The organism is Paenibacillus oryzisoli (assembly GCF_050467285.1).
In the GTDB taxonomy this organism is placed as follows: domain Bacteria; phylum Bacillota; class Bacilli; order Paenibacillales; family NBRC-103111; genus Paenibacillus_E; species Paenibacillus_E oryzisoli_A.
The window spans coordinates 57,672-163,195 of record NZ_JBCMUN010000021.1 but is presented as its reverse complement, the minus strand read 5'-3'; the positions used below and the strand labels follow the sequence as shown (position 1 = coordinate 163,195).

General features: G+C 53.4%; 82 protein-coding genes and 1 riboswitch (1 of these 83 only partly in view). Of the genes, 66 read left to right on the top strand and 16 right to left on the bottom strand.

Annotation, left to right across the window (positions count from 1 at the left end):
- On the top strand, window positions 1-282 hold a 282-nt coding region (locus tag ABE504_RS29335; RefSeq protein WP_430095735.1), incomplete at its 5' end, for a hypothetical protein.
- 384 nt (window positions 283-666) lie between these two features.
- Here the strand turns inward: ABE504_RS29335 and ABE504_RS29330 are convergent.
- Both ABE504_RS29330 and ABE504_RS29325 read right to left on the bottom strand, forming a co-directional pair.
- Window positions 667-2,298 (bottom strand): response regulator transcription factor, encoded by a 1,632-nt coding sequence (locus tag ABE504_RS29330; protein ID WP_430095733.1) that lies wholly within the window; start codon window positions 2,296-2,298, stop codon window positions 667-669.
- Entirely contained in the window at window positions 2,291-4,096 is a 1,806-nt protein-coding gene (locus ABE504_RS29325; protein WP_430095731.1) for a sensor histidine kinase, read from the bottom strand. The genes ABE504_RS29330 and ABE504_RS29325 overlap by 8 nt, the downstream gene beginning before the upstream one ends.
- Window positions 4,097-4,322: 226 nt before the next feature.
- Between ABE504_RS29325 and ABE504_RS29320 the strand changes: the two genes are divergently transcribed.
- The 18 genes from ABE504_RS29320 (at window position 4,323) to ABE504_RS29235 (ending at window position 31,892) form a co-directional block, all read left to right on the top strand.
- On the top strand, window positions 4,323-5,885 hold the full coding sequence (locus ABE504_RS29320) for an extracellular solute-binding protein (protein WP_430095727.1): 1,563 nt from the start codon (window positions 4,323-4,325) through the stop codon (window positions 5,883-5,885).
- A 55-nt stretch (window positions 5,886-5,940) separates the two neighbouring features.
- Window positions 5,941-6,858, top strand: a complete 918-nt coding sequence (locus ABE504_RS29315; protein WP_430095723.1) for an ABC transporter permease — start codon at window positions 5,941-5,943, stop codon at window positions 6,856-6,858.
- A gap of 15 nt (window positions 6,859-6,873) precedes the next feature.
- Window positions 6,874-7,743: a carbohydrate ABC transporter permease gene (locus ABE504_RS29310; RefSeq protein ID WP_430095720.1), complete on the top strand. Its 870-nt coding sequence runs from the start codon at window positions 6,874-6,876 to the stop codon at window positions 7,741-7,743.
- 12 nt (window positions 7,744-7,755) lie between these two features.
- Window positions 7,756-9,972, top strand: coding sequence for an alginate lyase family protein (locus ABE504_RS29305; RefSeq protein ID WP_430095717.1), 2,217 nt, complete (start codon window positions 7,756-7,758; stop codon window positions 9,970-9,972).
- Between the two features lie 382 nt (window positions 9,973-10,354).
- Window positions 10,355-11,053, top strand: a complete 699-nt coding sequence (locus ABE504_RS29300) for a DUF1961 family protein (protein WP_430095714.1) — start codon at window positions 10,355-10,357, stop codon at window positions 11,051-11,053.
- A gap of 69 nt (window positions 11,054-11,122) precedes the next feature.
- Window positions 11,123-11,482 (top strand): nucleotidyltransferase family protein, encoded by a 360-nt coding sequence (locus tag ABE504_RS29295; protein WP_430095711.1) that lies wholly within the window; start codon window positions 11,123-11,125, stop codon window positions 11,480-11,482.
- A 399-nt stretch (window positions 11,483-11,881) separates the two neighbouring features.
- A complete protein-coding gene (locus tag ABE504_RS29290; RefSeq protein ID WP_430095708.1) occupies window positions 11,882-12,382 on the top strand; it encodes a hypothetical protein in 501 nt (166 codons plus the stop codon).
- A gap of 228 nt (window positions 12,383-12,610) precedes the next feature.
- Window positions 12,611-13,558, top strand: coding sequence for an ABC transporter permease (locus tag ABE504_RS29285; RefSeq protein ID WP_430095706.1), 948 nt, complete (start codon window positions 12,611-12,613; stop codon window positions 13,556-13,558).
- A 12-nt stretch (window positions 13,559-13,570) separates the two neighbouring features.
- Window positions 13,571-14,440, top strand: coding sequence for a carbohydrate ABC transporter permease (locus ABE504_RS29280; RefSeq protein WP_430095703.1), 870 nt, complete (start codon window positions 13,571-13,573; stop codon window positions 14,438-14,440).
- Between the two features lie 70 nt (window positions 14,441-14,510).
- The gene (locus ABE504_RS29275; protein WP_430095702.1) at window positions 14,511-16,097 is read left to right on the top strand and encodes an extracellular solute-binding protein; all 1,587 of its coding nucleotides are present in this window, start codon (window positions 14,511-14,513) and stop codon (window positions 16,095-16,097) included.
- Window positions 16,098-16,186: 89 nt separating this feature from the next.
- On the top strand, window positions 16,187-17,926 hold the full coding sequence (locus ABE504_RS29270) for a sensor histidine kinase (RefSeq protein ID WP_430095699.1): 1,740 nt from the start codon (window positions 16,187-16,189) through the stop codon (window positions 17,924-17,926).
- On the top strand, window positions 17,923-19,548 hold the full coding sequence (locus ABE504_RS29265) for a response regulator transcription factor (protein WP_430095696.1): 1,626 nt from the start codon (window positions 17,923-17,925) through the stop codon (window positions 19,546-19,548). The genes ABE504_RS29270 and ABE504_RS29265 overlap by 4 nt, the downstream gene beginning before the upstream one ends.
- Before the next feature lie 99 nt (window positions 19,549-19,647).
- A complete protein-coding gene (locus ABE504_RS29260; protein WP_430095694.1) occupies window positions 19,648-21,864 on the top strand; it encodes an FAD-dependent oxidoreductase in 2,217 nt (738 codons plus the stop codon).
- A gap of 17 nt (window positions 21,865-21,881) precedes the next feature.
- Complete coding sequence (locus ABE504_RS29255; RefSeq protein WP_430095692.1) at window positions 21,882-23,099, top strand: GDSL-type esterase/lipase family protein; 1,218 nt, start codon at window positions 21,882-21,884, stop codon at window positions 23,097-23,099.
- A gap of 217 nt (window positions 23,100-23,316) precedes the next feature.
- A complete protein-coding gene (locus tag ABE504_RS29250; protein WP_430095689.1) occupies window positions 23,317-28,497 on the top strand; it encodes a hypothetical protein in 5,181 nt (1,726 codons plus the stop codon).
- Between the two features lie 154 nt (window positions 28,498-28,651).
- Window positions 28,652-29,356 carry a response regulator transcription factor gene (locus ABE504_RS29245; RefSeq protein ID WP_430095686.1) on the top strand — a complete coding sequence of 235 codons (705 nt, stop codon included), beginning with the start codon at window positions 28,652-28,654 and terminating at the stop codon, window positions 29,354-29,356.
- Window positions 29,350-30,747, top strand: coding sequence for a sensor histidine kinase (locus ABE504_RS29240; protein ID WP_430095684.1), 1,398 nt, complete (start codon window positions 29,350-29,352; stop codon window positions 30,745-30,747). Before ABE504_RS29245 ends, ABE504_RS29240 begins: the two co-directional genes overlap by 7 nt.
- Window positions 30,744-31,892 (top strand): glycerate kinase, encoded by a 1,149-nt coding sequence (locus ABE504_RS29235; RefSeq protein WP_430095681.1) that lies wholly within the window; start codon window positions 30,744-30,746, stop codon window positions 31,890-31,892. The genes ABE504_RS29240 and ABE504_RS29235 overlap by 4 nt, the downstream gene beginning before the upstream one ends.
- Here the strand turns inward: ABE504_RS29235 and ABE504_RS29230 are convergent.
- Together ABE504_RS29230 and ABE504_RS29225 are read right to left on the bottom strand one after the other, a co-directional pair.
- A complete protein-coding gene (locus tag ABE504_RS29230; RefSeq protein WP_430095678.1) occupies window positions 31,887-32,639 on the bottom strand; it encodes a CPBP family intramembrane glutamic endopeptidase in 753 nt (250 codons plus the stop codon). The two genes, ABE504_RS29235 and ABE504_RS29230, sit on opposite strands and share 6 nt — an antisense overlap.
- Window position 32,640: 1 nt before the next feature.
- Complete coding sequence (locus tag ABE504_RS29225; protein ID WP_430095675.1) at window positions 32,641-33,750, bottom strand: helix-turn-helix domain-containing protein; 1,110 nt, start codon at window positions 33,748-33,750, stop codon at window positions 32,641-32,643.
- Between the two features lie 199 nt (window positions 33,751-33,949).
- Between ABE504_RS29225 and ABE504_RS29220 the strand changes: the two genes are divergently transcribed.
- The 3 genes from ABE504_RS29220 (at window position 33,950) to ABE504_RS29210 (ending at window position 37,334) form a co-directional block, all read left to right on the top strand.
- Window positions 33,950-34,528 (top strand): hypothetical protein, encoded by a 579-nt coding sequence (locus tag ABE504_RS29220; RefSeq protein ID WP_430095672.1) that lies wholly within the window; start codon window positions 33,950-33,952, stop codon window positions 34,526-34,528.
- A 150-nt stretch (window positions 34,529-34,678) separates the two neighbouring features.
- Window positions 34,679-35,713, top strand: a complete 1,035-nt coding sequence (locus ABE504_RS29215) for an ion channel (RefSeq protein ID WP_430095670.1) — start codon at window positions 34,679-34,681, stop codon at window positions 35,711-35,713.
- A gap of 184 nt (window positions 35,714-35,897) precedes the next feature.
- On the top strand, window positions 35,898-37,334 hold the full coding sequence (locus tag ABE504_RS29210; RefSeq protein WP_430095667.1) for a SulP family inorganic anion transporter: 1,437 nt from the start codon (window positions 35,898-35,900) through the stop codon (window positions 37,332-37,334).
- A gap of 75 nt (window positions 37,335-37,409) precedes the next feature.
- On the opposite strand, the gene ABE504_RS29205 is transcribed toward ABE504_RS29210, so the two are convergent.
- Window positions 37,410-37,928 carry a DUF2812 domain-containing protein gene (locus ABE504_RS29205; protein ID WP_430095665.1) on the bottom strand — a complete coding sequence of 173 codons (519 nt, stop codon included), beginning with the start codon at window positions 37,926-37,928 and terminating at the stop codon, window positions 37,410-37,412.
- Complete coding sequence (locus ABE504_RS29200; protein ID WP_430095662.1) at window positions 37,921-38,253, bottom strand: PadR family transcriptional regulator; 333 nt, start codon at window positions 38,251-38,253, stop codon at window positions 37,921-37,923. The genes ABE504_RS29205 and ABE504_RS29200 overlap by 8 nt, the downstream gene beginning before the upstream one ends.
- 203 nt (window positions 38,254-38,456) lie before the next feature.
- On the opposite strand from ABE504_RS29200, the gene ABE504_RS29195 reads away from it, so the two are divergent.
- The 3 genes from ABE504_RS29195 (at window position 38,457) to ABE504_RS29185 (ending at window position 42,246) form a co-directional block, all read left to right on the top strand.
- Entirely contained in the window at window positions 38,457-40,298 is a 1,842-nt protein-coding gene (locus ABE504_RS29195) for a cation:proton antiporter (RefSeq protein WP_430095659.1), read from the top strand.
- A 78-nt stretch (window positions 40,299-40,376) separates the two neighbouring features.
- Window positions 40,377-41,363: a cation diffusion facilitator family transporter gene (locus ABE504_RS29190; RefSeq protein WP_430095656.1), complete on the top strand. Its 987-nt coding sequence runs from the start codon at window positions 40,377-40,379 to the stop codon at window positions 41,361-41,363.
- A gap of 25 nt (window positions 41,364-41,388) precedes the next feature.
- Complete coding sequence (locus tag ABE504_RS29185; RefSeq protein WP_430095653.1) at window positions 41,389-42,246, top strand: DUF72 domain-containing protein; 858 nt, start codon at window positions 41,389-41,391, stop codon at window positions 42,244-42,246.
- Window positions 42,247-42,878: 632 nt separating this feature from the next.
- Here ABE504_RS29185 and ABE504_RS29180 read toward each other — a convergent pair.
- The gene (locus tag ABE504_RS29180; RefSeq protein ID WP_430095650.1) at window positions 42,879-43,829 is read right to left on the bottom strand and encodes a tyrosine-type recombinase/integrase; all 951 of its coding nucleotides are present in this window, start codon (window positions 43,827-43,829) and stop codon (window positions 42,879-42,881) included.
- A 206-nt stretch (window positions 43,830-44,035) separates the two neighbouring features.
- On the opposite strand from ABE504_RS29180, the gene ABE504_RS29175 reads away from it, so the two are divergent.
- On the top strand, window positions 44,036-44,641 hold the full coding sequence (locus ABE504_RS29175; protein ID WP_430095647.1) for an HD-GYP domain-containing protein: 606 nt from the start codon (window positions 44,036-44,038) through the stop codon (window positions 44,639-44,641).
- Window positions 44,642-44,864: 223 nt separating this feature from the next.
- Here ABE504_RS29175 and ABE504_RS29170 read toward each other — a convergent pair whose 3' ends face one another.
- Both ABE504_RS29170 and ABE504_RS29165 read right to left on the bottom strand, forming a co-directional pair.
- The gene (locus ABE504_RS29170) at window positions 44,865-46,274 is read right to left on the bottom strand and encodes an MFS transporter (RefSeq protein WP_430095644.1); all 1,410 of its coding nucleotides are present in this window, start codon (window positions 46,272-46,274) and stop codon (window positions 44,865-44,867) included.
- A 107-nt stretch (window positions 46,275-46,381) separates the two neighbouring features.
- Complete coding sequence (locus ABE504_RS29165) at window positions 46,382-48,700, bottom strand: glycoside hydrolase family 2 TIM barrel-domain containing protein (RefSeq protein WP_430095642.1); 2,319 nt, start codon at window positions 48,698-48,700, stop codon at window positions 46,382-46,384.
- Window positions 48,701-48,898: 198 nt separating this feature from the next.
- On the opposite strand from ABE504_RS29165, the gene ABE504_RS29160 reads away from it, so the two are divergent.
- Window positions 48,899-50,128 (top strand): helix-turn-helix transcriptional regulator, encoded by a 1,230-nt coding sequence (locus ABE504_RS29160; RefSeq protein WP_430095639.1) that lies wholly within the window; start codon window positions 48,899-48,901, stop codon window positions 50,126-50,128.
- A gap of 144 nt (window positions 50,129-50,272) precedes the next feature.
- Here the strand turns inward: ABE504_RS29160 and ABE504_RS29155 are convergent, their stop codons facing one another.
- Window positions 50,273-51,037: a pirin family protein gene (locus ABE504_RS29155; RefSeq protein ID WP_430095636.1), complete on the bottom strand. Its 765-nt coding sequence runs from the start codon at window positions 51,035-51,037 to the stop codon at window positions 50,273-50,275.
- A 184-nt stretch (window positions 51,038-51,221) separates the two neighbouring features.
- On the opposite strand from ABE504_RS29155, the gene ABE504_RS29150 reads away from it, so the two are divergent.
- The 11 genes from ABE504_RS29150 to ABE504_RS29100 all read left to right on the top strand — a co-directional run bounded on the left by ABE504_RS29150 (window position 51,222) and on the right by ABE504_RS29100 (window position 61,966).
- Window positions 51,222-51,638 (top strand): BlaI/MecI/CopY family transcriptional regulator, encoded by a 417-nt coding sequence (locus ABE504_RS29150; RefSeq protein ID WP_430095633.1) that lies wholly within the window; start codon window positions 51,222-51,224, stop codon window positions 51,636-51,638.
- Between the two features lie 2 nt (window positions 51,639-51,640).
- Entirely contained in the window at window positions 51,641-52,480 is an 840-nt protein-coding gene (locus tag ABE504_RS29145) for a M56 family metallopeptidase (RefSeq protein ID WP_430095630.1), read from the top strand.
- A gap of 952 nt (window positions 52,481-53,432) precedes the next feature.
- Window positions 53,433-54,056 (top strand): DUF2231 domain-containing protein, encoded by a 624-nt coding sequence (locus ABE504_RS29140; protein WP_430095627.1) that lies wholly within the window; start codon window positions 53,433-53,435, stop codon window positions 54,054-54,056.
- A gap of 149 nt (window positions 54,057-54,205) precedes the next feature.
- Window positions 54,206-54,460 carry a hypothetical protein gene (locus ABE504_RS29135; RefSeq protein WP_430095624.1) on the top strand — a complete coding sequence of 85 codons (255 nt, stop codon included), beginning with the start codon at window positions 54,206-54,208 and terminating at the stop codon, window positions 54,458-54,460.
- 280 nt (window positions 54,461-54,740) lie between these two features.
- Window positions 54,741-55,442, top strand: coding sequence for a response regulator transcription factor (locus ABE504_RS29130; protein WP_430095742.1), 702 nt, complete (start codon window positions 54,741-54,743; stop codon window positions 55,440-55,442).
- Window positions 55,420-57,612: a histidine kinase dimerization/phospho-acceptor domain-containing protein gene (locus tag ABE504_RS29125; RefSeq protein WP_430095621.1), complete on the top strand. Its 2,193-nt coding sequence runs from the start codon at window positions 55,420-55,422 to the stop codon at window positions 57,610-57,612. The genes ABE504_RS29130 and ABE504_RS29125 overlap by 23 nt, the downstream gene beginning before the upstream one ends.
- A 100-nt stretch (window positions 57,613-57,712) precedes the next feature.
- Complete coding sequence (locus tag ABE504_RS29120; protein ID WP_430095618.1) at window positions 57,713-57,970, top strand: hypothetical protein; 258 nt, start codon at window positions 57,713-57,715, stop codon at window positions 57,968-57,970.
- Between the two features lie 436 nt (window positions 57,971-58,406).
- Window positions 58,407-59,105: a PspA/IM30 family protein gene (locus ABE504_RS29115; protein WP_430095615.1), complete on the top strand. Its 699-nt coding sequence runs from the start codon at window positions 58,407-58,409 to the stop codon at window positions 59,103-59,105.
- 4 nt (window positions 59,106-59,109) lie between these two features.
- Complete coding sequence (locus tag ABE504_RS29110) at window positions 59,110-60,144, top strand: TFIIB-type zinc ribbon-containing protein (RefSeq protein ID WP_430095613.1); 1,035 nt, start codon at window positions 59,110-59,112, stop codon at window positions 60,142-60,144.
- Entirely contained in the window at window positions 60,141-60,941 is an 801-nt protein-coding gene (locus tag ABE504_RS29105; protein WP_430095611.1) for a TPM domain-containing protein, read from the top strand. Before ABE504_RS29110 ends, ABE504_RS29105 begins: the two co-directional genes overlap by 4 nt.
- A gap of 35 nt (window positions 60,942-60,976) precedes the next feature.
- Window positions 60,977-61,966 (top strand): SPFH domain-containing protein, encoded by a 990-nt coding sequence (locus ABE504_RS29100; RefSeq protein ID WP_430095610.1) that lies wholly within the window; start codon window positions 60,977-60,979, stop codon window positions 61,964-61,966.
- Between the two features lie 64 nt (window positions 61,967-62,030).
- On the opposite strand, the gene ABE504_RS29095 is transcribed toward ABE504_RS29100, so the two are convergent.
- Together ABE504_RS29095 and ABE504_RS29090 are read right to left on the bottom strand one after the other, a co-directional pair.
- Window positions 62,031-63,125 carry a Fic family protein gene (locus tag ABE504_RS29095; RefSeq protein ID WP_430095607.1) on the bottom strand — a complete coding sequence of 365 codons (1,095 nt, stop codon included), beginning with the start codon at window positions 63,123-63,125 and terminating at the stop codon, window positions 62,031-62,033.
- A 187-nt stretch (window positions 63,126-63,312) separates the two neighbouring features.
- On the bottom strand, window positions 63,313-63,498 hold the full coding sequence (locus tag ABE504_RS29090; RefSeq protein ID WP_430095604.1) for a hypothetical protein: 186 nt from the start codon (window positions 63,496-63,498) through the stop codon (window positions 63,313-63,315).
- A 453-nt stretch (window positions 63,499-63,951) separates the two neighbouring features.
- On the opposite strand from ABE504_RS29090, the gene ABE504_RS29085 reads away from it, so the two are divergent.
- The 10 genes from ABE504_RS29085 (at window position 63,952) to ABE504_RS29040 (ending at window position 76,724) form a co-directional block, all read left to right on the top strand.
- On the top strand, window positions 63,952-65,700 hold the full coding sequence (locus tag ABE504_RS29085) for an ABC transporter ATP-binding protein (protein WP_430095603.1): 1,749 nt from the start codon (window positions 63,952-63,954) through the stop codon (window positions 65,698-65,700).
- A 20-nt stretch (window positions 65,701-65,720) separates the two neighbouring features.
- Window positions 65,721-67,781, top strand: a complete 2,061-nt coding sequence (locus tag ABE504_RS29080; RefSeq protein ID WP_430095601.1) for an ABC transporter ATP-binding protein — start codon at window positions 65,721-65,723, stop codon at window positions 67,779-67,781.
- 431 nt (window positions 67,782-68,212) lie between these two features.
- Window positions 68,213-68,524: a hypothetical protein gene (locus ABE504_RS29075; protein WP_430095599.1), complete on the top strand. Its 312-nt coding sequence runs from the start codon at window positions 68,213-68,215 to the stop codon at window positions 68,522-68,524.
- A 152-nt stretch (window positions 68,525-68,676) separates the two neighbouring features.
- Window positions 68,677-69,357, top strand: coding sequence for a response regulator transcription factor (locus ABE504_RS29070; RefSeq protein WP_430095597.1), 681 nt, complete (start codon window positions 68,677-68,679; stop codon window positions 69,355-69,357).
- Window positions 69,358-69,360: 3 nt separating this feature from the next.
- Window positions 69,361-70,806: an ATP-binding protein gene (locus ABE504_RS29065; protein WP_430095595.1), complete on the top strand. Its 1,446-nt coding sequence runs from the start codon at window positions 69,361-69,363 to the stop codon at window positions 70,804-70,806.
- A gap of 44 nt (window positions 70,807-70,850) precedes the next feature.
- Window positions 70,851-71,636 (top strand): DUF3919 family protein, encoded by a 786-nt coding sequence (locus ABE504_RS29060; RefSeq protein WP_430095593.1) that lies wholly within the window; start codon window positions 70,851-70,853, stop codon window positions 71,634-71,636.
- Between the two features lie 73 nt (window positions 71,637-71,709).
- A complete protein-coding gene (locus tag ABE504_RS29055) occupies window positions 71,710-72,744 on the top strand; it encodes an ABC transporter substrate-binding protein (RefSeq protein ID WP_430095591.1) in 1,035 nt (344 codons plus the stop codon).
- A 107-nt stretch (window positions 72,745-72,851) separates the two neighbouring features.
- On the top strand, window positions 72,852-74,510 hold the full coding sequence (locus ABE504_RS29050) for an ABC transporter permease (protein ID WP_430095589.1): 1,659 nt from the start codon (window positions 72,852-72,854) through the stop codon (window positions 74,508-74,510).
- An 18-nt stretch (window positions 74,511-74,528) separates the two neighbouring features.
- Window positions 74,529-75,620, top strand: coding sequence for an ABC transporter ATP-binding protein (locus ABE504_RS29045; protein ID WP_430095587.1), 1,092 nt, complete (start codon window positions 74,529-74,531; stop codon window positions 75,618-75,620).
- Between the two features lie 87 nt (window positions 75,621-75,707).
- Window positions 75,708-76,724: an extracellular solute-binding protein gene (locus ABE504_RS29040; RefSeq protein ID WP_430095585.1), complete on the top strand. Its 1,017-nt coding sequence runs from the start codon at window positions 75,708-75,710 to the stop codon at window positions 76,722-76,724.
- Between the two features lie 480 nt (window positions 76,725-77,204).
- Here the strand turns inward: ABE504_RS29040 and ABE504_RS29035 are convergent, their stop codons facing one another.
- Window positions 77,205-77,825, bottom strand: coding sequence for an NAD(P)-dependent oxidoreductase (locus ABE504_RS29035; RefSeq protein ID WP_430095583.1), 621 nt, complete (start codon window positions 77,823-77,825; stop codon window positions 77,205-77,207).
- A gap of 220 nt (window positions 77,826-78,045) precedes the next feature.
- Between ABE504_RS29035 and rluF the strand changes: the two genes are divergently transcribed.
- From rluF to ABE504_RS28990, 9 genes are all read left to right on the top strand, one after another.
- A complete protein-coding gene (gene rluF, locus ABE504_RS29030; RefSeq protein WP_430095581.1) occupies window positions 78,046-78,759 on the top strand; it encodes a 23S rRNA pseudouridine(2604) synthase RluF in 714 nt (237 codons plus the stop codon).
- 177 nt (window positions 78,760-78,936) lie between these two features.
- The gene (locus ABE504_RS29025; RefSeq protein ID WP_430095579.1) at window positions 78,937-79,341 is read left to right on the top strand and encodes a VOC family protein; all 405 of its coding nucleotides are present in this window, start codon (window positions 78,937-78,939) and stop codon (window positions 79,339-79,341) included.
- Between the two features lie 169 nt (window positions 79,342-79,510).
- A complete protein-coding gene (locus ABE504_RS29020; RefSeq protein WP_430095577.1) occupies window positions 79,511-81,877 on the top strand; it encodes a YcdB/YcdC domain-containing protein in 2,367 nt (788 codons plus the stop codon).
- Between the two features lie 186 nt (window positions 81,878-82,063).
- Window positions 82,064-83,320, top strand: a complete 1,257-nt coding sequence (gene ilvA, locus ABE504_RS29015) for a threonine ammonia-lyase IlvA (RefSeq protein WP_430095575.1) — start codon at window positions 82,064-82,066, stop codon at window positions 83,318-83,320.
- A 662-nt stretch (window positions 83,321-83,982) separates the two neighbouring features.
- Window positions 83,983-85,053: a BMP family lipoprotein gene (locus ABE504_RS29010; protein WP_430095573.1), complete on the top strand. Its 1,071-nt coding sequence runs from the start codon at window positions 83,983-83,985 to the stop codon at window positions 85,051-85,053.
- Window positions 85,054-85,186: 133 nt separating this feature from the next.
- Window positions 85,187-86,728, top strand: a complete 1,542-nt coding sequence (locus tag ABE504_RS29005; protein WP_430095571.1) for an ABC transporter ATP-binding protein — start codon at window positions 85,187-85,189, stop codon at window positions 86,726-86,728.
- Window positions 86,721-87,800: an ABC transporter permease gene (locus tag ABE504_RS29000; RefSeq protein ID WP_430095569.1), complete on the top strand. Its 1,080-nt coding sequence runs from the start codon at window positions 86,721-86,723 to the stop codon at window positions 87,798-87,800. The genes ABE504_RS29005 and ABE504_RS29000 overlap by 8 nt, the downstream gene beginning before the upstream one ends.
- On the top strand, window positions 87,801-88,775 hold the full coding sequence (locus ABE504_RS28995; protein WP_430095567.1) for an ABC transporter permease: 975 nt from the start codon (window positions 87,801-87,803) through the stop codon (window positions 88,773-88,775).
- Window positions 88,776-88,949: 174 nt separating this feature from the next.
- Window positions 88,950-92,033 (top strand): response regulator, encoded by a 3,084-nt coding sequence (locus ABE504_RS28990; protein ID WP_430095565.1) that lies wholly within the window; start codon window positions 88,950-88,952, stop codon window positions 92,031-92,033.
- A 1,353-nt stretch (window positions 92,034-93,386) separates the two neighbouring features.
- Here ABE504_RS28990 and ABE504_RS28985 read toward each other — a convergent pair.
- Entirely contained in the window at window positions 93,387-94,253 is an 867-nt protein-coding gene (locus ABE504_RS28985) for a helix-turn-helix domain-containing protein (RefSeq protein WP_430095563.1), read from the bottom strand.
- A gap of 187 nt (window positions 94,254-94,440) precedes the next feature.
- Here ABE504_RS28985 and ABE504_RS28980 point away from each other — a divergent pair, with 187 nt between their 5' ends.
- From ABE504_RS28980 to ABE504_RS28965, 4 genes are all read left to right on the top strand, one after another.
- Window positions 94,441-95,622, top strand: a complete 1,182-nt coding sequence (locus ABE504_RS28980; protein WP_430095562.1) for a galactokinase — start codon at window positions 94,441-94,443, stop codon at window positions 95,620-95,622.
- 1 nt (window position 95,623) lies between these two features.
- Window positions 95,624-96,610, top strand: coding sequence for a UDP-glucose 4-epimerase GalE (gene galE, locus ABE504_RS28975; RefSeq protein WP_430095560.1), 987 nt, complete (start codon window positions 95,624-95,626; stop codon window positions 96,608-96,610).
- A gap of 98 nt (window positions 96,611-96,708) precedes the next feature.
- Window positions 96,709-98,286 carry a UDP-glucose--hexose-1-phosphate uridylyltransferase gene (locus tag ABE504_RS28970; RefSeq protein WP_430095558.1) on the top strand — a complete coding sequence of 526 codons (1,578 nt, stop codon included), beginning with the start codon at window positions 96,709-96,711 and terminating at the stop codon, window positions 98,284-98,286.
- Window positions 98,287-98,895: 609 nt separating this feature from the next.
- Window positions 98,896-99,534 carry a zinc dependent phospholipase C family protein gene (locus ABE504_RS28965; protein WP_430095556.1) on the top strand — a complete coding sequence of 213 codons (639 nt, stop codon included), beginning with the start codon at window positions 98,896-98,898 and terminating at the stop codon, window positions 99,532-99,534.
- 69 nt (window positions 99,535-99,603) lie between these two features.
- On the opposite strand, the gene tenA is transcribed toward ABE504_RS28965, so the two are convergent.
- Complete coding sequence (tenA, locus tag ABE504_RS28960) at window positions 99,604-100,290, bottom strand: thiaminase II (RefSeq protein WP_430095554.1); 687 nt, start codon at window positions 100,288-100,290, stop codon at window positions 99,604-99,606.
- Window positions 100,291-100,381: 91 nt separating this feature from the next.
- A riboswitch (TPP riboswitch) is annotated at window positions 100,382-100,488 on the bottom strand.
- A gap of 145 nt (window positions 100,489-100,633) precedes the next feature.
- Here tenA and ABE504_RS28955 point away from each other — a divergent pair.
- The 4 genes from ABE504_RS28955 to ABE504_RS28940 all read left to right on the top strand — a co-directional run bounded on the left by ABE504_RS28955 (window position 100,634) and on the right by ABE504_RS28940 (window position 104,046).
- Complete coding sequence (locus ABE504_RS28955; RefSeq protein ID WP_430095552.1) at window positions 100,634-101,629, top strand: acryloyl-CoA reductase; 996 nt, start codon at window positions 100,634-100,636, stop codon at window positions 101,627-101,629.
- Window positions 101,630-101,771: 142 nt separating this feature from the next.
- Window positions 101,772-102,629, top strand: a complete 858-nt coding sequence (locus tag ABE504_RS28950; protein ID WP_430095551.1) for a carbon-nitrogen hydrolase family protein — start codon at window positions 101,772-101,774, stop codon at window positions 102,627-102,629.
- A gap of 39 nt (window positions 102,630-102,668) precedes the next feature.
- Entirely contained in the window at window positions 102,669-103,361 is a 693-nt protein-coding gene (locus ABE504_RS28945) for a GNAT family N-acetyltransferase (RefSeq protein ID WP_430095549.1), read from the top strand.
- Between the two features lie 13 nt (window positions 103,362-103,374).
- Window positions 103,375-104,046: a GNAT family N-acetyltransferase gene (locus ABE504_RS28940; protein WP_430095547.1), complete on the top strand. Its 672-nt coding sequence runs from the start codon at window positions 103,375-103,377 to the stop codon at window positions 104,044-104,046.
- A 571-nt stretch (window positions 104,047-104,617) separates the two neighbouring features.
- Here the strand turns inward: ABE504_RS28940 and ABE504_RS28935 are convergent.
- Window positions 104,618-105,070, bottom strand: a complete 453-nt coding sequence (locus ABE504_RS28935; protein ID WP_430095545.1) for an SRPBCC domain-containing protein — start codon at window positions 105,068-105,070, stop codon at window positions 104,618-104,620.
- Between the two features lie 94 nt (window positions 105,071-105,164).
- Here ABE504_RS28935 and ABE504_RS28930 point away from each other — a divergent pair, with 94 nt between their 5' ends.
- Window positions 105,165-105,524: the 5' portion of an AraC family transcriptional regulator gene (locus ABE504_RS28930; RefSeq protein ID WP_430095543.1), read on the top strand. It continues 441 nt past the right edge of the window; only the first 360 of its 801 coding nucleotides appear in the window; its start codon is at window positions 105,165-105,167; the stop codon falls past the right edge of the window.

The window sequence follows — 105,524 nt, the reverse complement described above, 5'->3', positions numbered from 1 at the left end:
AAGCGGATATTCCATCCGCTTTGTTTGCTGTACGCTTTTTTCTTGCTTGCGCATAAAAACAAACGGCACAGGGCTTTTTCCCATGCCGTTTCAGATTCCATTTTTAATCCCAGTCTTGTCTTCAAGCGTAACTTAATGACATTGCGGTTGGGGGCGGCTTTTTTTGCATTGTGGGGCGGGGGAAAGAGTTTCAGAAACGTAACGGATGCGAGAGTGGGCGTGGTACGGAGGCTGATTCCTGTGCCGGCATGGACAGAACCTGCATTTTCTACAGGCAATTAAGCACTTTTGGGTAAATTTCCACGAAATCCTGCATTTTGTACATCTAATTTTGGCTGATCTCATCATGAAAGGGCTCACACTGCTGTCTTGCAGGAATTTTACTGTAGGAAATACAGGCACTTTGTGCATGTCGCCCCCTTTCGGGCAAATTTGATGTAGGTTTTGCAGCTAAACCTTTGCAACCCCGCCAATTGCTGCTCGTAACCGTAACCAAGTCCCACAATTCCAATATTACTAGCTAACTTTCCGCTTAATCCGCGTACCAAGCCCTAATACCAGCTACTCCAACCACATCTATGAACTTTAGCTGCACAACTCATTCATCCTCCACGCACCGTCTACCCGAACAAGCAACAAAAAAAGCAGCCGCAGCCGCTCACCCAGCTACAACTGCTCCTGATGCATCCTCCGGAAATCCGACGGCGTCACGCCCGTTTCCTTCTTGAAAATCCGATTAAACGACCGGTAATTCTCGAAGCCGATGGATTCGGCGATTTCGAACGTTTTCTTGTCGGTCGTGAGCAGCAGCAGCTTCGCCTTTTCCACCCGCAAGCGGGTCACGTACTGGACGAAGCTCTCGCCTGTTGTCTTTTTGAACATGGAGCTGAAATACGGCACGCTGTAGTTGATGGACTCCGCCAGCTCCTCGAGCTTGTACGGGTAGCTGAGATCCTCGTGCATCCGCTGAATCATGCGGGAAATCGACGCGTCGATCGTCTTCCCGTCACCCTGCAGCCCTTGCAGCCTGCGGAAAAAGAGAAACGTCGTATCGTGCACGTCGTGGAACGTCTGGCACTGCTCCAGCTTCTTGCGGAACGCGGCTTCCAGATCCGCCACATCCTCCGAATCCGCCGTAAAATGGCTGATATCCAGAAACACGCGCAGATACAGCGATTTGATCTGCTCCGGGTCCCAGCGCTGCTCCATCGCCTGCCGGAAGAAAGAGCTGCGCTCCTGCTCCAAGGCCGCCGCGCTGCGGAGCGGCTCCAGCAGCGCCTGCTTCAAGATCTTGACCCATAGCCGGCTGAAGTGCTCTGGCATGTGCTGGAAGCCGGCGATCTCCGCCCAATCCGTGCGGGCAACCACCGTCTGGCTGCGGTAAAAGAACGGATACGCCGCCGTTACCAGCTTTTTCAGCTCGGGCAGTTGTGCCCCGAGCCCTTGCCCAAAGCTGAGCTCGAGCCCTAAGGCGCTCATTTTCAAATACAGCGTGAACGCCTGCACGATGTGCTCCAGCAGCGCAGGCGCAGGCGGCGCAGGCGTGTGCGCCACCCCGCCAACCGGCGCGTAGATCGCGAAGAATCGCCCTTTATCCAGCGCGATGACTTTATTCGGCCCGCGGTCGCCGAGCAGCTCCTTGAGCACGTTGACGCCGGCGAACTGCCACAGCTTCAGCTCCTCCTGCTGATCGATCGAGAAGCGCAGGGAGCTGCGGTCGAGCTCCAGCAGCAGCGCATGCACGCGCCCGCTGCGCACCGGAATCTGCGCCGCCTCCAGGCTTTGCAGCCAGGCCGCCTCGTCGTCCGGCGAACGGAGCATATTCAGAAACGTGCTGCGCTCGATTTCCATTTCGCTCGCCCGTACCTTCTGCTCCAGTTGCAGCTGCTTTTCCCGGCTCTCATCCTGCGAAACGGCCTGCCGGGCCAACCCTTCCATCGTGCGGGGGAGCAGCTCGGGATCCGAGAGGCAGTCGTCCTTGATCAGATAAGCGGCGGCTTTCAGCTGAATCGCCTGCTGCGCATAATGAAAGTCTTTGTGCGACGTCAAAATGACCGCCTGCGGCATCCCCTCTCCGCTGTGCTCGATCTCGTGCAGCATATCCAGACCGCTCATGCCGGGCATCGTAATGTCGGTGACAATGAGCTGGGGCTTATGCTGCCGGAACAGATCCAGCCCCTCGCCGCCGTCCTCGGCCTCGCCGACCAGCGTAAACATGCCGTCGCCGTAGGCTTCAATCATCTGACGGAAGACCGTTCTTGCCGGAATTTCATCTTCAACTAGCAGGACTTTAACCATGCTGCACCTCCTTCAAACGCACGGTGTCGGCGGGGAGCACGAAGCGGATCAGCAAACCGCCGCCAGCTGCCGCCGCTAGCTGCACCTGCGCCTCCTTGCCGAACATGAGCTTCATGCGAAGCCAGACATTTTTGAGGCCGATGTTATCTCCGATCTGTTCCTGCTGCAGATGAATCTGCAGCTTCTCTAGCTGCTCCTCATCCAACCCCAAGCCGTTATCTTCAACCTCGATGACAACAGCCGCAGACGGTGCATCGTCAAGCGCATACACCCGCAAATGAATATGCCCTTCCGCTATTTTCTTCGGGAGAATGCCGTGGAATACCGCATTTTCAATCAGCGGCTGCAAGCCCAGCTTCGGAATCGACATCCGCTCCAGCGGCGCTTCAATCTCGGCGTGAAGCCGAGTCTGGTACTTGTACCGCATGTTGAGCAGGGCGATATAGTCCTGCACGTACTCCAACTCCTGCTGGAGCTGCACATTTTGATCGAAATTCTCCATACTGTAGCGCAGCAGCGAGACGAATTTGCCCATGAGCGTGTTGATATTGTCGTAGTCCTTCAGCATGGCGAACATGCGGATCGTATTGAGCGTGTTATACATAAAATGCGGATTAATCTGCGATTGCAGCGCCCGAATCTCCAGCTTGCGCTTCATATCCTCGGATTCTTGCTGCTCAGAGAGCAGCTCTTGGATCCGGACGGCCATCGTGTTGAGCATGCGCCCCAAATCGCCAATTTCATTCGGGGCAAAATGGGTGACGCGCGCTTCGAAATTCCCTTTTTTAATCGCGTCGACTTGCCGTTTGACGGCTTGCAAAGGCCGATACAGCTGGTAGCCGAAGCCGATGACGGAGAGACCGCCGACCGTTACGAGGGCAATCAGAAAATACGTGACTGTGCGCCGGATAATATCCGCGCTCTTCGTCAGTTCCTGAGATGGAATTTCCGAGATGACGATCCAGTTGTCGAATGTTTTCGTCTGCTTGACGGAGACGATGGACGTGCCCATTTCGAGCTGATCCGGCTTGCCGAGCTCCGCCCAGCGGGATAGAATGCTGCGCGTCCGTGCATCGTCCCGGCTGCGCTCCAGCTTGCTCGTCGTCGCGATGGTCACGCCGCTTGGCGTCAGCAGTGATACGGAACCGAGCGAACCGAGCTGAATGTTCTCGATCTGCCGATGGAACTCCGTATTGTTCATGGAAATCAGCAGCACCCCGCGCAGATCCTCGAACGTATCGAACGGGATGCGGCCGATATAGTACGTAGAATTTTGCAGAATCGGCACATTCGGATGGGTGCTTTTGTCCAGAAATAGGCTAGAGCTGCCCTTTGAAAGGAACTCCTCGATCAGCGGTCTGAACTTGGAGCTTTCCAGCGTTGAAGGGGCCTCGTCGGAAGACAAGACTTCATCCGTTGCCACGGAATACACTTGCAGCCCTTCGACGTTCCCGATCACGGCGGAGGCCGTACTGAGCACGGCAATCAGATCTTTCTTCCGAACAACCTCCTCATAGTATTGGCTGGATGGCGATACCAACGCGCTTTGGATGGAGGAAATGCGGGAATACTGCTCACTAAGCTCCCTGAACCGGGACATCGTCAGCTCGATCCGGTCTACGACCTGATTGACGAGCTGGGCGTTCAGCCGATTGACCTGACTTTCTACCGTCGAACTGGAGACGGACACGGAAATGTAGGACAATACAATGAGCGGGATAATGGAGACGGCCAGCATGACCAGAATCATTTTGATATAGAAGCTGCGGGTTAGAAAGCCGAAAAATGGCGACATCATGGTGCCGATCACATCCGTTGCGCGAGTAATTGACGCCCTCCGCCTATGCGGGGGCTTTTTTCGATTATAGTACAAGGAACCGTCCGGAGATACCGATTTGCAGGCAAATCTTAAAAACGGTGACACTTTCCCTCATTTTCGACATGTTCTTGCCTTCCGGCAATCTCTATAATTCGAACTGTACCACAGCTGACGCGTTAGAAAAAACGAAAAGGGGAATGAATCGATGACTAGCAAAAAAACGCTTGTACCTGCGCTCGCCGCTACCCTGCTGCTGACAACGGTGCTGGCCGGATGTTCTAGCGGTTCCAACAACGCAGGAAGCACACCTGGAGCAGGGCAAGCCTCACAGGCACCTGCCGCGGCTGCGCCGACAACCATTAAAGCCATGACGATTCTGTTCGGCAATCCGCCGGCGACGGATAACAACAAAGCCAAAGACGATATTGAAAAAAGAGGCAACGTGAAGCTCGACGTGACATTCGTTCCTTCCGAGGCCTACAAAGATAAGCTCTCTGTCGCGGTTTCCGCGGGCGATTCTTATGATTTGCTCTTGCTGGACGGCGGCAAGGACGATAAATACACGAACCTGGTCAAAATGGGTGCCTTCCATGATCTTACACCCTATCTGGAAAACACCAAGAACCTGAAGCAAATTGATCAAGCGGTGTGGAACAATACCAAGGTTCAAGGGAAAGTGTACGGCATTCCAAGACCGCGTGGCTTGTACGGCGGCGGCGACGGCAATCTCATCATTCGAAAAGACTGGCTGGATAAGTACAACCTGCCGATGCCGAAAACATTGGATGAGCTGACGAATGCGCTCCAAGTGTTTAAGGAAAAAGATCCGGCCGGCGGGGGCAAAACGATTCCGCTTTCGGTTAACGGTGTAGACGCGATTGGGTCGCCAGGTCCATTTGCCGGTACGAACCCGATGCAATTTGCTTTCGGTGTGCCTAACGTATGGAAGCTGGATAATGGCAAAGCGGTTCGGGATTTCCAGACGCCGGAGTATAAAGCTTACCTCGAGTGGCTGCAGGGCGCGTGGAGCAAAGGCTTGATTGACAAAGACGCGCCGGTGCTGAAAAACCAACAGCAGGTGCGAAGCAAATTCATGGCGGGCGTAGCCGGTGTATTTGCGGGGAATGCCAGCGACTTTACGGAAACCAATGTAGCCAAGCTGAAACAGGTCGATCCCAACGCAGAGATTGCGATTATTGACTTGCTGGAAGGCCCTGGCGGTAAGAAAGGCGTTGCCGTCATCGGCGGCTACTACGGGCTCTGGGCCATTCCGAGCTCGGTGCCGAAAGATAAAGTGCAGCAAATCATCAACTTCTTGGATTTCAGCGCTTCCGAAGAAAATGCAGCCTTCGCCAAAACAGGTGTAATCGGCGTGCATGCCTCCGAGTTGAAAGATGGCATCGCGGTTCAAACGGACGATCAGAAGAAGCAATTTGACCTAGATAAACCGTCACAATTTGTTTTGGAAAATAAAGCGGACCCTTACACATACGCAACCGCGAAGGACCCGGCGATTTTGAAGGTGCAGAAGGCATCGCTGGATGTTATTAGCAAAGCTGGTATCGAGAATCCGTTCCTGAGCTACAACTCGCAAGTGGCAAGCAAGAATCCGGATAGCTATAAGAAAATGAGCGCGGTGATGACCAAATTTGTGCTGGGCGAATCCAAGTGGGACGACGTTCAGAAGGAAATCGATGCTTGGACAACCGGCCTGGGCGCGCAGATTACGAAAGAGCTTCAAGATCAATACAACGAAGACCATAAATAGCAAGACCCGGGGGGCTTGAGCGGCCCCCTTTATTTTCGCTAAGGAGGGGAAAGGCTTGGAGAGAACGATACGGCTTCATCGACCCAAACGATTCAAACAACTGTGGCCTTTTTATGTGCTGGCTGCGCCGGGCCTGCTGTACTTTATTATTTTCCATTATGCGCCTATGTGGGGGCTCGTGCTCGCTTTCAAGGATTTCAGCCCGTTCCGGGGCGTATGGGACAGCCCGTGGGTTGGACTTGAAAATTTCAGAGCATTTTTCAGTACATCGGACTTTTACATTCTTTTAAAAAATACGCTGCTGATTTCCTTCCTCAATCTATTTGTTTACTTCCCGTTTACGATTCTGCTTTCCATTATGCTGCACGAATTGCGGCTTCAAGTGTTCAAACGGATTTCCCAAACTATCGTCTATCTCCCGCATTTCCTATCATGGGTTGTCATATACGGCATTACGATTTCGTTCTTCGGCCCGTCCGGGGTCATCAATCACTACCTGGAGCAATGGATGAATACCAATGCGCTGTTCCTCGTGAGCAACGATTGGTTCCGTCCTTTAATTGTGCTGCAATCCATCTGGAAGGATGCGGGCTGGGGAACAATTATTTTCCTGGCTGCGCTTGCTGGCATTAATCCGGAGCTGTATGAGGCGGCCAAGGTTGACGGCGCGAACCGTTTTCATAATATTCGGCACATCACCCTGCCCGGGATCAAAAGCACAATCGTCATCCTACTGCTTCTCAAGCTGGGCTCGTCACTGGATTCGAACTTCATGCAGATTTTCCTCATGACGAACAGCCTGAACCTTGAGGTTTCCAATGTATTCGACCTCTTCGTATACCATATCGGCTTGGAGCAGTTTAATTACAGCTTCGCAATTACCGTCGGCTTGTTCAAATCGGTAGCCAGCCTGATTCTCGTACTTGGCGCCAATTACGCAGCCAAGCTGCTGGGCGAAGACGGCATTTTCTAGAGAGGAGACAACAACATGAAAGCCCGTGTAACCTGGTTCGACAGTATCTTGATCGTGATCATCGTTCTGATCTCCTTGACGGTACTGCTGCCTTTTCTATACATTATCGCGGTTTCGTTCAGCCCGCCCGGCGATTCCATGGCTGGGAACTTCTACATCTGGCCTTCGCATTGGACGCTGGATGCTTACAGCTACTTATTTCATGCGCAAACCTTCCTGAAGTCGATTCAAAACTCCGTCATCATCACGGTGCTGGGCACCTGCATCAACTTGATCGTGTCGATTACGCTGAGCTACGCCTTGTCCAAAAAAATCATGCCCGGTCGCCGCGCCATGCTGCTGTTCATTTTCTTCACGATGATCTTCCATGGCGGTATGATTCCGAGCTATCTTGTGGTCAAAAACTTAGGGCTGCTTGACACCTACTGGGCGATCATCCTGCCTGCGGCGTCGAGTGCGTTTAACGTGCTGGTCATTCGCTCCTTTTTCCAGAGCTTGCCCGAGAGCCTAGATGAGGCGGCGCGGATTGACGGTGCGGGCGAATTCCGCATTCTGTTCTCTGTCGTGATTCCGCTGTCAAAACCGATTATTGCGACATTTACACTCTTTTTCATGGTGCAGTATTGGAATGAGTTCTTCTCGGCTGTCATCTATCTGAACGATACGAACCGCTGGCCGATTCAGCCGCTGCTGCGGCAAATGGTGGCGATCAGCGCCTCTAACATTTCGGCGGATGCCGCGCTGGACGCGCAATTGGCGGTCAATCTGGGACCGAACGTGCAGAACGCTGCAATCCTGCTGGCGATGCTGCCGATCGTAGCCGTGTATCCGTTTCTTCAGAAGTATTTTGCTAAAGGGGCCATGCTCGGCTCTATCAAAGAATAAGAAGGTGTTCGTATGATTGAGATGAGCTATAAGGAGCTGCGAAAGGATACGCGCTATACGAGACCGCAGCTGAGCGATGAAGCGTTCATTCGGCAGGAGCTTGATCTGGAGCGGCCGGATATGGCGGAGGTGCGGGAGCGCCTTGCTGCGGGAGATGTCGAGGGAGCGCGCGACGCTTATCTGGCGCTGATCGGCTCAGGTGTAACGCGCCGGTACTACTTCGATGCGCAGGATGTGCCTGAGTTGATGAAGTATGCACGGGAGTGCTATGGCGAGGATGAGGAAGCGGTGCTGTCCCTTGCGGAGGCCGACCAAATTGTGGAGGGAAGCTTTCCGCTTGTTAAAGGAAGACGAGTGCAGTTTTCGGGTGGCAACTACGACTGGAACAGCTGGTTGTTCGACAGCTCGCAGTATCAGCTGCATCTAACGCGGTTTGCGTATGTGAAGCACTTATCCCGGGCGTATTGTCTGACGGGAGGTGAAAAGTATGCCGCCTGCTTTAATCGGATTATGGGCGACTTTATCGACGACAATCCGGTGCCGGTAGACGGTTCGTTCCGGGCGCAGCACTGCACGTGGGACCCGTTGTCTGTTGGGGTTCGGCTGTTCATGCTGCCGGAGGCGTTCATTACATTTTGGGGCTCACCATCCTTCACACCCGATGTCAAAATGAAAATGATCAAATCGTTCCACGAGCATGGGAGCTATGTGCGGAACTATCATGCGTCGCATGGCAATCATGCGACGATGCAGATTCGCGGCCTGATTCAGGTAGCACTGCTGCTGCCGGAAATGAAGGTGTCCCAGGCGTGGCTGAGCTATGGACTGCAGGAGATGCCGGGCTACATTCACCAAAATGTGTACGAAGACGGCGTGCAATTCGAAGCCAGCCCGAACTATCATGTCGTCGTGATGCGTGACTTGTTCGAGCTCGTGTCACTGTTCCAGGCGCTGCAGCTGCCGGTGGACGACTCCTACAGGGACGTCCTGGAAAAAATGTACACCGCGCTCATGTATATGCTAACGCCGGATGGGCTTTTGGCGCGGTTCGGGGATACGGACGCGCACGCTCCGCTCGAGCTTCGAGATGCGATGAGCTTGGGGGCGTATTTGTACGGTCGCCCGGATTTCAAGTTTTTCGGGCACGCCAAGCTGCCGTTCTCGCTGCTGTGGCGGCTGGGGTCTGCGGCAGTTGAGGCGTACGATCGGATCACAGCTGAGTCGCCTGCTGCGACGTTGGCCAGCTTTCCGGTGGGCGGCTACATCGTCTCCCGGCAGGATTGGACGAACGAGACGCTGTACATGGGTATGCGGGCCGGTGTCGGCATAAACGGGCACGCGCATTCCGACGCGCTCAGCTTTATTTTGTTCAGCGGGGGCAAGGAGCTGCTGGTTGACTCCGGCATGGGGCTCTTCGAGTGGAACAAAGAGCGGAAGTACGCGGTGTCGACGCGCGCGCACAACACCGTCGTGGTCGACGGACAGGACCAGCATGTCCGCGGCCTGCACTGGAATGCGCCGCCAACGGCCGCATGTCGGATTTGGGACGTGCGCGGCGATGCGCGCTACGATTATTGGTTTGCCAGCCACTACGGCTATACCCGGTATGACGATTCGGTCATTCATTCGCGCAAGGTGCTGTTCGTGAAAAACCGTTACTACCTCGTCGTCGACCTGTTTGAGGCCGAGGCGCAGCATGTGTACGAGCAGTATTACCACCTGCCGTGCGGGGAAGCAGTGTACGACCTGGCGGGCCGCCGGGTTCGCACCGCGGCTGAGGGCCCGAGCGTGCAGCTGGTGTTCCCGCAGCTGGCGGCGGGCAAGGATGAGCTGGCCGTGGAGTCCGGCCAGGTGTTTATGCAGGGGGCGTATTACCCGAACCCTGTGGTGCGCAGATCGCTGACCGCCACTGGGCGTGCGGCGATCGAGACGATCATCGTGCCGTCGGCGGCCGGCGGTCCGGCGCCTCGCGTGACCGTGCAGCGGCTGGAGGCCGCGCAGCACGGGCGGGCGCTCGCGCCGTGGGAAGCGACGGCGCTGCGGGTCGAGGGCGACGGCTGGCGGGACGACATTTGCCTGTACCACGGCAATGTCTCTGTTGCCTCGTACCTCGACCATACGGGCAACATCGTCACGGCTGCTCTGCTGCCGCAGCCGCAGCCGGTCGAGGGCTTGACGTTCGCCGGTGCGACGCACGGCGAGGATGTGGTATTGATCACGCAGGCGTAAGGCGTGCGTGATCGGGGTTTGTTCTTGCCGCCGCTTGGTGCGGGCGGCAGGGAACTTTCGCCATCGATAGGCGACAGGGAGGTTGGAGCCGCCGGCGGGATGCCGGCGACTTTTCATGGTTGCCACGGCTAACGGTTGCGGTGAGGCTGTCGATTAATTGTTTATACTTTGAGATTCTGCGGGAGAACACAAAGTGTATACGAATAGTCATATATAATGTGCTGCATTCACATAAAATCAATTAATTCTATTCGAAATATCATACACATTTTAAGCCTAGCTCGTTTCTCGTCCGTCCAACCTGTTCCCTGTTACTCAGCTCTCGGTGCCCCATTTTATGCTAAAATAGGGGGAAAGGATGCATGGGGAGGAGTACACTGCAATGAAAACAACGGCAACGTTTGCGCTGGGCGAGCTGCTTTATCAAAATGCTTTGGCTAGAGAAGAAGATGTAAGGGGATTCAAAATGGAAGGCGAAGCTGTCCTGAGCTTTCCGCTCGGGCGGATGCGGATGGAGAACCTGCTCGATCCGAAGCTGGGGCAGCAATCGAACTTTGTGTTCTGGTGCCCCGAGGAGTTCCCGGATAACATCGCGATTACATGGGAGTTTTGGCCGATTCGGGAGCCGGGGTTGTGCGTGTTCTTTTTTGCGGCGAAAGGGAGCGGAGGCGAGGATCTTTTCGATGACAGGCTCAAGCCGCGGCAAGGCCCTTACGACCACTATCACCATGGCGATATCAACGCCTACCACGTGTCGTATTTTCGGCGTAAGTATGAGAGTGAGCGAAGCTTCCAGCTATGCAACTTGCGCAAAAGCTACGGCTTTCATCTCGTCGCGCAAGGCGCCGATCCGATTCCAACCGTGGCGGATGCGCAGGGGCCTTACCAGATGAAAGTGATCAAATGGGGCCGGGAGATCCATTTTTTCATCAACGACTTGCCGATTTTCCAGTGGGAGGATGACGGCGAAACGTTCGGGCAGGTGCTGCAGGGCGGCAAGCTTGGTTTCCGGCAGATGGCGCCGCTTATCGCGGAGTATGCGAATTTGCGGGTGCATCGAGTGGATAAGGTGGAGGGGTGAGGGAAACCCCTTTATTTGTTAAATCAGCTTTGTTAACATGATCGTAGAGATAACCTTGGAGGTGTGCGTATGCTGCGTTTTGCACAAGATCAAATCCCTTCTCTGACGGAAACCGAAGTTAGCGCCATAGATGAGCTCAAATCGATCATATGTACGAAGTTCTCCATCAGGGAGTTCATTCTTTTTGGATCAAAGGCTAGAGGGGACTATACGAAGGATTCGGATGTGGATATTCTGGTGCTAGTGGACGAGGAGAGCTCGATGGCGAATCGGAATATTGTTTGGAGCGACCAGTATGACATTAACTTGAAGCATGATACAGATCTAAGCTGTACCCTTAGAAATTATGAGAAGTTCTATAAGGGCGAAGGCGAGTTTCCAACTTTCGTTCGATCAGTGATGGAAGAGGGGATCTCGATTGAGCTATAAGAACGAAGCGGTCAAGGTACTGTTAAAAAAATCGTCAAGCAAGTTTAGAGCCGCTCAACTCGCCTATAAAGAAGAGTTGTTTGACTCTGCCGTGAGTGACTTATACTATTCGGCCTATCAGAGTGTTTCTGCTTTGATGGTGTATTGTGAATAAAGAGCTTGGTTTAAAGGGATGCTCCCTCTGGATTTATGTAAAATGTAGGGTATTCTCATGGATCAGCGCTCGGATGCGGATTACTCAGGCGAGGTATCTTTTACAGCCGATACCGTTGAGGGAATAATGCAGAATGTTATGCGCTTTAATGAACATCTGCTAGAAATATTAACAAAAGAAGGCTTCTCCACCACGTAACCATCCCCCACCCGGGGCGTATGAATGGGTAAAAGGAGGCGAGCGCAATGCAGCTGTATTTTCGGGATAACATGTTTAATAGAGGCGTAACGGAGATTCTGGATGAGCATCAATCTGTAGCGGGCCGCTTAGATTTGAAGAGCGCGTTGGGTTCGTCCATTGACGTGTATGGACCGCAGGATGAGCTGGTGTGCAGCGGGAAGTTCAAGGTTTTTTCGAACAAATGGTTTATAACGGACGGCCGGGGTAATGAGCTGGGCGTGCTTCGGTGCCGATTCTCTTTCTTTTCGAAAAAGTATACGTATGAGGCAGCCGGCCGTGGGAGCTTCGACATTGTGGCACCGGCGTTTTCCAAGGAGTATGAGATTCTGGAGGAGTCCGGCGCGCAGACCGCCCGTTTTGAAAAGGTGAGCGGCTGGTTCTCGGCAGGCGCATACCTGCTCGACAATCATGGTGAACGGCTCGATACCTATGAGCTCATCACCGTCATCATGGGCGTGCACGAAATTCAAAAGCAAAATAATTCGGCGGCCGGCGGGGCCACGTGATGAGAGGCTGTGACAGGGAGAGGAGTTAAAAGGGATGTATGCGGAGACTGGCCGAAGAGGCTGGTCTTTTTTATTTGCTGGCCCCCTAGCTTACATAATCGCAAATCCGCCATGGATGCAGTGAACGCGTGGTATACGAAATATCTTATAAGAAATTCTTGAAATCACAGAAATTTATCCAAAAGGGGGGTGTTATGATACACATATAAACAAAGACGAGGTGATGATATGCAAGCGAAATCGGCAGCGGACGCCATTCCCCTCCCCAAAAAGCGGAATTCATGGATAAGAACGATACAGAAGTATAAAGTGATGTATGCGCTCCTATTCCCGGCATTGGTTTACTTCGCCGTATTCAAATATATTCCTATGGCCGGAATCATCATTGCTTTTAAAAACTACAACTTAGCATTGGGACTATGGGACAGCCCCTGGGTGGGATTAAAAAACTTTAAAGATTTCATGAACGGTGTTTATTTCTGGGACATTATGAGGAATACGATCATCATATCGCTGTATAAGCTATTGTTCGGTTTCTCCGCTCCCATCATACTTGCGTTGCTGCTCAATGAAGTGTATACCCAATGGTTTAAGAAAATCGTACAAACGATTACGTATTTGCCCCATTTTCTGTCATGGGTCATTGTGTATGGACTGATGGTGGCATTATTAGCCCCGGGAGATGGACTTTTTAATATGATGTTGAAGGACAGTGGTATTCAGCCTATCTCTTTTCTAACGGAACCTGCTTGGGGCAGAATGCTGATCATCTTATCTGAAATATGGAAGGATATTGGCTGGGGGGCGATACTGTACCTCGCCGCATTAGCGGGGATCGATCCGAGCTTATATGAAGCGGCTCGAATGGATGGTGCTTCCAAGTGGAGACAGCTATGGCATGTCACCTTACCCGGTATTCGAGGCGTGATTATTCTGATGCTGATCCTTAAATTAAGCCATATTCTGGACGCCGGCTTTGACCAAATATTCATGTTTGCGAACAGCTTTAACCAGGAGAAAATCGACATTATCGATACGTGGGTATACCGCGAAGGGTTGGAACGCTTGAAGATTGGGTTGGCTACGGCTGTGGGATTGTTTAAAGCTATCATCGGATTTGCTTTAGTTTTGGCTGCAAATAAGCTTGCCAAAAAATTCGATGGGCAAATTTGGTGAGGTGGTTTGGAAATGATCAACATGACAGTCGGGGAAAAAATATGGCAAGCAGCCGTTTATATGATTCTTATTGTGCTGGCCCTGCTTTGCTTACTTCCCTTTTTATATGTGATGGCTGTTTCAGTAACGCCCGAATCGGAAGTGTTGCGAAGAGGAATTGTGATTATACCGGAATCTTTTACCTTTGCAGCCTATAAAGAGGTATTCATCTCTCATGGGATTGGGCAGGCGTATAAAATCACGTTGTTTCGAACGATTGTAGGCACGGCGCTCAATGTCTTTTTTACGATTATAGCGGCGTATCCGTTATCCAAAAAATATTTGCCGGGGCGCAGCACATTTCTACTGTTTATTGTGTTTACCATGATGTTCGGCGGCGGATTAATTCCGACGTACTTGTTAATCCGCTCTCTGGGACTGCTAAACAGTCCGTGGGTATTAATTATTCCACAACTCATTAGTGCATTTAATCTAGTCATCATTAAAGGCTTTTTTGAACAATTGCCTGCTGAAATCGAGGAATCGGCGAGGGTCGACGGTGCAAGTGAACTTCAGTCACTATGGCGAATCATCTTGCCACTGTCCTTGCCCGTTCTTGCTACCATTTCGTTGTTTTACGCCGTGGGGCATTGGAACAGTTATTTCGATGCGATTGTGTACTTGAATGATGCGAAATTAATGCCGCTTCAAGTTGTCTTGCGCAACATTCTGCTTAACATCGCAGCACAGAACGCGGATTCGATGGCCAATTCCGCGACGGTTAGCAAGTTCGCTGTGCAGATGGCTGCTGTCGTCGTGACGACGATCCCGATTCTGATTGTGTATCCGTTTATGCAAAAGCATTTTACCAAGGGTGTGCTCATGGGATCGATTAAAGGTTAGAAGCAATACCTGCCTAGGTTGTTACGGGGATACCGTGATAATATAGATTTAAGCAAAAGGAGAGGTCAATATGCAACGTAAAAAGGTTTCATTTACTGTTCTGGCGGCCATCGTAGGGCTGGGAACGCTATTGTCAGCATGTGCGGACAAAGAAGAAGTTAAGCCGGCGGCTTCGAGCAGCCCTCAAACAGAAGCTAACAAGTTTGCAACCAAGATGAAAATTTCGATGTTTAACCAAGGTACGTTTAACGCTGCCGCTCCGATACCTCCGCGTGAAGAAGATGTCCAACGCCAAATGTTGGAGAAGGCGATGAACATCGACTTGGATATGATGATTCCTCAAGCCGGGCAGGCAACAACCAAGCTGAACACACTCATTGCAGGCGGAGATATTCCGGATTTAATCTTCTTGAAAAGTCGGTCCGATCTCGCGCAATATTACGACCAAGGCGTTATTGCGGATTTGACACCGTACCTGGATCAATTTCCCGAATTGAAGAAACGGTTTGCTCAAGATTCCTGGGATGCGACGTCCTACCAAGGGAAAACCATTGGCGTGCCAGGTTATGACAATGTCAACGGTATCAGCAGAAGCTTCTTTATCCGCAACGATTGGCTGAAAAAGCTGAATATGAAAGTGCCGACAACCCCTGATGAGCTGTTCGAAGTGATGAAAGCCTTTACAGAGAAAGACCCGGACGGAAACGGCAAAAACGATACGTACGGATTCATTGGCGGTATGAATAAAGAAGGCAATCTGCAAACGTACGGCTTCGATAGCTTGATGTGGATGTTTGGTGTCAATCCTCCCTCTGCCATTGAAGTGAAAGACAATAAACCGGTGTTCCTCTTTATTGATCCCAAAATGAAAGAGGCGCTCGCTTACATCAATAAAATGATGGAGGCCAAAGTTGTGGACCCGGACTGGGTGACGATGAATACGCCAGATTTACTGGATCAAAAGTTATTTAAAGGTAAAGTTGGCTTCATGATCAGAGATGCCCGCAGACTGGAACCGGATTACCAGCAGAAAATGAAAGAAATCGGCGGGGAGATACCGGAATGGATCGTCATTCCTCCAATGAAAGGGCCTTATGGCGATCAAATCGTGGAGAGAAAATCGTTCCAAGGCAATTCATGGGCCATTTCCAAGAAGGCCGACAAGGATAAAATCATTCGAATCTTGTCTATGCTGGAATATCTCTTTACAGATAAAGAAGCTTATCCGAACTTTGCATACGGAATTAAAGGGATTCATTGGGATATCGTGGACGGCAAAATCAAAAATAAAACGTCTGAATTATCCAAGGAAATGAAAGAAAAGTACCTATGGGTGGATCATTATAGAATGCCGCGCCGTGGCGATGATGCCGAGTACTTCAGCTTCCAGAATCCGAAAACGGCCGAAGCTTTCACGAACAATCAACAATATGTGGGGCCGACGTTGCCAGGAAATATATTGACGGCAGACCCGGGCGATACCTTGGCAGCGGATCGCACACGTTTCATTAATGAAAGCTTAGTCAAATTTATGACAGGCAAAGATCCTCTTACGAACTGGGATAATTTTCTCAAAACCTTGGATACCAAGTTCGATATGCAGAAATATAAAGATACAGCCCTTAAACAATTTAAAGAAGCAGGTTTAATCAAGTAAATAAACGAAGGGAGTGGCGATATAACGCCCCTCTCTTTGTTGTCCTATGCTAATCTTAGTTAAATACGGCTACAAAAGGACGATGACCGATGCGAAGAAGAATCAGCTTGCCTTTAAAACTATTTTTAATCGTGTTTGCCTTTGTATTAAGCTGCATCATTTTGATAAGTCAATTGTCCTATCGCTATGTCCAAAAGGAAATAAGAACGAACGACATTTATTACACAAACCAAATCGTAGACAAAGTTGACCAGTACTTAACGGTTAATTTTTCCTCCTTCCAGACCATCTTGTTCTCAGTCGAAACATCGGTGAAAGCAAACATTGCCAATACAGAAGTGATTAAAAAGCAATTAAGAGAACTCTATGAACTCAACAGTAATTATGTCAGTAACATTTACTTGATCAAAAGTGATTTATCCATTTTAGGTGGAAGTACGCCTACACGAATTTTCGATGAGCCTTTATCGGACAGAAAACCTTTGTTTGACGCGGTCGATACGAATAGATGGACTACCTTTGTCAGTGATCCTTATAAATCCAAATATTCCGGCTGGACCGTTACGATGGTCCGATATCTGAATGCAGCTCCGTCCCCTATGGCTATTGCGGTCGATTTGGATCTTAATGCCATTGAAGAAGCGTTGTTCAAGATTAATAAAAAGGAACAAATGAATCTGGCCCTGATCACCGCATCGGGTAAAATTATTGCCGGATTTTCGGAAAATAAAGGTCCACTAAGCATTCAAGAGCATACGTTTTCAATCGGGGAAACGTCGGCAGAACAAATTCTGGATGCTACGGGCACAAGCCTTCAATTGCATACAAAAGGCGGTTTACCGGTCTCCATTCTTAAGAAACCGACGGAAAAATTCAATTGGTTTATTATCTCCATAAACGATGAATCGCGCATGGCAGCTGCACTATCCAGATTGGAAACTTTTTATATCGGGCTGCTCATTGCAGGTCTTCTTTTAAGTCTGTTTATTTCCTTCTTTATTGCCAAATATATTAGGAATCCGCTCTATGCACTCAAAACAAAAATGAAGCGGGTAGAGCAAGGCGATCTGACAACGGCAGTTACCATGAAGCGAAACGATGAATTCGGTGACCTTTCCCGCGCGTTCGACCGGATGCTGCAGCAGATTGTGGAACTGATTCGGCGGGGAGAGCTGCATAATGAACTGGAGCGGAAGCTGGAAATCCAGGTGCTGCAATCTCAAATAAACCCTCATTTTTTGTATAATACGCTTGGTTCTATCAGCAATGTCATCCGCCTGGGACAAATAGAGAAAGTCGATGTGGTGATTGGGTCTCTCATTTCATTATTGGAATACGGGATCGCCGACGCTTCGGTGAAGGTTTCGCTACGTCAGGAGTTACAAAACGTATCGGATTATATCGCGATCCAGAACATCCGCTATAACAGGCATTTCGACTTGATTGCACATATCGAGGAGGGGTTAATGGACTTTCCCGTTTTTCGAATGCTGCTGCAGCCCATTGTGGAGAATAGCATCTTCCATGGCTATAACGGAGGGGGAATCGAAGGCTCGATTACGATTCATGCGTACAGGAAGGGCAGCATTGTCATGATCGAGGTCATTGATCAAGGCGAGGGAATTCCAGCGGATCAAATCCAGCATATTTTAACGGCAGAACCGCGTGATCTGGAAGTCAAAAGAAAAAGGATCGGGTTAAATAATATTCATGGTCGAATAAGACTTCACTACGGGGAGCAGTTCGGGCTCCAAATCATAAGCATACCGAAGGAAATAACTTGTGTCCGTGCTGTATTCCCAGTAGGTACGTTTAAAGGAGATGCATGATGGTGAGAGACTATACCTGCTTCATCGTTGACGATGAAGATCTAATCATTCAACGATTGGAACTATTTTTTAGCGAGCTCTCCCATAGGGAAAGGCGATTCCGTCTGGTGGGAAAAGCAAATAATGGGCTGAAGGGGATCGAGGAGATCTTACAGCTAAAGCCAGATATCGTGATCTCCGATATTGTGATGCCGCGAATGGATGGGATCGCCATGATTGAGCAGTTAAAACCGGAGCTGCCTCATACCCAGTACATTCTGCTGACCGCCTATTCATCCTTTGAATACGCTCAGCGGGCTATTCAGGCGAACGTATTGGAGTACATTGTTAAGGTTCCGTTAAATGAAGCAGATTTGGATCGAGCTTTGGATAAGGCAGCCGGCATTTTGGACGAGGTTAAGAAAAAAGAAGAAGAATTTCAATCTCTGAACGTATCGGTTCTTGAAAATAAATATAGAGTCCGCAAGCAATTTTTTAACGAGTTGATTAGAGGCGAAATACCTTCGCATCGGGTATCGCATTTTGCAGGTAGCATGCAGTTCCAGTTCTTTCAAGCCAACTATTGCTGCTTTATTGTTGAAATGAATCTGTATGAAAGCTTCCGAAATGAATACTCAGCGGCGGACCAAAACATCTTGAAATATGCGATGACGAATGTCATCGAAGAAACGGTGATGCATTATGGCAGGGGGACAGCCACCGAGCTGGCGGATAATCGGTTTATTGGCTTTCTTTCCTGGGAGAACAATCGCAGTGAGATGGATACGGAATATGCTTGTCAGGCCTTGGGAAATCAGCTCGTTTCCCATTTGCATCAGTATTTGAATCAAAGTGTATCTGTAGCTTTTGGAGGATCGCATCGGGGCTGGGCATCCATTCAACAAGCTTACCTGGAGGCCCATAATGTAAGTGACGATTTCTATTACCATGCAGAGAAAGTCGTCAAAACACCCGCGCATCGGTTCCATTACCGTAACGAGAGAAAAGCGGACTTTCAGCAGAAGCTGGCCGATTTTCTTACATGGGTGCAAAGGAAGGCCTCTAAGGAAGAACTGGAGAAAGAACTTGCGGATTTAAACCAATTTGTTACGGATCATAAAATCCATAAGTCCATCATGGCCCCTATGCTGCGGGACTTGTATAGAGATATTGCCGCGAAGTTTAAAGCGGGGAACACATTAACCCTGGATGTAGCAGAGTTTCCTATGGAGTTTATGGCATTTCAGGAGCAACTCGCCTATATTGGCGATTTTACCTTTGCATATGTACACGCTGGCCAACTTTTGCACCGTGCAGAAATTATGGGAGCCTTACGGTTTATAGAGAAAAATCTGACACAGCGTTTAACCTTGGAGGCGATTGCCGAGGATGTGAACTTAGCGCCATCGTATTTTAGCAGCCTGTTTAAAAAAACAATGAACGAAGGCGTGATCAGCTATATCAACCGTAAAAAAATTCAACTGGCGCTCGAACTGCTAAATGTCCGGGATTATTCGTTATTGGAATTGTGCGAGGAAGTAGGCATCGTCAATGAAGGGTATTTTTGCAAACTATTTAAAGAATATACGGGCGATACACCTAAGCAATATCGGATTAAAATGACCCGGTATGAATCCAAATAAGGTTGCAAAAAATGTATGAGTTTTTCGCGAAATCCTGTAAAAAAACGGGGATTAAAAGAACTACCATGATAGATGTATCTTATCATGGAGGTTAACCAAATGGAGCTTATTAAAGCGGATGTAACCGTCGTAGGCGGAGGTATTGCTGGGCTATGTGCTGCCATTGCGGCTGCTCGTCAAGGGCTGCAAGTGTCACTTATTAATGATCGGCCGGTTCTAGGGGGGAATGCCAGCAGCGAGGTGAGAGTGCATATCAACGGGTCGGCCTATCTCGGAAAAAGTCCATCCTATTATGCACGTGAGGGCGGATTGGTGGAAGAGCTCAAGTTGAAGATTTTCCACTATAATCCGTTATATAACAAAAAACTTATGCTTTCGCTTTCGGATACGGTCTTGTTGGATATGGTCTATGCTGAGCCTAACATTTCCCTATTTCTAAATACATGCGTGCATGAAACAGGTATGGAGAACGGCAGAATCCAATGGGTGGAGGGGCTTCAATTGGCTTCCGAAAGGAAATTCCGCTTTGAAAGCCGAACCTACATCGATTGTTCCGGAGACGGGGTCGTCGGATATCAGGCAGGTGCACTCTACCGATGGGGAAGAGAGGCGAAACATGAATATGGGGAAGATTTGGCCCCAGAAGTGGCGGACCACTACACCATGGGTGACACGATTCTTTTCCAAGCCCGTGATGTCGAGTATCACGTTCCGTACAAGAGGCCTGGCTTTGCGTATGATATTACGAAGCTGCCCTTTTTTGACAGTATCAGAAAAGGCTTGAACCATCGGTCTTTTCCTAGAAAAATCAACGGGCTCGGCGGATTGTGGTGGTTGGAATACGGCGGGCATCTGGATGTAATCACAAAGAATGAAGACATCGCCTTGGAGCTGCGGAAATTGGTGTACGGGATTTGGGATTATATTAAAAATAGCGGCGAATTTGATGATGTGGACAATCTTATACTGGATTATGTATGCCCGATTCCGGGGAAACGCGAGTCGAGGCGGTTTGTGGGGAATCACATGTTGTCCCAGAACGACCTCACCACAAAGCCGCACTTCGAAGATGCCGTAGCTGTCGGGGGATGGTACATGGATTTACATGCTGCTAAAGGCATCTATGATGAGGGTCCGGCTACAGCATGGAATTTCGTACCTGGCTTGTATAATATTCCGTTCCGCAGTTTATTTTCCCGGAATATTCCGAATCTCATGTTCGCTGGCCGCAATATAAGCGCTACTCATGTCGCTTTCGGATCCACCAGGGTGATGGCAACCTGCGGTTGTATGGGGCAGGCGGTTGGAACGGCTGCTTCGTTATGCTCGAAATATGAGGTAGACCCGGCAGCCATTGTCGAGGCTCATATGGGGGAGCTGCAGGCGCTGCTGCTTCGAGACGGACAAACGATTGTAGGCCTTCAAGAAAAGTTAGATCCTTACTTCGCCGACGGATTACAGATTCGTGCCTCGTCCCAGCGCAGCTATGACAATCTTCATCCCACTGAAGCGATTCCCGTGGAGCAAGGGTTATGTTTGGTCCTTCCGATCGAGACGTCCGTGGCGGAAAGTGTGCGGATTAAAATAAAGAATAGTTCCGGGCATTCCGAAACGCTGCATGTGAAGCTGTTTGGCGGGGAACGGAAGGAAAACTATATGCCCACCAGCCAGATGAAAGACTACAGCTTGGCCATTGCCGCCGATCATGACGACTGGATTACGCTGGATTTGGGCTTAGAGAAACCGGTAGACGATAAAATTTACATCGTGCTGGAAGGAACGGCGAGTCTTGCCGTATACGGCAATGAAGAGAAGCTTACAGGAGTGGTCAGCTTCCATTATAGGCCAGAGGAGCCGTCCAGGCTGAAGAAATTCAACAAAAGCATTTGCTTTAGGGACCTACAGCCAGCCCAGCATATGTATAGTCCCGAGAATGTCGTCAATGGCTACTCCCGACCGTATGGGCTGCCGAACGGCTGGATTTCGGAGCGTACGGAGGGTCAGGAATGGTTGGAATTCTGTTTTGCAAGCCCTAAAAATGTAGACGAAATCCATCTTGTTTTCAATTCACAGCTGGATCTGGAGCATTTCGACGATCCGATTGACTCCCTCATCCAAGATTATGATGTGACCTTAACCCTTGAAGACGGAACCGAGAGGGAAATCAATATCCGTGGAAACTATCTCACGTTGAATAAACACAAGGTGGATGCGAGATGTGTAACCCGAATCCGGTTTCATTTCTGCGCAACATACGGTGCGCCGCATCATGAAGTGTTTGCTGTGAAATTGTATGCGCCTATAAATAATCAGTGAGGTCAGGTGAAGTCGCGATGCAGGAACTATTCCCACGAAGAGGATTACCTAATATCATTCAGAAGTTGGAAAATGGGGAAACCGTGACCATCGTCTATTTTGGCGGCAGTAATACGCGTTCTGCAGGCTATAGGGTCATGACGGCGGAATGGCTGCGTGAGCAATATCCCGAGGCGGATATCCGCTCAGTGAATGCAGGTATTGACGGAACTGGATCGGATTTGGGCTGTGCCCGCTTGGAGACGGATGTGCTTCGTCATCAGCCTGATCTCGTGTTTGTTGAGTTCGTTGGCAATGATGGCGGCGCGCCCGAGTCGAAGGCGCGGATCGAAGGCATTGTCCGTCAAATTCGTAAGCGGAGCCGATTTATAGATATTCTGTTCGTGTATACGCTGAAGGAGCGAGATGTCGCAGGTTTTCAGTCTGGGGAGTACCAGAAGGGGGCTCTTATGCAGGAGGAAGTGGCCGACTATTACGGTATTCCTTCGATTCATCTTGGGGTGGCGGTCAGTCAATTGGTGTCGGAAGGGAAGCTTATATTTACCTCAGGGGGGTCAGGGGCAGACCAGTCCATTCCGGGAGCCGTTGTTTTTACGCATGATTCCATCCATCCCATAATTCCCGAGGGGCACCAGATTTACACGGATACGATCACCCGGTCGTTGGAGCGCATTCGTGAACAGCAAGTTGGTTCGGGAAGTGTGGAACATAACTTGCCGCAGAACCCTTTGGTCCCGTCCAATCCTTGGGAGTACGCCGCTATGCTGCCACTGGATGGGCATGCCGATTTATCGGCAGGATGGTCCTACATGACCGCCGATGATTTCACTTTGGCCCGCGAGTATAGTTGGTTGTTCCCTGGCTTGTGGCGGGCAATTGATCCCGGAGAGACGATTACGGTGCAGTTCGAAGGCACGCATATCGGGCTGTTCGATATCGGAGGGCCGGATTCCGGCAGATTGAAGGTGACGGTGGATGGCGGGGAACCTTTCCTTGTCGACCGATTCACCACATATAACGACCATAATCGGAATCAGTATGTTTACTTGCCGGAGCTACCGAATGGGAAACATACGGTTCGTTTCGAAATCGATCACGAGCAGACAGACAAAGCGGCCGTGTTTGAGGCATGCGGCAATGAACGAAGTAGGGAGCATGTTCGGCAGCATCCCGATTGGTACGATCAAACGGTGATCCAGCTTGGGAAGTTGTTGCTGGTGCAACCGTCACAGTAAGTGTCCTCTTGGAAGACCTGTCTCGTAACTGGCTGCGATTGAGCAATCAGTGACGAGACAGGCTTTTTTTACTTAAAATCTTATAAAAAATTCTAGAAATCAAAGAAATTTCGCGGTTAGGTGAGGTGCTATGATAAACAAGGCGGAGGGGGATTAGCCAGATGAATAGGGCTAGTTGCTTTTTTGCGATCATGCCAGCAAAGGAGGATATGATGTTTTGAAAGCGCAAACAATCTATGAAGAGGATGTGAGTGATAGGATGAAAAGGAAGCTGATCTTACTTATTTTGATGATGACGATGATCGTTCCTTTAAGCTTTCTTGGAATAAGAACCGTTGAGGCGGATTCCTTACTGTATAAGACAATTATCATCGATGATGGCAGCCTCACAATCGATGGTGTTGTGACCCCTGATGCAGATAATGCAAATAACGGATACGCGGCTCCGAACTGGACTACAAGTACAGGGGTAAAGGGGTACGATAATTCCAACTCTATGTATACAAGTACAGTTGGCAGAACCATGTCATGGAATCCGCGATTGGAAGCAGGAACGGCGAGAATATCGTTCTACAAGCTTGATTGGGCGGATAAAGCAGATAGCAATGTGAAAATTGAAATCGTTCATAATGGTATCACGGATGTTCAATTCATCGATCTAAGACCATCGTTCGGGGCGCCTGTGGGATGGGTTGATTTGGGCGAGTACTATTTTTCCGGGATAGGTGAAGAATACGTTAAATTGACCCGGTCTACCGCCAGCACCAGTTCGATTCTTACGCGTGCGGATGCAGTCAAGTTCGAAGGAAACATTCAGCAGAAAGAGCCTCATAAGACGATCATTATTGATAATGGAAGCATCACGACGGATGGTGTCGTCACCATTGATGTGGATAACAAGAATAACGGATATGCGGCTCCTTATTGGAGTACAAGTACGGGGGTGAAGGGGTACAATAATTCCAGTTCCAGCTATACGGATGCTGTGGGAAGAACCATCACCTGGAATCCGCGATTGGAAGCGGGAACGGCGAAAATATCGTTCTACAAGCTTGATTGGGCGGATAAAGCAGATAGTAATGTGAAGATCGAAATTGTTCACAATGGGATTACGGATGTCATGTTTATGGATCTAAGGCCCTCATCAGGCCCATCCGTCGGTTGGGTTGATTTAGGTTCTTATTATTTTAGTGGAAATGATACCGAATTCGTCAGGCTGACTCGCATGCAGCCTACGACGGGAACGATCATTACGCGGGCAGATAGCGTCAAGTTCGAAGGGAATATTCGGCAGCAAGCGCCACCTTTGCCTCCGCTGCGCAGCCGCACATTAGCGAATCTCAGTTATACCGAGAAAGGCAGCATTGCAAACGCAAGCTATAAGGCAACTTTCTATGAAGCAGCTTGGGATGGAGGCAAAACCATCGTCCGTGATCTGTTCTACAAGGACACAGGTACAGGAAACTGGGTGCCCGTCAATAATGTGGCGGAACGACTTGAAGAGCAATGGGTTTTATTGGATGGAAACGCAGGGAGTCGGACCAATTACTACGATACGATGAACAAACGGTGGATTACATTTGACGGGATTCATTTCCCAGACAGCCATACGGCCGTATTAACCGATTCTTTGCATGGAAGCGATTACGATTTACAGGTGAAATGGTCCATGGCAGGAGACAAACCTGATGTTTCCTTCGACTTTACGCCTCGCAGGGGCGGCAACTATGTGATGGGCTATCAATCTTTCACAACAGAGTTAACCTCTGGCATCAATGAAGTATTAAACGGCTTCAGGTCGCATGCGAAAATGGTAGGTTCGGTGGAATCAACTAGCTTGAGGGAGCTAAGCGCTCCGATGAGTCTAGTTGAAAAGAATGACGGTGCGGGGAATGCTTTGTCGTACGGCGTATTCGTACCATCGGATGAACTCCCGGTCGAATTTGAACCGACGGGAGGCGTCTCCCAGCAGCGGCTGGGTATGAGCCTTGTTAACAACGAAGGCAGCGTGCAGCCGATCCTTTATGCGCCGCAGCTAGGGACGTATTCGCAGATGACCGCGGAAAGCACGTATCAGTTCCATATGGGGCTAATCGCTCAAAGCAGCAGTCTGTATGAGGCCTACGAGGATATTCTCCGCAGTGAATACGGATATTCGGCTTACCGGGAAAATGTCGGCGAGCAGTCCCTGACAGATGCGATGTTCAATATGATCGATCTGCTCAAGATCGAACCGCAGGGGGATGATTCTGTGAATTATGTTCCGTCGCCCAGCGGGTGGTGGAACCGGGCCAAAGGCTTCATTGATATCGAAAACGAGGATAGCGTTCGGACAACATCCAGTGCGGCGCTTCTGGGGGCTTACTATTTGACTGGGGACGACCAGCTTTACGATACGAGGGCGCTGCCGTCCATTCAATACGGGGTATCACGAAATGGTATCGGTTGGTCGCCAACACAGAAGCCGGTATACGGCGTGCCATCGTTATGGAAAATGGCAACCTTGCCATTCGATGTTTCCAGTGTAGCCGCTGTCAATCAAATGCTGGGCACTTCGGCTGGCATTGGGGCGCTGGGACAGGAAGAGTACCTGATGCGCGATCCTGATCAGAAAGACCGGGGACCTGTCATCCAGCCCCTGATGATGTATCGGATGACGGGGGAAGCGCAGTATTTACAGGCTGCCAAGGATGCAGCCGACAGCTATATCGCTCAAAATATCGATACGCCTGCATCCGTGGATGTGAGTAAAAATGAGTTTATTTATTATTACGGCAAGCTGTGGATGGAGATCTTGGAGCTTTACGAAGAAACGAAGGATCCCAAATATTTGAATGCCGCGTACAAAGAAGCCAAACGATACGCCACCATGTTCGTTGCTCGTCCGGTTCCTGAAGGCACCGTTACGATTCCGCAGCCGGAGACGTATAATTACGCGGAATCGTTCCATTGGCCGGAAAGTGGTAAATACGCATATCCAAGGAGCAAGCTTCCTGAAGATGTAGCCGGGGGTGTACAAGCGGACAGTTGGCTTGTGTCACCCAACGGATTGACGTTTGAAGCGGGAAGTACGACCGGCTATTATCGGATGAATGCGCAGGAGGCGCCATTCATGCTGAGATTATCGCTCTATACAGGCGATAAACTGCTGCAGGATATCGCCCATAATGCAGTCATCGGACGCTATTCGAGCTATCCGGGTTATTATTATAAGGGCTTCGCCGTTAGTCAACTCGAGCCGGATTTCCCTCTGGAGGGTCCAAGCGGAGCGACATCCATCTATTATCACCATATGCCGGCGCAGCTCGGGCAAACGATGGATTATTTGATAACCGAACAATCGCTCAAATCGAATGGAAGTATTACCTTTCCTTCCGTGTTCGAAACGAATTTCCTGTGGTTCAAATATCACCTCTATGGGAATAAGCCAGGTCAATTCTACGGCAATTCGAACGTGTGGCTCTGGATGCCCAAAGGAATCATTCAGACGAACGATCCGCAATTGAATTGGATAACGGGAGAAAGCGGAAATAAGTTCTACATCAGTTTAAGTAACGAATCGACAGCTGAAGTCCAGACGCCGATCGCATTGAATGCACAAATGATCGGGTTCAACCCAGCACACAATTATAACGTAACGATCATCCGCGATAATGGGACACCACAGCAAGCGATAATGAGCGGCGGAATCATTCAAGCCACCGTGTCAGGCAAGGGAATAACAGCAATCATTGTGGAGGGACTGGACATTGATGTGCCGTTACATCAGGTTCGAACAGCCGATACCTCGGATGCAAGCTATTTCTTTGATGTGCACAGCCCAATCGATGCGGTGAAAGGCATGCTCCTCGTTAAGCCCGACGAAACATCCTACGATGCTTACGTAGAGGCCAAAACGACGAAACCAGCGACGATCCATTACTCTTTGGATGGCGGGGCCACGTACACGACTGTTCCGGATACGATCTATCCGATGGAATGGTCGATACGGGTAAACGATTTATCCCAAACCTTCACTTATTACGTGGAAACGGACGGCAAACAGACCCGCGCGCGGACGCTATACCTGCCTGATCAGGTAGCGGTAACGCCGGTCCAACCGGAATGGCAGGAGGGACCATCCATTGTTGTAGATAATACAGAGGCGGAGACGGAAGGCATTTGGATACGAGATACAACGGCTGATGATTATTACTACGATAACTACGTATATGCCAAATCGACTACCGGTACAGCCACAAGTACACTAAAATGGCGACCAGAGCTGCCGGAAAGTGTCACGTATAGCGTGTATTACAAGCTGCCGCAAATTACAGCCTCAAGCGAAAACTGGGCAACCAATGCCTCCTTTACCGTTTATTATAGCGGGGGCTCCGAGACGGTGACCGTTGATGAGTCGGCGGCCAATGGGACGTGGGTGTTCCTGGGAGCCTATCCTTTTGCGGCAGGGGATAGCGGATATGTGGAATTAACCAATAAGGCCAACAAGTCACGGGTAGTTGCCGATGCCATGATGTGGGTGGATCCTAATAAGGCGCACCACTTGGAGTCGGTGGCGATCCTGTCGGATCGGGATGAACTGCAGATGACCCAAGCTGCCCAACTGAACGTAGCTGGCCATTTGGATAACGGTCTGATCGCCGACCTGACACAGGCAAACGTGCAGTATGTTGTGGATAGAACGGATCTAGCTCATGTAGATAGCAACGGTGTACTAACCCTTCAAAGTCTTGATGGGGTTACGGATCATATCGCGGTGTGGGCCACAGTAACGATGGACGGTGCGACGTTAACAACACCGCCTTTGACCATCGCGATCAAGGATCTGACGGTTATCGTCGACAGTACGAATACGACCGGGTTATATACGACGGAAGGGTCTTGGAGCCAAAGTAATTTAGCCGGCTATAAAATTGGCGTGAAGTCTCGCTACTCTACCGTGCAAGGATCGTCGGCGACATGGAAGGCTCAGTTTCCAGAGGGGAGATATACGGTCTCTGTCTACAAGATCGTCCATACGACGGCAAATGATAATCATGTCAAAGTGGAAGTGAAGCATCAGTCGGTTACCGAGGTCACGTATATCGATGCGACTGTCGGCTCGTCGGGTTGGGTGAACCTGGGCACGTTCGATTTTACAGGAGACGGCACCGAGTATGTTCGTTTAACCAGAGAGACTCCGACTACGGTAGATCCACCAACCCTTCCGGCGGATATGATTTATACGAGGGCGGATGCCGTCAAGTTCGAACGGCAATCCGCCAGCTCAAATTTACTCACGAACAAGGGGCCAGTGAAACCTTTCGTATCAAACTGGAATGGAGCGGCATTCTATCCCATATCCATTACCGGCAAGACAGTCACCGACGCGTTAAACACATGGTTTACACAGAAATAGAGGTTTAGAGCGTAAGTCCGATACAGTCATTGTTCCAAGCCATCAACCGCTTGCTTATTAGCAGGTGGAGGATGGCTCTTTTTTCGGAGTAAGTAATTATTCCTTCACACTTTTCCGGTATAATAAAGAAAACCTGTAAAGGGAGCGTGCACGGGTGGCAACGATTCTGGTCGCAGATGACGATATCAATATTTGCAAAATCACGAAGCTGTACCTCGAAAAAAACGGCTACGAGGTCGTGACGGCGTACGACGGCGAGCAGGCGCTTCGCCAGTTCGAGGAGATCCAGCCGGATTTCATCGTGCTGGACCTTATGATGCCGAAGCGCGACGGCTGGGCCGTGTGCCAAAGCATTCGGGCACGCAGCGACGTGCCGATCCTCATGCTGACGGCGCGCGGGCAGGTGGACGAACGGGTCGAGGGGCTGCGGATGGGCGCCGACGATTACGTCGTCAAGCCGTTCGACCCGAACGAGCTGGTGGCGCGCGTGGCGACGATTATGCGCCGATCGTCGAAGCGAGCGGCTCCGGAAGCGGCGCCGCATATCTACGAAAGTGGGAGCTTACGCTTGGACAGCCTCTCCCACGAGGTCAGCGTGGAGGGCCAGCCGGTGCAGCTTCCGAAGAAGGAGTATGAGCTGCTGCTCTTTTTTATGCGCAACCCGAACCAAGTATTTACGCGTGAAGATCTCATCACGAAAATCTGGGGGTGGGACTTCGAGGGTGAGGATCGCGTCGTCGACCTGTACATCAAGCGGCTGCGCCAGAAGCTCACCGCCCTTACCGCACGCGGCAACGACTGGAGCATCCGCACCGTCTGGGGCGTCGGCTACAAGTTTGAGGGGCCAGGATCATGCTGAATTCCTTTTACCGCAAGATGCTGTTTATCTACATTGCGATTACGCTGGTGTCGATTATGGCGATTTCGGGCACGATTTCGTATACGATGAAGCAGAAAACGTACGATCGCAGTGAAAAGCTGCTGCTGGAAAAGGTGGAGCAGGTGGAAGAGCTGACGGCGGACTACTTCAATAATGAGACGCCGATCAAGGATTTCCGCAAGCAGATTCAGGCGTTGGAAAAGTCGTCGAACGTACGCGTGGCAGTGATGAAAAATCCTCGGGCCAACCAGGAACGCGGTGTGACGATTGGCGAGCAGCCCGTGCGGCAGGCGTGGTTGGAAAAAGTGCTGTCCGGCAATCCGGTGACGACGCGAGGCATTTTTGCACAGAACAGTTCGGTCAAAATGCTGATCGTCGGCCGTCCTGTCCAGCAGGACAACCGGGTGGTGGGGGCGATCTTTCTGTACACGCCCCTCGTGAACATTCAGGGCACGATTAAGGAGATCAATCGCGCAATATTCGTCTCGGCGCTGGTCGTGGCGCTGCTCGCCGTGGCGGGACTCTACTTCGCTTCGCGGCATTTTGTGAAGCCGATCCTGCATATGAGCCGAACGGCGGAGGCGCTCGCCACGGGCGATTTCGGCGATCGTGTACCCGTGCGCGGCAAGGACGAGATTGCTTCCTTAGCCGGTTCGCTCAACCGCATGGCAGGCAAACTGCAAAAAGTCGAGGAGGGCCGCAAGCAGTTCCTCTCGGAAATTTCCCACGAGCTGCGGACGCCGCTCACCACAATAAGGGCCTCCCTGCAGGGGATCACCGACGGCGTCGTCGATCCGCAGGATGCGAAGGAGTATATCGAAGTCTCCCTCCAGGAGACATTACGCCTCAGTCGGCTCGTCGAGGATCTGTTGGAGCTGTCATCGTTTGAAGAGAAGAAGGTGAAGCTGAACCTCGCCGATGTCGACATTCCGGAGCTGGCCGGGCTCGTGGTCACGCAGCTCACAATGAAGGCAAAAGCGAAGGGTATCGAGCTGCATGCCGCCAGCGACGGCACGTACATGGCGAGGGCCGATCGCGATCGGCTAAGGCAGGTGTTGATCAATCTGCTGGATAACGCGATTAATCATATCCCGGAAGGATCTCAGGCGGGCATCCGCATTCGTGTCCTGCGGCAGGAGCGCTGGATCGAAGTATGGGACAACGGGCCCGGCATTCCGCAAGAGAAGCTGCCGCATCTATTTGACCGCTTTTATAAAGCGGATGAGAGCCGGAACCGCACGGGGGCGGGGCTTGGGCTGACAATCTGCAAGCATATTGTCGACGCGCACGGCGGCGCGATTCAGGTGGAGTCGGGGCTGCAGGCGGGGACGATTTTCAAAATCTTTTTGCCAAAGGGGATGGGAGCATGAAGTTTGTTGTAGCGCCAGATTCATACAAAGGGAGTTTGACGGCGGCTCAGGTAGGTGAGGTAATCGAGCGGGCGATCCGGGAGGAGCTGCCCGAGGCGGAAGTCGTCGTCGTGCCGATGGCCGACGGTGGGGAAGGCACGGTCGAGGCGGTGGTCGCCGTCTGCCGGGGCGAGCTGGTGCCGGTCACCGTGACCGGCCCGCTGGGCGAGCCCGTCGATGCGTGCTACGGCGTCATCGATCAGCAAGGCGAGCGGACGGCCGTGCTGGAGGCCGCGAATCTGTTCGGCCTGCCGATGGTGCCGGCCGATCGGCGCAACCCCCTGCACACGACGTCGGCAGGGCTTGGCGAAGCCATGCTTCATGCGCTGGATGGCGGCATCCGGCGCATGGTGATCGGCCTCGGCGGGAGCGCGACGAACGACGGCGGCCTCGGCCTGCTGCGCGCGCTCGGCGCGCAGTTCACGGGCCCGCAGGGCGAGCCCGTCGGCGGCTTCGGCCGCGACCTGGCGCAGGTGGCGGCCGCCAATTTCAGCGGCCTCGACCCGCGCCTCGCCGCGTGCGCCATCACCGTGGCCAGCGACGTGACGAACCCCCTCTGCGGGGCAGAGGGGGCGTCCAGCGTCTATGGCCCGCAGAAGGGCGCCACGCCGGAGCAGGTGGCGCTGCTCGACGGCGCGCTGGCGCGCTACGCCGCCTTCGTCGAGGTGGCGCTCGGCACAGCAGCGGCGCACCGCGATGCGCCCGGCGCCGGGGCAGCCGGCGGGCTCGGCTTCGCGCTGCTCGCGCTCGGGGCGAGCGTGCGCTCCGGCGCGGAGGTCGTCGCCGAGCTGACCGGGCTTCAAGCGCACATCCGTCAAGCCGATTGGGTGTTGACGGGGGAAGGCCGCACCGATGGGCAGACGCTGTTCGGGAAGCTGCCTTTCCGCGTCGCCAGCTGGGCGAAGGAAGCGGGCGCGAAAGCGGTTCTGCTCTCAGGCAGCCTTGGCGACGACAGCGGGCGGCTGTACGAGGTGTTCGACGCCATTTTCGCCATCGTACAGCGTCCGGCCACGTTGGAGGCTTGCATCGCGGAGGCGGAGCCGAATTTATACAGCTGCGCGCGCAGCGTCGCCAGACTTATTCGAGCAGCGTCCCCGTCCTTATAATACAAGGCTTACTAGCACAACAGCTGTGATCGCATGCGTCAGCGCATGGGCGAGCATGGCGGCTGGTAGGCCTTTTTTGATATACAGCCAGCCAAAAAGCAGACCGAGCACACCGTTCATCAGGAAGCAGCGAATGACGATTGTTGCCGAAAGCTCGCCGAAAAGCGCATAAGAAGCCGGCAGATGCCCTGCAGCGAACAGGAGCGCAGCACCGATGTTAGCACAGATGTAAATCCAGGGAGCGACGGGGGTGCGGCGCCGTCCGCCGCCGGTCAGCTTCCACAGGATGAAGGCGAGCAGCGAGAGCATGAACAGCCGCAACATGACCTCCTCGATGATGCCGCCGTATACGACACCGGCTAACACTTGCAGTAAGCTGTAGTGCGCTTTCGTATAGCTGTCAGCAACTTGAGGAATTTTGGGCGCGAAGAAAGCATAGTCGAACAGGAAAAAGAGCATCCCCACCACGCCAGTGAACACCGCGGGCAGGATGGTGGATGTGTTCCAGTTGATACGCCGCAGCAGAGTGAGTTTGCTGGCCAGAACGTAGCCGAAATAACCGAGCAGTCCCGTGTACAGCACGGCCGTTTGCAGGGCGGTCACCAGCACATAGGCTGATTTTGACAGATGGGCTTGGGCGGCGATCTCGTCGGTGAACGTTGTGAGTCCGACAAGTATTCCCCCGAGCAGGCCGACTGGCAGCATCGCCAGAGCGAATCGTAACGCATGGGAATTGATCCATCGCATGTTACTGCACCTCCAATTTGGATTTCAAGCGCTCGATCAAACGGTGAAAAGCGGGCAGCTCCGTCAAGCTGGCAAATGCGGGATTCGCCGTCAGTCCCTGCACCATGCTGGCTTTAATAACCTGTTCATCCCGAGGCGCTGCGGTTGCCGTTTCAGCCAGCCACGGGTTGATGCGGTCGAAGAAGTCGTCGCCGCGCAGAACTGCAGGGAATCGGAGCGCACCGCATGCCTCTACGTATTTGCCCAGCAGGTCGAACGCCTTCTCGTGCCGTTCGTGCTGAACATAGAGCTGTGCCCCCGCCAAATACAACTGGATCATGAGGTTCGGATTCAGCGCCTCCACGCGATAAATAGCCGCCAATGCTTCCGCGCGCCGCAAAATCTCCTCGGCTTTGTCGAGTGCATCCCCGTGCAAAAGCAAAGCATGAGGCATCGCCCCGAGCAAGCTCATCACATGCTGGTAGGCGGCTGCTTGGAGTACCTCCTTGGCTTTGTCCGCCTGTCCGAGCTGGTGGTACGCCTGGGCGATAAGATCGGTCGCCGGCAGTTCAAGGCGCACGTCTTCGCCGAGCAGCTCCAGCGCCGCTTGCGGCTCTCCCAGTATCAAGCCGCATGTAGCTTGCAGAAAGACGGCGTCCTTCGCGACCCACACGTCCTCGCTTTCGCGGGCGGTTCGTTCGCAGAGTTCGCTAATTTGCCGAAGGATAGCTGATTTCTGCTCTGGATGGGGAGCCAACATGTGATGATTCAGGAGCAGCCCCGCCATTTGCAGCAGCAAGGGGAAGCAGGCGTAATATTTTCGAATCAATGCCTGACATTCGGCTAGTGCTTCCTCGAACGGTTGCGAGGCGAATTTGGCAGCGAGCTGTCGGTACAGTTTGGCGATTTCCTCCTTGGGTAGCTGTGGCGAATAGCCCATCAGCTCATCAATGCTAATATTGAAATAGGCAGCGAGTTGGGGAAGAAACGTGATGTCAGGGTAGCTGTTGCCTGTCTCCCATTTGGAAACCGACGCTTTGGATACACCGATGTAGGCGGCCAACTCGTCTTGTGTGATGCTTTTCTCTCTTCGTTTGGCTGCCAGAATAGCAGCCAGTTGAATTTCTTTCATGGCGATCATCTCCTTGCCCCAATTATCGCCGATGGCTGCCGCATGGAGCAATGGATTCGTCGTTAATTTTGGTTGAAAAAGTCAACCATAAGGAAACTTTTCTGCGACAAACTTATGACATAACTCTGCAGTAAGATAGGAACTGTCAGCAAGTCAGACAAATCTTATCCAAACCTATCTAAACCAAGGAGTGATTCTCATGTTGAAAAAGTTGGCAAGTCTCGCGCTCGCAGGCGCCATCATAGCATCCGTGCCGGCCATGGTGTTTGCGGAGGATACACAAGGAAGCGGCGCACCGACGCAGAAGGCGGAGGCGTTACACCCGCTGAAGCAGCTGCTTCAGGAGAAAGCGGCGGCCTTCGGCATTACGACCGATGGCAAAACGAAGGAGCAAATTAAAGCGGAGATCAAATCCGTCAGCGAGGCGGATCGGCTAGCGCATCTGCAAGCAGTGGCTGCGAAGCTCGGCATTCAGACGGACGGCAAAACGGCCGAGCAGTTGAAGACGGACGTGCAGGCGGCAGCGCACACGAAGCTGGCGGCTAAGGCCGATAAGCTTGGCGTCAGCAGCGACGGCAAGACGAATAAGGAGCTGCGCGCGGCGCTGAAAGCGGCGAAAGCTGCGAAGAAGGCTGAGCACGATGCGAAAAGAGCGGATGCTGTGAACAAAAAAGCCGCGAAGCTTGGCATTTCCACGGATGGCAAGACAACGGCACAGGTGTTTGCCGAGATCGAAAGCGCGCTGCAAGCCAAGTGGGCGAAGAAAGTGCAACAATAAGCGGCATCCCGGTTTTTGGATCGGGGCATACAGAGAGAAGTCCCGGCGACCTGTTGGTTGGCCGGGACTTCTTTTTGCCGCTTGTATCTGTGCACCACATTCATGCTACAATGAAAAGACTGGAAAAAGGCCGCCAACCGGGAGGGCACCATGCTGTTTTTCGCTAGATTTTTTCGTCGATTGATTCAATTGAATAATTGGGCTGTTGTCGTATCCGCCGTGTTGTTTATCGCCATCAGCGCCTTGCTTGCGCATGCACTTGAGCCTGATACGTTCGGGACGCGCTTCAATGGCTTTTGGTGGGTGATGACGACGGTCACCACAGTCGGCTATGGGGACTTTTATCCGCATACGGTGGCAGGCAAATGTCTTGGCATTGTCGTGTATATGTTTGGAATCGGGATTATTTCCATTACGATCAGTAAAGTGGTGGACGCCATGTTCGTGTACCAGCGGAGGAGGGAGGAAGGGAAGTTGCGCTATACAGGAGAAGGTCATTTTGTCCTGATTGATTGGGGTCAGCATGCGGATAATGCGATGAAAGAGATTTTGCTTACCGACCCGCTGGCGGAAATTGTGTTGATTGACATGATGGAGCGGCGTCCTGTCCGCGATGACCGGGTCCATTATGTGCAGGGCAATCCGCAGCTCGTGGAGACGCTGGAGATGGCCAATGTGGGCAAGGCCAAAGCGGTCTTCATTTTTGCCGACGATGTCACGTTGTATCAGCATACCGTGCGGGATCCGTCCTTTGTCGACGGCCGAACGCTGTTGATTGCGACAACGGTGGAACGGAACTACAACCATGTGTACACGATTGTGGAGGTGCGGGATAAGCGGAATTTGCCGAATTTCCAGCATATCCGCATCGATGAGTTTATTTATGGCAGCGAGACAATTTCTCAGCTTGCCGTGCGTGCGGCGTTCAACCCCGGCAGTTCCAAAATTTTGACCCAACTGCTATCCCGCTCTTCCGACGGCGAAGATTTATACGAAATTCCGAAACAAGCGCGTTGGGTCACTTTTGCCGATGCGTTTCACGATTTGCTGAGCCAGGGTGCGACGCTCATTGCCGACGGCGAGCAGTTGAACATTAACAAGCGGCTGTCTGAAACGATTCCCCAGCACGCTCAATTGTTCGTCATCTGCGATAGGGAGACGTATGAGCGGCTGCAGCAGTCTTAAAAGAAAAAGCCGAGAGGGTGCATCCTCTCGGCTTTTTGTGCTGTACGCCGTTCCCGCCAAATTTTAAGAAAATAGATTCCCCTGCGAGGCTCTGTTGTGTATAATAGAACGCGTTCATATCGGCCCCGACTTTTCTGAGAGTGGAAAGTCACCCAATTTGACAGCTAGAGGAGTTGACTATGTTTTGTTATACGACAAATTGAAAATCGCCTGGTTCTCCAACGTGCGCAAAGACGTGCTGGCGGGGATGACGGTGGCGTTCGCCCTGATTCCGGAAGCGATTGCGTTCTCGCTGCTTGCCGGAGTTGACCCTATGGTCGGGCTGTATGCCTCCTTCGTCATCGCGGTGACGATCTCATTCATCGGAGGCCGCTCCGGCATGATTTCCGCCGCAACGGGTGCAATGGCCTCACTGATGGGGCCGATCATGGCCAAATACGGGCTGGAAACGCTGTTTGCTGCGACGATTTTGACCGGCATCATTCAATATGTGATGGGTTTGTTGAAGTTCGGCCGTTTTATTACGTTTATTCCCCATTCCGTCGTGACCGGGTTCGTCAATGCGCTCGCAATCATCATCTTTATGGCGCAGCTTCCGAACTTCGTCGGGGCCAACTGGGTCATGTATCTGATGGTCGCGGGTACGCTGGCGATTGTGTATCTGCTGCCGCTTGTTACCAAGGCAGTGCCATCGGCCCTGGTCGCCATCATTGTGATGACGATTCTCTCGGTCGCGTTCCATCTGGATTTGCGTACCGTCGGCGATATGGGTGATATTACGCAGGCGCCGCCGTTTTTTCACATTCCGGACCTTACCTTGTCCTGGGCACTGCTTGGCCACATCCTGCCATTCTCGTTGGCTTTGGCGGTCGTGGGCATTACAGAGTCGCTGATGACGGCTACCATCGTGGATGAGATGACCGAGACGAAAAGCGATAAAAACAAAGAGGTGCGCGGCCAAGGCGTTGCCAATATCATCACCGGCTTCTTCGGCGGTATGGCCGGCTGCGCGATGATCGGACAAACCGTCATTAACGTCAAGTCCGGCGGCCGCGCGCGGCTGTCGACGTTCGTGGCGGGCGTGTTCCTGCTGTTCTTGATTTTGGTGGCGGGCAGTGTCGTGAAGCAAATTCCGATGGCGGCGCTTGTCGGGGTGATGGTCATGGTGTCGGTAGGTACGTTCGACTGGCATTCCCTGCGGACACTGGGCAAAATCCCGCGCAGCGACGCCCTCGTTATGGTCGTGACGGTGGCGATCGTTGTCGCGACGTCGAATCTCGCGATCGGCGTGATCTCTGGCGTCGTGCTCAGCGCACTGACATTTGGGTGGAAATCGGCGAAGATCAAAGCCCTTACGCACATCGACCCGCAAGGGGCGAAGGTGTATCGCATAACGGGGCAGTTGTTCTTCGGCACGATGAGCCATTTTGTGGATTTGTTTGCGTTCAAAGATGATCCTGATCGGGTTATCATTGATTTCAGCGGTTCCCACGTGTGGGACCATTCAGCGGTGACGGCGATCACCAAGGTCGTGCAGAAATATCAGGCGCTGGGCATCGGCGTCAAGCTTGTCGGGCTGAACGAGGAGAGTACGAAGTTGGTGCAGCAGGCAGGACTGTAAGCGAAGTGTGCTATAAGGTTGAAAAGAGCCAGGAGCGTGTATGCTCAAGGCTCTTTTTTATATGACGGAAAGTGCCTACAACCCGTTTTTCTTGCTTTTCAGCCGTTTGTTGGCGGCAGCCAGTTGAATGAGCGTTCCGGCAATCAGCGCCAGCACAGGAATGTAGATGATGAGGAAATATAAGAAAGCAGGGCGGTCCCAATTCATGATAAACATGGGCACTTGTGCGGCAAGCACACAGGCTAACAGACCGATCAGCCGATTGTTGCGTTCGATAAGCGAGTCGTTGTCGGTAAACAGCGCAGGCTTGGCCCCCTCATAGGGGGTACCCCAAATATACCAGCCGCTGCCGAAATAATACTGCCGCCAGCCGGCATCCTCGCAGATCCGAATGTAGTTCGGGTCTTTCCGGCTTTGAAAATCGGCGCAGTAGCTCATCTTGCGCGGCTCCCCGCGCTTGAAGCGGAAGCGGGTTCCCATACGGTCGATGTCATCCAGATGCCAGCCCTGCAACTCCATTTCTTCGAGCCACCGCTCGATGCGTTCGCACCTGCCTGCGTTCCACCATTTGAACACGTGCTTGATGTCACTCATCTCCATACCCCTCCAGAATTTTCGAGTTTTCGTAGAGCTCTTTGAGCCGCGCGATTTCCAGCTTAAGCAGTTCAATTCCGCTTGGAGTAATCTGATACAGCTTGCGCCGGTCTTCCTCGGCGACTGCTTTGATCAACTTATCCTTCTCCATGCGGGAGAGACTGCCGTAGATCGTTCCGGGGCCTAGACGAATCCGGCCTCCAGTCAGTTCCTCGACAAATTGGATAATGCCGTACCCGTGGCGAATTTCGGTCAATGAAAGCAATATATAGTAGGCAGTTTCCGACATGGGCAAGTATTGTTGATACAGTTTACTTTGGCTCATAGGAGGCTCCTCGTCTTGCATCGCAATTCGTTATATCGTGTGGCGATATATCGTAGCGTGAGTATATCAAGGCGCGATATAAAAAACAAGAGGCATTCTGAATCTATTTGAAAATTCGCGCTTATTTGGGTAAAATCACAGGACAAACCGAGGTGACATGGGAAAATCTGTCGCCTGGAATCCGTCGGAAAGAAGGTGGAACCATGGAGCATGGCAACGGTTCTCTGGGCAGTCTCATTCTAGTGGTCGCCATTTCATTTCTGGTACCGATTCTGCTGTACCAGCTTAGACTACGGATTATCCCTGTTGTCGTCGCGGAAATTGTCGCGGGGCTTATCATCGGCAAAAGCGGTTTTCAGCTTGTCGGCAACGATGCATGGCTAGAGCTGCTGTCACTGCTTGGATTTATTTATTTGATGTTCTTGAGCGGACTTGAAATCGACTTCACGTCCTTTCTGAAGAAAAGCTCAGGCTCAGGCGGAAAGCCAGGGTTCAGCCCGCTGGTCGTTGCCATTACGATTTTCATGGGCATTTTCCTGTTCTCCGGTCTGTTCGCATGGGGGCTCCTCTGGTTCGGTCTGGTCAATCGCGTGTTCTTGACGACATTGATCATCTCGACGATTTCGTTAGGTGTTGTCGTACCTGTCTTAAAGGAGCGAAAGCTGCTGCAAACCGATCTGGGGCAGACGCTGCTGCTCATCACGGTGCTGGCGGATTTCTTTACGATGATTCTGCTTGCGTTCTATGTCAGCCTGCTGTCACGCAATATGTCGAAAATGCTGCTGCTGATCCTTTTCTTCCTGATCGTAGTCGCGATCTTCTTCATCGTGCGCAAGCTTGTCTCGGGCAAGGTATTTCAAATTCTGGGACGCAGCTCGATCCAGTTCGGTACAAGGGCCATTTTTGCGCTCATTCTCATGATTGTGTTTCTTTCGGAGAGCCTGGGCGTGGAAAATATTTTGGGCGCTTTCCTGGCCGGTACAATCGTGTCGCTGTTGCGCCCGAAGAAGGAATTCGTGCATCAGCTGGAATCGTTCGGCTACGGCTTTCTGATTCCGATTTTCTTCGTGATGATCGGCGCGAAGCTTGAACTTAGACCGCTGCTGACCGATGCGCGGGTGCTTCTCACGATCCCCATTCTGCTCGTGCTGATGTTTGCCGCCAAATGGCTGCCAATGCTGCTGTTGAAGCGTTGGTATTCATGGCGCGAAGTGATGAGCTCAAGCATCCTGCTCTCCTCCAAGCTGAGCCTTGTGATCGCGGCGGCGACGCTTGCGCTCGATCTGAAGATGATCGATGCCACCTTTCACGGTGCGCTCATTCTGGTGGCGATTCTTAGCTGCATCGTGTTTCCTGTGGTCTATAACAAGATCTCGCCTAAACCGGAAGAGGCTAAAAAAACGATTACCATCATCGGGCTGAATCATATCTCTAAGCCGGTGGCGCAGGACTTGGCAGGGGAGGATTTATACCGCGTCAAGGTGTACACCGCTTCCGGTGGTGACGCAGCAGGCGGCGAAGGAGAGGAGATGCCCGGGGCGATCCATCATGTGAGCGATCTGCAGACGGAGACACTGCTGGCGAGCGGGGCCTTTGAGGCAGATACGATCGTTTTCGCAACGGCGGATGACGAATTGAACTGCAGGCTCGCCAAGCTGCTTCAGGCAGGCAGCGGCAAGCGGGTGCTGGTTCGCGTCGAGGCGCCGGACAAGCAGGCCGAGATGACGGGCGAGGGCTTCGAAGTGTTCTCCACGTTGTACGCAGCGCGGACGGTTCTGCGGGCTTTGATCGACAGCCCGGGGGCGCTGAAGCTGCTGACGGAGGAGGAAGGCACGATTTTCGAGGTGAAAATCGACCATCTGCCGTATCGCACCACGCTGCTGCACCAGCTCCCGAACTTGGAGAATGTGCTGATTCTGCGCATCTATCGGGGGGAATCGTATTTGATTCCGCACGGCACGACCGAGATTCGCTTGGGCGACCGGTTGCTGCTTAGCGGCAGCAGCGAGGCCGTAGCAAGGTTCCGCCAGTCGGTTCAGACGTAGCCGGCGCCGGATGAAACTTTTCAGGTGCGCACTCGTATTTAGTTGTCATAACAAATAACAGGAGGTAGTATCATTCAGATGGAATCCGAGCAGGAAAGGTTTTGGCAATTAGTTAAAAAAGGTAACACCTCGTCGATGGCCGCGGCCATTGGCAACACGTTTATTGCGATCGTCAAAGGGGTCGCGGCCGTGCTCACAGGCAATGGCGCGATGTTCGCCTCTACGATGCATTCGATCGCCGATGCGATTAATCAGGCTTTTGTTTTTGTCGGGAGCGTTCTTGCGGAGAAGAAACCGACACGCCGTTTCCCGACAGGATTTGGGCGGGTTATTAATATATTTTGTATGGTCGCCGTGATTGTCGTCACCGTCATGGCCTATGAGACCATTAAGGAAGGCATTCATTTAATCGGGCATCCTGTGAAGCATACGTCGGGCTTTATTTTGAATTTTGTCGTGCTGGTCCTTTCCATTCTTGTTGACGGCTATGTGCTCGTGAAAGCGATGAAAGAGATCGTGCACGAGTCTCGCAATGAGGCGAAAGGGTTGGCGGTGGTCGCCGGCGCTTTTCGTAATGTCAAACGTGCTGCGCCCCCAACGCGCCTTGTGTTCTATGAAGACTTGGTCGCGACGACCGGCTCGTTGTTGGCTTTGATTGCAGTCGTTGTGACCACGTTCACGGATCTTGCCGTGTTCGACGGACTTGCAACGATGCTCATCGGTTTCCTCATGGTCGGCGTGGCCTTCCGTGTCGGGTATGATAATATGGTCGGTCTGATCGGCGTGGCCGCCCCTCCGGATGTTGAAGCGAAGGTTGCACAGTTGATCCTTGGAGATGAACTGGTCACAGACATTTACCAGCTGCGTGTGCTGCAGGAAGGCCGTTACTATCATGTGGAGGGCTTGATCGAATTGAAGCGCGGATTATCGCTGGCGGATGCCGACGATATTAAGTTCCGCATCCGCGACAAGCTGCTGCTTGACCCGGATATTACCGACGTGACCATCGGTATTATTGAAGATAACGGCGTCACGAACTGGGTACCGGTGGAGAGCCGGGTCTAAGCTGGTGCTGTGGATCGGAGCGTAAATGATAAAGATAGGCCTTAGCGGCTGGGGCGATCACGACCTGATCTATGGCCCGGGGATTCGCCAGCCGGATAAGCTGAGAACGTATAATCGCTATTTTAAAACGGTGGAAGTCGACAGTTCGTACTATGCGATTCATAAGCCCGAGTTGTTTGAGAAATGGGCAGCTGAGACGAGCTCTGATTTTACCTTTCTGGTGAAAGCCTTCCAAGGCATGACGGGGCAGTCGCAGATGAAGTATTCGGACGAAGACATGGCGGATCTGTTTAGGAACTTCCGGGCGTCGATTCAGCCGATGATCGACGCGGGGAAATTGATGGCGGTACTGTTCCAGTACCCGCCCTGGTTTGACTGCAAGCGGGAGCACGTGCAGATCGTGCGCGCCGCGAAGCGGCGGATGGGCGATGTGCCGCTCGCGCTGGAGTTCCGGCACCAGAGCTGGTTCGAGCCTGACATGCAGGAGCGAACCTTGCAGTTTATGCAGGACGAGGGCTGGGCGCACAGCGTCTGCGACGAGCCGCAGGTGCTGCCGGGCTCGGTGCCGATTGTGCCGGAGGCGACGCACCCGGCACTGACGGTGGTCCGTTTCCACGGGCGGAATGCGCCGGGGTGGACGAACAACGGGCAGGACAACTGGCGCGCGGTGCGGTATTTGTACAAGTACAGCCAAGAGGAGCTGCTGGCGTGGAAAGAACGTCTGGAGAAGCTGCAGCGGGAGAGCAAAGAGTTGTGCGTTATTTTCAACAACAACTCCGGCGGCGACGCCGCCGCGAATGCACGTCAGCTCATGGCGATGCTGGGGCAGGCCTGCAAGGAACTGCCGCCTGAGCCTCCGGAGCAGATGGCGCTGTTTGAGTGAAGCAGGTTGGACGATGCCGGGGTGCCATAGTCGCTCAACTTTGCTACAATAGGTGGTAGAAGATTCGGACAGACAGTAGGGGAGCGTTTATCGTATGGTATTGACGATTATTCTAAGCATTATTACAATTCTCATCGTAATCGGGTTGACGATCTGGGTCACGAAGAAGGCCTATTCCCGAAAATGGGATGAGGATGACAACGATTTCTAGACTCTAGTTCGGACAGCAAAATACCCTCGTGGCGGAGCGCAGGATATAGCGCCCCACCGCGGGGGTATTTGACATGTGTGGGGCATATAGACTAGGACGGCGAGTCGCCAGAGCAAGTGCGATTTTGAGTATATTGCCCGAGTTATAAGAGGCAATAGACCAGTTATACTAAAGCTATGTTATGGGGAATGCTCATAAATGGAAGTATAGTAAAGTAAGATTCGCACAATTATCGTTGTTCGACATATTCTATGAAAATCCTTCATACTGTGATTTAATTCTACAATAATCCGACATTGTGGATTATACTAAATTTTACCAGACAATTCAAGTGACCTATGACTCTGGAAGTTTGCTCGGATCATCTGCTAGACTTTATAAAATTTCTGGGTATAGTCTAAAGGCACGCCCCAGGAAACGACTATAAACTATCTTTCAAGCTGTTTTCCACAAAATCGGGAGCAGCTTTTTCAATTTGTTGCACGGTATGCAGGTAACGTTGGGTAGTGTTGATATGCGAATGCCCCAATGACTCTTGAACTTGCTGCAAAGTTGCTCCGCTTAGCAGCGCCAGGGTTGCGTTGGTATGTCTCAGCCAGTGAGGAGTAACCTTTTTTTCTAATCCGCACTGCTCGCGTGCTGTTTGAATCATCTTTTCAATGCGCCTGACGGATAAGGGAAATATCTTTTTGTTTGTCGCTGCAGACTTTTGTGTGAGTTGGGGGAAGTGCTTCGTGAATAAACTCCAAAGCAATTGAGGTATTTTCACTTCACGTTGTTTTTCGCCTTTTCCGTAAACCGTCAGCCAAATCGAACTTTCTTCAGGGTCGGTATGAAAGTGCCCCCATTCCATAGCAACCAGTTCGGATACCCGGAGACCGAGCAAGACTAAGGTTAATCCGATCAAGTATTCACGTTGACCTTGTTTTTTCAATTGCTCACAAAGGCGAATAACCTCACGTTTGGTCAAGTAATTGTTCTTGCTTGTGACCGATATTTTGGGTGTCCGGACACTGGTCAGTGGATTGTGTCGGAATAGGCCGATATTGGAGTCGCTTCCCCACTTATACAATGTACGTAAAGGCGCTATATGAATAGCAACAGTTGCTGGAGCTTTCGGTTTGTTTTGTTTGCCTAAAAGTCCCTCCATGAGTCCGATTTTGTAGATCTCCACCTCTTTCCAGGTCACCTCGTTAAAAGACTTGTCCCCGATAAAATTGCGAAATTTGTTAAAGGCACTTCGATAATTGCGTACCGTGTACTTAGAACGTGGATAAGCTGCGAAAAACATATTGACGATCTGATCGTTAGAGTAGTTTCCATTGTTGTGAGTTTCGACCAATTGCCGAGAAATCATACCGGTAATTAACATGACTCGCCTTTTCCTCCCTGAATGATTCGAACAACGATAATTGTGCGAATCTTCACTGTACCATGATTTGGATGTAATGAAAATTCAATCATCGTTTCGAGCAGAGATAAAGCAAGCAGAAATGCTCACTCATTGAAAATTCAGTGAGGAGGAATTGAATGTATCACTTCTTGCGCCAGGCTGTAGGATGAAAGGAGAAGATGCTCGTGGAGGATCGGCTGTACAAAGACGTGATGGAGCAACTGCTGAAAAAAGATCTGAATACGTATGAGCATAGTGTGAGAGTTGGGAAGTTGTGTGCGGCAATGGCAGCTCCATTGCAACTGGATGAGAAGCAAGCCGAGTGGCTACTTCTTGGGGGATGTTTGCATGATGTAGGGAAAATGTTAGTTCCTAAGTATATTTTAACCAAAAAGTCGGCACTGAGTCCTCATGAATGGAAGATCATGCAGCAGCACACATATTTGGGCGCGCAAACACTTCACGATTACGAAGTAGAGCCAGAGATTGTTGACATCATCCATTTCCATCACGAACGCTTGAACGGCAAAGGCTATCCTCTCGGCCTGAGCGGCAGGGATATTCCCGCACTGGCTCAGATTTGTGGCATTGTCGATTCCTTTGATAGTATGGTTTCTGACCGTCCCTACCGTAAAGGAATGCCTTTTCAGGATGCGGAGGAGGAACTGCTGCTCCATAGTGGCACTCAGTTTGACAGCGAATATGTCCAGATGTTTTTGACATTGTCTCCTACTTACGGAGGCGTATACGACGGTCAAACCGTACTATGCCAGGAAGCCAAGCACGACTAAAGGAGATCTTGTCCATCCCGCTCTTTCGGCTGAAATAGCAATAGAAATTCGACTGACAGTAGGGAAGCGTTTTCGTATGGTATTGACGATCTGGGTCACGAAGAAAGACTATTCCCGAAAATGGGATGAGGATGACAACGATTTCTAGGTGCAGGCCCGGATCGCAGAAATACCCCCGTGGCGGAGCACAGAGCTCCATTGCCGCGGGGGTATTACGTACTGCTTAGGCTTGATGCCGTTTGGAAGCCAGTTCAGCGGTCATCGCTAGTGTCCGCTGCTTGTTCAGCGGGTAGGTGAACACGAGCAGCAAGAACAGGATCAAGTATACGATCCCGGGTACCAGCGTGCACAGCCGGTAAATACCGTCCAGCGCGGCCTGCGTTTGCGTCTGAGCCGCAGCGTTATAGCCCACGGCGCCGAGGGCGAAACCGCCGATGCCACCGGCAATGGCCTGCCCGAGCTTGCGGGCAAAGGAGTAGACGGAGTACACCGTTCCGTCCTCGCGTAAGCCGGTCACAACCTCATGGTAATCGATGACGTCCGTTACGAACGCCCAGACCACGAGGTTGAAGAAGGCCATGCCGAGCGTCCCGACGGAGGAGAGAGCGACGAAGCCTGTGACGGAGATGCCGGGGAACGCGGCCAGCAGCAGATAGACGGCGCCGGCGAGCAGCATGCCGCTTGCGGCGATTTCTTTTTTGCCGAAGCGGGCGACCAGCGGCTTGGCGAGCGGAATTGCAATCAGGATGATGACCGCCTGAAGCAGACCTACGAGGCTGAGCATGGATGCGCTGCCAAAATAATTTTTGTACAGATACACATTCACCGCCCCGGTCAGCATCGTCAGCATGAGGAAGAGCAGGGAGATCAGAAGAATTGAGAGCAGCGGTTTATTTCGCCCCATCCCTTTCAGCGTCGTCTTCAAGTTCATCTGCGCCAGCTGTGCTTCCGTCGATTGAATGCGTTCGGTGGATAGCTTGTAACAGGCGATGTAGCAGGAGATCGAGAGCAGGCCGAACAGCAGGGCGCCCAGCATAAAATGGTTCGCATCCGCCTTGTTGTTCACGAATAGAATCAGGGGGCCCGCGACGTTGACGATCAAGCTGGCGAAGATCGCGCCCATGGTGCGGAACGTGGACAGCGAAGTGCGCTCCACTGGATCGCCCGTGATGAAGGACGCCATGGAGCCGTACGGGATGTTCACGGTGCTGTACAGTGTGCCCCACAGAATGTAGGTCACGAACGCGTAAGGGAGATAGAACCCGCCGGACATGCCGGGAATATGGATGAACATCAGGACGCCGGAAATGACCAAGGGGAACGACATCCGCAGGATCCAGGGCTTGAATTTGCCGTGCCTGCTCGGCTTGCGTGTATCGATGAACCGGCCCCAAGTGATGTCGGCCACCGCGTCCCAGACCCGGGCAATGAGGAAAAGCAAACCGACCGTGCCTGCGCTAATGTGGAAAATATCCGTGTAATACACCATGAGAAATGAACTGACCAGAATGAAAAAGAAATCGTTTCCAAAATCGCCGAACAAATAGCCGATTTGATCCCGCAATCCAAAATTGCGAATGTCGGTTGCAGTTGTTGCGGCCTGTCCGAACTTAATTTCCGGCGCTGTGTTCATAAAGAACCCCTCCAAATTGTTCTTGATGTATCGGTAGCCCCCGTCCTGCGGGAGACAAGCGAGGCTTGAGGCTTCACCTGTCTAGCCGCGAAAAGCAGAAAGGGAAATCAGGATGCAGGGGAAGCGGCAGGCTTCCGAATCGCAGTTAATTCCTTATTCATGGCATACATGAGCGTCTCCGTGAACAGATCGGCGGCCATCGAAGCGAGCATGTCAATCTTCATGCCCTTGGTCATGCCGAACATTGGGTGCTCGGCGAAGTTGCCTAAGTATTTTTCTAGAATGGCGCGCGCTTCTGCGTGCTCCATCATTTCGCCCATCGAGCAGCGCGTGGAGAAAACGTCATCGGTAATAACCAGCTCCTCGACGGTGATATGCGTCAGCTCGGGCACCTGGAACCAGTTCTGCACGAAGCCGCCTTTTTCTTCCGGCGCTTCATAGCTCGGATTGGCCTCCGCGACCAGCTGGAACCAAGCGGTATCTTTATAGGCGAGTCCGTTAGCTACCGCTTCGACTTTGATTTCGTTCAACCCGCTCGTCAAAGCGACATCCGGGAAAACGAATACCCGCTGGCCGCCGGTCATCACCGCTGCCTTGGCGCCATTGACGTAGAGTGTTACGTACTCGCAGTTTGAGTACACTTTGACCGCAATCCGTTCATCCGGGCGGTCGATGTATCGTTTGCTGGCGATGTGCGCGAATTTCTCCGCAGACCAGTGCGCCTTGTAAAGGTAGAAGGCGTCTTTTTTGATTTTGCGGTCGTAGGTGACAAGCCCTTTGTTGTTGCGGCCCTTCACGCCGCCCTCATCGCGGATGTTGGCCCCGAAGTCGAACATGTTCCACACATAAGTGCCCCACAGAAACGGTCTGGCGGCAAAAATGTTCCACACGGTCTCGTGGTACAGCGCGTGATATTCTTCGGAGTAATCTTTGACCTTCGGATCGGTATTGTGATATTCGATAATGCCCTCGGCCCCATACTCCGAAATGCTCAGCTTCACGCCGGGATTGACCCGGTGAAAACCATCGATCCACGCGGCAAAATCCTCTGCCTTCCCGTTGTACCAGCCGTAATATTTGTTATACCCGATCACATCGGTAACGTAGTTGTATGGATCGGTATCCTCGACGAACATTACGTTCGCCATGGTCGAGAGGCGGGTCGGGTCCTCCTGCTTTGTCAGTTCGTTCAGCTCGCTGACGAGCTTGCGGAGTGCGGGTGAATCGCCGCCGATCTGAATTTCATTTTGAATGCCCCAGAAGACGATGGACGGATGGTTGTAATTTTGCCGGATCAGTTCGATCATTTGCTGCTTAGCGTTTAGTCCTTCCAGCTCGTGCTTCGACATGACGGAGATGAAAGGAATTTCTGCCCACACAACCATGCCTTCCCGGTCGCAAAGGTCGTAGAAATAGGCGTCATGCTGGTAATGCGCGAGTCGGATAGACGTTGCGCCGACCTCACGGATCAGCGCCATGTCCTCGTCATGCTCTTTGCACGTAATCGCCCAGCCCATATCTTTGCGGTCCTGGTGACGGGATACGCCGTGCAGAGGCAGATGCTTCCCATTCAGGAAGAAGCCTTGCTCCGGATCGACGCTGAAATAGCGGACACCGAATGGAATGGACAGCTCGTCAATCGTATCGTTATAGCTGATGATCGCCACGTTCGCGGTATAGAGGTGCGGCTGCTTGAGGCCGTTCCACAGCAGGGGCTGTGCAAGGGTAACGGGCTGCGCTATGGTTTGCGTCGTACCGGCAGGCAGTACCGCTTCGCTTGCGGCATAGGCGACGGCCTGGCCGTCGGCGGCTGTAATCGTAGTCCAGAGGCGCACTTTTTTGGGCGTATCGTCGGTGTTGACCAATTGGGTCTTGACGGTCAGCGCCGCGCGCTCGTTCGTGACTTGCTCCTGCACGATATACACGCCGCTGGAGCCGTAATCCATCAGATCGATATGAACGGGGCTCACGACGATCATGTTCACATTGCGGTAGATGCCGCCGAAAAAGGTGAAATCGGCCATCTGCGGATACACATCGTCCACGACGGTGTTGTCGACCTTGACGCTGAGTACGTTATCTCCGCCGATCTGCAGCGCCTCCGTCATGTCGAAGCGGAACGTCGAATAGCCGCCGCGGTGCTGGCCAAGGTGCTGTCCGTTCACATAAACGTCCGCAATGCTGTTGACGCCTTCAAATTCGATGTAAACGCGTTGGCCTTGCGCAGCCGTGTCGACTGCGAACGTTTTGCGGTACCAGCAAGCACCTTTGTAAAAATCAAAGCCGTTCGCACCGTCGATCGCGTTCCAGGTGTGGGGGAGGTTGACGGACTCCCAGCCGCGGGGATCAAACGGAATCTCGTGCGCAGCGGGTTGGCCCTGCTTGGTGAATGTCCAGTTGGCGTTCATATTTATCTGTTTTCGCATAGGGAACATCATCCTTTTCTAACAGAGTAAGTGGTGCATATCATGGCGTTGGAAACGATTACAGATCTAATCGTAAATGATTTTCGATGTTTTTAATCGCACGATTTTGCTTGAAATAGCATAATTATTGCATGTTGGTAGTGGAAAGTTTTATGATGGTGGCAGAATGAAAGCGGAACAAACGAGGAGGGTGTGCCGATGTCAGAAGCCGCGATGGAAGCCTTGCTTATGCAGAAAACGGTGCATTTGGTGCACCATTTTACAAAAATGGATACCCGGTTTGTGGATCGGGAAGGTCGAGCAGCCGTGCAGCTTGTCGATCATCTCCTCCCGGCGGCGCTGGAGCCTGCGGGCAGCATGTACCCGACGCTTCGAGGGATGTTGGAGGAAACTAGTCCGGCCACCTGCTTGTACTATATCAACGTGTACGGGTTGGAATATATCGCATCGGCGGTATGGCGGGAGGGGCAGTATGGAGGTTTTCTGCTCGTCGGACCGTATTTATCGGGCATGCCGGATTCTGATTGGATCAGCGACATCATCGTGCGCAATCAACTTCCGGTCAGTGAGCGCAAACAGCTTCAGGCGTTCTACCAATCCCTGATGGTCGTGGGCTCCAATGAGACGAATCGGATGGGCGATCTTCTGGTCAATCTGTGCGGTCATCCGTATCGGAGCGCGGAGCTGCTGACGCCTGTGGTGATTCAGCCGGTGCTCAGCAAAGAGCAGCAGGAGAACCATATTGCGGCCAATCTGTCGATTATCGAGGCGCGGTATGCCCATGAGAAAAAGCTGATGGACGCCATTGCCCGCGGCGATAAGGCCGGGTTACGCAAGCTTCAGGCTGAGATGGGAAGCTTGTTTCAACTGCCGGACCGCATTCCCGAAAGCCCGATCCGTTCCACCAAAAATTTGCTCATCACGCTGAACACGCTGTGCCGAATCGCCGCGGAGCGGGGCGGATTGCACCCGGTGTATCTGCACCATATCTCCGAGAAATTCTCGATCACGATCGAACGGTCCGCCAACCTGCCCCAGCTAAAAAAAATGAGTACAGTCATGCTGGAGGAATACTGTGATGCCGTTAGTGAGAAGTCCACTCAGGGCTTCAGCCTCGTGGTCAAGCAGGCGATAAACCATATTGACTTCCATGTGGCCAAGCCTTTGTCGCTGCAGGAGATTGCGGACGAGATTCACGTAAATGCTTCCCATCTGTCACGCAAATTCAAACAGGAAACGGGCATGGCGCTCACCGATTATATTCAGCGGCAGCGGGTGCAGGCCTCCAAGCTGTATTTGCGTCGGGGCGGCATCCCGATTACGGAAATTGCTTTTATGGTCGGTTTCAATGATGTGAATTATTTTACCCGGGTGTTTAAGCGGTGTGAGGGCATGACCCCGACGCAATACGCGAAGGAGAGCCGGTAGAACGGGACTGCCTGGAGTAGGGCAGGATTTTTTTCGTCAAAACGCCTCCCTTCCCGCTTGAAAGCGGAGAGGGAGGCGTTTTTTTGCATCTCAGGATGCATGCACATGGCGGACGAGAGTGGTTGTCAATTTTGCCGTGCACAATTATTTTCGGTATAGCGGATAGCCGGGATCGGTTGGCACATCAATGGCAATCAGCCGCAATGCTTGGTCTGCCGCCGCTTGGAACAGAAGCGGTTTGCCCTCCACTGGCGCTTCTGTCACAACAAAGTCCTTGTGCGAGAGCGCCGTTTCCTCATCGCCGGTAATGGTGCCGCTGCCGCGGATGACGAGGAAGGCCAGCGAGCGGCCTGCTTCCAGAGAGTAGCTGTAGTCGGCTCCTGCCGCCAGTTCCCAGTCGTAGAGGCGGACGTCAGCGTCGATGGCAATTGGGGATTGACTGCCGATCACGGTTTTGGCGGTTACCCCGTCTACTTGCGCCGTTGGCAGCTCTTCGTGGTTATATTGGCGGTAGGTGGCCGGCTTTTTACCGGATTGGCTCAAGTGCGGCTCGAACCAGATCTGCATGGCTTCGCTGCCGGCCCGACGGAACGCTTCGGCATGGTAGACGCCCGAGCCTGCTTGAATCACCTGCGCGCCGCCGTTCGTTACGGTTTCCAGGGACCCGAGTGAGTCACGGTGCTCGACCAGACCGTCGATGACGTACGTGACGATTTCAAAAGCTTTATGCGGATGCATGCCGATCTCCGACACGTCAGACGCTTTGCCCCATGCCCAGTAAAATAAAGGGCCAACCCGGTCTACGGCCGTTTTTTCACCGGGAAAAGAGATTGCACGCTGTTCTACAAACTTGCCGCCGTCGAAAGCACCAGTGCCTTGTTCCTCTACAGAAAATACGCGAATCGCCATATCTATGCACCTCTTTGCTATATATTATTTAACGACTTACTTTATGTAAGTATTATATGACTTCTTTCTCTCCCTGTCAAAGGGGGATGGTTGGCATGCTTCATAATCACTTCGAGACCGCGACCAGCGCTTGACTTCCTCCCAGCGGCACCTCTACAATCTAATTAGTTAGGAGCGTGTACGTATGAAAATGCAGAGTTTTAAGCTGAAAGAAACGGGCTTGAACCGCTTTTTCGGTCCGCTGGAGGCCCGGATTATGGAGGTTCTGTGGTCGGCTGAGGCGGAGCTGACGATTAAGGATGTCCAGCTCAAATTGGATGAGGATAAAGTTATGAACTTCAACACGGTGATGACGGTGATGAATCGATTAGTGGACAAGGGCATTTTAAGCAAAAACGCGGAGAGCCGCTCTTCGAAATACAAGCCGGTCGTCACGAGAGACGCCTTTATGGAGACACAGTCGAAAGAGCTGACGTACGACCTGATCGAACAATTCGGTCCGCTGGCCGTCACCCATATGGTGGATGCGCTGGACAAGGTCGACCCGGAGCTGCTGGATCAACTGGAAGCGCATATCAAACTTTTGAAAAGGGATCGATAACGATGACGGAATCGCGATTCAAATGGCTGTACGCGGCAGTTCTTGTCGTTAGTGGTCTAGTGCTTTGGCAAATGCTGCAGTATGTGATCGGGCATCTCCTCCATCTGAGGCCGACGCGCAATTTGTTTGATTTGTGCTTTATTGTCTTTAAATATTTGCATCTGCCGGCGCCTTTCGCGATGGTGTTTGTGAATGTGCTCATTACCGGGACGTGGGGCACGATTGTGTGGCTATCCGCGCAGCATGCATGGGCCGCCTTCAAAGCAGGCAGATTCATCCGGAAGCTACATGCGCCGGAGCAGAGCCGCTCGATTGCCGCCGTTTATGGGCTTCGGCCGGAGCAAATGCGCATTATTCGGCATGCGTCGCCTTTGGCGATGACCGTGGGGCTATGGCGGCCGCGCATCGTGCTGTCGACAGGTCTGATCGCCATGCTGGAGGAGAGCGAGCTGCACGCCGTGATCGAACATGAGAAGTGTCACTTACGGTATCGAGATCCGCTGGGGATTTTTCTGCTGACCGTCCTCTCGAAGGCGATGATCTACATTCCCATGTTTACGTGGATGGCGCGCAAGTATCCGATTCTCATCGAGCTGCGCGCCGATAAATACGCGATTGGGCAGATGGCCCAATCAGCGGATTTGGGCAGTGCGCTGCTGAAAATGCTGCGCGTGAAGACGACATGGCCGATCACGATGTCGCATGCGTCTTTTGCCGAATCGTCGATGAATCTGCGCATTCGTCACATTCTTGATCCGCAGCTCCCGCTGGACGTGCGGTGGCCGGTCACCCGCCTCGCGCTTTCCGTCGCGGCGCTGGTGGTACTGCAGGGGCTGATCTAGCCCCTGCGCTTAACCGTTGGGGGGCTGTGCCGCCCAACGCCAAAGAGGCCTAGACCTGACTGACGCTCGGCCAACATGTATCATGTTGCCGGGAACCGGGGTCTAGGCTTGTTTGTGCTGGCGCCGCGCCTCGGGCGGCGGCGCTGCATGGCGAGCGCGGGCCCGGCCCGCTCGCCATGCGCCCAGGCAGGCAGGCCGGAGGGCTGTGCCTGCCTGAGCGCCAGCGGCGACATTCGCCGCTGAGCAGCGGGATGCGAGCCCGATGTATTTGGATCGGGGGTGATCCAATCCTGCGAATCTGCAGGCATTCTGGGCTGGAGCCCTCTTTTTGAGCAGATTCAGCTCCAAAACCTGCTTTACCGCAGGCATTTTGCGGAAAATGCCATTGTTGCGGAGCAATTCCTGCATAATCGCAGAACTACGCAGCTCGCTATCCCTATGATCGACAGTCTAACGGTTGTAGGGAGACTGTCGATTAATTGTTTATACTTTGAGATTCTGCGAGAGAACACAAAGTGTATACGAATAGTCATATATAATGTGCTGCATTCACATAAAATCAATCAATTCTATTCGAAATATCATACACATTTCGTGATTTGAGGCCTGATTTTGAATATGTATTCGAAAAATCATATACATTCTGCGTGTGTCCGTTCATGGATAAAGCTGGCCACAATTAATCGACAGTCTCGTTGCAACCGTTAAGTTTGTTTTCAGGGCGTTTGAGCCCAAATAAGCTCGCCGGCATCCGTTAGCCCAGACCCAGCCTGCGGTTTCTTGTCCCACCTAAGTAGTAGTCATAATCGCAGGAACTAACTTGTCAACCGCGCCAGATACCCGATCAGTCATGCGACGTTTGCTCGCAATCAGATAAAACATTTGACAAGCCCTTCCCTTTAACACTACACTATGTAGTGTGCAATATTTTCCAAGTGGTGGAGGGATCTCAGTGGACTATATCATTAAAAATGCACATTTTATTTTTACACACGTTCCGATTGCACTTTTGATTTTTAGCTTTGTATTTGACGTTTTGGCGCTGATCTTCAAAAAAAAGGAATGGCATGCGGCCGGTATGCTTTGCTTGGTCGTGGGCGCGCTTGGCGCGATCGCCAGTGTGCTGACAGGGCCGAACTCTCCAAATCCGGGGGTCAGCGCGCATGAAAAATTCGCACAGATCACGATGCTGCTGTCGATTGCACTGGCAGTCGTTCGTGTCGGCTTTCTCGTGTGGAAGAAGCTGGAGCTCGGCCGGAACCTGATTTATCTGGTCGTGTCGCTTGCCGTGGTGGTGTTGGTGAGCTATACCGGGCATCTTGGCGGTAAAATGGTGCACCGCGACATGCAGGGCGGGCCGGGCATGGGGCAATTCGGCGGGCCGAATGGCGGTGGCGGACCGAATGGGCAGCAAGGTGGACAATTTGGTGGGCAGCGGCAAGGCGGACCTGGTCAGGGTCAAGGCGGAGCAGGTGGCCAAGGTCAAAACCAAGGCGGTCCTGGCGGCACCGGAGGCGCAGGTGGCGCAGGCGGGCAAAACCAAGGCGGACAAGCGTCCTCCGCGCCTGCCAAGTAAAGTCGCCGCGCACATCGGCCGTCGCTGAAGAAGCGTAAGGTGCACGGCCCTGCGCCGGATCAGCATGCGGCCGTCCACGCATAAAATCAAGCGCATTGTCTCAACCTAGCAAGGTATGCCATTATGCTTGAGGAGGTCGCTGACGCACTATGTCGCAACAAGATTCCAGTCTACAATCACAAAATCCGATTTCTTCCGCGCAAAACTCGGTCGATAACGTGCACAACGCTGTGTCCCATGCGCTGTCGCATCCGACAGCACAGACGGAGGCTGAGGCGCTGAACGCCATCGAACAAGCGAACAATGCACTTGTTCAACTCAACGATCAGTCTGATCGCCCTGAGGTACAACAGGCCAATGAAGAGCTTGATGAGGAAATCAATCGTCTGAACAATTTGCAGTAGGCATCGCTAGGCCTTGAACCTCTTGTGGTTCAAGGCTTTTTTGTGGCCCGTGCCCAGGGTGTTGCAATTTCACATCAGCAGCTCCACGAACAGGCTGTTTTCCTATGGAAAACGGCTTTTTCCGCCTGCCTTCGTATGCTACACTAACTCTACCAACTCTCATAGTAGACTTCTCTTCATAAATTCGTAAGATTTGTATCCGATTTTTCGTAAACTATGTGGATTACCATTAGGCTTGCACGGGAGCAAGAGAGAATAGATGACAAAGGGTGCGTGGAACGTGACGAAATACCGGGTGCTGGTGGTCGATGACGATGTCGACATTCAGGAAGCGATTGAAATCTACTTGAAAGGCGAAGGCATGGAGGTCGTCAAGGCGAACAATGGCCGCGAAGCGCTCCGGATGCTGGAGGAGAAGGAGATTCATCTGGTGATCCTCGACATCATGATGCCGCAGATGGACGGGATTCAAGCGACGTTCAAAATCAGGGAAACCTGCAACGTCCCGATCCTCATGCTTTCGGCGAAAACGGAGGACACGGACAAAATCCTCGGGCTGAATGTCGGCGCCGACGATTATTTGACGAAGCCGTTCAATCCGCTGGAGCTGATCGCCAGGGTGAAGTCGCAGCTGAGACGCTATACGGCACTTGGGCATTACGGGGCGGAAGCGTCCGAAGCCGGGGAACTGTCTGTGCGAGGGCTTGTCCTCAACCAGGTGACGAAGGAAGTCACGGTGGACGGTGAAGAGGTGCGTATGACCCCGACGGAGTTCAAAATTTTGGAGCTGCTGATGGTGAACAAAGGGCGTGTTTTTTCAATTGATGAAATTTACGAGAAGGTATGGAAAGATCCTGCCTTTAACGCCGAAAACACCGTAGCCGTACACGTCCGAAGAATCCGGGAAAAAATCGAAATCAATCCGAAAGATCCGAAATATTTGAAGGTGGTGTGGGGCGTTGGTTACAAAATGGAGAAGTAGATCGGTCTCGCTTGTCCTGCTCGGCGCTGTCGTTGTGATGTGGACGCTGACGCTGTTCGCCGCGGCGAATGTGTATCGGGACAGCAAGTATTTTGGGGCGGACGCGTACTTTAAAAGCGAGGATTTTGAGCGCGAAATCAGCAATGTGTATGCCCTGATTCAGCAGGTGCATATCGTCGCGCCGCATTTCAGCGAGAAATCGCCCCAAGAGCAGATCGGGAACAACAGCTACTACAACCTGGAGCAGGATGCGCAGCGCTTAGTGCAGGACCGTTGGAACAATATTCAGCAGAAATATGATTCGCGGATTGACACGGCCAAAAACGGGGGAGACAACGACGAAGTCGACCGGCTCGAGGCCGAAATGGACGCGAAGCTGCAGGAGTTGACGAAGGAGAAGAACGCGGCGTTCGAGGAGAAGTTCAAAGCCGCCGTCGAGGCGAAGCAGAAAGATTTTGCCGTGGCGAGGAAAAATTTGGACAGCTATAAAACCTCCGTGTACTACACGGTGAAAAACGAAAGAACGGCGGAAACGTTCAGCAATGTGTCGAACGATGTGTGGCAGAAAGCGCAGGCGCAGCACAGTATGATGCATACCGTGGAGCTGCCGAGCCGGGAACTGCGCTATTTGAACCTTTATGGGGCGGACCCCATGAGGGGCACTCTCTATATTCTATATCCGACCATCGGCAGCGGAAATATTCAAAGCGATTATCTCTCGTACCTTTCGATGCAGCGGGAAGCGAAGAATTCGGTTTACTTATTCGGCGGCATTCTCCTCCTCACCTTGGCGCTGAGCACGTATGTTGCCAAATATCGCAGGGCTGACTTCTCCACAGAGGTCTACTGCAGGGTGATGGCCCGTGTGTTTCCGCTCGATGTTCGGGCGTGGGCGACGTTTATTGCGGGAGCTGCGCTGTTTGGCATTGTGATGGAAAATGACGTGTTGTACGTGGCGCCAACGTATGTCAGTTTGTATCAGGTGCTCGTCGTGGCGCTTGCGGCTGTGCTGCTGCTGATCGTCTGCAGCGGTCTGCGCGGGGCGGTGAAGCTGCTCCAGGACCCGGAAATGCTGGCCTGGGAATGGCAGCGCAGTCTGACGTCCTCGTTCTGGCACACGCTTCAAGACTCGCTGGAGCAGCGGGGCTTGTGGTTCAAGCTGCTGGTGTTTACGCTGATCGTCGGCATCATGGGCTTTTTGCCGGTGGTGGTCGCAGCATCCGAAGCGGAAGCCGTCGTTGTCGTCTTCACGTTCGGCTGGTACATTCTGTTCCTGCTCATCGTGCTGCCGTACCTGATGCGCAAGGTGAAGCAACTGCGGGCTATGATCCGAGGCGTGGAGCAAATGGCGCAGGGGAACTTCGACGTGATGCTGCCCGCCAAGGGCCGGGGACAACTCTCCCGAATGGCGATGCATATCAACAATATGAAGTACGGGCTCCAACTATCGCTGGAAAAACAGCGGGTGAGCGACCGGCTCAAAACCGAGCTCATCACGAACGTGTCTCACGATCTCAAGACGCCGCTGACGTCTATCATTAACTATGTGGATTTGCTGAAAAAAGAAGGCTTGTCCGGCGAACAGTCCGCCCACTATCTGGAAGTGCTCGACCGGAAGACGCAGCGGCTCAAAGTGCTCATCGAGGATCTGTTCGAGGCCTCCAAAATGGCCAGCGGTGCCACCGAGCTTTACTGGGAAAAAGTCGACGTCGCCGCGCTGCTCACGCAAGCGCTGGCTGAGTTCAGCGATAAGATCGAGGCGTCTTCGCTGACCTTCCGCGTGAACGTACCCTACCCGCACATGTATGCGATGCTGGATGGCAAAAAAACTTGGCGCGTCTTCGAGAACCTCATCGCCAACGCGCTCAAATACGCCCTGCCAGGCACCCGGGTGTATGTATCCCTGATGGAAGATGCCGAGCGCATCACCTTCATCATCCAAAACATCTCCCTGCACGAGCTGAACTTCGACGCGCAGGAGCTGTTCGAGCGCTTCAAGCGCGGCGATCAGTCGCGGCAAACCGAAGGCTCGGGCCTCGGCCTCGCCATCGCCAGAAGCATTGTCGAGCTGCAGGGCGGCACGCTCGCTATCGACATCGACGGCGACCAGTTCAAGGTGATCGCCGTGTTCGAGAAGCGCCTCGAGCTGGCGGAGCGCGCGGAGGGGTGAAGGGCGCAGCACAAACAAAACTCGATCTCGGACGCTTGTCCGGTCGAGTTTTGTTTGTGTTATACTGAGATTAATAATCGAGGTCGCAGGAGGGATTGGCATGCGATGGGAAGAGGTACAAGAAAAGTTTCCTGAAGAATGGGTTGTATTTGAGGCTGTAGAAGCTTATTCGCAAGATGGATTTCGTTGCATCAATTCCGTGAATGTGATTGACTGCTACGAAGACTCACTCGATGCCATGCAACGATATAAGCAATTGCACAAGGATCAACCTCGGAAGGAAATTTATTTTCTACACACGTCACGTCCGGATTTGAAGATTGAAGAGAAATGGGTCGGGTTCAAGAGATGGCGATAAATCTAAGACTGCTGCACGGATTACCCATAGTTGGTATTGATGTTGCTTTCTTGGGACGACAACTTCGTCTAGAGAATGTCTTGCTTGATACCGGATCGGCCGGAACTATTTTGGATGCGGACAAGGTTGCATAGAAATCGGGGCAATGGATTATGGGATAGAAATTGACGGTATCCTTGGATTTGATTTTATTCGGACAGCAGGACTTATCATTGATACTAATAAAATGCAGATATATGCGAGCAATTGAGCCGCTTCCCCAAACGACCTCAGCACCATGAGGGTTTTCCAAACGACGCTCCCCCCCCCTATCCTTTCAAAGGACAGCCCTCAAACGGCTGTCCTTTTTGCCTTCTCTTTACGCCCACTTTATGAAATGTTGTGGAATTTTCTGTTATACTGAAACCAATGACGCCTTTCGAAGGAGGAACTTGTTATGGGGATCTTATCGAGGTTTAGGGACGTGATGAAGGCCAATATGAACGGCTTATTGGACCGGGCGGACGATCCAGAGAAGGTCGTGGATGCGTATATGCGCAGCTTGAACAGCGATCTGGGCCAAGTGAAAGCGGAGACGGCTGCGTTGCTGGCGGATGAGAGCAGGGCGAAGCGGGAGCTGGACGAATGCAGCGCCGAGATCAAGAAGCTGCAGCGCTATGCGGAGAAGTCTGCGGAGTCGGGCGAAGATGAGAATGCGCTTAAGTTTTTGGAAAAAAAGGCGAAGCAGGCGGAGAAAGGGGCGGAGTTGCAGGCCGCTTATGACCGGGCTTCTGCAAAAGCAACGATGATGAAACAGATGCAGACGAAGCTCGTTTCCGATCGGGCGCAGCTGGAAGCGCGGTATGCGGAGCTGAAAGGCAAGCTGGCGGCTGCCAAAGTGCAGCAGCAAGCGAATGAAAGCAACTACGCTGCAGGCCGTGCAAGCGCTGCTTTTGACGCGATGGAAGAGAAAGCGAACCTGGCTTTAAACGAGGCCCTGGCGTTGGCTGAACTTAGAGCGGGGACCCAGGAAGACGATCTGGATGTGTTAATCGCTCAGCTCGAGAAGGATGCCAACGTGGGTACGGCTGTAACTGCGGCGACCCGTGTGGAAGATGAGCTGGCAGCAATCAAGGAGAGACTGAAATCGAGGTGAATCTATGGAGGCAGTTATTGAGTACAAGTGCCCCAGCTGCGGCAGCGGTATGGTTTTCGACGCGGTCACAGGGACACTATCCTGCACCGGCTGCGGGCGACAGGAGAATATCGAGCAGATTCCCGATCCGCTGAGGAAGATGACGTTTGCGGAGGGTGAGGTGAAGGAGTACCACTGCACCAGCTGCGGAGCGGTCATCGTAACGGAACCGGAGACAAGTGCAACGGCTTGCAGTTTTTGCAGTTCCTCCGTGGTGCTTAGCGATCGGTTGACCGGTCATTATGCGCCGGCGATGGTGATTCCCTTCTCCATCACGAAGGAGGCGGCGACAGCAGCGTTCAAAAAATGGTGCAGGAACGGCTTGCTTACGCCCAGAGGTTTTATGACAGCGGATCGGATCGCGGGAATGACGGGAATGTATGTGCCTTTCTGGCTGTATGATTTGCATAATAGCATCGAGGTTCACGGTCAGGGGACCAAGGTCAGGATCTATGCGGACAGCAATTACCAATATACGGAAACACAGCATTTTAACATCTACCGCAAAATTCGTCTGGATTATGCCCGGCTGCCTGTCGATGCCGCGGAGAAAATGAACGATGAGCTGATGGATAAGCTGGAGCCTTTTCCTTACGAGGAGTTGAAAGCGTTCAAGACGCCGTATCTGGCCGGTTATGTAGCGGAAAAATACAGCTATACCGATGGACAGCTATTCCCTCGCGCCAAGGAAAAAATCAGTTCCTACATCGATGCTTATATTTCTTCAACGGTATCCGGTTACACCAGTGTCAGCTATACCGACAAGCAAATTAATACGAAATTGAAACATGCCGATTATGTCCTGCTTCCTGTATGGATGGTGAAATACAATTTGAATCGGACGGAGTACACGTTTGCCATGAATGGTCAGACGGGTAAGGTGGTGGGTAAGCCCCCACTCAGCAAGGGGAAGGTAACTGCATGGTTTACAGGCATAGCTGCCGTTTCTTTCCTGTCTTTGAAGGTCGTTTCCTGGATGATGGGAGGCGGGTTCCTATGAGAAAATATTTCGCGTTTCTCGCAGCCTTATGCCTGTTCGTTGGCTGTTTGGCAGCCTTGACGGTACCCGTTGGGTCAGCGGCAGCGGCGGCGGTCGAGTCCAAAAATCTGATTTATGACCAAGCGAATCTGCTCAGTCAGCAAGAGAAAGCCGAGCTGAACGCTTTGGCAAATCAATATGGGACCGAAAGAGAGACGGACATCATTATTTTTACTTCCATGAACCAGGCGAATCAGGATGTTCAGCGGATCACAGAGGATTTTTATGATGATCAGGCACCTGGGTACGATAAGGCTCACGGCAATGCCGTCATTTTGACGATGGACATGAAGAACCGGCAAGTTTACTTGGCTGGCTTTGCGAAAGCGGAAGATTCCCTCGACAGCGGCAGGCTGGATAAGATCAGAAAGGCGATTTCGCCGGATTTAACAAGCGGGAATTATAAGAAGGCTTTTGAGCGGTATATGACACTTGCTCATACATATATGGGGTTTAAACCCGGCGTAAATCCGGATAACATCTTATTTGCCCTTTGGTTTCAGTTGGGGGCGGCTGTCATCATCGGAGGCGTGATCGTCGGCATCATGGTTTACCGTTCCGGCGGCCGGATTACGGTGAATCGGGCAACGTATGAGGATGCAGGAACGTCTGCCGTACTGGAGCATGCCGATCAGTATATTCGAACAACGGTGACGAAAAGCAAAATTACGAAGAACAATGGCGGCGGATCTGGCGGGGGTGGCGGTGGCGTTAGTCGCGGCGGCCATTCGCACAGTGGAAGCAAGGGTTCTTTCTAAAATGACATGCTGAATATAGAAGGGATGAGCATACAATGGGACTGTTCGGGAATCAATTTTCTAACGTGGTGGAATGGGAAGAATTCAGGGATGATATGATTTTCTGGAAGTGGAGCAACCAGGAGATTAAGAAGGGAAGCAAACTCATCATTCGGTCCGGGCAGGATGCCATTTTCATCAATAACGGCAAGATTGAGGGGATTTTCCAGGAGGAAGGGTCATTCAGTATCGATTCGGACATCATTCCTTTTTTATCGACATTGAAAGGCTTTAAGTTCGGCTTCAACAGCGGTATGCGGGTCGAAGTGCTATTCGTGAATACGAAGGAGTTCACCGTCAGATGGGGGACGCAGAATCCCGTGCTGATCCCGACGCCGCAGCTTCCGGGCGGGATGCCAATTCGTGCCAACGGCACGTTCACTTTTAAGCTGAATGACTACATGGCGCTGATTGATAAGGTTGCGGGGATCAAGCAAAGCTACTTGGTGGAGGATGTCAAAATCCGGATGACCGCTGTGCTGGATCAGCTGCTGATGAAGTGGATCAGTCGCGAAGGCAAGGACATGTTTAATCTACAGGCGAATGCCTCGGATATTGCGAGGGGAATTCGCGAGGATCTGGACATGCAAATGAGTGACATCGGGATAGCGATCACGGGCTTTCAGGTGATGAGCTTCAATTATCCGCAAGAAATTCAGGATATGATTACGAAAACCGCTTCGCAGGGAATGATCGGCGATCTGCAAAGGTATCAACAGGTGAGCATGACAGATGGCATCTCATCGGGTAAGGTGCATGGCGGCGGTACAGCTGCGGATATGGCCGGCATGATGATGGGCATGAATCTGGCCAATGAAATGATGAAAAATATGAACCGCAATCAGGAACAACAGCCTGCGAATAGCAACGGCTCGGCTGCGCCTTCGTCCTCGGAGGGCAGTAAAAAGCCCAATTTTTGTCCCAACTGCGGTGCCAAAAATGAAGGGGCGAATTTCTGCCCGAATTGCGGTCAGAAGCTGGGGTAAAACAGCATAAGAACAAAAAGGACATCCGCATGGGGTAAGCCAATGCAGATGTCCTTTCTCTGTCTCAACGCAACTTGTCAAGGAGATTGTAGTAGTAATAGGTTTTTGAACGCTGTTTTCCGTCGGAGAAGATGATCCTTTGTGACTCCAAAATAGACAGGTATCTTCGACAAGTTGCTTCTGAAATATCTGCTGCTGAAGAAATGGTCTGGACTGTGAAAATAGGCTTCTGGTAGATGGCGTCAATGATTTTTTTAATACCGCTGCTGTTGATTAATGATTGTGCCAAGTTTAAATCCTGTTCATACAATTGGTTAACATCATTGATTAATTGAATATTTTTGTTGGCTTGAAGTATGATCGCTTCCAGGAAGAAACGGATCCATTGATTCCAGTCACCGTTATACCGTGTATCATTTAGAAAGCGATAATACTTGTGCTTATCTCTTTCCAAAGCTTCGCTTAAAAAGAAATTTGGATAATCAATGACGTTCTTATTGAATAAGTACAAGGGAATTAAAATACGGCCGATTCTCCCATTTCCATCGAGAAACGGATGAATAGTCTCAAATTGTGCGTGAATGATAGCGACTCGAACAAGTTCATCCAATTGATCTTGAGGATTATTAATATACACTTCCAGATTATTCATGTAAGCATCAACGAGTTGAGGCTGCGGTGGGATGTAAGTTGCTGTTTCCATTGAGCAGCCTTCGGGGCCGATGAAGTTTTGAATTTTCCGATACTCTCCAGGAGAACGGTTGCTCCCGCGAACACCATTTGACATGAGTGTGGTGTGCATGGCTTTAAAGAGCCGTGTGGAAATCGGTAAAACAGCCAACTTATCCATGCCATCTCGGAGAGCATGGTAGTAGTTAAGCACTTCTTGTATATCTTTATTATTTTTTCTGCTCTGCGCTTCAACTTCCAGTACCTCATCCAGCGTGACTTGCGTACCTTCAATTTTAGTAGACTGTACGGCTTCATTCAACATGACAGGATTCAATAATAGGTGGGAAGGCAGTTTAGTGTTTTGAAGCAATACCTGATATTGGGCAACTTTTTTGTTAGCTTCGATTAATTCCCGAAGGAACATTAACTGGTTAATTCGATCACTGGATAACGGTAAGTTTTCAGGCGTGAAGCTTGCTTTCGCCATCTTGAAACCTCGCTTTCAAAAGAATACACGATACTATTAACATGATAACCGATTTATGATTATAAATACAGGGATAGTTGCCAGTAACGATCAGAATTACGAAAAAATGATTGCAACAGAAAGGCGTTGATAAAATAAAAAAGGGATGGTGGAATGTTCACCAGTCCCTTTTACCACTTATTGTTTCTTACTTCTTTTTCTTATCCAGCTCAAGCTCCTCCAAGGTATATCGATTGTCCCATAGAAAAACCATGTCATACTGCGTCGAATCTCTTGATACCGCCCGGGCGACGCCTGCGATGACGATACCTGTAATCGTGGCGAAGCCGGCAATCCATCCCATTAACTCGAAAACCTGATTGATCATGGCCATCGATCCCTTCTCCGTGAGGATGAGCTTCTATGTTCTATGAATATGCCGAATGTTTGTGAAAGATGTGTGACAGGGATACAGTTCGTTTATAGTCTTTTTCTCCGATTGACACGTCTGGAAGGCGGATGTTAAGATCACCACTGTAAGGTTTGTAGCTCAACTTTTGGAAAATAACGAACGAGGGAGGGTATTCGCATGAAGGATATGGTTTGGGATCGTTTTATGCATACAGCCGGGCATATGTCTCTAACCAACTGCATAGCGAGTAACCCGAAGGCAGCGCCCCGCAGGCCTATCTGCGATTAGCGGCAAGCTGTCCCCTACTAACGCTGAAAGTATGAAGCGCGGGTTACGCATCGTTCGTAACGAGCGCTTTTTCTATGGAAAGAGAGCCCATCGCTGCGTGCGGTGGGCTTTTTCTGTTGTGAACCCCGAGAGGAGTGAAAGGAAGTTATGTTTACGGTTTTAAAAAAATTAGCCTGGTTCTTCCGGATGAACTGGAAGCGTTACACGCTCGCAATCGGCTTGCTGATCATTGTCGGCGTCATCGACGTGATCCCACCGAAGCTGATCGGTTACGCGATCGACGGCATCCACATGGGCACGCTGACGGGCACGAAGCTGGTGCAACTGCTGGCGTTCTGGGGCGCGCTGATCATTGTCGGCTACAGCCTATCGTATGTATGGCTGTATCAATTGTTCGGCGGCGCCTTCGTGTTGGAGCGCGTGCTGCGGTCCCGTTTTATGCGGCATCTGCTCCGAATGACGCCAACGTTCTACGAGAAGTACCGCACCGGGGATCTGATGGCAAGAGCGACGAATGACCTGCAGGCGGTGTCTACGACGGCGGGGTTCGGAATTCTGACGTTCGTGGATTCCACCCTTTTTATGCTGACAATTCTGTGCATGATGGGCTTCTTCATCTCGTGGGAGCTGACGATTGCGGCGATTTTGCCGCTGCCGCTCATGGCGGTTGCGATTACGATTTACGGTGGTCGCATCCATAAAAGATTCACCCAAGCGCAGGACGCTTTTGGGAAAATGAATGACAGCGTGCTGGAGACGATCGCCGGGGTGCGCGTCATTCGCGCCTTCGTGCAGGAGCGGGCCAGCGAACGCCAATTCGGCCGCATGACGGACGATGTGTACCGCAAAAACCTGGCGGTCGCTGTTATTGACGCCCTTTTTGAACCGACGGTCAAAATTCTCGTCGGCCTTTCTTACCTGATCGGCCTGTGCTACGGGGCGTATCTGGTGTTCCACAGTCGGCTGACGCTGGGCGAACTGGTTTCTTTTAACACGTTCCTCGGGATGCTGATCTGGCCGATGTTCGCCATCGGGGAGCTGATGAACATCATGCAGCGGGGCAATGCGTCGCTCGATCGCGTCAATGAGACCTTACGCTATGAGCCGGATGTGCAGGACGCGCCGCAAGCGGTGATGGCTTTGCAGCCGGACAGCATCACGTTTGACAATGTAACGTTTCGTTACCCCTCGTCCTCGATTGATAACCTGATCGGGCTGAATTTCCGCTTGGAGCGGGGGCAGACGCTTGGCATCGTCGGGCGCACGGGCAGCGGTAAGTCGACGCTGTTGAAGCAGCTGCTGCGGGAGTACCCCGCAGGGCAGGGCGGCACGATTCGCATCGCCGGCACGCCGATTGAGAGCATCGCGATGGACGCGATCCACAGCTGGATCGGGTATGTGCCGCAGGAGCCGATCCTCTTTTCCAAAACGGTGAAAGAGAACATTATGTACGGCGGCAGCGACGGCACGGAGGAAGGGTTGATGCGCGCGCTGGAGCTGGCGGCGTTCCGCAAGGACGTGGCGTTCCTGCCGGACGGCCTTCAGACATTGGTCGGGGAAAAAGGCGTCGCCCTCTCCGGCGGACAGAAGCAGCGCGTGTCGATTGCGCGGGCGCTTTTTACAGATCCGGAGATTCTTATGTTAGATGACGCGCTGTCGGCGGTCGACGCCAAGACGGAGGCGGAAATCATTCGCGGCATCCGCACGGAGCGCGCAGGCAAAACAACGCTCATCACCACGCACAGGCTTTCGGCCGTGCAGCATGCGGACTGGATTCTCGTGCTCGATGAGGGCTATGTAGTGGAAGAAGGCACGCATGAGCAGCTGCTCGCGCTCGGCGGTTGGTATAAAGAGCAATATGAACGGCAGCAAATTGAAGCACAGTTGAACGCATAAAGGTCGGGTGAAGATAGAGAATGAAACAGACAGGAAAAAGGTTAGTGCAGTACGCGGCTTTATTCAAAAAAACGCTGCTCTTCGCACTCCTCTGCCTCTCCGTCGCGGTCGCGACGGAGCTGGCGGGGCCGTTTATCGCGAAGCGGATGATCGATACCCACATTCTGGGTATCGAGAAGCCATGGTACGAGACGGCGTCTGCCACGCAGACGGAGAAGGCTGTCCCCTGGGAGGGGACATTTTACAAGCGCAGCGATAATTTCGCAGAGGGTGAGGCGCATGGCCGAGAGGTGCGGATTTTGCAGGTCGGCGCGGCGTTCGTCTGGGTCGATCAAGCGATTGCCTTCGATGGCGTGCGTAAACTGACGGAAGACGGCAAGCTGACGATCACGTCGGGCTCGGAGCAGGCGCAGTACGCGTACGAGAAGCTGAGTGCAGTGCAGCTGTACCCGTTTTATAAGCCGGAGTTTACCGAGCTGATGACGCTGGCGGGCTTTTATGTGATTTTGATCGTCGTGGGCGCAGGCTTTACGTACGGGCAGCGGTACCTGCTGCAATCGGCGGCGAACCGGATTATTCAACGTATGCGCCGGGATGTGTTCGCGCAGATTCAGCGGTTGCCGATTACGTATTTTGATAATCAGCCGGCGGGCAAAGTCGTGTCTCGGATCACGAACGACACGGAAGCGGTGCGCGATTTGTATGTGCAGGTGCTCGCAAACTTTTTTACAGGGACGATTTATATTGTGGGCATTATCATTGCGATTTTTGTGCTGGATTACCGCCTCGCCCTGTTCACTTTGCCGATTATTCCGCTGCTGCTCGGGTGGATTGTGCTGTATAGGAAGTATGCGTCGGTCTACAACCATGAGATTCGGGAGCGCATCGGCGCGATTAACGGGATGATCAATGAAGCGATTCAGGGAATGACGATTATTCGCGCGTTCCGCCGGCAGAAGGAGACGACGAAGGAGTTCGACACGCTGAACGACGAGTACACGATGTACCAAAACAAGCTGCTCAGCCTGAACTCGCTGACGTCGCATAATTTGATGAACGTAGTGCGGAACGTGTTCTTTTTCGGGTTGATCTGGTATGTCGGGGGCAGCTCGCTGAATGCGCTGATTTCCGTCGGGGTGCTCTACGCGTTCGTCGATTACCTCAACCGGATGTTCCATCCGATGATCGGGATGGTGAATCAGCTGCCGAATCTCGAGCGGGCGCTCGTGTCGGCGGATCGGGTGTTCGAGCTGCTGGAAGAGCCGGGCGTGGACGTGGTGGAAGGCGATGTGTCACGCTTCCGGGGGCATGTGCAGTTTGATGGCGTGCGCTTCGCCTACAAAGAAGGCGAGGATGTGCTGAAGGACATCTCCTTCGAGGCGAAGCCGGGGCAGACGGTCGCGCTTGTCGGACACACAGGTTCGGGCAAAAGCTCCATCCTCAACCTGCTGTTCCGTTTCTATGACGTGCAGCACGGCAGGATTACGGTCGACGGGCGCGAGATCCGCGACCTGTCGAAGCAGCAGCTGCGGCAGCACATGGGTATCGTGCTGCAGGACCCGTTCCTGTTCACGGGGACGATCGCATCCAACGTTTCGTTGGATGATCCGTCCATCACCCGGGAACGGGTGGAGGCGGCACTCCGCGATGTTGGCGCAGCGGAGATGCTGGCGGCGCTGCCGCACGGCCTCGATGAGCCGGTCATCGAGAAGGGCAGCACGCTGTCGGCGGGGCAGCGACAGCTGATCTCGTTCGCCCGGGCGCTGGCGTTCGACCCGGCGATCCTTATTCTCGACGAGGCGACCGCGTCGATTGACACCGAGACCGAGGCCGTCATCCAGGCGGCGCTCGGCGTGTTGTCCAAGGGGCGAACGACGTTCGTGATCGCCCATCGGTTGTCGACGATACGCAGCGCCGACCAGATTCTGGTGCTCGACCACGGCGAGATCGTCGAGCGGGGCAGCCATGAGTCCCTGATGGCGCAGCAGGGCCGGTACTTCCAGATGTACCAGTTGCAGCAGGGACATCAAGGGGTTGCGCCGGCGGCGCCGGAGCCCGGCGAGGTGCGGGGGCGGGCGTAGGCGGCGGGGCGATAGGCCGCCGCCGGGGAGCGCGAGCCGGGCAAACGCAGTGTGCCGCGCGCGGTTCGTGAGCCTACGCGGCTTCGGCGGCGCAAGCCGTGCGGCAGCTTGGAGGTGCCGCTGTGCTGCGGCTCCGCCCCACCTGAACTGGAATTTCTTCAGTTCAGTTAGGCATTTTGCGCCGATCTGGCAGGCTCAACTGGAATTTCTCCCGTACATTTCGGAGATATTCCCGAAAATGCGCAAAGGCCGCCAATGAACGGGAGGTTTTCCAGTTCATTGGCGGTTTCTTGCGTTTGAGCTAGGTATAAACTGGAGAAGTTCCAGTTCAGTGTGTGCCTAGCCCACCGGGCAGATCCCCCGCAGACGAAAGCTGTCATCCTATGGTACAATGGGACCAATTCCTAGCAAATGAAACGGAGGCGATGGCCATGCGTTCAGATACAGCGCGTGTGCTGAATATCATTCAGCTTTTGTCGGAAATTGCGATTTTGGCGGGTTATGCTCTCGGTATGATCCCATTTGTGTACTTATGGTCCTGTGCGTGGGTCATTCCGCTGGTGTTTGTCAACTTGATTTTTGCAATTGTTACAGGCAATGGGACGACATTCAAAACGATCGTGAATATTGCGATGGCATTCCTGAGTTTTATCCCGTTGCTCGGTTATGTGTTCCGTGCGATCGGCATTCTAATCTCGGTGCTGAATATTGCGGCACTTTCGAAAGATAATCCAAGATACTAGGGATTACTCTCAAAGCACATCTTTTTCTTGGCAGAGGGGACGGGGGCGCGATCGCGGCTCGGTTGCTGCGCGGGAAGGGATGTGTTTTTATTATAATAAACAATCTTCACCGGTGGCAGATTCTCAGCATTTTACGGGAAGGATAAAGGAATATGAACATTTTAATCATAGAAGATGATTCCAGCATTCAAATGCTGCTCAAGCTCAGCCTGGAAGTCGAAGGCTTCAAGCCAACAGTGGCCGGCACGGTCGCGGACGGGATTCGGGAGCTGACGAGCCGCGCGATTGACCTGATTCTGCTCGATCTGACGCTGCCGGATCAGTCCGGCTTCGAGCTGCTGAAGCTGCTGCGGGAAGACTATGCGGACATTCCGGTGATCGTCTTGACGGCTCGGAATGAAATGAATGACAAAATTTTAGGCTTCCAGCTCGGCGCGGACGATTATTTGACGAAGCCGTTTGAGACGCGGGAGCTCGTTGTGCGGATCCATGCCGTGATGCGGAGGATGAAAGCCGCCCGGCCTGCGGCATCCCCATCCACGGACAAGCTGCAAGCCGGTGTAATCGAGATTGATCGGGCGGAGCGTGCCTGCAAGGTGGACGGGCAGCTTATCAAGACGACGAGCAAGGAGTTTGAGCTGCTATGGCTCCTGTGCAAAAACCCGAAAAAGGTGTTCACCCGCGAACATTTGCTGGACCAGGTCTGGGGCTACGAGTATTACGGGCAGACGCGTTCGGTGGATATGCTGGTGAACCGGCTGCGTGAAAAACTAAAGCCGCATGATCATGTGCTCGCGACAGTGCATGGTACGGGCTACAAGCTGGAGGTTTGACCGATGCGGCTGCGTAATAAGCTGTTTTTTCAGCATGCCATCACGATTGTGATGCTGCTGGCTGCGATGTATGTCGTCGTCAATTACACGCTGAGCAAGAGCATGATTGATCGGGACACACAAACGCTAGGTCAATACTACGGACTACACCGCATTGAGACGCTGAAAATTGTCAACGATAAGAAAATCACGATGGAGCAGCTGTTTTCGGGCAGCTATGCGCCGTTCATGGCTTCGCATTTGGCGGCCAACAATAATTTTCAAGTGCAGTTGTTCGACGCCTCCGGCACGATCACCGGCGACAGCGGCAACAAGGAGGATCTCATCAAGCGCAGCGATATTGACGCGGCCTTGAAAGGGGACACAGCGACGGTCATTACTGAAAGCGAGCGGGGCAAAATCCTGATCTACGCTTCACCCTTCCTCTACGAGGGGAAGATAATCGGGGGCTTTCGCTACCTGCTGGAGCTGAATCAGCACGAGCAGACGCTGGCCGACATGCGCAGATGGTTCATCGGCGTGGCGATGGGCTGCCTGCTGCTGGCGCTGCTCGCCAGCTATTCGTATTCCTACTACATCATGCAGCCGCTGTTTGCGCTGCAGCAAGCGCTGCGGCGCGTGGCGATCGGCGATTTCAGCCGCAAGATCAAGGTGAGCAGCCGGGATGAGGTGCGCAGGCTGGCGGACGATTTTAACCGGATGTCCGAAGCGCTTCAGGAGCATATCGAGCTGCTGCATCTCGAGCAGGGCAAGCAGAAGAAATTTTACGATAATGTCACGCACGAGCTGAAAACGCCGCTCACCTCGATCATCGGCTTCTCCGATTTGATCGACAAGCTGGAGAAAGTGGAAGACATCCGCAACTGCAACGGCTACATCCGCAAAGAAAGCGCGAAGCTGCTGCAAATGGTTGAAGAACTGCTGCAGTCTTCGCTGAAAGGCGAAGAGGCGTGGCGCGTGCAGCTGCAGCGAACGGACTTGACGGCCGTGCTGACGGACAGTCTGCGCATTTTGGAGCCGACGCTGCAGAAGTCGTCGATCTCCACAGCGCTCCAGGCGGAGCCGTGCGAGGTGTACCTCGACCCTGCGCGAACGCAGCAGGTGATCTTCAACGTGATCGACAATGCCATCAAGCACAGCAAATGCACGCACTTGACCCTAACGTTGGACACCGTCGCTGCCCGCGCCGGCACGTGCTTGCTCCGCATCGCCGACAACGGCCAAGGCATGAGCGAGGCGGATGCGGCCGAACTTTTCCTGCCTGCCGAGGAGAAGCCATCGCGGCCTGTCACCGCGAATTCCCATGGACTGGGACTGCTGCTCAGCAAGCAGCTCATGGAGCTGCAAGGCGGAGATATTGCCGTAAGCACCCGCCTGGGAGTAGGGACCGTTGTGGAACTGACGTTCCGAATCGACCGTCCGCCTGCGCAAGTTTTGTTACAAAATTGATACAAAGCCACGATTTTTTTGAGACAAAAGGAGAGTAAGCTTACATGCAAGAGGAGAAGAAAGGGCTTTCATGGATGCGTCTCATCTTCATGCAAATCGTTATTGGGTGTGTGTTGATCGGCATTTTCGCTTTTGTGTTTCGCGTCGGTGTCGATGAAGTGCGCGTGCTGCCCGGGAATATGCACAACAATGACATGGCGGAGGGAATCCCCATGCGCATGAGCGTGACTTATCCCGGCGTCGGAACGACCGTCATCGAAGACCCGAAAGAGCTGATCGCGTGGAAGGATGCTTTTGCGCAGCTGCTGCATACAGGGACCCAGCGCAATCATGGAAACGCTTCCAGGTTGCTGCTGTCCGGTTCGATGGCTTACCTGGATCAAGAGGATATTCAGTTCCAGGTCGGTACGAGCGGACTGAGCTTTGGTTCGATGTTCGTAGGCTCGATGGACATCTCCGCCGAAATTCGGAAGCTGCAGAACATGCTGATCGACAAGGCACTGACCGCTGAACGCGTAGGAGCGGCAATTGCCAATATGGACTCGGAAGTGTTCCGACTGGAGGAAGGGGTCTTAACACCGCTGGATAGCAAGGCACGCGCTGCGCTAGCGCAGCAGACGAGTACAGCGGTTCGGCTGATTGATTTTAGCCAATTCAGCTTCCCCGACAAGCAGCCTAACGCCCACTATGTGGTGCAGCTGACGGACGCAAAGGCGAGTGCTAAGCATTGGCTGCATCTCGACCAATACGACAACGCCTACTTCGTTGTTTTCGATTTGCTGGATGAGACGAATCATAAAGCCTATTTCAAACAAAACGATGCCTCTTAGGGCGTGTCTGAATACTCAGAAGGTAGCGGGTGTTCAGACACGGCCTCACAGATGAGAGGGGATGTTGATTGGAATGGCAAGAAACAAAAGCAATAAATCGGTCCTGATCGTTTCGCTTGCTGCTGTTGTGCTAATTGGGGGATTCTTCTTGTACAAATCCGGCGTGTTCGGAGGCAAGTCGAAAGGCAAAATTACGGTGTACTCCATTTTCCAAGAGGAAGAAGCACGCAAGATTTTGGATAAGTTCAAAGAAGAAACCGGCATCGAATACGAAGTGTTGCGACTGCCAAGCGGCGAGGCGGTATCCCGCGTACAGAACGAAATGGGCAAGCCGCAAGCGGACTTCCTGATGGGCGGCCCGGCCGATTCGCATGAGGTACTCAAGAAAGCAGGAGCGCTGGAAAGCTACACATCGCCGAACGCCAAAGATATTCCCGACAACATGAAAGATAAAGAGGGATACTGGAACGGCTTTTACCTGAACCCAGTGGCTATCGGCATCAACGAGCAGCGCTGGAAAGAAAAATACGGCACGCAAGCGTACCCGCAAACGTTCAAAGAATTGCTCGATCCTAAGTTCAAAGGTGAAATCGGCATGTCCGACCCGGCGACATCCGGTACGGCGTATACTGCGGTAGCTTCGCTGGCCCAAGTATGGGGCAAGGATGAGATGCTGAAATACGTGTCGCAGCTGCTGCCGAACCTGAAAGAAAGACCGAAATCCGGGATTGAACCGATCCAGAAAGCGGCCAAAGGGGAATACACGATTGGCGTTACGTTCCTTGGCGACCAGCTCAAAATGAAAAATCAAGGCAACCCGATCGTCAGCATTGTGCCGGAAGCCGCAGGCTACGAAGTAGGCGGACTTGCCATTGTAAAAGGCGGCCCGAATACCGAGAACGCGAAGAAGTTGATGGACTACATGTTGACCAAAGAGCCGGCAGTGCTTTATACAGAGTCCGCTATGGCGGTTGCTGTGAAACCAGGTGTTCCCGTTCCTAAGAATGGCATCGATATTCAAACGACCAAATACAACAAATCGTACAGCCTGTGGAAAGCTGCGGAGCAGCGCAAGGAATTGCAGGATGCTTTAAAGGATCTCAAATAAGAAAACGCTTACAATTTATTCATTGCCTGGCGGAGCCCGACCCTGCTGCGGGAAAGCGGCTCCCCCGGCTTTTCCAATCGAAATCGGAAGGTGGTTGCAGTACCCCTATGATCATAGAAAAAAAGGGCGTAGGCGCTTCGATAAGCCGCCTGGTGAAGGATCCGTCGTCTCTGGTGCTGGTGCTCATTAGTTTTGCCGTCCTGTGTCTGTTCGTTATCTATCCGCTCATTTACGTCATTTCCCTGCCCGGGGCGGACAGCTGGAAGCTGTTCTTCAGTAAAAGCCGTTACGCCACCGCGCTGCTCAATACAGTCGTGAGCTCAAGCTTATCCGCCTTGACGGCGACCGTCTGCGGCTTCATTTATGCCTACTCGATTCATTACAGCAACATTGTCGGGAAAAAGTTTTTCCGGTTCATCGCATTCCTGCCGATTCTCGCGCCTTCCGTGATGACGGGCCTCGCGTTCCTGCTCCTGTTCGGGCGGGGCGGTATGGTGTCCCAGTGGATGAAAAGCTGGTTCGGCGTCGAACTGGATCTCTACGGCCTTCCCGGGCTATGGATCGTGCAGACGATTTCATATTTCCCGCTGGCCTACATGACAATTACCGGCGTGCTGCGCGCCATTTCGCCTAACTTGGAAATCGCTGCGCAGAACCTCGGCGCCCGCGGCTTCAAGCTGTTCCGCACGATTACGCTCAAGCTCGCTTTGCCGGGCGTCATTAACGCATTCCTGCTGGTGGCGATCAACTGCTTTGCCGACTTCGGGAATCCGAAGCTGATCGGGGGCAACTACTCGCTCCTCGCGGTCGAGATTTACGGCGAAATCATCAACAACGAGCCGGGGCTGGCGTCCGTCATGGGCATTATTCTCGTCATTCCGGCGCTGATCGTCTTTGCCATTCAGAGCAAGCTGCTGTCAAAAGGCTCCTACTCCACCATTACCGGCAAGCCGGTGTCGGGCCTCAATCGCGTGACGACCTCTCGCAGAACTGACATTTTGCTGTTCATTTTCAACTGTCTCATGTCCGTCTTCATTCTCTCGATGTTCCTGATCACGATTCTGTTCGCTTTCACGAAAAATTTCGGGCGGGACAACACGTTTACGCTGGATCATATTTTTAAAATCGTCTTTAACCCGTCCTCCCCGGCGGTCATGAACAGTCTTGTGCTGTCCTTGGTCAGCTCGCTGCTAGCGGTCGCATTCGCATTGGTGCTGGCTTATGTCATCGTTCGCAAACCGTTTCCAGGCAAAAAACTGCTCGACTTCACCGCTGTATTACCGATTGCCCTGCCGGGCACATTCGTTGGCTTGGCGTTGATCGTTGCCTTTAGCTCAGGTCCGCTGATGCTGCAAGGCTCCGCCGTCCTGATCATCGTGGCGATGCTGCTCAAGCAGATGCCTGTCGGGTATCGCGGGCTGACGGCTTCCTTCAAGCAGGTCGATAAATCGATCGAAGAAGCGGCCGCCAATCTTGGCGCAGACAGCCGCAGGACGCTGACCACCATCGTGTTCCCGATGCTGCAAAAAACTGTCGTTGCCAACTTCGTCTATGCTTTTATGAAAAATATGAACACGCTGAGCACCATCGTCTTCTTGATTACGCCGAAGTGGGTGGTAGCGGCCGTCTCGATCTTCAACTACGCGGAAACCGGCACCTACTACTGGGCGGCTGCGGTGGCTGTGGGCCTCATGGGCGCAACGCTGGGTACGCTGGGCATTATGAAACTGATTTTCCGGGATAAAGTGAAAATATTCGATTTCTAAGACAGGAGCGTGAGACGCATGAGCTCGCAAGCATTACTCGATCTGACCAACGTCAACAAAGTGTTCGGCGACAACCACGTGCTCAAAAATATTCATCTGCAAATTGAGCGCGGCAAATTTATTACCTTCCTCGGCCCGAGCGGCTGCGGCAAAACGACGCTGCTGCGCTCGATCGCCGGCTTTTATACGATCGACGAGGGCGAAATCCGCATCGACGGCAAGGTCGTCAACGACCTGCCGCCGTACAAGCGGGGCACGCCGATGGTGTTCCAGGAGTATGCGCTGTTCCCGCATATGACGGTTTTCGACAATGTGGCGTACGGCCTCGACATTCAAAAACGGCCGGAGGCCGAAGTCCAGCAGCGCGTGAAAGAGGCGCTGGCGAAAGTGAAGTTGACCGGACTCGAGGAGCGGTACCCGCACCAGATGTCCGGGGGTCAGCAGCAGCGCGTCGCCATGGCGCGGGCGCTCGTCATGAACTCGCCGATCATCTTGCTCGACGAGCCGCTGTCCAACCTCGACGCCAAGCTGCGCGAGGAAGTGCGCGTGGAGCTGCGCACCATCCAGCAGGAGCTGAACCTCACTGTCATCTACGTGACGCACGATCAGCTCGAGGCGCTGTCGATGTCCGATCACATCGTCGTGTTCAACAAAGGCGCGATCGACCAGTACGGCACGCCGCACGAGATTTACTACAAGCCGAAGACGACGTATGTAGCGGATTTTATCGGCACGACCAACTTCGTCGATGCTACAGTGCGCAGGGTGTCGGGCCAGCAAGTTACGGTCGAATACGTGACCCAAGGGAAAGCACGCGCCGTGACGGTCACGACCGCTGAGTCCGTGCAGGCGGGCGAGCAAGTGGCGCTCAGCATTCGTCCGGAGTCGATCCGCATCCATGCGGCTTCCGGGCTGGAGGAAGGCTTCGCCGTAAGTGGATTCGTACGATCCTCCATGTTCCTAGGGGAGAAGGAGCGCTACTTCATCGTGGACGACAACATGAAAGAATGGATTGTGGACGCCTACGACCTTGGCAGCGAGCGATTCAAAGGGAACGTTGCGATCAGCGCAGCGTCGGAGAAGATCCATTTAATAAGAAAAGAGCAGTAAATCAGCGCGTATGGGAAGAGCTCGCCATGATACAATAGATCATGTCGGCTTTTTTCGTCATGATTCGTGTGAAGGGAGGGGAGCGCGTTGAGGAAAAAGATTTTGTTCGTCCTGCTGGGGCTTGCCGTTGTCGTTGCTGGGTTCTGGCTGTTCAGCGAGAAAAAGAGCGGGCAGCCGATCAAGGTGTACGTGGTGTTTCAGGAAGATGAAGGACGGATTCTGCTGGAAATGTTTAAGAAAAAAATGGACCAGCCCTACGAGCTGATCCGCATGTCCAGCGGCGAAGCCGGCTACCACTTGCTGACACTCGGCAAAACGGGCATCGACGTCGTGATCGGCGGCCCGGCCGATTTGCACGAGCAGCTCAAGCACAAGAACAAGTCCATCCGCTACCGCTCCTCTGCGATAAGTACAATTCCCGATCGATTTAAGGATAGCGATGGATATTGGAGCGGGATGTACATGGGGGCGCTGGCCATCGGCGTGAATGAATCCGTATGGCGGAGCGATCCGCAGCTCGCCGCGCTGCCCATGCCTCAGCAGTATGAAGATTTGCTGCGGCCTGAGCTCAAGGGCAAAATCGAAATCCCCGACCCGGAAACGTCGGGGACGGGCTATACGCTGCTGGCGTCTCTAGCTCAGCAGCGAGGAGAAACCGAGGCGATTTCCCTCATGAAATCGCTCAAGCAGCAGAGCGCGTCGACGACGTTCTCCGGCATTACAAGCGCGCAGCGCCTGGCCGAGGGCGAAGTCGCCGCCGTGGTCTCTTTTCTGGGCGACCAGCTGCGCTTCAAAAACTCGGGCTATGCCATCCGCTCCCTCATCCCGCCCGAAGCGGGCTGGGAAGTCGGCGGCATCTCGATTCTGCGCGGCGGCGACAACACCAAGGCGGCCAAAGCGTTCGTCGATTTTATGCTGTCGCGCGAGGTGCAGACGGATTATATGAACACGGCGTTTTCGTTCCCGGTGACGCCGGACATTCCGCTCAACCGCCTGCTGGCGCCGGTGAAACTGGAGAATCTGATGGGCGGCTACCGCTTTGACTTGGCGGCGCAGCATCGGGAGACGTTGCTGGGTCAGTGGAAGGCGGCGGGGGAGGAATAGAAATAAGCGCTCTGTGAGGGAGCGCTTGTTTGGCGTGGCGGGATGTCAGGGCGTGTTACGTTGCTGCTAATTACGGCAGGGAAAACCGTGGGCTCCCATGCCAGTAGGCAGACGCACCCCGGAATTTGCCTATTTGCGGCTAATGCCTGATAACTGCTTAGGTACCGGTCGAGGAGAATGAACTAGCGTTTCTGCAATTCAGGTTCCTACACAGGTACCTGCTTAGTCGGAGAGCGATGGCCATGGGCAGACGAATTCCTGCGAAAAGGCAGGCATTCGCCGTGGAAATCGCGGTTTCGGTAGAAATACCTGCGAAAAAGCAGTTTTTTGAGACGTGCCTGGCCCAAACCGAGGAGATTTCGTCTAAATGCCTGCTTTCTCGCAGGTATTTCCTGAATTTGCGGGAATTCCGATGAAATTCCTGCCTTTTCGCAGGCTTGCGCTCCGCGCGCGGACGTGTGTGCCGATTCACACGCCCGCTCAATACGCGAGCCCGACGCGGCAATTCGCCCACGCGTCGCTCAGCGCCGCGCGGTACGTGAACGCCGCGGTGTCGCCGGTTGTGATGGATGTGCCGCCATCCGGGAGGTAGTCGCACTCCGCGCGGAACAGATGTTGCGGCTCGCCTTCCGGCAGGTAGGTTGGACAGACGACTGTCCAACAGAGCCCGGAGGCGGCGAGCGCCTCCCAGGCGCGGCGGTGCTCCTCCGCCGCACGGGTCGACGAGCGCCGGGTGTCCGGCGTCTCGTAGCGCAACAGAGCCGGATGCTCCCGGCTCTGGAGAATCCCGGCCGTGCCGACGGTGACCACCCGTCGCACGCCGGCCTGCCTCATCGCCCCGACGAGGAGGGGCGTGGCGGTTGACAGCACCGCGGCGCCGCCGGTGCTGAGGCAAGAGATGACCGTATCGGCGCGCGATACGGTGGCAAGTACGTCGGCAGCCTGGCAAGCGTCACCTTGGATCAAGGTGAGGTTGTCCGGCTGCCGTTCGATGTTGTTGGGGTCACGGACGAGCGCCGTGACCTCGTGGCCGTCCGCGAGGGCGAGCGCGAGCACGCGCCGCCCCAAACGGCCAGTTGCGCCTAGCATGGCGATGCGCATGCGGTCGTGGCCTCCTTTTTAGCCTATCGGCAAGGATATCTTTTTGGTTGGAAATGGTCCATCCAGTATAGCATGCCGGCCGAACCAAGCCCAAGCGGGGGTGGGCAGCCTTTTTCTGTTGTCAGGGAACGTCTTTCCGATCCGGCGACTTGAACGGGCTGTCCAAATCCCGCATAATAAAAGGATTGAAGCGCTGGATGCAGAAGGGGACTTCTCACATATGAGAATTAATAAATTTATTAGCGAAACGGGCGTCTGTTCGAGACGCGAAGCGGATAAATGGGTCGAAGCGCGGCGCGTGACGATCAACGGCGAGTTGGCGACGCTGGGCAGCGTGGTGGGGCCTGGCGACGAAGTGCGCATCGACGGCAAGCCGCTGGGGCAGAAGAAGGAGCATGTCTACATCGCGCTGAATAAGCCGGTGGGCATTACGTCGACGACGGAGCTGCATGTGCCAGGTAACATTGTAGATTTTGTCGCGCATAAGGAGCGGATTTTCCCGATTGGCCGGCTGGATAAAGATTCGGAGGGGCTCATTCTCCTTACGAATAACGGGGATATTGTGAATCAGATTTTGCGTGCCGAGAATAACCACGACAAAGAGTACATCGTGACGGTGAATCGGCCGGTTACGCAAATGTTCTTACGCGGGATGGCGAGCGGCGTACGGATTCTGGGCACGGTGACAAAGCCGTGCGAGGTCATTCAAGTGAATGAGCGGACGTTCCGCATCATTCTGACACAGGGGCTCAACCGCCAAATCCGCCGGATGTGCGAGGCGTTCGGCTACCGGGTCGTGCGGCTGCAGCGTGTCCGGATCATGCATATTCACCTCGGGAACCTGAAGGTGGGCAAGTGGCGGGACTTAACGGCCGGTGAGATGCAGGATTTGATGAAGACGCTGGGCAATCAGGGGACACAGACAGGCAAGTGAAACGGAGCATGACAGCCATCTCTCCTTGGAGAGGGCGGTTGTGCTTTTTTTTAGCATATCGGAAAAGATATCTCCACGAGTTTCCAAAGCTACTGACATAACGGTGTCAGTAGCGTTTTTTTATAATTGGACATGTAAATCTACAGCCAGACCTATTAGAAGGAAGGATGATATTTTGTGAATTTCGCTTCTGTTCGTATCATTACTGACGACGTGGATCGTCTCGTTGAGTTCTATGAGAAAGTCATGGGGGTTTCGGCGGAGCGGCCCGCGCCCGTATTTGCTGAGCTCGTTATGCCATCATGCACCCTTGCAATCGGCCACTCCCAGACGACGCAGCTATTCGGCGCCGGTTCCGCAATGGGGGCAAGTAATCGCACGGTCATTATTGAATTCCGCGTTGACGATGTCGAAGCCGAATACGTGCGCTTGAAGCCATTTGTCGATAATTGGGTAAAGGAACCGACCACAATGCCGTGGGGGAACCGTTCTATGCTGTTCCGCGATCCCGATGGCAACCTTCTTAACTTCTTCGAGCCGGTAACCGAGGATGCGATAAAACGGTTTAGAGATAGACATTGACGGGCAAGGCATCAGTTGGCCAAAAAATTTTAATGGTCGCGCTGCAACCTTTTTCCAAGTACCTCCGTCCAAAATTTAGAAAGCTATGGGCCGGACTCCGCCAGCTGCCTGTCGGATGAACTGCACGTGGCCGAAGACGATTTTGAACTCGCTAAGGAGGAAGATGACTTTGAAATTATTGAAACAAGCAGGCACGGTCGTGGTGGCTTCATCTTTACTGCTCGGAATGGCGCCGGCGGCGTTCGCAGACATGGTTATGGGGGCGAGTCCTGCCGTAGCAGCGACAGACGTCATGACGACGGCTGTGCCGGTGAAAAGCGGCGACGCCAAGCAGCTCGAGGCCAAACTTACGAAGGAGCAGGCACTCGACAAAGTCAAAACGTACATTACCCTTCCTGACGGCTACGCCATCCAGAATGTGAGCTTGAACGCCTATTACGGCGGCAATGGCGCCAGTATTCCGACCTGGAACATTTCTTATGCGAAAAAAGTGAAAGACCGCAATTATGGCTACCTCAACGTTTCCATTAATGGCATGGACGGGTCGCTGACTTCGTACTCTTTTAACGATAACGATCCTGATCACAAGCCAAGCTATCCACCTAAAGTGGATTATGCGGGAGCGAAGGACATCGCCGCAGCGTTCTTGGCCAAGGTCAATCCTGCGAAGCAGTCGGACTTGTTGTACAATGACGCCGACGAACAAGCATTCCGCACGCCGCTGGACGGCAATTATCAATACAATATTCGCTATGATCGCGCTGTGAATGGCGTGCCTTTTGGCGGCAACGGCATCAGCGTGAATGTGAACGGCGAAGGCCAGGTTGTCAATTACTATTACAATTGGGATGACAGCCTCCAGTTTGAAACGGCGACACCGATCGATAAGGAGAAGGCAGCAGCGCTGGCGCGGGAGAAATCGAGCCTCTCGCTGCAATATCAGGTGCCTTATCGTGCACAAGACAAGAAAACGCCGATCATTTCTTATACGTTGAATCCGGCTACCCTGAATGCGACAACTGGTGAAGTCTGGACGCCGACGCAAGGCATTGAGATCAGCGATGAGAAACCGTTGACCGACAAGCCGCTAGGCGCGATACCGGCAGCCAATCTGAATTTGACGAAAGAAGAAGCGATTAAGAAAGTGACCGACACGTTCAGCGGGCTGAGCGACTATGAGCTGCAGGAAGCGAGCTTCAACGAAATGACGAATCCGGAAACCGGCGAAGTGACGTCCAATTGGAGCATTTCCTGGAACAAGCCGGCGACGGATTCCACATCGACAAGTAAAATAGCGGGCGGCAACGCTTGGGCAAGCGTCAACAGCAAAACCGGAGAAATCACCTCTTTCAGCATGTACTCGCCTTATGACTATGACAGCAGCAAGCCGGTTGAAGGGAAGGTTTCTCTCGACGACGCCATTGCTAAAAGCAACGATCTTGTGAAAAAGCAGCTGCCGGGTTACACGGATCAATTGTCGATGCGCGTGCAAAAGTCGTACTCCGACGAACTGCTCAAGCAGCTGCGGACGTGGGACATTAACTACGTTCGCACGATTGATGGTGTTACAGCCGGCTATGAAGGCGTGCGGATTAGCATCGACCGCGTTACGGGCGAGATTCGCAATTATAATGTGACCTTGAGCAACCTGCCGTATCCGAAGCAGAAGCCGGAGGTCATTTCTGAGGACAAAGCCAAGGATCTGTGGCTCGGTCAGTACGACCTTAAACTGAGCTACATGCTGGACGGTGGTTACTACGGCGTGATGCCGATTGAGAAATACCGCGTGATGATGGCGGCGGGCGAGGCTTTACCGGTGGATGCGGTGAATACGCAAGGCAAAGCCACGGCGAAGCTTGTGTACTCGCTCAATCTGCGGAGCAACCACCAAGCCTTCCTGCTGGATGCAGCGACAGGCCAGTGGCGGAACGCCGATACGGGTGAAGGGATGACGCTCGGCAAAGTGACGGTCAGCGACATCGACCAGCATTGGGCGAAGAACGAACTGCAGCTGATGCTGGACTATCAGGCGCTTGACGTGAAGGACGGCAAGGTGAGCCCGGATGAGGCGATTACGAAAGGCGAGCTGGTCAAAATGCTGGTGATCGCTATGAACGGCGGCAATGGCGGCATTTACTACGGCGCTGAGCGTGCGGCGTCGTTTGCAGATGTGGCGAACGGCTCGAAGTATTTTGCCTATGTCGAAAATGCCGTGGATCGCGGACTTCTCGATGTCGGCGCTGACTTCAATCCCGACGCCAAGATGGACCGGGAGTCGATGGCGCAGCTGATTGTCAAAGCGCTAGGCTACAAAAACCTGGCGAAATACGATGGCGTCTTCAACCCGCAAATCGCCGATAGCGCGCAATTGACGCGCATCGGGGATGCGGCGATCGTCGTGGGCCTCGGCATCATGTCGCTTTCGGACGGCAGCTTCGCGCCGAAAACGGAAGTGACCAAGGCGCAGGCGGCGAGCGCGTTCTACCGCTTCTTGCAGCGCCGTGCGGAGCTGCAGGAGCAGCCGCGTTATTACTAACTTCAAGCGATACATCCAAGCCTTTCCTGCCACGGTTGACGTGGAGGGAGGGGCTTTTACTTTTTTCGCAGATTGGTCAAAGAACTGCCTTATTCGGTTGTCTTTTCCATACTATTGCCGCACAATCTGTGCTACAATACTCGTTAAAATATGACTGGATATGTCAGGTAAAGGTGGTAGAAGGCGATGACGGTAGCCGGAAAAGTGGGCTTGGAGGATATTCTGAAAGCGAATCATGTACTCAGCAAAGTGATTGAACCGTCACCGCTGCAGCGCAACGACTTGCTTTCGAGTCAGTATGAATGCAATGTGTTTTTGAAGCGGGAAGACATGCAGGTGGTGCGTTCGTTCAAAATTCGCGGCGCGTACAACGTCATCCAAGGACTGACGGCCGAGGAGCGGGCGGCGGGTGTGGTCTGCGCGAGCGCGGGCAATCATGCGCAGGGCGTGGCCTATTCCTGCAAGCAGCTTGGCATCGAGGGGAAAATTTTCATGCCGACGACGACGCCAAGGCAGAAAATTTCGCAGGTGAAGCTGTTTGGCGGTTCTTTTGTGGAGGTCATCCTGACCGGGGACACGTTCGACGATTCTTCCGCTCAGGCGAAGGCATACTGCCAGAAGGAGAACAAGGCGTTCATTCACCCGTTCGACGATGCACGGACGATTGCCGGGCAGGGGACGGTCGGCCTGGAAATTATGAATCAGATGCAGGATGCGCCGGATTTTATCTTTGCGACGATTGGCGGGGGCGGTCTGGCGGCAGGGGTTGCGACGTATGTGTCGAGCGTATCGCCGAAAACGCAGATCATCGGGGCCGAGCCTGAAGGGGCAGCGAGTATGAGCGAGGCGTTTCGCCTTGACGGTGTCGTGAAGCTGACGAACATCGAGAAGTTCGTGGACGGAGCGGCTGTCGCGCAGGTAGGCGAGCTGACGTATGAGATTTGCCGGGACAAGCTGGCGGAGATAACGGTGATTCCGTCCGGCAAGGAGTGCACGACGATTCTGGAGCTGTACAACAGCAACGCCATCGTCATCGAGCCCGCAGGCGCGCTGCCGGTGGCGGCACTGGACGCTTATCGGGAGCAGATCAAGGGTAAAAACGTCGTCTGCATCATCTCCGGCGGCAACAACGACATTGACCGGATGCAGGAGATCAAGGAGCGCTCGCTCATTTATGAGGGATTGAAGCATTATTTTATTTTGAACTTTCCTCAGCGGGCCGGGGCGCTGCGCGAGTTCCTGGAGGACGTGCTGGGGCCGACGGACGATATTACCCGTTTTGAGTATATGAAGAAAAACAATAGAGACAACGCGCCGGCGCTAGTCGGCATCGAGCTCAAGAACAAGGATGACTACCAAGGCCTTATCGAGCGCCTATCGCGCAAGGATTACGGGTATATGGAAATCAATAACGATCCGAAACTGTTCAACCTCCTCATTTGAGGGGGTTTTTGTTATTATTTATGCTTCTTGGCGAGGGGATAGCCGGGCGCGGGTGGCGAAGAGCAGTGTCGTCGTCGTCAGGTTCAACTGTAAGACATTCAATAAGCCCACGCGGAGTGCTTATCGAGCTGTTGAGCGCTGAATTTCGGACAATAAGCACTCGCTGAGTGCTTATTTCAGCCAAAGCGGCGGGAAGAGGCGAGTGTTGCGAGGAATAAGCCCACGCGGAGTGCTTATCGAGCGGTTGAGCGCTGGATTTCGGACAATAAGCACTCGCTGAGTGCTTATTTCAGCGACAGCCGCTCGATGGGCAGCAGCGATGCTCGACGAATAATTGTGTACGGTTGTCTTCCCCCCACACGGTGCGCTTGCCTTTTTTGAAGGCGCTTTCCACTTGTTCAAAAATATGACGTAACACCATATAGATTTTATTGACCAATGGTTGTATAATCAAAAATCGGGGCATCTGTTCTCATTTGTAGGGGAAAACAAAAAGTTCATGTTAATTTGTGTGACGTTATAAAATGTAAGTACATTACTTTTCTTCTGTCCATCGAGTTGTTACACTTGTTGGGGAGCCACTTACATATTTTAACTGGGAATGGTCAACCTACTAGGAGAGGCTTCCTGTTTTGAATAACGATACGATGGGGGTTAGATCCATGAAAAAAATGTTCACGACAGCCGTCATGGCTGTAACGGTCTCCGCATTGGTCCTTTCGGGCTGCGGGAAGAAAGAAGAATCCAACACAGGCGCTTCGGCGACACCGGCAGGCACGGCGGCTGCATCGGCCGCACCTGCTAGCGACAACAGCGGCAAAGACTTTAAAATCGGGATGGTTACAGACATCGGCGGTGTCAACGACAAATCCTTTAACCAAAGCGCATGGGAAGGTTTGACGCTGCTTAAGAAAGAAACGTCGGCTTCCGTCAAGAATCTGGAGAGCAAAAGCGACGCTGACTACACAACGAACCTGAACCAATTCGTCAAAGACGGCTACAACCTCACTTGGGGAATCGGCTTCTTAATGGGCGACGCAGTGAAAACGGTGGCGACGCAAAATCCGAACTCGAAGCTCGCGATCATTGATAATGAAGTGGCAGCTCCGAACGTCGAGTCTGTTATGTTTGCAGAGCAAGAGGGTGCATATCTCGTTGGTGTGGTAGCAGGCCTTACAACCAAAACGAACAAAATCGGCTTCGTCGGCGGCATCGATATTCCAGTCATCAAACGCTTTGAAGCAGGCTTTGTCGCTGGTGTTAAAGCAGTAAACCCTAGCGCAGCGGTCAAAATCAACTACACCGGCGCATTCGACAAGCCTGACCTTGGCAAAGCAGCTGCGGCGACGCTATATAACGATGGTGCGGACATCATTTTCCACGCAGCGGGTTCGACAGGCAATGGCGTGTTCAACGAAGCGAAAGATCGTGCGAAGAACGGTAAGAAAGTATGGGTAATCGGCGTAGACAAAGACCAATCGCTGGAGTTTGGTGACGATGTGACGCTGACATCGATGTTGAAACGCGTTGACCAAGCGGTTGTACGCGTCTCCAAGGATTTGATTGCGGGTACATTTACCGGTGGTAAAACGGTTATTCTCGGCCTGAAAGACGACGGCGTAGGCTTGCCGGAAACGTCGAAGAAAAACGTATCCGCCGACATCCTGAAAAAAGTCGATGAATACAAAGCAAAAATCATTTCCGGCGAAGTGAAAGTGCCTGAAACACCGTAAGCGGTTGGAGGTACAGCGAGTATCAGCATGAATACCAACAAGGCTAGTTATCTAACTAGCCTTGTTCACATGTTGGAGCGTATATCCTCGATATGGCTAGAAGCAGTTCAAATTTGATCCTTAGGGTGATCCGATGAGCGAAGCAGTACCTGTAGTTGAGCTGAGGAACATTACGAAGCGTTTTCCGGGCATTGTGGCCAACGACGCCATCTCCCTCAAGCTGCGCAAAGGTGAGATTCACGCGCTGCTCGGCGAGAACGGGGCGGGGAAATCGACGCTGATGAATATTGTGTTCGGCTTGTATCAGCCGGATGAAGGTGAAATTCTTGTGCAAGGCAAGGAAGTGGCCATTGACAGTCCGAACCGGGCGATCGAGCTCGGCATCGGGATGGTGCATCAGCATTTTAAGCTGGTCCAGCCGTTCACGGTCACGGAAAACATTATCTTGGGCATGGAGCCGAAGAAAGGCGCCAATATCGATTACCGAGCGGCGCAGGAGAAAGTGAAGCGAATTTCTGAACAGTACGGTCTGCGCGTGGATCCCAAAGCCCGGGTCGAGGATATTTCGGTCGGGATGCAGCAACGGGTCGAGATCTTGAAAACGCTGTACCGGGGCGCGGAAATTCTCATTTTCGACGAACCGACGGCTGTGCTGACTCCGCAAGAAATCAGTGAATTAATGGTCATCATGCGCAATCTTGTGCAGGAGGGCAAGTCCATTATTCTCATTACCCATAAGCTAAAAGAAATTATGGAAATCGCCGATACGGTCACGATTATTCGCCGGGGCAAGGTGATCGACTCGCTGCCGATCTCGGGGGCGAATCCGCGCATTTTGGCGGAGAAAATGGTAGGGCGCGACGTCTCGTTCAAGGTGACGAAGGAGGACGTGAAGGCCGGCGAGCCTGTCCTGCAGGTGAAGGATCTCGTCGTGCGGAGCGCGCAAGGGCTTCCGGCCCTGAAAGGGCTCAGCTTCGAGGTCAAAGCAGGTGAAATCCTCGGCATCGCCGGGGTGGACGGCAACGGCCAAAGCGAGCTGATCGAAGCGCTGACGGGGCTGCGTCCCGTGGACGGCGGCCAGGTGCGCCTCATGGGCGGCGACATCACGCATCATACCCCGCGGCAAATCTCCGAGGCGGGCTTGTCGCACATCCCGGAGGACCGGCATAAGCACGGGTTGGTGCTGGATTATACGATGAGCGAGAACATGGTGCTGAATACATACTTCCATCCGGCGTACAACAAAGGCGGCTTTCTCAACTACGACGCGATCGACAAGCACGCGGAGGCGCTGATCAAGCAGTTCGACGTGCGTACGCCGAGCATTTACAACAAAGCGCGGTCGCTGTCCGGCGGCAACCAGCAGAAGGCGATCATTGCGCGGGAAATTTACAAAGATCCACACCTCCTGATCGCGGCGCAGCCGACGCGGGGGTTGGATGTGGGCGCGATTGAATTCGTGCACCGCCAGCTGATCGAGCAGCGGAATAAGGGCAAGGCCGTGCTGCTGATTTCTTTTGAGCTGGATGAAATTATGAACGTTTCGGATCGCATCGCGGTGATCTATGAAGGACAGATCGTGGGCGAGGTGCTGCCGAAGGATACGAACGATCAGGAGATCGGTCTGTTGATGGCGGGCAGTCAGCCTGGGGAGAAGGGGGCGCCTCATGAATAAATTTGTACGCGTGTTTACAAGTGAATCTGCGGTGAATCCCATCGTCGCGATTATCCTGGGGCTGCTGTTCGGGGCACTCGTCATGCTGGCCGGAGGGTATAATCCGATTGACGCGTATATCGCGCTGTTTAAGCGGATTTTCGGCAGCTCCTACGACATCGGAGAAGCGATTCGGGCGATTACACCGCTCATTCTGACAGGATTGTCGGTGGCGTTTGCGTTCCGCACGGGCCTCTTCAACATCGGCGCCGAAGGCCAATTCGTGATGGGCATGACAGGGGCGACGATCATTGGGGTCAAAATCCACGGCCTGCCGTGGATCATCCATGCGCCGCTGGCGGTTATCGTCGGCGCACTGTTCGGCGGCCTCTGGGGCGCCATTGCCGGCTACCTGAAAGCGAAGCGCGGCGTGAACGAGGTCATCACGACGATCATGCTGAACTGGATCGCGCTGTTCCTCTCGAACTACATCGTGAACCGGTTCCTGCTGGAGCCGAAGCAGCAGCGGTCTTACATGATTCAGGACTCCGCTTCGCTCAGCATCGGCTGGCTGTCTGACGCGATGAATCATGCGCGGGTGCACTGGGGCACCGTGATCGCGCTGCTTGGCGCGTTGGTGTTTTATCTGATTCTGTGGCGGACGAAGCAGGGGTACGAGCTTCGCGCCGTCGGCCATAACATGGATGCGGCGAAGTATGCCGGGATGAACGTCAATCGCAGCATCGTGAAGGCGATGTTTATTTCGGGGATTTTTGCCGGGCTGGCCGGCGTGTTTGAAGTGCTGGGCGTTTTTCACTACCAGGTCGTGGCTGCGGCATCGCCGGGCTACGGCTTCGACGGTATCGCCGTGTCACTGCTGGGCGCGAACAATCCGATTGGGATTGTGCTGGGCGCGATGCTGTTCGGCGGGCTGTCCTACGGCTCCGCGGGGATGAGCTTCGGCGCGGACGTACCACCGGAAATTATCCGCATCGTCATCGGCTCGGTGATCTTCTTCGTGGCGACGCAAGGCATCGTCCGCTGGATCCTGCTGCCGCTCTATGGCCGGCGCAAGAAAGAGAGGGTGTCGTAGATGGATATGCTGGATGCGTTTTTTACGAAATTCAGTGAATTGATTAATATTACGCTCGTGTATTCGACGGCGCTCATTTTCGGTGCGCTGGGCGGCATTTACTCGGAGCGTTCCGGCGTTGTTAATATTGGAATTGAGGGCCTGATGGTCTCGGGCGCGTTTGCTTCGGCTGTCGGTTCCTATTATGCGGAGCAGGCCGATATGGGCTCTTTGTCGCCTTGGGTGGGGCTGATCTGCGCGATGGTGTTTGCGCTGATTTTTGCCTTGATTCATGCGGTCGCGACGATTACCTTCAAGGCGAATCAGGTCGTCAGCGGCGTCGTGATCAACTTCCTGGCGGCAGGCGTGACGCTCTATCTGGTTAAAATGCTGTTCAACGGCGCGGGCCAAACCGAGACGCTGAACGATGTCTTTTCCAAGTGGCGGATTCCGCTCCTGGCGGACATTCCTTATCTCGGGAACGCGTTTTTTACCGCGTATCCAACGACGTACATTGCGCTGATTCTTGTCGGCGTGACGTACTACGTCCTGTTCAAAACCCCGTTCGGCCTGCGCCTGCGCGCCGTCGGCGAGCATCCGAGCGCCGCGGATACGAACGGGATCAAGGTGAAGCGGATCCGCTATATCGCGGTGATGCTCAGTGGGCTATTCGCCGGGCTCGGCGGCGCGACGATTACGCTCACCACGACGAGCGCGTTCTCGCACAACACGATCTCGGGCCAGGGCTTCATCGCCATGGCGGCGATGATTTTCGGCAAATGGCATCCGTTCGGCGCATTCGGGGCCGCGATGTTTTTCGGGATGGCGCAGGCGCTCAACAACTTCCTGCGGCTGTTCGAATTCTCGAAGCACATCCCGCAGGAGTTCCTGTACATGCTGCCGTACGTGCTCACGATTCTCGTGCTGGCCGGCGCCGTCGGCCGCTCCAAAGCGCCTTCCGCGCTGGGCGAGCCGTACGATCCGGGCAAAAGATAAAGACGCACCGCTGGGCGTGGTTCCCGGCGGTGTTTTTTTGCGCTTTATTCAAGGTAAGGTACTCGTGTAGGTCAATCGGCATGGGCTGGTTGGCCTTCTTTGTTCACTATCAGCGAAGGTTCCTATGCTATAATAGCGATAGAAAGGCGGGATACTTTGAAGGCGATTACTAGGGTGAGATCGTTATGGGTATTCATTATTAGCTTGCTATTAATAGCGGTTATCGGGACGAACTTCTATCAAATGTTCGCGCTGAAAGAGACCGTCGATGTGGTCAAAACGAACTGGATGCCCAGTGTGGCCAGGATTTTCAAGATGGAGGAGAATTTCACGAAAGAGCGGATTCTTCTGCATAAAATAGTGCTTGAAACGGATCGTGAGCGTCTCCATACGCTCATTACCGATTATCAAAATACACGGAAACTGCTCAATGAGCAGTACGAGGCTTACGAGCCTTTCCTCAATTCCCAGGAGGAGAAGGCTATTTATGAGATGGTGTACGAGAAATCGCTGGATTACCTGTTGAAGGGGCAACTCATCATTGATGCCGTGCAGTCAGGCGACTATGAGTTTGCCAAGTTGCTGCTGGACCAGTTGGCAATCAAACGGCAGCTCGCTGATGAGGAACTGCAGCGCTGGGTTGATTATAATTTGACGGGAACCCAAAGGGATGTCGACCGTACGTCCCGTCAACGCGGAACGGCGCTGTGGATGGGTTTTATTTTTACGGTGATGGCGATTGTCGTGGGTGTAGGATTGGTGCTCCAGACGCGGGACGTTCGGCGAAAAGGCGAGCAGAAGCTGTTGAAGGAGAAAGAGAAGGCCCAAAGCTACCTCGATCTTGTCGATGTGATCATTGTGGTGATGGATCGTTCGGGTCGCATCGAGCTGCTCAATCGGAAAGGATGCAGCATGCTCGGCTATGCGGAGGCGGAGATTGTAGGGAAGAATTGGCTGGAGGTATGTGTGCCGGAGCATCTGCTCGAGAGTCGGCGCGAGCGATTTCAGCAGGTGATGAGCGGCGGCGAGCGGCCGGATTATTATGAAAGTATTATTTTGAACGGATGCGGTGAAGAGCGTTTGATCGGCTGGAACAATACGCTGCTGAGAAACGAAAAGGGGGAGATTGTCGGCCTCATTCTGGCTGGAGCGGACATTACCGATCGCCGGCAGGAAGAAGAAATGCTGCATCAATACAAGGATCATCTGGAAGAGTTGGTGGAGGTCCGGACGTCGGAGCTGGCGAGCAAGAATGTGCTGTTAGCTGATGCGAAGGAGCTGGCGGAGGCGGCGAATCGGGCGAAGAGCGAGTTTTTGGCGAATATGAGCCATGAGATTCGGACGCCGATGAACGCGATTATCGGGCTCAATCATCTTTTGCAGCAGACGGCGCTGACCGATCAACAGAAAGATTATGTCGGCAAAACCGCGATTTCAGCGAAAAGCTTGCTGACGATCATTAGCGATATTCTGGACTTTTCGAAAATTGAAGCGAAAAAAATCTCACTGGAACGCATCGATTTCGATCTGTACGAAGTGATGAGTAATATTTCAGATATGATCGGCTTTTCGCTTTATGAGAAGGGATTGCGGCTGCATTTTGCCATCGATCATGAGGTGCCGCAATTGCTGAAAGGTGATCCGTTCCGGTTCAATCAGGTGCTGCTCAATCTCGTCAATAACGCGCTGAAGTTTACGGAGGAAGGGGAGATTTCCGTTTCCGTGCGGGTCGCCGAGAAAATGGACAATGAGGTGCAGCTGCGTGTCGAGGTTCGCGATACGGGCATCGGCATGACGCCGGAGCAGCTTGGCAAGCTGTTCCGCGGGTTCTCGCAGGCAGATATGTCGACGACGCGGAAGTACGGCGGTACTGGACTAGGGCTGGTTATTTCCAAACACCTTGTCGAGCTGATGGGTGGCGAAATGAGCGTGGAGAGCGAGTTCGGCCGTGGCAGCTGTTTTTACTTTACCGTGAACTTTGAACGGGGCTTTAGCCATGTATTCAGCGCGCCGATTGCACCGCATCTGCAATTTTTGCGTGTGCTGGTCGTATGCGAAGACGAGGACATGCGGCTTGTGCTGGGACGCCAGCTGGAGCAGTTCCAGTTTGTCGTGAGCACGCAGGACTCCGCTGCCAGCGCGTTCGCACATATGGATGCCAGTGACCGCTACGATCTGGTCATTGTGGATTGGATGCTTCAAGGGGAGAATGCGCATGCTTTTGCGGAAAAGGTCAAAATGGGCTATGATAATCCGCCGCAGGTCATTGTACTGATCAGTGCGTACCATGAGGCGGATGTACAGACCAAGCTGCCGACGTCGTATGTGCGCAAGGTGCTGTATTATCCGATTTCCCAATCGCAGCTGTACAATCATATTGTGGATCTGTTCCAGGAGCAGCTCAAAGTCAAAAAAATCGGCGCGCAGGACGAGTCCGACGGAAAGAAGCTCAGCCTGCTTCGCCACGCCGAGGTCCTGCTCGTGGAAGATAATGAGATTAATCAGCAGGTAGCGCAGGAGATTTTGCAGGAAATGGGCGTGCGGGTCGATGTGGCCGGCAATGGCATCGAGGCGCTGGAACGGGTTGCGTCGAAAACCTATGACGCGATTTTGATGGATTTGCAGATGCCGCTGATGGATGGGATTGAAACCACACGCCGCCTTCGCAGCGATGGCATCACGACGCCGATTATCGCCATGACCGCCGATGCAATGCAGGGCGTGAAAGGCCAAGTGTTGGAAGCGGGCATGGATGCCTACATCTCGAAGCCGTTCGAGGCGATTCAGCTGTACAGCGTGCTGCAGCGGATGATGCAGCATGCGAAGCAGCTGGCTGCTTTGGAGGTGGCGACCGCAGGAGAAGTCGCAGCGGCTGTGGAAGCGCCGCCTGAGGACGCACCGGCGCTTGATACGGAAGGCGCCTTGGCGCGGCTGGGCCAGCGGAAGAGCCTGTACGCGCAGGTGCTGCGCAAATTCATGGAGGGCCACCTCCAGGCGGTGGCGGAAATTCGCGCCGCTGTGCGTGCGGGAGACGTGGAGCGGGCGCTGCTCCTCGCGCACACGCTCAAGGGCGTCGCGGCGAATCTCGGCGCCGATCCGTTGCGCGAGGCGGCGGATGGGCTGCAGGCGGCGCTGCGGTATGGTGTTGAGGCGCGAGGGGTGGAAGTGCTGGATGCGCTCGAGCCTCTGCTCGCGGACGCGGAGCGGAAGCTGGCGCAGTTGAAGCGGGTGATCACGGCGTATTTGGGCGCGGAGTAGCGGGGCCGGGGAAGCGCAAGACAGCGTGACAACCTGCCTGTCGCGAGCCAGACCGGAGTTGGGGGCCGGACAAGCATAGAGGATGCTTGTCCGGCTTTTTGCGTATCGTTGAATGTATACCCTCGAAGTAGCCCTATGCCATCAGTAAACGCCCGTCTTGTTAAGGAAGACAATTTGATGAGTGCGGGACTCGATGGAGCAGAGCGGAATTTGTGTGGAGCGTGGTGTGGCAGTCAGAGCTTGATTAAACGGGCGAGGGGGAGAGGGAAGTCTTGTCCAAGCACACTCAACTGGAATTATTCCAGTTGAATGGGCGGTTTTTTGCGCGAAACCTTACGTGAACTGGAAAACCTCCAGCTTATTTCTGTGAAACTGTGCGGAATCCGGGAAATGCTCGAGATGAACTGGAGTTTTTCCAATTGAAGGTGATGAAATCGGCAAAATGATTGAAATGAGATGGATAAATTCCAGTTGAGCAGTGGGAGGACGGGCAATGTTGTCAGGTTAAGAAGTTAGCGGAACGTCAGTTCGCTATCGGGGGGGAGTTCCCCCTTTTTAGGATAATTGAGGAGTATAGATGCCTTATTCGAGCCCCAGCCCCCGAATTTACCTTGCGCAAATAAGGACCTGACGTTCCGTTTGACAAACGGAACGCGCACTTCTTTAACAAATTAACGTCTTCTCGTTCCGCATACTCAGCGCAATACCGAGTTTGGATGCACCCCTGCCAGACGAAGACGAGAAGGCTTGCAGAAGCTTAACCGAACAAGATTACATAACCCCCATGTTGAGGCTGTCGATTAATTGTTTATACTTTGAGATTCTGCGGGAGAACACAAAGTGTATACGAATAGTCATATATAATGTGCTGCATTCACATAAAATCAATTAATTGTATTCGAAATATCATACACATTTCGTGATTTGAGGCCTGATTTTAAATATGTATTCGAAAAATCATATACATTCTCTGCGTGTGTCCGTTCACGGATAAAGCTGTCCACAATTAATCGACAGTCTCATGTTGTTCGGTTAAGTCGCATGGTGCTTAGACCGATAAGATAACGGCGTTATCTTATGGGGAGGTATACTCCCGATTGGTAAGGAAATAAGTTAGTTGAGCGAACTTATTTCCTGCAAAAGGCCCCGAAACATGACGGAAAATCGCAAATAAGATAGGGAGGTTATCTTATTTCGGGAAAACGAGGGCGATCCGCGAAAATAAGTTATTGGAAGTAACCTACAACATTTGGGTTAAACCTCTTAGTTCTAGCTTGTTTAGGTAACCCGCCTCGTTGCGGCTTGCGCTGCAGCACCAAGGTGCCTTCAAGCTCTCACCTCTCCGTTTCAGCACTACAGCGCCTTCATCTCGTTCCGATACTCCGTCGGCGAGACGCCATACCACCGTCTGAACTGCTTCGAAAAGTACAGCGGGTCGTAAAAACCGACGGACGACGCGATCTGCTCGATCGTGAGCTCCGTCCGTTCCCGCAGCAGCAGCCGCGCCTTGTCGATGCGCAGCCGCAGCAGGAAGGTCACCGGCGTGACCTTCGTATGCTTCTTGAACAACCGCGACAAGTACGCGCGGTTGTAGCCGAGGCTGTCGGCCATCATCTCAATCGTAATCGGCTCCGCATATTGCGTCGATAAGTAGTGGATGGCCTGCTGCACAATCGCGTCGCCCTCCGCGTCGAGGGCGGCCCGGGCCGTCGTCTGCGAGGACAGCGACTCGCAGTACTCCCCGAGCAGCAGCGTCAAATAGCCGGTGGCTTTGAGCTGCGCGTTCGACCTCCGCAGCTTCAGCGCGCGCTGTATGTGGCGAAACAGCACCGGAATATGCCGATTCCGGGTGGAATGCACGACCGGCGCGAGCGGATCGAAGCCCGTCGAGGCCAATAGCGCTGCCGCTTGCTCGCCGGTGAAGGCGATCCAGCAGTAATGCCACGGGTCGTCGGCGTCCGACACGTAGCTGATGAGCTGCTCCGGCTCGATGACGAAGCTGTCGCCGGCGCCGAGCGTATATTCCTCGCCGTGCGAAGAGAATAGGCCGCAACCCGAGATGACATAATGGATGAGGTAATAATCATATACTTTCGGGCCGAGCCGATGCTCGGGCTTCGTCTGGCTTTCGCCGGCGAACAGCACGGTCAGGGCGGCAGGAGCGGCCGGAAGCGGGTTGGAAACGACGTAATAACTGGGCGTTTTCACCATGATGCGCATTCATCTCCGATTCCAAAGTGGTTGCTATCATTTTAGCATAGGGAGCCCTCCAGAAAAAACCTCGAAATCACATTTATCCATGTGAAAATAACATGACTCCATAGCCAACGCTTCGTGCTTCTTTTATACTGAAGATACAAACACGCAACCAATACAACCATTCCATATACCCAAAGGCGGTGCCCACATGGCAGATTTGCAAAGCTTGAAAAAGACGTTTATCGAAATTTATGGAGAATCCTCCGCGAACATCTCGGCATTCCACGCGCCAGGCCGCGTCAACCTCATCGGCGAGCACACGGACTACAACGGCGGCTATGTATTCCCGGCTGCGCTCACATTTGGCACGACGCTGCTGATTCGTCCAAGAGCGGATCGCACGATCGGTTTTGCTTCCACGAACATGCCGCTTCGCAAACAAATTTCCATAGACGACATGGTCTATAACGAAGAGGACGACTGGATGAACTATCCGAAAGGCATCGTTGTCCACCTGGCGAAAGAAGGCCTCCCGGTGCAGCATGGCTACGATCTGCTCTTCCACGGTGAAATCCCGAACGGCGCAGGCCTTTCCTCCTCCGCTTCCATTGAAGTCGTGACGGCATACGGTCTCCAAGCAATGGAGAAATACCCGACAGATACGGTCAAAATCGCGCTGCTCGCGCAAAAAACCGAGAACCAGTTCGTCGGCGTGAACTGCGGCATCATGGACCAGTTCGCTGTAGCGAACGGCAAAAAGGACAACGCGATCCTGCTCATGTGCGATACGCTCGAATACCGCCACGTGCCGTTCCAAAGCGGCAGCTACAAGCTGGTCATCGGCAACACGAACAAACGCAGAGGCCTTGTCGATTCCGCCTACAACGAGCGCAGAGCGCAGTGTGAGCAGGCCGTGAAGGATTTGCAAGCGCAGTTCCCATCCCTCACGCTTCTCGGTCAGCTGAACCTGGCGCAGTTCAATGAATACAAGCATCTAATCCCGGATGAAACGGTTCGCCGCAGAGCGCAGCACGTTGTAGAAGAAATCGACCGCGTACTGCAGTCCATCAAAGTGCTCGAAGCGAATGATCTCGAATCTTTTGGCAAGTTGATGATCGGCTCCCACGATTCCTTGCGCGATCTCTATGAAGTGACAGGTCTTGAGCTGGACAGCATGGTCGCGGCAGCGCTGAAAGTGCCTGGCGTACTCGGCTCCCGCATGACGGGTGCAGGCTTCGGCGGCTGTACGGTTTCCTTGGTGCATGAAGACAGCGTGGAGACGTTCATTGACCAAGTCGGCAAAGAATACACGGAAAAAACAGGCCTAACACCAAGCTTCTATGTCTGCGACATCGGCAATGGTGTAGAACAAGTCGGGGAGGCGCTTTAATATGGCGATTCTAGTTACAGGCGGAGCCGGCTATATCGGCTCACATACCGTTGCGGCACTGCTGGAAAAAGGCGAAGAGGTCGTCATTGTCGACAACCTCCAGCAAGGTCACCGCGAGGCGCTGCTTGGCGGCAAGCTGTACGCAGGCGATTTGCGCGATGCGGCGTTCATGGATACGGTGTTCAAAGAGAATGAGATCGATGCGATCATTCATTTTGCGGCGAATTCCCTGGTGGGCGAAAGCATGACAAACCCAGCCAAGTACTATCACAACAACGTGTACGGCACCTTGTGCCTCTTGGAAAAAATGAACGAATACGGCGTGAAGAAAATCGTCTTCTCCTCCACGGCTGCAACGTACGGCGAGCCTGAGAACATTCCGATTCTCGAGAGCGACCGCACGCTGCCGACGAATACGTATGGCGAAACGAAGCTGGCGATGGAAAAAATGATGAAATGGTTCGACACGGCCCATGGCATCAAATACGTATCGCTGCGCTACTTCAACGCGGCGGGCGCGCATGCCGGCGGCAAGATCGGCGAGGATCACAGCCCGGAAACGCATCTGATCCCGATCATTTTGCAAGTTGCGCTCGGTCAGCGTCCGCACATCTCGGTCTTCGGCGACGACTATGCGACGGAAGACGGCACTTGCGTTCGCGACTACATCCATGTCAGCGACTTGGCTAGCGCGCACGTGCAGGCTGTTGAGAAGCTTCGCGGCGGTGCGGACAGCAACATCTACAACCTGGGCAACGGCACAGGCTTCTCCGTGAAGCAAGTCATCGACATCGCCCGCAAAGTAACCGGCCACGCCATCCCGGCGGTCATCGAGCCGCGCCGCGCCGGCGATCCGGCAGCCCTGATCGCTTCCTCCGAGCGAGCCAGAGCGGAGCTGGGCTGGAAGCCTTCGCACGACTCCCTCGAAGAGATCATCGCGAGTGCGTGGAATTGGCATCAGAATCATCCCAACGGATACAGCAAATAGAGAAACGCAGAGGTAACCGAGCTGCCGTCAGATCAGGGCGGCGGCCGGTTCTGCATGGCGGATAGGAGCTTTTTTTGCAGAAAGGGAAGTGACCAAGAATGGAACGAACATTACGAACACCGCAGACGGCTGCGCTTGCGATTGAACGGCTTTTGCAATTTGGCAGTCAAAACGGGTTGCTGGAACCGCTGGATACGGTCGCTGCGCGGAATGCGCTGCTGGATTTGTTCGGCCTGGCAGAGCCGTATCAAGGCGATGTGCCGGAAGAGCAGCTTAGCTCACCGGTGCCGCTGCTGGAAGAGCTGCTGGATGCGGCTTACGAAGGCGGTCTGCTTGAAGAAAATACAATGACCTACCGCGATCTGCTCGATGCGCGCATTATGGGGCTCCTGATGCCGCGGCCTTCCGAGGTCGTGCACCAGTTTTGGACGCTAGCGAGAACGCAGGGCGTGGAGGCGGCGACGCAATATTTTTACAAGCAGTCGATCGATTCGAACTACATCCGCATGGACCGCATCGCGAAGAACGCCTACTGGCTGACAGACACCGCATACGGCGATCTGGAAATTACGATCAACCTCTCAAAGCCAGAGAAAGATCCGAAAGAAATTGCCCTGCTCAAAACGCTGCCCCAAAGCAGCTACCCGGCCTGTCTCCTCTGTGTGGACAATCTGGGTTATGCAGGCCGTGTGAACCACCCGGCGCGGCAAAATCTTCGCGTCATTCCACTGGAGCTGGACAACGAGAAGTGGTACCTCCAGTACTCGCCTTACGTGTACTATAACGAGCACAGCATTATTTTTCATGAAAAACATATCCCGATGAAAACGACGGCGAACACGTTCTATCGCTTGCTCGACTTTGTCGATCAATTTCCGCATTATTTCATCGGATCCAATGCTGATCTGCCGATCGTAGGCGGCTCCATTTTGAGCCATGACCACTTCCAGGGCGGGCGCCACAAGTTCCCGATGGAAAAAGCGCCGAGCGAGCAGGTGTTCACGCACGCGGACTTCCCTGGCGTGAAAGCGGCCATCGTCAAATGGCCGATGTCGGTTATTCGTCTCAGCTCGCATAACAAGCAGCTGATCTATCAGCTCGCGAGCAAGCTGCTGAGCGACTGGCGCGCGTACAGCGACAGCGAGGCCGAAGTGCTCGCGTTCAGTGACAAAGAGGGTGTGCGCGTGCCGCACAACACGATCACACCGATCGCCCGCAACAATGCGCGGGGCGAGTACGAGCTCGATCTGGTGCTGCGGAACAACCGCACCTCTGCGGAGCATCCGGATGGGATTTTCCATCCGCATCAGCACTTGCACCACATCAAGAAGGAGAACATCGGCTTGATTGAGGTTATGGGGCTGGCGGTGCTGCCGGGCCGCCTGCAGGACGAGCTTGCGGACATCGGCAAGCTCCTGACGGGCGAAGCCCGCGCGGGGCGCGAGCTCGAGGAAGCGAGCCACCCGCTGCACAAGCACGCGGCGTGGATCGAGACGCTGCTGGCGCAGCATGGCACGTCGCTGAGCGCCGACGCGGCGCAAACTGTGCTGCAGACCGAGGTCGGCAGCAAGTTCATGGACGTCCTGCTCGACGCAGGCGTCTTCAAACGAGACGACGCCGGGCAGGCGGCGTTCGGACGGTTTTTGGCGGCGGCGGGGTTTGCGCCGCAGGGTTAAGGCATGGCGCGGATGGGCGGGAGCCCATTCGCTTGGGTAGAGACGCTGAAGGTTGGCGCACGAAACGGGAGAAGGGCTCCCGTTTCGTGGGCGGCTTTCAGCGTTTTTTTTGTGCGCGGCGAAGAGGAGGCTTGCTCACGCCGCGTATGGACAAGCTCTGGGGCCGTTCCGGCAGAATAAGACCCCGAGGAGGTCTTATTTTGCGGAATTCGCCTTGTTACGGAGAAATAAGCACTTCGTGTGAGCTTATTTGTGTGGAATAGGCCTGTACAGGGGCTATTCTGCCAGAATAAGCCCTCGAGGAGGTCTTAATGTGCGGGAACTTGCCCCGTAATGGAGAAATAAGCACTCCGCGTGTGCTTATTTGCGAGGAATGGCCCAAGCAGGCAGGCTCTCCCAGAATCTAGACCATGGTGACGGTACGATAACAGGGCAGCGGGTATAGGGAGCCGTCATAGCACACGCAAAAAATTGGTCGAGCAAGGGGAGGGGGCTTCCTGCGCATGGCCAGTTTTTTTGTGCTTTTATCGCAGAGACGAACTTCGCACTGTCTTCATTCGTCAAAGGTATAGGTTCATCCAATATTGCCCAGAAGGGAAGAATCGACCGATGCCTTGGCCCATGGTGCATTTTGCAATAGCAGATAAAGTGTGTAAGGGAGATCCGTGTCCACATTTTCTAATCGGCAGTATCGCTCCTGATGCCATACATGCGAGAGCAGGAACTACACGTGAAGATAAGGGCAGAACACACTTCATGGAAAATGGAGTCATGCCTACCGTCGACCAGATCGGTCAACAAGCGGTTCAGTACTGGAGGGGGAATCCTGCGCCAGAATGGAGGGCGTTCGTACAAGGCTATATTTCGCATGTGTATGCAGACTTGAGATGGACGGAGACCCTTTATGCAGAATACGAAGCCAGCTTTCATGAAGCCCTGGAAACACGGAGAAGTACATACAATTGGGAAGTTAGTCAGATCGAGTTCATTTTGATGAGGTCTGAAACGTGGACAGATCGCGTCATCCACCAGTTAAAGGAGGTGGAAGCTTTTTCGCTGCCACCGCTTATTGAGTCTGATGAGGTCGAGGCTTACACCCACACTAAAATCGAATGGCTGCTTGATGTGCGCAATGAACCCGGGATAACGCCGATTTATTTTGAAGAAGAGAAAGTACGGTCTTTTATTTCCCGAACATCCGAGGAACTTCAATGGTTATTTAGCAAGTGGGGCGTCAAAGCGATATAACATGCAGCAGCGGATATGAGTGTGAGCACACGAGCACATCCGCTGCTGTTTCGTTGTTAGCCCGAATGCCTACACCAGCACTTTCTCCGGTACAGGCCAATCCTCCACTCGGTACGCCATATCGAAGAACATATACTCCAGCTGACAGCTAATCAAAAAATGCTCCCGCATCCGCCGCTTCTCATCCTCCGACGCCGTTACCGCCCACGCATCCAATTGCGCGCAGAACGCCATCATGCGGGGTTCGGCCTCGGGCGCTCCATAGAACGTGATCCACTCGTAGAACGGATGGCCCGGCTGCGGCCGGTAGTCCTGCATGATGCGCTGCGCCGCCTCCATATACGTCCAAGGGCAGGGCAGCAGCACGGCATAAATTTCGCCAAGCGTTCCCTGTGCAGCCACCGTGAGCATGTGGCGAGTATAATGCTGCGCTGTCGGCGCGAGTGGGTAGCCTTGCAGCTCCTCGTAGGTGACGCCTGCCGCATGGCAGAAATTGTTGTGCGGATGAACCTCGCTATGCAGGATATAGCCGATCTTCTCATGGAACTTCGCGATTTCCTCGCGCGTTCTACATTTGCTAATGCCGAGCCCGTAGACGCGCATGTACGCGTTCAAATACTCAAAATCCTGCTTCACATAATGGATCAACTGCTCTTTGCCCAGCTTACCTTGCGCAATGCCTTGCACGAATGGATGCTGGTAAATCGCCTCAAAAATCGGGTCAGTCGCCTCACGCAGTTCTTTCGTAAAACTCATGCTATACGCCTCCTAAGATAAAATGAAAAGCCGCCCCATCATGGAGCGGCGATGATCAGCTTAGGCGAACGTACGGCCGAGGCTTTGCATAGAAATGCCGGCTCCACTTTCCTACGCTGGTATGATCCAGATCAGGTTATAAGGGTCCGGGGATTGTTCCCCGTCTCAGCCACCAATTAGGCGCCCCTAGTGGAAATGCTTTACAGTTACTTTTACCCTACAAGGTGGAGCGCGTTTTGTCAATGCTAAGATGGTTGACCGTCGGTCAAGATAGCCACACACTCCATAATTTAGTAAAATATAAAAATGACGGGACAAGTCGATCCAGAAGGAGTGTGTCTGTATGGAAGCTTTTCAAGCGCTGATGGTGGACCGCACGCAAAATGATTTCAAGCTCGCCCTACAAGAGCTTCGCCTTGAAGATTTACCGGAGGGGGAGGTCACGATTCGTGTCCGGTACTCCGGTATTAATTATAAAGACGCGCTCGCCTGCAGCCCGGCGGGGCGCGTCGTGCGCAAGTACCCGATGGTGCCCGGCATTGACCTCGCGGGCACCGTCGCAGCCTCCGCCGACCCGCGCTACCGGGTCGGCGACGAGGTGCTGGTGACCAGCTACGAGCTGGGCACCGGTCACTACGGCGGGTTCGCGGCATACGCCCGCGTCCCCGCCGACTGGGTCGTGCCCCTGCCGCAAGGCCTCACGCATCGCGAAGCGATGGCGCTCGGCACGGCAGGGTTCACGGCGGCGCTCTCCATCCACAGGTTGGAGAGCAACGGGCTTGCGCCCGAGCAGGGGCCCGTGCTCGTGCGGGGCGCCACCGGCGGCGTCGGCAGCGCCGCCGTGTCGATGCTGGCCGCGCTCGGTTACGAGGTCGACGCGAGCACGGGCAAAAGCGCCGACCACGCGTACCTGCGCGAGCTCGGCGCTCAGCGCATCGTGCCGCGCGAGGAGCTGACGCCAGCGCTACCTAAGCCGCTCGGCCCGGAGCATTGGGCCGGCGCGGTTGATCCCGTAGGCGGCGAGGGGCTCGCCTACGTGTTCAGCCGCCTGCGCTACGGTGGCTCCGTCGCGCTGAGCGGCCTCACCGGCGGCGCGGAGGTGGCCGCGACGGTGTATCCGTTTATTTTGCGCGGCGTGAACGTGCTGGGCATTGATTCGGTCTACTGCCCGTCCGCGCTCCGCAGGCAGCTCTGGGAGCGGCTCGCTGGAGAGCTGAAGCCGCTACGGCTGGAAGAGACCGTGCACCGGGAGGTCACGCTGGACGGTGTGGCGGAGGCCGCAGCGGAAGTGCTGGCCGGCAAGGTGCGCGGGCGCGTGTTGGTGCGGCACGAGGCGTGAGCTGGTGTGCCGACGGGGCGAATTGATCACGGCTAGGCGTCGGCTGCACAAGAGGGGCTGGTAGGTTCTACTGCTGCCCCTCCGTCGCCATACGGCGCACCGCCGGGTGCAAGCCTTTTACAAGAACAAGGAGGAACACAACATGAAAATGCGGGTATCCGTGGTACAGTACCATTTACATACGATAGGCAGTTTTGAAGAATTTGCGGCGCAGGTGACGCATTATGTGAAGGTGGGGCAGGAGTTTGAGGCGGATTTTGTGCTGTTTCCGGAGCTGTTCACGACGCAGCTGATGTCAATTGGCGACGAGAATGGCAAGGCGCTGCCGATTGAGGCGCTGCCACGGTATACAGAGGCGTATAAGACGTTGTTTCAAAGGCTGGCGAAGGACACCGGCATGCACATCATTGGCGGCACGCATATCGTCGAAGAGGGCGGGAAGCTGTACAACACAGCGTTCCTGTTCTATCCGGACGGCCGCATCGGCGAGCAGAAGAAGCTGCACATTACGCCGACGGAAGTGAAAGAGTGGAGCATGGGCGCAGGCGACTCGCTGCAGGTGTTTGATACGGAGAAAGGACGCATCGCCATCCTCGTCTGTTACGACGTCGAGTTCCCTGAGATTGTGCGGATGGCGCGGGCGCGCGGAGCGGATGTGCTGTTTGCGCCATCCTGTACCGATGACCGCCACGGCTTCCATCGCGTGCGGTATACGTGCCATGCGCGCACGATTGAGAATCAGATTTACGTCGTGACGACTGGGACGGTAGGGGCTTTGCCGACGGTGGATTTCATGCGAGCGAACTTTGGACAGGCGGCGGTGATTACGCCGAATGACGTGCCGTTTCCTCCGAAAGGCATTCTTGTCGAGGGCGAAATTAATAACGACATGGTTGTGACGGCGGATCTCGATTTGGAGCTATTGAGCGTGGTGCGGGAACGTGGGTCGGTGACGACGTGGCGGGATCGCCGGACGGATCTGTACACGGACTGGTCTTGAGAGACGCAGACGGACTTTAAACTGCAGGAGGGTTTAAGGATGTCCTTTTATATGAAAAAACTCTACGTCTTCGACGGCAATGGGCCGAAGGCGGCGGTGATCCGTACGTACGGGCCGGAGGATTTTGAGGCGCTGATCGAGGTGCAGCAGGAAAGCTTTCCGCCACCGTTCCCTTCGGAGTTGTGGTGGAATAAGGAACAGCTCACTGAGCATGTGACCCGATTCCCGCAGGGGGCGCTCTGCGTGGAGGTCGAGGGCCGGATCGTTGGCTCGATCACGGGGCTGCTCGTGGACAGCGCGGCCATGGCGGCGAGCGGCGACCACAGCTGGGCTGCGGTTACGGACGATGGGTACATCCGTACCCACGCGCCCGAAGGCGATACGCTGTACATCGTCGACATCTGCATCAGGCCCTCATACCGCGCTTACGGACTCGGCAAATGGCTGATGCAGTCGATGTACGAGGTCGTCGTGCAGCTCGGGCTGGCAAGGCTCTTAGGCGGCGGTCGCATGCCCGGCTATGGCAAGCACGCCGATACGCTGACGGCGGAAGCTTACGTGGCGGCGGTGCTGGCTGGGGAGCTGAAAGACCCCGTCATCACCTTCCTGCTGCGCTGCGGCCGGACGCCCGTCGAGGTCGTCGCGAATTACTTAGAAGATGAAGAATCGTGGAATCATGCGCTGCTCATGGAGTGGCGTAATCCGTTCCGCGCTTCGTCACACGAATTTTAGGAGGGAAATTCATATGGACTACATTCGCATTACATCGATTGACAACCCGTTATTTCGGGATATGCATAACATGATGAAAGAGGTTTTTCCGCCGGAGGAAGTGCTGGAATACTCGTTGTGGAAAGAGCCGCTAGAGGATCCGGGTATTCGCGTTTTTGTTGCCGTGCACGAGGGCAAAGTTGTGGGCACGACCGAGTATCGCTATTATGAGGATTTTCAGGTGGCGATGACGGATTTTACGATCATTGGGCAAGCGGGGCTTGGCATCGGTCGCTTCCTGGCGCGCCGCCGCTGGAAGGATCTTGAGGAGCTGGCGGCTAGCACAGGTAAACCGATGCTCGGCATGTTCGCCGAGATTTATGATCCATATCGGATCGAGGATCATGCCTTTGGCGGCGTGAAGCCGATGGATCCGTACGTGCGGCGCGAGGTGCTGTCGCATTTGGGGTATAAGCGGATCGACTTCCCATATGTCCACCCTTCCTGGGAAAACAACGGGGAAGCCGTCGAAGAGTTGGATCTGTGCTTCCTGCCGACGGACGAGGACGCGGAGGAGATCTCCGCGCAGCTAGTAGCTGCGTTCCTGCGCCGCTACTATGCGGTGCTCGCGAACAAGCCAGAGGCGTGGGAAGCGATGGTTGCGGGGCTGGAGGCGCGGGAGACGATAGCGCTGAAGCCGCTGTAGTTGTGGCCGCCGACCGCTGGGACTGCCCGGACTATGCGAGGTGCTGTGCCACACGATAGCGCTGAAGCTATTGCAGCTTTGTCGGTCCTCCGTTAGGCGCATTCGAAATGGGCACGACACCGTAGCGGCGCTCGAAGCCGTTCTATTGCCAACTCGCCGTCCGGCCGCGTTCGCCCTGGTTTTGGGACCGAGGCGGGGCGCGGAGCAGGCGGCAACAGCAAAAAAGGCAGGCGCATAACGCCTGCCTTTCTAAATTTAGGGATATCCCCGTGCGGATGAGCCGAGCGTGTTCCCCAATAAGCGTGGTAAACCACGCTTATTGCTGGGATATTCGGTACACAGGGGAAAATAAGAGTGGCAAACCACCTCTATTTTCATAAATAAAGGTTGATTTCCGCCGCTGTGCTCCCAATAGCAGTGGTTTAGCACTCTTATTTCTCCGCATAAGGCGGATATGCCAGGAATAGAGGTGGCAAACCACCTCTATTCCCGCCAATACGCTGCCTGGCATCAACTAGCAGCTGCACACTGCCGCTTATTCCTAGCGGCCCTTGGGCATCAACGCCCTCTTTTACCAACCAAAATCCAGCGTCTTGCCTGTCTCCGCCAACGTCTTGATGTTGCTCAGAATCATCGGCCAGCTCGCTTGGGTGGACTCGTAGCTTGGGTGGCCAGGCGTCCAGTTATCGTTCACTAACGTAAACTTGGTGCAGTTGCCGACCGTTTCCAACGAGAACGTCATCCGCGACTCGAAATCCGCGTGGTTCTCGCGATAGGAAGGGCCTGCGTGTTCGGTGCAGCTCATCATTTTGCCTTCCTCATAAGCTAGCACGGTGCCGTAGACGTGAACCGTTTCGTCGCCATCATTGCCAGGCCCGATGTACTTGTACTCGGAACCGATTTCAAACGTGGACACGAGGACGCTGCCGAACAAAATTTGACGAGTTCCCTCCGGTTTTGTGAGAATATCCCATACCACTTGCTCGCTTGCGCCGATGTAAATCACATATTGTAAGGCTTCCATATGATCGTTCCTCCTTGGTTTCTGTGTTTCTGTTCTTTAGCTTAGCTTACAGCCTGAGCATTGTATTGTAAAAAAGCGACAAAGGGTGATCAAAATGAGTACAAATGTTCCCGCGACCAGTCTAGGCATCATGAAAAAACAGCAAGGCGAACGCAAGTTTCAACTGTCTCGGCACGCGCCTTCCGAGGATTTGGCTTTTTTTATTCGTCATTATTGGCTCGTGTCGTGGGATTTAACCGGGGAAGCTCCCTATACGCAGCATGTGATCCCCAATCCGTGCGTCAATCTGGTGGTGGAGCCGGGCAAGTCGGCGATCTACGGCCCAGGCCGGGAAAAATTCGGCCAATACCTCGAAGGCAAGGGCTGGGTGCTCGGCGTGAAGTTTAAGCCCGGTGGCTTTTACCCCTTCGTGAAGCAGTCGGTATCTACGGTATTAGAGAAGCCTATCCCCCTA

Coding starts and splice junctions, on each gene's coding strand:
- ABE504_RS29205 (WP_430095665.1), bottom strand. CDS start 37,928: ATGAGTGACATCAAGCACGTGTTCAAATGGTGGAACGCAGGCAGGTGC.
- ABE504_RS28940 (WP_430095547.1), top strand. CDS start 103,375: ATGGACTACATTCGCATTACATCGATTGACAACCCGTTATTTCGGGAT.
- ABE504_RS29055 (WP_430095591.1), top strand. CDS start 71,710: ATGGCAAGAAACAAAAGCAATAAATCGGTCCTGATCGTTTCGCTTGCT.
- ABE504_RS29230 (WP_430095678.1), bottom strand. CDS start 32,639: ATGCGATGGATCAATTCCCATGCGTTACGATTCGCTCTGGCGATGCTG.
- ABE504_RS28935 (WP_430095545.1), bottom strand. CDS start 105,070: ATGGAAGCCTTACAATATGTGATTTACATCGGCGCAAGCGAGCAAGTG.
- ABE504_RS29080 (WP_430095601.1), top strand. CDS start 65,721: ATGAAACAGACAGGAAAAAGGTTAGTGCAGTACGCGGCTTTATTCAAA.
- ABE504_RS29240 (WP_430095684.1), top strand. CDS start 29,350: ATGCTGAATTCCTTTTACCGCAAGATGCTGTTTATCTACATTGCGATT.
- ABE504_RS29115 (WP_430095615.1), top strand. CDS start 58,407: ATGGGGATCTTATCGAGGTTTAGGGACGTGATGAAGGCCAATATGAAC.
- ABE504_RS29265 (WP_430095696.1), top strand. CDS start 17,923: ATGATGGTGAGAGACTATACCTGCTTCATCGTTGACGATGAAGATCTA.
- ABE504_RS28945 (WP_430095549.1), top strand. CDS start 102,669: ATGTCCTTTTATATGAAAAAACTCTACGTCTTCGACGGCAATGGGCCG.
- ABE504_RS29260 (WP_430095694.1), top strand. CDS start 19,648: ATGGAGCTTATTAAAGCGGATGTAACCGTCGTAGGCGGAGGTATTGCT.
- ABE504_RS28970 (WP_430095558.1), top strand. CDS start 96,709: ATGGAACGAACATTACGAACACCGCAGACGGCTGCGCTTGCGATTGAA.
- ABE504_RS29225 (WP_430095675.1), bottom strand. CDS start 33,750: ATGAAAGAAATTCAACTGGCTGCTATTCTGGCAGCCAAACGAAGAGAG.
- ABE504_RS29045 (WP_430095587.1), top strand. CDS start 74,529: ATGAGCTCGCAAGCATTACTCGATCTGACCAACGTCAACAAAGTGTTC.
- ABE504_RS29085 (WP_430095603.1), top strand. CDS start 63,952: ATGTTTACGGTTTTAAAAAAATTAGCCTGGTTCTTCCGGATGAACTGG.
- ABE504_RS29320 (WP_430095727.1), top strand. CDS start 4,323: ATGACTAGCAAAAAAACGCTTGTACCTGCGCTCGCCGCTACCCTGCTG.
- ABE504_RS29005 (WP_430095571.1), top strand. CDS start 85,187: ATGAGCGAAGCAGTACCTGTAGTTGAGCTGAGGAACATTACGAAGCGT.
- ABE504_RS28995 (WP_430095567.1), top strand. CDS start 87,801: ATGGATATGCTGGATGCGTTTTTTACGAAATTCAGTGAATTGATTAAT.
- ABE504_RS29035 (WP_430095583.1), bottom strand. CDS start 77,825: ATGCGCATCGCCATGCTAGGCGCAACTGGCCGTTTGGGGCGGCGCGTG.
- rluF (WP_430095581.1), top strand. CDS start 78,046: ATGAGAATTAATAAATTTATTAGCGAAACGGGCGTCTGTTCGAGACGC.
- ABE504_RS29305 (WP_430095717.1), top strand. CDS start 7,756: ATGATTGAGATGAGCTATAAGGAGCTGCGAAAGGATACGCGCTATACG.
- ABE504_RS29285 (WP_430095706.1), top strand. CDS start 12,611: ATGCAAGCGAAATCGGCAGCGGACGCCATTCCCCTCCCCAAAAAGCGG.
- ABE504_RS29200 (WP_430095662.1), bottom strand. CDS start 38,253: ATGAGCCAAAGTAAACTGTATCAACAATACTTGCCCATGTCGGAAACT.
- ABE504_RS29310 (WP_430095720.1), top strand. CDS start 6,874: ATGAAAGCCCGTGTAACCTGGTTCGACAGTATCTTGATCGTGATCATC.
- ABE504_RS29120 (WP_430095618.1), top strand. CDS start 57,713: ATGCGATGGGAAGAGGTACAAGAAAAGTTTCCTGAAGAATGGGTTGTA.
- ABE504_RS29110 (WP_430095613.1), top strand. CDS start 59,110: ATGGAGGCAGTTATTGAGTACAAGTGCCCCAGCTGCGGCAGCGGTATG.
- ABE504_RS29255 (WP_430095692.1), top strand. CDS start 21,882: ATGCAGGAACTATTCCCACGAAGAGGATTACCTAATATCATTCAGAAG.
- ABE504_RS28985 (WP_430095563.1), bottom strand. CDS start 94,253: ATGCGCATCATGGTGAAAACGCCCAGTTATTACGTCGTTTCCAACCCG.
- ABE504_RS29010 (WP_430095573.1), top strand. CDS start 83,983: ATGAAAAAAATGTTCACGACAGCCGTCATGGCTGTAACGGTCTCCGCA.
- ABE504_RS29330 (WP_430095733.1), bottom strand. CDS start 2,298: ATGGTTAAAGTCCTGCTAGTTGAAGATGAAATTCCGGCAAGAACGGTC.
- ABE504_RS29145 (WP_430095630.1), top strand. CDS start 51,641: ATGACGGAATCGCGATTCAAATGGCTGTACGCGGCAGTTCTTGTCGTT.
- ABE504_RS29180 (WP_430095650.1), bottom strand. CDS start 43,829: ATGTTAATTACCGGTATGATTTCTCGGCAATTGGTCGAAACTCACAAC.
- ABE504_RS28965 (WP_430095556.1), top strand. CDS start 98,896: ATGCCTTGGCCCATGGTGCATTTTGCAATAGCAGATAAAGTGTGTAAG.
- ABE504_RS29325 (WP_430095731.1), bottom strand. CDS start 4,096: ATGATGTCGCCATTTTTCGGCTTTCTAACCCGCAGCTTCTATATCAAA.
- ABE504_RS28955 (WP_430095552.1), top strand. CDS start 100,634: ATGGAAGCTTTTCAAGCGCTGATGGTGGACCGCACGCAAAATGATTTC.
- ABE504_RS29090 (WP_430095604.1), bottom strand. CDS start 63,498: ATGGCCATGATCAATCAGGTTTTCGAGTTAATGGGATGGATTGCCGGC.
- ABE504_RS28950 (WP_430095551.1), top strand. CDS start 101,772: ATGAAAATGCGGGTATCCGTGGTACAGTACCATTTACATACGATAGGC.
- ABE504_RS29100 (WP_430095610.1), top strand. CDS start 60,977: ATGGGACTGTTCGGGAATCAATTTTCTAACGTGGTGGAATGGGAAGAA.
- tenA (WP_430095554.1), bottom strand. CDS start 100,290: ATGAGTTTTACGAAAGAACTGCGTGAGGCGACTGACCCGATTTTTGAG.
- ABE504_RS29290 (WP_430095708.1), top strand. CDS start 11,882: ATGCAGCTGTATTTTCGGGATAACATGTTTAATAGAGGCGTAACGGAG.
- ABE504_RS29295 (WP_430095711.1), top strand. CDS start 11,123: ATGCTGCGTTTTGCACAAGATCAAATCCCTTCTCTGACGGAAACCGAA.
- ABE504_RS29135 (WP_430095624.1), top strand. CDS start 54,206: ATGTCGCAACAAGATTCCAGTCTACAATCACAAAATCCGATTTCTTCC.
- ABE504_RS29150 (WP_430095633.1), top strand. CDS start 51,222: ATGAAAATGCAGAGTTTTAAGCTGAAAGAAACGGGCTTGAACCGCTTT.
- ABE504_RS28980 (WP_430095562.1), top strand. CDS start 94,441: ATGGCAGATTTGCAAAGCTTGAAAAAGACGTTTATCGAAATTTATGGA.
- ABE504_RS29075 (WP_430095599.1), top strand. CDS start 68,213: ATGCGTTCAGATACAGCGCGTGTGCTGAATATCATTCAGCTTTTGTCG.
- ABE504_RS29300 (WP_430095714.1), top strand. CDS start 10,355: ATGAAAACAACGGCAACGTTTGCGCTGGGCGAGCTGCTTTATCAAAAT.
- ABE504_RS29000 (WP_430095569.1), top strand. CDS start 86,721: ATGAATAAATTTGTACGCGTGTTTACAAGTGAATCTGCGGTGAATCCC.
- ABE504_RS29280 (WP_430095703.1), top strand. CDS start 13,571: ATGATCAACATGACAGTCGGGGAAAAAATATGGCAAGCAGCCGTTTAT.
- ABE504_RS29220 (WP_430095672.1), top strand. CDS start 33,950: ATGTTGAAAAAGTTGGCAAGTCTCGCGCTCGCAGGCGCCATCATAGCA.
- galE (WP_430095560.1), top strand. CDS start 95,624: ATGGCGATTCTAGTTACAGGCGGAGCCGGCTATATCGGCTCACATACC.
- ABE504_RS29095 (WP_430095607.1), bottom strand. CDS start 63,125: ATGGCGAAAGCAAGCTTCACGCCTGAAAACTTACCGTTATCCAGTGAT.
- ABE504_RS29155 (WP_430095636.1), bottom strand. CDS start 51,037: ATGGCGATTCGCGTATTTTCTGTAGAGGAACAAGGCACTGGTGCTTTC.
- ABE504_RS29170 (WP_430095644.1), bottom strand. CDS start 46,274: ATGAACACAGCGCCGGAAATTAAGTTCGGACAGGCCGCAACAACTGCA.
- ABE504_RS29105 (WP_430095611.1), top strand. CDS start 60,141: ATGAGAAAATATTTCGCGTTTCTCGCAGCCTTATGCCTGTTCGTTGGC.
- ABE504_RS29060 (WP_430095593.1), top strand. CDS start 70,851: ATGCAAGAGGAGAAGAAAGGGCTTTCATGGATGCGTCTCATCTTCATG.
- ABE504_RS29195 (WP_430095659.1), top strand. CDS start 38,457: ATGGAGCATGGCAACGGTTCTCTGGGCAGTCTCATTCTAGTGGTCGCC.
- ABE504_RS29185 (WP_430095653.1), top strand. CDS start 41,389: ATGATAAAGATAGGCCTTAGCGGCTGGGGCGATCACGACCTGATCTAT.
- ABE504_RS29235 (WP_430095681.1), top strand. CDS start 30,744: ATGAAGTTTGTTGTAGCGCCAGATTCATACAAAGGGAGTTTGACGGCG.
- ABE504_RS29215 (WP_430095670.1), top strand. CDS start 34,679: ATGCTGTTTTTCGCTAGATTTTTTCGTCGATTGATTCAATTGAATAAT.
- ABE504_RS29165 (WP_430095642.1), bottom strand. CDS start 48,700: ATGCGAAAACAGATAAATATGAACGCCAACTGGACATTCACCAAGCAG.
- ABE504_RS29160 (WP_430095639.1), top strand. CDS start 48,899: ATGTCAGAAGCCGCGATGGAAGCCTTGCTTATGCAGAAAACGGTGCAT.
- ABE504_RS29270 (WP_430095699.1), top strand. CDS start 16,187: ATGCGAAGAAGAATCAGCTTGCCTTTAAAACTATTTTTAATCGTGTTT.
- ilvA (WP_430095575.1), top strand. CDS start 82,064: ATGACGGTAGCCGGAAAAGTGGGCTTGGAGGATATTCTGAAAGCGAAT.
- ABE504_RS29275 (WP_430095702.1), top strand. CDS start 14,511: ATGCAACGTAAAAAGGTTTCATTTACTGTTCTGGCGGCCATCGTAGGG.
- ABE504_RS29065 (WP_430095595.1), top strand. CDS start 69,361: ATGCGGCTGCGTAATAAGCTGTTTTTTCAGCATGCCATCACGATTGTG.
- ABE504_RS29050 (WP_430095589.1), top strand. CDS start 72,852: ATGATCATAGAAAAAAAGGGCGTAGGCGCTTCGATAAGCCGCCTGGTG.
- ABE504_RS29070 (WP_430095597.1), top strand. CDS start 68,677: ATGAACATTTTAATCATAGAAGATGATTCCAGCATTCAAATGCTGCTC.
- ABE504_RS29190 (WP_430095656.1), top strand. CDS start 40,377: ATGGAATCCGAGCAGGAAAGGTTTTGGCAATTAGTTAAAAAAGGTAAC.